This is a genomic window from Roseospira goensis (genome assembly GCF_014197795.1).
GTDB classification, from domain to species: domain Bacteria; phylum Pseudomonadota; class Alphaproteobacteria; order Rhodospirillales; family Rhodospirillaceae; genus Rhodospira; species Rhodospira goensis.
The window spans coordinates 1-112,119 of record NZ_JACIGI010000001.1; the positions used below are offsets into that span (position 1 = coordinate 1).

95 protein-coding genes, 2 pseudogenes and 1 CRISPR repeat array are annotated in these 112,119 nt (G+C 71.5%); of the genes and pseudogenes, 59 read left to right on the top strand and 38 right to left on the bottom strand.

Annotation, left to right across the window (positions count from 1 at the left end):
* On the top strand, positions 1–501 hold a 501-nt coding region (locus GGD88_RS00005), incomplete at its 5' end, for a transposase (protein ID WP_184430788.1).
* Here GGD88_RS00005 and GGD88_RS00010 read toward each other — a convergent pair.
* Positions 485–853: pseudogene (locus tag GGD88_RS00010) on the bottom strand (IS5 family transposase); the annotation flags it as partial. The gene GGD88_RS00005 and the pseudogene GGD88_RS00010 sit on opposite strands and share 17 nt — an antisense overlap.
* A 78-nt stretch (positions 854–931) precedes the next feature.
* On the opposite strand from GGD88_RS00010, the gene GGD88_RS00015 reads away from it, so the two are divergent.
* From GGD88_RS00015 to GGD88_RS00035, 5 genes are read left to right on the top strand one after another with little or no spacing between them, the layout of a single operon-like run.
* On the top strand, positions 932–1,615 hold the full coding sequence (locus tag GGD88_RS00015) for a TrbL/VirB6 family protein (RefSeq protein ID WP_221236921.1): 684 nt from the start codon (positions 932–934) through the stop codon (positions 1,613–1,615).
* Positions 1,612–2,301, top strand: coding sequence for a conjugal transfer protein TrbF (gene trbF, locus GGD88_RS00020; protein ID WP_184430790.1), 690 nt, complete (start codon positions 1,612–1,614; stop codon positions 2,299–2,301). Before GGD88_RS00015 ends, trbF begins: the two co-directional genes overlap by 4 nt.
* Positions 2,298–3,320, top strand: coding sequence for a P-type conjugative transfer protein TrbG (trbG, locus tag GGD88_RS00025; protein WP_184430791.1), 1,023 nt, complete (start codon positions 2,298–2,300; stop codon positions 3,318–3,320). Before trbF ends, trbG begins: the two co-directional genes overlap by 4 nt.
* Positions 3,317–4,534, top strand: coding sequence for a TraB/TrbI/VirB10 family type IV secretion system protein (locus tag GGD88_RS00030; RefSeq protein ID WP_184430792.1), 1,218 nt, complete (start codon positions 3,317–3,319; stop codon positions 4,532–4,534). The genes trbG and GGD88_RS00030 overlap by 4 nt, the downstream gene beginning before the upstream one ends.
* 3 nt (positions 4,535–4,537) lie before the next feature.
* On the top strand, positions 4,538–4,798 hold the full coding sequence (locus GGD88_RS00035) for a DUF2274 domain-containing protein (protein ID WP_184430793.1): 261 nt from the start codon (positions 4,538–4,540) through the stop codon (positions 4,796–4,798).
* Here GGD88_RS00035 and GGD88_RS19350 read toward each other — a convergent pair.
* Together GGD88_RS19350 and GGD88_RS00045 are read right to left on the bottom strand one after the other, a co-directional pair.
* On the bottom strand, positions 4,707–5,702 hold the full coding sequence (locus GGD88_RS19350; RefSeq protein ID WP_184430794.1) for a LysR family transcriptional regulator: 996 nt from the start codon (positions 5,700–5,702) through the stop codon (positions 4,707–4,709). The genes GGD88_RS00035 and GGD88_RS19350 overlap by 92 nt on opposite strands.
* Before the next feature lie 145 nt (positions 5,703–5,847).
* Positions 5,848–7,020 carry a benzoate/H(+) symporter BenE family transporter gene (locus GGD88_RS00045; RefSeq protein WP_184430795.1) on the bottom strand — a complete coding sequence of 391 codons (1,173 nt, stop codon included), beginning with the start codon at positions 7,018–7,020 and terminating at the stop codon, positions 5,848–5,850.
* Positions 7,021–7,127: 107 nt separating this feature from the next.
* On the opposite strand from GGD88_RS00045, the gene GGD88_RS00050 reads away from it, so the two are divergent.
* Both GGD88_RS00050 and GGD88_RS00055 read left to right on the top strand, forming a co-directional pair.
* A complete protein-coding gene (locus GGD88_RS00050) occupies positions 7,128–7,778 on the top strand; it encodes a GntR family transcriptional regulator (protein ID WP_184430967.1) in 651 nt (216 codons plus the stop codon).
* The gene (locus tag GGD88_RS00055; protein WP_184430796.1) at positions 7,775–8,980 is read left to right on the top strand and encodes an oxidoreductase; all 1,206 of its coding nucleotides are present in this window, start codon (positions 7,775–7,777) and stop codon (positions 8,978–8,980) included. Before GGD88_RS00050 ends, GGD88_RS00055 begins: the two co-directional genes overlap by 4 nt.
* Before the next feature lie 37 nt (positions 8,981–9,017).
* Here GGD88_RS00055 and GGD88_RS00060 read toward each other — a convergent pair whose 3' ends face one another.
* A complete protein-coding gene (locus GGD88_RS00060; protein ID WP_184430797.1) occupies positions 9,018–9,869 on the bottom strand; it encodes a LysR family transcriptional regulator in 852 nt (283 codons plus the stop codon).
* 79 nt (positions 9,870–9,948) lie between these two features.
* Here GGD88_RS00060 and GGD88_RS00065 point away from each other — a divergent pair, with 79 nt between their 5' ends.
* Together GGD88_RS00065 and GGD88_RS00070 are read left to right on the top strand one after the other, a co-directional pair.
* Positions 9,949–10,860 carry a DMT family transporter gene (locus tag GGD88_RS00065; protein WP_184430798.1) on the top strand — a complete coding sequence of 304 codons (912 nt, stop codon included), beginning with the start codon at positions 9,949–9,951 and terminating at the stop codon, positions 10,858–10,860.
* Between the two features lie 386 nt (positions 10,861–11,246).
* Positions 11,247–12,206 carry a DMT family transporter gene (locus GGD88_RS00070; RefSeq protein WP_221236922.1) on the top strand — a complete coding sequence of 320 codons (960 nt, stop codon included), beginning with the start codon at positions 11,247–11,249 and terminating at the stop codon, positions 12,204–12,206.
* On the opposite strand, the gene GGD88_RS00075 is transcribed toward GGD88_RS00070, so the two are convergent.
* From GGD88_RS00075 to GGD88_RS00090, 4 genes are all read right to left on the bottom strand, one after another.
* On the bottom strand, positions 12,191–12,931 hold the full coding sequence (locus tag GGD88_RS00075) for a TSUP family transporter (protein ID WP_184430799.1): 741 nt from the start codon (positions 12,929–12,931) through the stop codon (positions 12,191–12,193). The two genes, GGD88_RS00070 and GGD88_RS00075, sit on opposite strands and share 16 nt — an antisense overlap.
* A gap of 90 nt (positions 12,932–13,021) precedes the next feature.
* The gene (locus tag GGD88_RS00080) at positions 13,022–13,726 is read right to left on the bottom strand and encodes an AraC family transcriptional regulator (protein ID WP_184430800.1); all 705 of its coding nucleotides are present in this window, start codon (positions 13,724–13,726) and stop codon (positions 13,022–13,024) included.
* A 42-nt stretch (positions 13,727–13,768) separates the two neighbouring features.
* The gene (locus GGD88_RS00085) at positions 13,769–14,506 is read right to left on the bottom strand and encodes an MBL fold metallo-hydrolase (protein ID WP_184430801.1); all 738 of its coding nucleotides are present in this window, start codon (positions 14,504–14,506) and stop codon (positions 13,769–13,771) included.
* A 55-nt stretch (positions 14,507–14,561) separates the two neighbouring features.
* Entirely contained in the window at positions 14,562–15,398 is an 837-nt protein-coding gene (locus GGD88_RS00090) for an EamA family transporter (protein ID WP_221236923.1), read from the bottom strand.
* A 122-nt stretch (positions 15,399–15,520) separates the two neighbouring features.
* Between GGD88_RS00090 and GGD88_RS00095 the strand changes: the two genes are divergently transcribed.
* From GGD88_RS00095 to GGD88_RS18560, 3 genes and pseudogenes are all read left to right on the top strand, one after another.
* The gene (locus GGD88_RS00095) at positions 15,521–16,000 is read left to right on the top strand and encodes an Lrp/AsnC family transcriptional regulator (protein WP_184430802.1); all 480 of its coding nucleotides are present in this window, start codon (positions 15,521–15,523) and stop codon (positions 15,998–16,000) included.
* Between the two features lie 199 nt (positions 16,001–16,199).
* A pseudogene (locus GGD88_RS19245) lies at positions 16,200–16,610 on the top strand (AraC family ligand binding domain-containing protein); the annotation flags it as partial.
* Between the two features lie 132 nt (positions 16,611–16,742).
* The gene (locus tag GGD88_RS18560) at positions 16,743–16,931 is read left to right on the top strand and encodes a helix-turn-helix domain-containing protein (RefSeq protein ID WP_246423470.1); all 189 of its coding nucleotides are present in this window, start codon (positions 16,743–16,745) and stop codon (positions 16,929–16,931) included.
* 155 nt (positions 16,932–17,086) lie between these two features.
* Here the strand turns inward: GGD88_RS18560 and GGD88_RS00110 are convergent, their stop codons facing one another.
* Positions 17,087–17,404, bottom strand: coding sequence for a GNAT family N-acetyltransferase (locus GGD88_RS00110; protein ID WP_343056158.1), 318 nt, complete (start codon positions 17,402–17,404; stop codon positions 17,087–17,089).
* Positions 17,405–17,562: 158 nt separating this feature from the next.
* On the opposite strand from GGD88_RS00110, the gene GGD88_RS00115 reads away from it, so the two are divergent.
* Positions 17,563–18,749 (top strand): IS3 family transposase gene (locus tag GGD88_RS00115; protein WP_246423458.1). Its coding sequence is split into 2 segments (ribosomal slippage): positions 17,563–17,830 and positions 17,830–18,749, totalling 1,188 coding nucleotides; the frame shifts between segments, so codons are not numbered across the junction.
* 72 nt (positions 18,750–18,821) lie between these two features.
* Positions 18,822–19,319: direct repeats of the CRISPR family, unit length 36 nt; unit sequence GTTGCGGCTGGACCCCGGTTCCCTGTCGGCTAAACT.
* Positions 19,320–19,393: 74 nt separating this feature from the next.
* Here the strand turns inward: GGD88_RS00115 and cas2 are convergent.
* Genes cas2 through cas9 form a run of 3 tightly spaced genes read right to left on the bottom strand, consistent with a single transcriptional unit; the run spans position 19,394 to position 23,810 of the window.
* Positions 19,394–19,726 carry a CRISPR-associated endonuclease Cas2 gene (gene cas2, locus GGD88_RS00120; protein ID WP_184430807.1) on the bottom strand — a complete coding sequence of 111 codons (333 nt, stop codon included), beginning with the start codon at positions 19,724–19,726 and terminating at the stop codon, positions 19,394–19,396.
* Positions 19,723–20,643 carry a type II CRISPR-associated endonuclease Cas1 gene (cas1, locus tag GGD88_RS00125; RefSeq protein ID WP_184430808.1) on the bottom strand — a complete coding sequence of 307 codons (921 nt, stop codon included), beginning with the start codon at positions 20,641–20,643 and terminating at the stop codon, positions 19,723–19,725. The genes cas2 and cas1 overlap by 4 nt, the downstream gene beginning before the upstream one ends.
* A gap of 20 nt (positions 20,644–20,663) precedes the next feature.
* Complete coding sequence (cas9, locus tag GGD88_RS19050) at positions 20,664–23,810, bottom strand: type II CRISPR RNA-guided endonuclease Cas9 (RefSeq protein WP_184430809.1); 3,147 nt, start codon at positions 23,808–23,810, stop codon at positions 20,664–20,666.
* Between the two features lie 446 nt (positions 23,811–24,256).
* On the opposite strand from cas9, the gene GGD88_RS00135 reads away from it, so the two are divergent.
* From GGD88_RS00135 to GGD88_RS00145, 3 genes are all read left to right on the top strand, one after another.
* Positions 24,257–24,928: a CHAT domain-containing protein gene (locus GGD88_RS00135; RefSeq protein WP_184430810.1), complete on the top strand. Its 672-nt coding sequence runs from the start codon at positions 24,257–24,259 to the stop codon at positions 24,926–24,928.
* Positions 24,929–25,032: 104 nt separating this feature from the next.
* The gene (locus GGD88_RS00140) at positions 25,033–28,248 is read left to right on the top strand and encodes a hypothetical protein (RefSeq protein WP_184430811.1); all 3,216 of its coding nucleotides are present in this window, start codon (positions 25,033–25,035) and stop codon (positions 28,246–28,248) included.
* An 894-nt stretch (positions 28,249–29,142) separates the two neighbouring features.
* Positions 29,143–30,366 carry a hypothetical protein gene (locus tag GGD88_RS00145; RefSeq protein WP_184430812.1) on the top strand — a complete coding sequence of 408 codons (1,224 nt, stop codon included), beginning with the start codon at positions 29,143–29,145 and terminating at the stop codon, positions 30,364–30,366.
* Positions 30,367–30,387: 21 nt separating this feature from the next.
* Here GGD88_RS00145 and GGD88_RS00150 read toward each other — a convergent pair whose 3' ends face one another.
* A complete protein-coding gene (locus GGD88_RS00150; RefSeq protein ID WP_184430813.1) occupies positions 30,388–31,077 on the bottom strand; it encodes a thermonuclease family protein in 690 nt (229 codons plus the stop codon).
* A 365-nt stretch (positions 31,078–31,442) separates the two neighbouring features.
* Here GGD88_RS00150 and GGD88_RS00155 point away from each other — a divergent pair, with 365 nt between their 5' ends.
* Positions 31,443–32,480: a lysylphosphatidylglycerol synthase domain-containing protein gene (locus tag GGD88_RS00155; RefSeq protein ID WP_184430814.1), complete on the top strand. Its 1,038-nt coding sequence runs from the start codon at positions 31,443–31,445 to the stop codon at positions 32,478–32,480.
* 65 nt (positions 32,481–32,545) lie between these two features.
* Positions 32,546–33,253: a hypothetical protein gene (locus GGD88_RS00160; RefSeq protein ID WP_184430815.1), complete on the top strand. Its 708-nt coding sequence runs from the start codon at positions 32,546–32,548 to the stop codon at positions 33,251–33,253.
* 49 nt (positions 33,254–33,302) lie between these two features.
* Here the strand turns inward: GGD88_RS00160 and GGD88_RS00165 are convergent, their stop codons facing one another.
* The 6 genes from GGD88_RS00165 to GGD88_RS00190 form a co-directional block, all read right to left on the bottom strand.
* Entirely contained in the window at positions 33,303–34,673 is a 1,371-nt protein-coding gene (locus tag GGD88_RS00165; RefSeq protein ID WP_184430816.1) for a CAP domain-containing protein, read from the bottom strand.
* Positions 34,674–34,810: 137 nt separating this feature from the next.
* Positions 34,811–36,562 carry a D-alanyl-D-alanine carboxypeptidase/D-alanyl-D-alanine endopeptidase gene (dacB, locus tag GGD88_RS00170; RefSeq protein ID WP_184430817.1) on the bottom strand — a complete coding sequence of 584 codons (1,752 nt, stop codon included), beginning with the start codon at positions 36,560–36,562 and terminating at the stop codon, positions 34,811–34,813.
* A 127-nt stretch (positions 36,563–36,689) separates the two neighbouring features.
* Positions 36,690–37,091 carry a MarR family transcriptional regulator gene (locus tag GGD88_RS00175; protein WP_184430818.1) on the bottom strand — a complete coding sequence of 134 codons (402 nt, stop codon included), beginning with the start codon at positions 37,089–37,091 and terminating at the stop codon, positions 36,690–36,692.
* Positions 37,092–37,845: 754 nt separating this feature from the next.
* Positions 37,846–38,976: an AmmeMemoRadiSam system radical SAM enzyme gene (gene amrS, locus GGD88_RS00180; RefSeq protein ID WP_184430819.1), complete on the bottom strand. Its 1,131-nt coding sequence runs from the start codon at positions 38,974–38,976 to the stop codon at positions 37,846–37,848.
* A gap of 88 nt (positions 38,977–39,064) precedes the next feature.
* Positions 39,065–40,117 carry an NAD(+) diphosphatase gene (nudC, locus tag GGD88_RS00185; protein WP_343056159.1) on the bottom strand — a complete coding sequence of 351 codons (1,053 nt, stop codon included), beginning with the start codon at positions 40,115–40,117 and terminating at the stop codon, positions 39,065–39,067.
* A complete protein-coding gene (locus GGD88_RS00190) occupies positions 40,114–40,866 on the bottom strand; it encodes a class I SAM-dependent methyltransferase (RefSeq protein ID WP_184430820.1) in 753 nt (250 codons plus the stop codon). The genes nudC and GGD88_RS00190 overlap by 4 nt, the downstream gene beginning before the upstream one ends.
* Here GGD88_RS00190 and GGD88_RS00195 point away from each other — a divergent pair.
* The 3 genes from GGD88_RS00195 to GGD88_RS00205 all read left to right on the top strand — a co-directional run bounded on the left by GGD88_RS00195 (position 40,865) and on the right by GGD88_RS00205 (position 43,008).
* Positions 40,865–41,635, top strand: a complete 771-nt coding sequence (locus GGD88_RS00195; RefSeq protein WP_184430821.1) for a DUF6134 family protein — start codon at positions 40,865–40,867, stop codon at positions 41,633–41,635. The genes GGD88_RS00190 and GGD88_RS00195 overlap by 2 nt on opposite strands.
* A 78-nt stretch (positions 41,636–41,713) precedes the next feature.
* On the top strand, positions 41,714–42,544 hold the full coding sequence (locus GGD88_RS00200; RefSeq protein ID WP_184430822.1) for an SDR family NAD(P)-dependent oxidoreductase: 831 nt from the start codon (positions 41,714–41,716) through the stop codon (positions 42,542–42,544).
* Entirely contained in the window at positions 42,541–43,008 is a 468-nt protein-coding gene (locus tag GGD88_RS00205) for a nuclear transport factor 2 family protein (RefSeq protein ID WP_343056160.1), read from the top strand. Before GGD88_RS00200 ends, GGD88_RS00205 begins: the two co-directional genes overlap by 4 nt.
* Before the next feature lie 44 nt (positions 43,009–43,052).
* Here the strand turns inward: GGD88_RS00205 and GGD88_RS00210 are convergent, their stop codons facing one another.
* A complete protein-coding gene (locus GGD88_RS00210; RefSeq protein ID WP_184430823.1) occupies positions 43,053–43,403 on the bottom strand; it encodes a DUF1476 domain-containing protein in 351 nt (116 codons plus the stop codon).
* Between the two features lie 198 nt (positions 43,404–43,601).
* On the opposite strand from GGD88_RS00210, the gene GGD88_RS00215 reads away from it, so the two are divergent.
* The 7 genes from GGD88_RS00215 (at position 43,602) to GGD88_RS00245 (ending at position 50,658) form a co-directional block, all read left to right on the top strand.
* Complete coding sequence (locus GGD88_RS00215) at positions 43,602–44,378, top strand: NRDE family protein (RefSeq protein ID WP_184430824.1); 777 nt, start codon at positions 43,602–43,604, stop codon at positions 44,376–44,378.
* An 84-nt stretch (positions 44,379–44,462) separates the two neighbouring features.
* Complete coding sequence (locus GGD88_RS18575) at positions 44,463–44,849, top strand: helix-turn-helix domain-containing protein (RefSeq protein WP_246423459.1); 387 nt, start codon at positions 44,463–44,465, stop codon at positions 44,847–44,849.
* Between the two features lie 232 nt (positions 44,850–45,081).
* Positions 45,082–46,089, top strand: a complete 1,008-nt coding sequence (locus GGD88_RS00225; RefSeq protein ID WP_184430825.1) for a phosphotransferase enzyme family protein — start codon at positions 45,082–45,084, stop codon at positions 46,087–46,089.
* 193 nt (positions 46,090–46,282) lie between these two features.
* Complete coding sequence (locus GGD88_RS00230; protein ID WP_184430826.1) at positions 46,283–47,653, top strand: glutamine synthetase family protein; 1,371 nt, start codon at positions 46,283–46,285, stop codon at positions 47,651–47,653.
* Positions 47,654–47,752: 99 nt separating this feature from the next.
* The gene (locus GGD88_RS00235) at positions 47,753–49,138 is read left to right on the top strand and encodes an aldehyde dehydrogenase family protein (RefSeq protein WP_184430827.1); all 1,386 of its coding nucleotides are present in this window, start codon (positions 47,753–47,755) and stop codon (positions 49,136–49,138) included.
* Positions 49,139–49,177: 39 nt separating this feature from the next.
* The gene (locus GGD88_RS00240; RefSeq protein WP_184430828.1) at positions 49,178–50,323 is read left to right on the top strand and encodes an iron-containing alcohol dehydrogenase; all 1,146 of its coding nucleotides are present in this window, start codon (positions 49,178–49,180) and stop codon (positions 50,321–50,323) included.
* 134 nt (positions 50,324–50,457) lie between these two features.
* On the top strand, positions 50,458–50,658 hold the full coding sequence (locus tag GGD88_RS00245; RefSeq protein WP_184430829.1) for a hypothetical protein: 201 nt from the start codon (positions 50,458–50,460) through the stop codon (positions 50,656–50,658).
* 10 nt (positions 50,659–50,668) lie between these two features.
* Here GGD88_RS00245 and GGD88_RS00250 read toward each other — a convergent pair whose 3' ends face one another.
* Together GGD88_RS00250 and GGD88_RS00255 are read right to left on the bottom strand one after the other, a co-directional pair.
* Complete coding sequence (locus tag GGD88_RS00250) at positions 50,669–52,171, bottom strand: radical SAM/SPASM domain-containing protein (protein ID WP_184430830.1); 1,503 nt, start codon at positions 52,169–52,171, stop codon at positions 50,669–50,671.
* 97 nt (positions 52,172–52,268) lie between these two features.
* Positions 52,269–52,472, bottom strand: a complete 204-nt coding sequence (locus GGD88_RS00255) for a hypothetical protein (protein ID WP_184430831.1) — start codon at positions 52,470–52,472, stop codon at positions 52,269–52,271.
* 451 nt (positions 52,473–52,923) lie between these two features.
* On the opposite strand from GGD88_RS00255, the gene GGD88_RS00260 reads away from it, so the two are divergent.
* Positions 52,924–53,799: a pseudouridine synthase gene (locus tag GGD88_RS00260; RefSeq protein ID WP_184430832.1), complete on the top strand. Its 876-nt coding sequence runs from the start codon at positions 52,924–52,926 to the stop codon at positions 53,797–53,799.
* Entirely contained in the window at positions 53,796–54,305 is a 510-nt protein-coding gene (locus GGD88_RS00265; protein WP_184430833.1) for a GNAT family N-acetyltransferase, read from the top strand. The genes GGD88_RS00260 and GGD88_RS00265 overlap by 4 nt, the downstream gene beginning before the upstream one ends.
* A gap of 10 nt (positions 54,306–54,315) precedes the next feature.
* Here GGD88_RS00265 and GGD88_RS00270 read toward each other — a convergent pair whose 3' ends face one another.
* Together GGD88_RS00270 and GGD88_RS00275 are read right to left on the bottom strand one after the other, a co-directional pair.
* Complete coding sequence (locus GGD88_RS00270) at positions 54,316–55,182, bottom strand: phosphodiesterase (RefSeq protein WP_184430834.1); 867 nt, start codon at positions 55,180–55,182, stop codon at positions 54,316–54,318.
* A gap of 117 nt (positions 55,183–55,299) precedes the next feature.
* Positions 55,300–55,770, bottom strand: a complete 471-nt coding sequence (locus GGD88_RS00275; RefSeq protein ID WP_246423460.1) for a cysteine peptidase family C39 domain-containing protein — start codon at positions 55,768–55,770, stop codon at positions 55,300–55,302.
* Positions 55,771–55,911: 141 nt separating this feature from the next.
* Between GGD88_RS00275 and GGD88_RS00280 the strand changes: the two genes are divergently transcribed.
* The gene (locus GGD88_RS00280; RefSeq protein WP_184430835.1) at positions 55,912–56,844 is read left to right on the top strand and encodes a DUF1848 domain-containing protein; all 933 of its coding nucleotides are present in this window, start codon (positions 55,912–55,914) and stop codon (positions 56,842–56,844) included.
* A 27-nt stretch (positions 56,845–56,871) separates the two neighbouring features.
* Here the strand turns inward: GGD88_RS00280 and gabD are convergent, their stop codons facing one another.
* Positions 56,872–58,332: an NADP-dependent succinate-semialdehyde dehydrogenase gene (gene gabD / locus GGD88_RS00285; RefSeq protein ID WP_184430836.1), complete on the bottom strand. Its 1,461-nt coding sequence runs from the start codon at positions 58,330–58,332 to the stop codon at positions 56,872–56,874.
* Positions 58,333–58,600: 268 nt separating this feature from the next.
* Here gabD and GGD88_RS00290 point away from each other — a divergent pair, with 268 nt between their 5' ends.
* The 10 genes from GGD88_RS00290 (at position 58,601) to GGD88_RS00335 (ending at position 70,873) form a co-directional block, all read left to right on the top strand.
* Entirely contained in the window at positions 58,601–59,521 is a 921-nt protein-coding gene (locus GGD88_RS00290; protein WP_184430837.1) for an N-formylglutamate amidohydrolase, read from the top strand.
* A 36-nt stretch (positions 59,522–59,557) separates the two neighbouring features.
* Complete coding sequence (locus GGD88_RS00295) at positions 59,558–60,703, top strand: carboxylate-amine ligase (RefSeq protein ID WP_184430838.1); 1,146 nt, start codon at positions 59,558–59,560, stop codon at positions 60,701–60,703.
* 618 nt (positions 60,704–61,321) lie between these two features.
* A complete protein-coding gene (locus GGD88_RS00300) occupies positions 61,322–62,719 on the top strand; it encodes an MATE family efflux transporter (RefSeq protein WP_184430839.1) in 1,398 nt (465 codons plus the stop codon).
* A 183-nt stretch (positions 62,720–62,902) separates the two neighbouring features.
* A complete protein-coding gene (miaB, locus tag GGD88_RS00305) occupies positions 62,903–64,282 on the top strand; it encodes a tRNA (N6-isopentenyl adenosine(37)-C2)-methylthiotransferase MiaB (RefSeq protein ID WP_184430840.1) in 1,380 nt (459 codons plus the stop codon).
* Complete coding sequence (locus GGD88_RS00310) at positions 64,279–65,301, top strand: PhoH family protein (RefSeq protein WP_343056162.1); 1,023 nt, start codon at positions 64,279–64,281, stop codon at positions 65,299–65,301. Before miaB ends, GGD88_RS00310 begins: the two co-directional genes overlap by 4 nt.
* Complete coding sequence (gene ybeY, locus GGD88_RS00315; RefSeq protein WP_184430841.1) at positions 65,298–65,996, top strand: rRNA maturation RNase YbeY; 699 nt, start codon at positions 65,298–65,300, stop codon at positions 65,994–65,996. Before GGD88_RS00310 ends, ybeY begins: the two co-directional genes overlap by 4 nt.
* The gene (locus GGD88_RS00320) at positions 65,974–67,017 is read left to right on the top strand and encodes a hemolysin family protein (protein ID WP_184430842.1); all 1,044 of its coding nucleotides are present in this window, start codon (positions 65,974–65,976) and stop codon (positions 67,015–67,017) included. The genes ybeY and GGD88_RS00320 overlap by 23 nt, the downstream gene beginning before the upstream one ends.
* Positions 67,014–68,633, top strand: a complete 1,620-nt coding sequence (gene lnt, locus GGD88_RS00325) for an apolipoprotein N-acyltransferase (protein ID WP_343056163.1) — start codon at positions 67,014–67,016, stop codon at positions 68,631–68,633. Before GGD88_RS00320 ends, lnt begins: the two co-directional genes overlap by 4 nt.
* A 174-nt stretch (positions 68,634–68,807) precedes the next feature.
* Positions 68,808–69,305 carry a helix-turn-helix domain-containing protein gene (locus GGD88_RS00330; protein WP_246423461.1) on the top strand — a complete coding sequence of 166 codons (498 nt, stop codon included), beginning with the start codon at positions 68,808–68,810 and terminating at the stop codon, positions 69,303–69,305.
* 272 nt (positions 69,306–69,577) lie between these two features.
* Positions 69,578–70,873 carry an SAM-dependent methyltransferase gene (locus tag GGD88_RS00335; RefSeq protein ID WP_184430843.1) on the top strand — a complete coding sequence of 432 codons (1,296 nt, stop codon included), beginning with the start codon at positions 69,578–69,580 and terminating at the stop codon, positions 70,871–70,873.
* A gap of 139 nt (positions 70,874–71,012) precedes the next feature.
* Here GGD88_RS00335 and GGD88_RS00340 read toward each other — a convergent pair whose 3' ends face one another.
* Positions 71,013–72,056, bottom strand: coding sequence for an MlaA family lipoprotein (locus GGD88_RS00340; RefSeq protein ID WP_246423462.1), 1,044 nt, complete (start codon positions 72,054–72,056; stop codon positions 71,013–71,015).
* 916 nt (positions 72,057–72,972) lie between these two features.
* Between GGD88_RS00340 and GGD88_RS00345 the strand changes: the two genes are divergently transcribed.
* Positions 72,973–74,247, top strand: coding sequence for an OmpP1/FadL family transporter (locus GGD88_RS00345; RefSeq protein ID WP_246423463.1), 1,275 nt, complete (start codon positions 72,973–72,975; stop codon positions 74,245–74,247).
* Positions 74,248–74,340: 93 nt separating this feature from the next.
* Here the strand turns inward: GGD88_RS00345 and GGD88_RS00350 are convergent, their stop codons facing one another.
* The 7 genes from GGD88_RS00350 to GGD88_RS00380 form a co-directional block, all read right to left on the bottom strand.
* Positions 74,341–74,682, bottom strand: coding sequence for a hypothetical protein (locus tag GGD88_RS00350; RefSeq protein ID WP_184430844.1), 342 nt, complete (start codon positions 74,680–74,682; stop codon positions 74,341–74,343).
* A gap of 13 nt (positions 74,683–74,695) precedes the next feature.
* Entirely contained in the window at positions 74,696–75,226 is a 531-nt protein-coding gene (locus GGD88_RS00355) for a TspO/MBR family protein (RefSeq protein WP_184430845.1), read from the bottom strand.
* On the bottom strand, positions 75,223–76,419 hold the full coding sequence (locus GGD88_RS00360; RefSeq protein WP_221236934.1) for a geranylgeranyl diphosphate reductase: 1,197 nt from the start codon (positions 76,417–76,419) through the stop codon (positions 75,223–75,225). The genes GGD88_RS00355 and GGD88_RS00360 overlap by 4 nt, the downstream gene beginning before the upstream one ends.
* Before the next feature lie 117 nt (positions 76,420–76,536).
* Complete coding sequence (locus tag GGD88_RS00365) at positions 76,537–77,985, bottom strand: BCD family MFS transporter (RefSeq protein ID WP_184430847.1); 1,449 nt, start codon at positions 77,983–77,985, stop codon at positions 76,537–76,539.
* Entirely contained in the window at positions 77,982–78,884 is a 903-nt protein-coding gene (gene chlG, locus GGD88_RS00370) for a chlorophyll synthase ChlG (RefSeq protein WP_221236924.1), read from the bottom strand. Before chlG ends, GGD88_RS00365 begins: the two co-directional genes overlap by 4 nt.
* 119 nt (positions 78,885–79,003) lie before the next feature.
* Positions 79,004–80,401 carry a transcriptional regulator PpsR gene (gene ppsR, locus GGD88_RS00375; protein WP_246423464.1) on the bottom strand — a complete coding sequence of 466 codons (1,398 nt, stop codon included), beginning with the start codon at positions 80,399–80,401 and terminating at the stop codon, positions 79,004–79,006.
* Between the two features lie 73 nt (positions 80,402–80,474).
* Positions 80,475–81,359 carry a cobalamin B12-binding domain-containing protein gene (locus GGD88_RS00380; protein ID WP_343056177.1) on the bottom strand — a complete coding sequence of 295 codons (885 nt, stop codon included), beginning with the start codon at positions 81,357–81,359 and terminating at the stop codon, positions 80,475–80,477.
* Positions 81,360–82,092: 733 nt separating this feature from the next.
* Here GGD88_RS00380 and bchF point away from each other — a divergent pair.
* The 13 genes from bchF to GGD88_RS00445 all read left to right on the top strand — a co-directional run bounded on the left by bchF (position 82,093) and on the right by GGD88_RS00445 (position 98,092).
* A complete protein-coding gene (bchF, locus tag GGD88_RS00385; RefSeq protein ID WP_425502547.1) occupies positions 82,093–82,833 on the top strand; it encodes a 2-vinyl bacteriochlorophyllide hydratase in 741 nt (246 codons plus the stop codon).
* Positions 82,830–84,137 (top strand): ferredoxin:protochlorophyllide reductase (ATP-dependent) subunit N, encoded by a 1,308-nt coding sequence (locus GGD88_RS00390; RefSeq protein WP_184430851.1) that lies wholly within the window; start codon positions 82,830–82,832, stop codon positions 84,135–84,137. Before bchF ends, GGD88_RS00390 begins: the two co-directional genes overlap by 4 nt.
* A 4-nt stretch (positions 84,138–84,141) precedes the next feature.
* Entirely contained in the window at positions 84,142–85,800 is a 1,659-nt protein-coding gene (gene bchB / locus GGD88_RS00395) for a ferredoxin:protochlorophyllide reductase (ATP-dependent) subunit B (protein WP_184430852.1), read from the top strand.
* Entirely contained in the window at positions 85,775–89,554 is a 3,780-nt protein-coding gene (locus tag GGD88_RS00400; RefSeq protein WP_184430853.1) for a magnesium chelatase subunit H, read from the top strand. The genes bchB and GGD88_RS00400 overlap by 26 nt, the downstream gene beginning before the upstream one ends.
* A 108-nt stretch (positions 89,555–89,662) precedes the next feature.
* The gene (bchL, locus tag GGD88_RS00405; RefSeq protein WP_184430978.1) at positions 89,663–90,493 is read left to right on the top strand and encodes a ferredoxin:protochlorophyllide reductase (ATP-dependent) iron-sulfur ATP-binding protein; all 831 of its coding nucleotides are present in this window, start codon (positions 89,663–89,665) and stop codon (positions 90,491–90,493) included.
* Complete coding sequence (gene bchM / locus GGD88_RS00410) at positions 90,493–91,194, top strand: magnesium protoporphyrin IX methyltransferase (RefSeq protein ID WP_184430854.1); 702 nt, start codon at positions 90,493–90,495, stop codon at positions 91,192–91,194. The genes bchL and bchM overlap by 1 nt, the downstream gene beginning before the upstream one ends.
* Complete coding sequence (locus GGD88_RS00415) at positions 91,191–92,687, top strand: BCD family MFS transporter (protein WP_221236926.1); 1,497 nt, start codon at positions 91,191–91,193, stop codon at positions 92,685–92,687. The genes bchM and GGD88_RS00415 overlap by 4 nt, the downstream gene beginning before the upstream one ends.
* Positions 92,688–92,712: 25 nt before the next feature.
* On the top strand, positions 92,713–93,531 hold the full coding sequence (gene puhA, locus GGD88_RS00420; protein ID WP_184430855.1) for a photosynthetic reaction center subunit H: 819 nt from the start codon (positions 92,713–92,715) through the stop codon (positions 93,529–93,531).
* Between the two features lie 162 nt (positions 93,532–93,693).
* Positions 93,694–94,395, top strand: coding sequence for a photosynthetic complex putative assembly protein PuhB (puhB, locus tag GGD88_RS19055; RefSeq protein WP_184430856.1), 702 nt, complete (start codon positions 93,694–93,696; stop codon positions 94,393–94,395).
* Between the two features lie 91 nt (positions 94,396–94,486).
* Positions 94,487–94,984: a photosynthetic complex assembly protein PuhC gene (puhC, locus tag GGD88_RS00430; protein ID WP_184430857.1), complete on the top strand. Its 498-nt coding sequence runs from the start codon at positions 94,487–94,489 to the stop codon at positions 94,982–94,984.
* Positions 94,985–95,072: 88 nt separating this feature from the next.
* Entirely contained in the window at positions 95,073–96,992 is a 1,920-nt protein-coding gene (puhE, locus tag GGD88_RS00435) for a putative photosynthetic complex assembly protein PuhE (RefSeq protein ID WP_184430858.1), read from the top strand.
* A gap of 109 nt (positions 96,993–97,101) precedes the next feature.
* A complete protein-coding gene (bchJ, locus tag GGD88_RS00440; RefSeq protein WP_184430859.1) occupies positions 97,102–97,785 on the top strand; it encodes a bacteriochlorophyll 4-vinyl reductase in 684 nt (227 codons plus the stop codon).
* A gap of 61 nt (positions 97,786–97,846) precedes the next feature.
* The gene (locus tag GGD88_RS00445) at positions 97,847–98,092 is read left to right on the top strand and encodes a hypothetical protein (RefSeq protein ID WP_184430860.1); all 246 of its coding nucleotides are present in this window, start codon (positions 97,847–97,849) and stop codon (positions 98,090–98,092) included.
* On the opposite strand, the gene GGD88_RS00450 is transcribed toward GGD88_RS00445, so the two are convergent.
* A complete protein-coding gene (locus GGD88_RS00450) occupies positions 98,064–98,990 on the bottom strand; it encodes an AEC family transporter (protein ID WP_184430861.1) in 927 nt (308 codons plus the stop codon). The two genes, GGD88_RS00445 and GGD88_RS00450, sit on opposite strands and share 29 nt — an antisense overlap.
* A 165-nt stretch (positions 98,991–99,155) precedes the next feature.
* Here GGD88_RS00450 and GGD88_RS00455 point away from each other — a divergent pair, with 165 nt between their 5' ends.
* The gene (locus GGD88_RS00455; protein ID WP_184430862.1) at positions 99,156–100,382 is read left to right on the top strand and encodes an aminomethyl transferase family protein; all 1,227 of its coding nucleotides are present in this window, start codon (positions 99,156–99,158) and stop codon (positions 100,380–100,382) included.
* Positions 100,383–100,476: 94 nt separating this feature from the next.
* Here GGD88_RS00455 and glnA read toward each other — a convergent pair whose 3' ends face one another.
* Both glnA and GGD88_RS00465 read right to left on the bottom strand, forming a co-directional pair.
* Positions 100,477–101,886, bottom strand: a complete 1,410-nt coding sequence (gene glnA, locus GGD88_RS00460; RefSeq protein ID WP_184430863.1) for a type I glutamate--ammonia ligase — start codon at positions 101,884–101,886, stop codon at positions 100,477–100,479.
* A gap of 127 nt (positions 101,887–102,013) precedes the next feature.
* Positions 102,014–102,352, bottom strand: a complete 339-nt coding sequence (locus GGD88_RS00465) for a P-II family nitrogen regulator (protein ID WP_184430864.1) — start codon at positions 102,350–102,352, stop codon at positions 102,014–102,016.
* A gap of 300 nt (positions 102,353–102,652) precedes the next feature.
* Between GGD88_RS00465 and GGD88_RS00470 the strand changes: the two genes are divergently transcribed.
* Both GGD88_RS00470 and GGD88_RS00475 read left to right on the top strand, forming a co-directional pair.
* Positions 102,653–103,024, top strand: coding sequence for a hypothetical protein (locus tag GGD88_RS00470; RefSeq protein WP_184430865.1), 372 nt, complete (start codon positions 102,653–102,655; stop codon positions 103,022–103,024).
* Positions 103,025–103,065: 41 nt separating this feature from the next.
* Positions 103,066–104,244, top strand: coding sequence for an aminotransferase (locus tag GGD88_RS00475; protein ID WP_184430866.1), 1,179 nt, complete (start codon positions 103,066–103,068; stop codon positions 104,242–104,244).
* Positions 104,245–104,374: 130 nt separating this feature from the next.
* On the opposite strand, the gene hrpB is transcribed toward GGD88_RS00475, so the two are convergent.
* Both hrpB and GGD88_RS00485 read right to left on the bottom strand, forming a co-directional pair.
* Positions 104,375–106,915, bottom strand: coding sequence for an ATP-dependent helicase HrpB (gene hrpB / locus GGD88_RS00480; RefSeq protein WP_184430867.1), 2,541 nt, complete (start codon positions 106,913–106,915; stop codon positions 104,375–104,377).
* Between the two features lie 197 nt (positions 106,916–107,112).
* Positions 107,113–112,119, bottom strand: a 5,007-nt coding sequence (locus GGD88_RS00485; protein ID WP_221236928.1) for a hypothetical protein, incomplete at its 5' end; no start/stop codon positions are given.

Sequence of the window (112,119 nt, forward strand, 5' to 3'; positions counted from 1 at the left end):
ATTGCCAAGTACGGCCGCGAGGTCATCGATCGGGTTCGTGTCGACGAGGCGAACCGGCTCCGCCACGACAAGAAAGCACGCAAAGTCGTCAAGACGGCGCGTTGGCTCCTCCTGCGGAATCGTGAAACCATAGGGCGCGAGGAGGATCATGTCCGGCTCAATGAACTACTGGCCGCCAATCAATCCCTCATGACGGTCTATGTCCTCAGGGACGAACTCAAGGGCCTGTGGCGACTGTCCTCGCCTGAAGCCGCCCGTACCGCCTGGAACGACTGGGCCAGAAAGGCGCGTGACAGCGCCATTCCGGCCCTGATGCGCTTCGCCACGCGCCTTGAGCCTTACCTCGCAGGCATCGCGGCCGCAACCGTCTGGCGCCTCAACACCAGCGTCCTCGAAGGCATCAACAACCGCATCAAGGTCATCAAGCGGATGGCCTACGGCTTCCGCGATGACGCCTACTTCTTCCTCAAGATCCGCGCCGCCTTCCCCGGAATTCCGTGATGAACCTGATTTTGAGCCCCCCTTTTGCGCCGCTCGCCTTCTGGTGAGCGCTGACGATGGTGCCATCGATGATCGCGTATTCGAAATCCGGCTCTCCAGAGAGTTCCTCGAACACCCGCTCGAAAACACCCGCCTTCGCCCACCGTCGGAAACGCTGGAACGTACTGTTCCAATTGCCGAAAACAGCCGGTAGATCGCGCCAAGGGGACCCCGTGCGCACCCGCCACATGACGGCTTCCAGAAACAAGCGGTTATCCGCCGCCGTCACGCCACAGTCCGTCGCCTTGCCAGGCAGCAGCGGCGCAACCCTCTCCCAAACCCTGTCCGTGATGACGAAACGCTCCGCATCCATTCTCAAGACCCCCGGTAAAAAGGATCTTGAATCATTTTTCGGTGCGGATGGGAATCCCCTGATTGTCAACGGGCCCTAGTGCTCGCGGTCATCGTTGGAATCGGCTCGACCATCTTCGGCGAGTTCACCGCCGGTTTCAGCGGCGAGCCGACCATCGAAGATGCCATGGCCGTGGTGCTCGCGGCGTTGTCACTCTTGGCCCTCGGGATCTTCGGCCCCGGCATTGCCAACGGCATCGTCTCGGGCGGACCGCAGCTTGGCGCCGGCGCCGCAGTGGGCACGGGTCTCGCAGCGGGCGGTCTCGCTGTGGGCGGCGCCATGGCGGGCGGCATCGCCGCCGGAGCCGTTGGAGCCAGCGCGCGTGGGGCGGCTTCCGTCGCCGGCGGCGCTTCGACCGCCTATCGCCTTGGCAGTTCCAGCGCTGGCGGCGGCGCATCCAGTGTCGCCGCCGGTCTCGCGAATGTCGGCAAGGCCGGGATGAGCGCTGCGGGAAGTCCCCTGCGCAAGGCTGCTGGCGCGATGAAGGAGAGCTATGAAAGCGGATCGCGGGCTGCGTTCACCGCGACCGGCGGCAAGTTCTCGAATGCGGCGGACATGCCGGCGTCCGCCCCAGGATCGTCAAATGGCGGCCCGCCCGCTTGGGCGCAGCGCCTCCGGCGACAGCAGACCCTCAATCACGGCGTCGCCACGGCTGCCCATGTCGTTCGCTCTGGCGACCATGGCGGAGCGGGCACGTCGGTCAGCCTCTCGGAGAAACCATGAGCCTCTTCAAACGCCCCAGCGTTCGCTACGCCACGAGCCCCGAGCCGGTCACGCCCTATCAGAAGGCAGCGCAAGCCTGGGACGAGCGCATCGGCTCGGCGCGGGTCCAGGCGCGCAACTGGCGGCTCATGGCCTTCTGCTGCCTCGCGCTCTCCGGCGGACTGGCCGGCGCGCTCGCCTGGCAATCGACGCAAGGGACGATCGTGCCCTACGTGGTCGAGGTGGATGACCTCGGGCAGGCCCAGGCTGTGGCGCCGGCGACCGCAGACTATCGGCCGACCGATCCCCAGATCGCTTTCCACCTGGCGCGCTTCATCGAAAACGTCCGGCAAGTCCCGGCCGATCCGATCGTGCTGCGCCAGAGTTGGCTGCGCGCCTACGACTTCACCACCGATCGCGGCGCGCTGGCGCTCAACGACTATGCGCGGGTCAACGATCCCTTCGCGCGGGTCGGTCAGACGCAGATCTCCGTCGAGGTCTCCAGCGTCATCCGCGCCTCCGACAACAGCTTCCGCGTCGCCTGGATCGAGCGGCGTTACCAGAACGGCCAACTCAGCCAGACCGAGCGCTGGACGGCGATCCTCACCATCGCGATCCAGCCGCCGCGCGACGCCGAGCGGCTGCGCAGCAATCCACTCGGCATTTTCGTTCACGCCATCAACTGGTCACGGGAGAGCGCACAATGAAAATCAAGACCCTTCACTCAGCGGCGCTTCCGGCGATCCTGCTTGCAGCAACAGTGCTGTCCGGATGTTCCACGTTCCGGCCGCCCCAGATCGACTATGACGAGCCACCCATCGAGGCGACGCTTCTGCCAGAACCCGCCCGTCCGGTCGAAGTGGTCGAGCGGCCCGTGCCTTTGCCGCTGCCGGGCCAGCTCATGCCCGTCGAGGACGGCGGACCGGTGCCCGAAGCCGGAGAGCCGCCCGAACGGATCGAGGAGGCCAACGCCGCCGCCCGCATCGAACCCGTCCGCGACGGTTTCATCAACGCGGTCCAGCTCTATCCCTACAGCGCCGGGGCGCTCTACCAGGTCTATTCCTCGCCTGGACAGGTCACCGACATCGCCTTGCAACCGGGCGAGAGCTTGGTCGGCAACGGCCCGATCGCGGCAGGCGACACGGCCCGCTGGATCATTGGCGACACGATCAGCGGCGCGGGCGACACGCAGCGCACGCACATCCTGGTCAAGCCGACCCGGCCCGATATCTTCACCAACCTCGTCATCAACACCGACCGGCGGACCTATCATCTGGAGCTTCGCGCGCATCCGAGCGCCTATATGGCGTCGGTCTCCTGGCGCTATCCGCAAGACGAGCTGATCGCGCTCCGGCGCGGCAACGCCGACGCCGAGGCCGCGCTGCCGATCGGGCGCGACGTCGCGCTCGACAATCTTCGCTTCCGCTACCGTATCGAAGGCGACCGACCACCCTGGCGGCCCCGCGGCGCCTTCGATGACGGCCGGCAGGTCTTCATCGAGTTCCCGCGCGGCATCGGCCAGGGCGAGATGCCGCCGCTCTTCATCATCGGACCGGAAGGCGAAGGCCAGCTCGTCAACTACCGCATCCGCCGCAATTACATCATCGTCGACCGGCTCGTCGCCGCCGCCGAACTGCGTCTCGGCGATCGTCAACAGGTGGTGCGCATCGTCCGCACCGATGGCGTTAGGCGCGCGCCAGCACGCCATGTCGGAGCGGACTCATGAGCGACCCAGGCGACGGCCGAGAGGAGAAGGAGATCCGGCCCGGTCCGCGTCCCGAGGCTGAGATCGCCGCCGAGCTGCGCCTGCGGCCCGATCCGCCGCGGGTCATGCGCCTCTCCCGCAGGACGCTCGGCATCCTCGCCGCGGCCGGCTGCTTGAGCCTCGGCGCGATCCTGATCGTCGCTCTGCAGGACCCGGAGCGCGGCGATGGACCGGCGGAGCTGTTCAACACCGAGCGCGTGCCGACCGCCGACGAGCTCTTGTCGCTGCCGGAGGATTACAGCCAGGTCCCGCAACTCGGCCCGCCACTCCCCGGCGAACTCGGACGCCCGGTTCTGGCGGCGCGCGAGCGCGGCGAGCCTGTGCCGGTCGCGCCCGTCGCACCCGGTCCCGCCATGGACCCGGAACAGCAGATACGCTTGCAGGAGCAGGAGGCGGCGCGCCTCAGTCGGCTGTTCCATGATGCGACCACCGCCGAGAGCGGAGGCCTTCTGGACGTCACAGCCCCGACAGGCCCGCAGATCGATCCGCAGACGGTGTTTCCGGCGCTCGCGCAGCCTGGGTCAGAACCGGATGCCGTGGAGAGGCGTCAAGCGTTTCTCGACCAGCCTGTCGATCGTCGCACCACAAGCGGCGAACGTCTCGTGGACCCAGCAAGCCCTTACGTGCTTCAGGCCGGCGCGGTGATCCCCGCCGCACTGGTGACCGGCCTGCGCTCCGATCTACCCGGTCAGATTACCGCCCAAGTGACGGAGCATATCTATGACAGCCCGACCGGGCGTTTCCTGTTGGTCCCGCAAGGCGCGCGGCTCATCGGCGAGTATGACAGCCGCGTCGCCTTCGGCCAGCGTCGCGTGCTCTTGGTCTGGACCCGGATGGTCCTGCCGAACGGGCGCTCAATCGTGCTCGAACGCCAGCCCGGCGCCGACGAAGCCGGCTACGGCGGTCTCGAAGACGGCGTCGACTATCATTGGGGTCAGCTTCTCCGCGCCGCCGGCCTCGCGACCATCCTCAACATCGGTCTGGAGTTTGGCCAGGACAATGACGACGAGATCGCCGAGGCGATCCGCGATGGCGCCCAGGACACGGTCGGCCGCGCCGGGGACGAGATCGTCCGCCGCCAACTCACCGTGCCGCCGACCCTGACCATCCGACCCGGATTCCCGGTGCGGGTCATGGTCACCCGCGACCTCATCCTCGAACCCTACGAAAGCTGATCGATGACGAAACTGAAGCTCGGACCCATTCCCGACGACAAACCGGTGAAGGTGGCCCTGGAACTGCCCGCCGACGTCCACCGCGACCTTGTCGCCTATGCCGACGCGCTCGCTCGCGAGACCGGCCAGACCCACGAGCCTGCAAAGCTGATAGCGCCCATGCTGGCGCGGTTCATGGCAACGGATCGGGCCTTTGCGAAGCGGCGGAAAGAGAAGCGGCAGCCTTCCGCGCCTCGATCCGCGCCAGGCTCACAAACCGCCTGAGCGCCGGGTTGTCATTGTCAGCGCGCCAGACGAGCGAAAACGGGATACGCTCATCCTCCTCACCGATCTCTCGGAACACGACCCCCGGATAGGTGACGCCGCACCAGTGTTCGGCTACGAGGCTGACGCCCAACCCGAGACCGACGAGATTGATTATCCCTTCTCGTCCAAGCCCGTGGCGCGTCACATTTGGGCGACGACCAAGGCCCGCCAGTCTCCGAATGATATAGTCATGGATTTCCGGGCCGGGATCAGCCGAACTCACCAAGAATGGAACGCTCTGAACGCTGTCCCATGACAGGCGTCCTTTTCTTGCCAGATCACTCTCCTCCGAAACGGCGACAAAGATCTTCTCTTTACTTATTTCAAGGCTCTCACCCACATCCGGAGAAAAGCCGCCTGCCGCCATCATTGCATCCAACCGGCGATCATTTAACAGCGTGAGCAGTTTACTTCTTTCGGTCTCAACGGCTCTGATATCAACGCGGGGGTGCTGCGCCACGAATTCCGCAAGGATGTCTCGCATGACGCCGCATGACAGCGAGGCGACCAACCCTAGTCTCAGTACACCCTTGCACCCTGCGCCTGCCGAGCGCGCCATTTCCACAACGGAGTACAATTCCTGGAGAATGAAGTGGGCGTGCTCAGCAAACGCCCACCCTGTTGCGGTGAGCCGGACACCGGAAGAGTGCCTCTCGAACAGCGAGACTCCAAGATGATCTTCGAGGTATCCGATGCGGCGTGATACGGCGGGTTGTCCGACAGCGAGCCCTATTGCGGCTTTTCTCAAACTCCGGCATTCCGCAACACGAAGAAACGTTTCCAGTTCAACTGGACTGGGCGCGATACACGTCCGAGAACGTACAGGACCTCTCGATCTCGAAGAACCGTCTTCTTCAGCCATGCAAGCGTTCCGATCGCATCTCACTGACAAGCACTGTAAGTTGCCAAACGTGAGCAGAATGGTGATTCAGCATCGTGCACTCCCTTTGAGAGCCGCCGGGCCGGCTTGATGAAATGGATCGGCAGTCGCCAATGCCCGCCTGCGCCTACCGGGTGATCTCCCTGCGCTGGTGCGGCCTGTCCTTCTTCGCCCGTCTCGCGCCTTCGAGCGCCAGCCCCGCCAACAGCCCCCAGAAGGCGGCGCCGATGCCCAGCAGCGTCAGTCCCGATGCCGTCACGACGAAGGTGGCGACGGCGGCAAAGGCCTCGTCACCGTGTGATACGGCCACCGACAGCGCGCCGATGAAGGGCCCCGTCAGGGCAAGGCCGGCCAGGATCAGGATCAGCTCGGCCGGAAAGGCGGCGAAGAGCGCGACCACCGACGCGGCAATGGCCGCCAGCACGAGATAACCTCCGGCATAGACGATCCCGCCGAGCCATCGCTTGGCTGGATCGGGATGGGCGTCGGGACCGGTGCAGATCGAGGCGGTGATCGCGGCCAGTGACGTGGTGTGGGCGCCGAACGGGGCGCTCACAAGCGAGGCAAGCCCGGTGGCGCCAAGGATCGACTGGACGGGCGGATCGTAGCCGTCCGCGCGCAGCACTGCGAAGCCCGGCAGGTTCTGCGAGGCCATGGTGACGATGTAGAGCGGCAGGGCGAGCCCGATCAGGGCCGCCGCGTCGAAGCGCGGCGTGGTCCAGACGAGCTCAGACAGGACCGGCGCGGGCAGCGGGTCGTTGAGACCGAAGGCGAGCGCCGTTCCGAAGCCAATGACAAGCGCGCCGATCACCGCCCAGCTTGGCGACCACAGCCGCGCGCTCACGAAGACCAGGATCATCGGCACGCCGATCAGCGGCAGGTCGACCGACCGGGTCACAGCACCCATGACGAAGTCGAACAGCACGCCCGCCAGCACGGCGGTCGCAAGCGACGTCGGGATGCGGCGCACAAGTTCGCCCAAAGGGCGGACCAGCGCCGTCAGGACGATCAGCACGGCACAGGCGGCAAACGCACCGACCGCTTCGGCGAAGCCGATGCCTGACGAGGTGGCGACCAGTGCTGCACCCGGGGTCGACCAGGCCAGCACGATCGGCATCCGGTGGCGGGTGCTGAGATAGCCCGACGCGATGGCCTTCGCCAGACAGACCGCCGCAAGCCACGACGAGGTGGCGGCCGCCGATGCCCCGACGGCCTCGGCGGCGGCGATGACGATGGCGACCGACCCGCCGAAACCGACGATGACGGCGACAAGGGCCGAGACGATAAGAGACAGGCGCATGACGCTCCTTTGCATCCATCCATGTATTTTGGATACATTTTTCTGATATGGATGTTAAGTCAACCATGCTTTATGTCTGGAAGGCAAAGCGAAGGGCGAAACACGGCATGAGCGACAGGCAGCAGCGCGGCGCGCAGGCCGCCGAGATCGCCGAGCGCCTGCGCGACGAGATCGTCTCGGGCGCGATCGAGGGCGGCGCGCGGCTCGGTCAGGACGCGCTCGCCGCGCGGTTCGGCGTCAGCCGCATGCCGGTGCGCGAGGCCTTGCGCCTTCTGGAGGCGCAGGGGCTTGTCGATGTGCCGCCGAACCGTTCGGCCATCGTCGCGCGGCTGAGCAAGGACGATCTGCTCGATATTTTCGACATGCGCGCGGCGGCCGAACCGCTGGCGCTCGGGCTCGCCCTGCCGCATCTCACCAATGCCCGGATCGACCGCGCCGCCGAGATCCAGCGCGACATCGAGAACGCGCCGCTCGACCGGTTCGGCGATCTCAATGCCGCCTTCCACCGAACGCTGCATGCGCCCTGCGGCCGACCGCGCCTTCTGGCCCATATCGAGAGCCTCAATGCGCTCGCCGACCGCTATCTGCGGCTCGCCATCGGCACGATGGACCATCAGGGCCCGTCCGACGCCGAACACCGCGATCTGCTGGAAGCCTGCCGCGCCCGCGACGAGGCCAGGGCCCGCGCGATCCTGACCGCCCACATCGTGCGGGCGCGTGACGCGCTCGCCGCGGCTTTCGAGGACGCATCCTCGTGACGGATTTCGACGATCAAGACACTCAGACCTCGTTCCGACCCCTCACGCTGCCCTGCGGCGCGGTTCTGAAGACGCGCATCGCCAAGGCGGCGATGTCGGATTCGCTCGGCGACGGGCGCGGCGCGCCGACGAACGCGCAGATACGCCTCTATGAGCGCTGGGCCGAAGGTGGCGCGGCGCTGTCGATCGTCGGCGAGGTGCAGGGCGATCCGCGCTTCGCCGAAAGACCGGGCAATCTCGTGCTGGCGCCGGACATGGACGACGCGCGTCTTGCCGAACTCGCCCGGCGCGGCGGCGGCAATGGGTGCGCCTTGTTCGTCCAACTCGGCCATGCCGGCGCCATGGCGCATCCGCCGATCTCCACCCCGAAGGGACCCTCGGCGCTCGACCTGCCGGGCCTGACGTGCGAAGCCATGACGCCGGCCGAGATAGAAGCCCTGCCGGCCGGCTTCGCGCGCGCCGCCGCCTTGGCGCGAAGCGTTGGGTTTGCCGGCGTGCAGATCCATGCCGCGCACGGCTTCCTCTTCAGCCAGTTCCTGTCGCCGCTGTTCAACCGGCGCACGGACGGCTGGGGCGGATCGCTCGCCAATCGCATGCGCGTGCTTGTTGAGACCATCGCCGCGGTGCGCGCGGCGGTGGGGCCGGACTTTCCCGTCGCGCTCAAGCTCAACGCCACAGACCAGCTCGACGGCGGGCTGACCGAGGCCGAGGCGCTCGACATCATCGCCGCGCTAAACGGCGCAGGCCTCGATCTGATCGATATCAGCGGCGGCACCTATTTCCCCGGCGCGCCGTCGGCCTCGGATCGGCGCACGAGCGGCCCCTATTTCATCGATTTCGCCAGGCGGGCACGGGCCAGGACGACCGTGCCGCTGATGGTCACCGGCGGCTTCAAGCGCCGTGCCGAGGCCGTCGCGGCGGTGACAAGCGGGGCGGCCGACATGGTCGGCCTCGCCCGCGCGCTGGTTCTCGACCCGGACCTGCCGAACCGGTGGCGCACGGCGGCCGGCGGTGATCCGGCCTTCCCGCGTTTCGCCTCGCCCCCCGAGGGCGGCGTCACCGCCTGGTACACGATGCGGCTGACGGCGCTCGGCGAGGATCGCGCGCCAGACGACACGCCAGACGCGCATGCCGCACTCGCCGCCTACGAGACCCGCGATGCGGAACGGGTGGCGGTCTGGAACGCTCGGTTTGCCCGATGAGGCAGGGGCGCCGCTCTCCGTTGCCGGGCGGACGCGATCACGTGCAGCGTCGCGCCCAGTTGTGCAGGCGCTTGATCGGCGGTGCGGCCCGGTCCGTTCGGCGCGACAGCAAATGATAGGTGGCGCCGCCCGGCGCGGGTCGTCGGGCCAGGACGCGCAGCGCCGGCCGGTCGCCGACATTGCAGGCGCGCACGCTGGCGATACCGTGGCCGAGTTCGGCCGCCCGCAGGCTGGCCGCATCATCGCTCACGCGCGGGCCCCAGGTGACGTCATCGGGCGGGACGCCCAGCGCGTCGAGCCAGACCGGCCACTCGTCGAGGCCCGGCTGACGGATCAGCGGCTGGCTGCGCAGCAATGCGGCCGTGTCGTCTGTTGCATGAGCGGTCGCCACGACCAGCGCGATCTGAGAGGGCACCAGCGGCGTCGCCATCAGCTCGTCGCCAAACGATGCGCCGTAGCGAATGGCGATGTCGGACGCCCTCCAGCCGCGCGTCTCCTCGAAGGGCGTCGCCGCCGTGACGAGGTCGAGTGTGAACGGCTCGGCCAGCGCCCGAATCGTCTTCAGCCTTGGCATCAGCCAGGCATCGGCGAAGGCGGGCGTGGCATGCAGGCGCAAGGCCCGATCGCGCCGGCCGGGCGCCAGCACGTCCTCGATCGCGTCGAGATGCGCACCCACCTGCTCAAACAGGGCAAGGCCGTCGCTCGTCGGCACGAGCTTGCGGCCGCGCCGGGTCACAAGCCTGCGCCCGAGATGCGTCTCAAGGGCGGCGATGCGCTGGCTGACCGCGCCGGGCGTCACGTTCAGCCGCTCGGCGGCCTCGGCCGCGCTCGCCCCCCGCGCGATCTCCGCAAAGGTCCTGAGGGCGTCGAAGGGCAGGCGCGAGGTCATGGTGGCGATTTAGTTCCGCTAAATCCGGCGTCGAGCCCTATCGCTTGTCCGGGGCCGGATCGCAGCCGAGATGGGACGCATGTCCGATCCGCGCACACCGCTCACCCTGTCTTCGGCCTTCCTGCTTGTCGGCATCTTCGCCGCCTTCGGCGCGCAGCAGACAGCCGTCAAGCTCGCCGTCGCCGATATCGGGCCGATCGCGCAGGCGGCGCTTCGTTCGGCCGGCGGCGCGGCGCTGCTCGCCCTCTGGTTCGTCCTGCGTCGGACGAATCCCTTCGCCGCACCCTTCGCGCTGTCGGTCCTGCTCGGCGTGCTTTTCGCCGTGGATTTCGGCCTGCTCTATGTCGGCATCGCGCTGACGTCTGCCAGCCACGCGACGGTGCTCTATTACACCGCGCCGATGATGATCGCGCTCGCGGCCATGACAGCGATTGCCGACGAGCCCTTCGATGGCGGCAAGATCGCCGGCATCGCCATCGCCTTTGTGGGCGTCGCCATCGTCGCGCTGGTGCGCCCGGCCGGCGGTGCGGGCGGCGCGTCGCTTGTCGGCGATCTGTTGTGCCTTGGCGCCGCGGCGGCCTGGGCGCTGACCGTGCTGGTCATCCGGGCCACGCGGCTCAAGACCGTCGACGCCTCGGTCGTGCTGTTTCATCAACTCTTCTGGTCAGTGCCGCTGCTGGCGGCGACGGCTTTTGTCTGGGGCGATGCGACCCTCCGCTGGAGCGCCACGGCGCTCGGATCGCTCGCCTTCCAGACCATCGCCGTGGCCTTCATCGGCTATCTCGTCTTCTTCCGGCTGATCCAGCTTCATCCGGCCTCGCAGGTCTCGGCGATGAGCTTCCTGGCGCCGCTGTTCGGCGTTCTCAGCGCCTGGGCGATCCTCGGCGAGAGGCTGACGCCGGGCTTTGCGATCGGCGCCGGCGCGATCCTGGTCGGGCTTTACCTGACGAACCGCGCTCGTCGGAACGTGCCTTGCCCACGCTCCCCATGAAGGGGATTCAGCCGCAATAGCCCAGGCATGACACACCGCCACAGCCCAATCCTTGCCGCTTGTCCACGACCGCAAGCCCTTGCAGCGCGCGACATGCACCGCACGGAATACGGGTTGCAATAATAAGGCAATTCATGGGTTTATCCTTCGATAGGAAGGCTTGTGATATCCAGCGTGTCGGCTTGCCTCTTTAAGAAACGCCGGTTTGTCTTCATGCTGCCAGCTATGGAAAATAAGAAGACCGAATTCTCGCCGTCATCATTATCTGCTCTCAACGGCGGCGTAACGGCCCTGCCTCTTCACGCTTCGCGCGGTGTCGGCGCAGGCGCCAAGTCTCTGCCACCTTGCGCGGCAGCGAGCAGGTCCTCGGCGAGGATCAGCGGTGCATGGCGCTCGCACTGTCGATGAGTTCACCCAGCCGCACCGAGCACGTCCCGTCCGTCCCTGCTCTCGGCGCCGTGCTGTTGGTCGCGGTGGCGGCCGCGCTGTGGGGCACGGTCGGCGTCGCCTCGAAGCTGCTCTACGGCACCACCGAGATCTCGCCGGTCTTCGTCGGCTTCGTGCGGCTGGCGCTCGCCTCGCCGCTGCTCCTGATCCTGTCGCTTGCCACCGTCGGCCGGCGCACCTTCGCCTTCGCCGGCCGGGAACTGGGCGCGATCGTCATGATCGGCGTCTCGATGGCGCTCTATCAGCTGTTCTACTTCACCGCCGTGGCGACCACCGGGGTCGCCATCGCAACCCTCGTGACGATCTGCACCGCGCCGCTGATGGTGGCGCTGCTTGCCGGCCTTTTTCTGGGCGAGCGGCTGACCGCGCCGGTGATCGGCGCGCTCGCGATCGGCATCGCCGGCACCGCGATGCTGGTCGGCGTGCCGTCCGATGTCGGGGTTACGCAGGCGGCCGTCCTTGCCGGCACCGGCTGGGCGCTCGGCTCGGCCGTCAGTTTCGCGGTCTTCACCCTGTTCAGCCGCGTGCTGGCGCCGCGCCATCACCCGTTCACGCTGATCGGCATCGGCCTCGGCGCCGGCGCGCTGATGTTGCTGCCCGTTGCCCTGATCCATCTGCCCGCATCGGTCCCGGCGGAGGGGCTGTGGCTGCTGCTCTATATCGGGCTGGTGCCGACGGGCTTTGCCTATGTCGTCTTCTTTGCCGGCATGAAGCGGACCGGCGCGACGGTCGCCAGTATCGCCGCGCTGACCGAGCCGCTGACGGCGACGCTTCTGGCCTGGCTCATGTTCGACGAGCGGCTCGGCGCCCTCGGCCTGATCGGCGCGGCCCTGCTGGTCGGCGCCATGGTGCTGCTGACGCGGACCACGCGCCGCACAGCCGCTCAGGCCGCGAAATAGAACACGCTGAGCCCGAGGCCGGTCAGCACCACCACCGTTTTGAGCGCGTGCGCCGGAATGTGGCGGGCCGCGCGGGCGCCGAAATAGCCGCCCGCAAGGGCCCCCGCAAGCACGGCGAGGGTCTGCGGCCAGGCAACGATCCCGGCGGCGGAAAAGGTGACGACGGAAAGCGTCGTGACGAGGGTGGCGAGCAGGTTCTTCTGGGCGTTGGCCATCTGCATGTCGCGCACGCCGACAATCGTCAGCGCCGCCATCAGCAGGATCCCGAGCCCGGCGCCGAAATAGCCGCCATAGACCGCGAAGACGAACTCGACGAGAAGCCCCCGCGCGGGCCGGTCGTGAAGGTCCCGGGCAAGGCTCTGGAGCCGGCCGGCACAGGCGAAGAGCACGGTCGCGAACAAGAGAAGCCACGGCACCAGCCCCTCAAACAGCGCGCGCCCGGTGCCGAGCAGGAGCAGCGCCCCAGCGAGGCCACCGACGCCCACCACGAGACAGCGCCCGATCAGCGCCCGGCCGCTTGCGCGCAGTTCCGCGCGATAGGCGGGCACGGCGGCGGCATGGCCGGGATAGATCGCCACCGCGTTCGACGCATTGGCGACGAGCGGATCGAGCCCCGAGGCGATCAGCGCCGGGAAGGTGAAGAACGTCCCGCCCCCGGCAATGGCGTTGGCGCCACCCCCGAGCAGGCCCGCAGCAAAAAGCATGAGAACGATCGACAGGTCCACGCACGGCCTCCTTTCGGGACCGATCGATGGGCCGAACGAAGAGCGGCTGTCTTGAACGAAAGTGACGGGGTACGGGGTGCGGTCGGAGTCTCAGGCGACCATGGCGCGCCGATAGGCGGCGGGCGTCGTGCCGAAGCAGAGGCGGAACTGGCGCGTCAGGTGGGCCTGATCGGCAAAGCCGAGGGCGGCGGCAACATCGGCCGGCGCATGGCCCGCGCACAGCATCCGGCGGGCGCGGTTCGCCCGCGCCGTGACCTCGGCCGCATAGGGCGTGATCCCCGTGGCGCGCTTGGTCCGGCGGATATGCCAGGCGGCCGAGCGCGCGGCCTCCGTCCCGGAATCCGGCGCGCCGCACGCCGGCTGGCGCAGGCCTATGCGACCGTTTGCCATGGCGTGCGCGAGGAGGCCCGAAGCATCGATGGCGCGACCGGGCCCGCCGGCGCACCCGATCAGCCCGTCCGGGAGGGGGGCGACGAGGACATCCTCGGGTTCCGCGCCGATGGCGCCCGTCGGAAGATAGAGGTTGAAGCCCGCCCAGTCCCCCGTCTCTCCGGCACGGCCGCCGCGATCGCGATGGGCGACGCGGGCCGGCACGACCAGCATCGCGCCGGCCGGCACGTCGACGGGCGCCCCCGCGACCTCGAACGACCGGCAGCCGCGCGTGACGACGGCGATCTGCACCTCGTCATGGAAATGCGCGCGGCCGATGCCCCGTGCCCCGCCATCGGGCCGGCCGAGTTCGAGCCCGGCCCATCGCCGATAGAGCCAGGCGCCTCGCGTCTTCGTTTCCGCCATGCACGCTCCTTGCATGCTCAGGGCAACCGACCGTCCACACGATCACAGGACGATCGTCTTCCCATCCTCGGCTGTCTCATATGGCAGATCGGCCAGACGGGCGAGCATGTCCTCGCTCATATGCGTCAGGATCAAGCACTTCGGCGCGATTCGCGGCAGGTTGTCCTCCAGCGTCCTGAGATCGAGATGCAGCGGCACCTTCTTGTCGAAGGTATAGGCCTCGGCGATCAGAAGGTCGGCCTCCCGGCCGATTTCGATGAGGGCCTCCGTCCACTCGGTATCGCCCGTATAGGCGAGCACGCGGTCGCCCACCGCGAACCGGTAGGCCAGGAACGGCCCCTCCGGCCGGCCGTGGCGGACGAGCTCGGCCCGCGCGACGATGCCGCCGAATGCCGTCTCTTGTCCGGGTGCGATCTCGATCAGGTCGATCCCGAACGCGCGCCGCGCCCCGAACGAGCCGGGAAAGGTCGTCTCCATGACCCGCTCGACCCAGGCCTTGAGGCCCGGCGGCCCGACGATCGTCAGCGGCTCCCTCCGCTTCGAAAAGAACTGCGCATCCAGGATGAAATAGGGAATGCCGCCGAAATGATCGCCGTGGAAATGGGTGATGAAGATCGTCCCGATCGCGTTGCGGTCGATGCCGGCGCGCTTGAGCGCGATCATCGACGATGCGCCGCAATCGATGAGAAAGCTGCCTGCCGCCGTCTCGACATGGAAACAGGTCTGGAAGCGGCCGCCGCTGCCGAAGGCATCTCCGGATCCGACAAAGGTGAGCTTCATGACAGGGCCCTCGTGCTCCGGTCGCGCCCGGCCGCTGCCGTTGTCTCTCGCCCGCTCATGGCCCTCTCCGGACCCGAGCCTTCAGGCACACCATCATCGCCGCGAAGACGATGACGGCTGAGGCGAGCGCGGTCGTCGTGATCTCCTCGCCGAGAAAGAGCGCCAGAAGCAGGGCGAAGGAGGCGCGCGGCAGCCGCGCCATGGCGAGCTGGTCGCAAACATAGGGGATGACGGACGAGGTGACGCCGATCCCGGCCAGGACGATCAACGGCATGCCGAAGGCGCGGGCAGCTTCCAGAAAACCGATCGGCATCAGAAGGACGAAGGCGATCGCCATGGCCGCGCCGAGCCGCTCGATGCCGCCGCCCGCGCCCGTTTCGGCCGCTCTGTGCCCGAGGACGATATAGCCGGTGAAAAGGGCGGCGTTCAGCGCCGCCCAGAACAGGCCGAGCGGGTCGGCCGCCCATGCGACGTCGATCAGCAGGACGATGCCGAGCGCGGCAAGTGCGAGCGCCAGAAGGTTCCGCCCGGTTCTGAGGCCGTAAAGCGCGACGATGAGCGTTCCGAGGAACTCGATCGCCGCAACGAGGCTCATGGGCAGCCGGTCGAGCGCAAGATAGAAGGCGGTGTTCATAGCGGCGAGGCAGACGCCGAGACCGAGCAGCAGGAGCCGCGTGCGTCCGTCCGCGTCGCGCAGGGTCCGCCATGGCCGGGTCAGAGGCGCGAGGACAAGCGCCGCGGTCGCGATCCGGAACCAGGCGATGCCGAGCACGCCGACGACGGGGAACAGAAGCACGGCGAAAGCAGGACCGAGATAGCGCGAGACCGCGCTGACGCCGAACCATGCGTGCGGCGGCACCGCATTGGCGGCGCGGTCGAGCCCGGGGGACATTGACAGCGCGGATACCGCTCGCGAGCCTTTCATTCCATCGAGTATGAAGGGCGACCGTACCTTTTCACAGTATCGAACGATGCTATGATGAGCTTGAATCGAATTAATCAAAGGCAAAAACCATGAAGCGCCTTAGATATCAAAACGGTCCACTCGACGCGATCGACCAGAAGATCCTGACCCTGCTTGTCGAAAACGCCCGCACCACCACCGCCGACCTGGCGCGCGCGGTGGGGCTTTCCGCGCCGAGCGTCGCCGAGCGGGTCCGGCGGCTGGAAGAGGCCGGCGTGATCGGCGGCTACACCGCCGAGATCGCACCGGGCGCCATCGGCCTGCCGATCTCGGTCTGGCTGCGCATCCGCCCCGTACCCGGCCAGTTGGAGAAAGTCGTCGAGATCATCCGGGGCATCCCGGAAATCACCGAGTGCGACCGGGTGACGGGCGAGGATTGCTTTCTGGCCCGCGCGCATCTTGCCTCCGTCGCCGAGATGGAGCGGATCATCGACCGGATCATCCCGCACGCGATGACCAACACTTCGGTCATCCAGTCCTCGCCGGTGAAGCGCCGCCTTCCGCCTTTGCCGAACGGGCCGACCCGATGACGGCCGGGCGAGACAGTCGGCGGTTCGTTGCGTGGACATTCTCAAGCGGCGACCAGCGCCAGCCCGACCGAGGCCAGCAGCATCGCCGCGAACGCGGCGAGCCAGAGCAGGGCGAGCGCGTTTGCAAGATGCGGCAAATCCTCCATCATCGGGCCACGATCGCCGCATTGCGTCGCCCTGTCTTGAACGATCGTGCGCCATGACCCGTCCCGACGACGGCCTGATCCGGTCCCGCCCCATCGCGGCCGGGCTGGAGATCGTCGAGACGGCGGGGCTAAGAACCGGCTACAGGCCCCACGGCCATGACAACTATGTCATCGGGACGACATCGCACGGCGTGCAACGCTTCCGCTACCGGGGCGAGTAGCGCCACGCCCTCGCCGGCCAGGCCTTCATCCTCCATCCCGACGAGCGGCATGACGGACGGCCCGGAACGGAGGATGGCTATGGCTACCGCGCGATCCACATCGCGTCCCGGCTTATCGCGGAAGCCAACGGGTTGAGCCCGCTGCCTTTCGCCAGCCCCGTCCTGACCGATGCCGGGCTGATCGACGCGATCGGCGCCCTGATCAAGGCGCGGGCCGATGCACCATCGGACATGGCCCTCGTCAGCGCGCTCGCCGATCTGGCCGGTGCTCTGGAGCGCCTTGCCGGCCGGCCGCGGCGCAGGACACCCATCGCCGACGAGACCCTGCGTGGCGTCAAGGCCGAGCTCGACGACGCGCCCCGCTCCGCCCTCTCGATGTCGGCCCTCAAGGCCGCATACGGTCTCAGCCGCTTTGCGATCGCGCGCCGGATCCTTGCGGGCGAAAGCCTGGCCGATGCGGCGCTCGCCGCCGGGTTCAGCGACCAGAGCCACATGACGCGGCACTTCCTGCGGGCCTTCGGCATGACGCCAGGCCGCTGGCAGGCGCTCCGCGAGAGGCGTTGAATTCGCTTGGAACCGAGCCGCGTCGCTGCAACAGATCCGGCGGAGCATGGGTCATCACGATCACAACTCCAGTGGGCTCCGGAGCGCCGGTAATGCCCGCGCAAATCGGGCTCGCCATCATAAGCCGAATAGGGATCCGATTCCGCGCATCGGAGTTACTGGGTTTTCGCTTGCGCCATCCCGCTTGACTTGGGTTTGGAGCCGGGCGTCCACCTCACCATCTCGGCCCAGGCCGGGCGGAAGCCGGCACTGGCATAAAGGCGAATGGCCCCTGCATTTCCGGCAATCGCCCCAACGCAGCAATCGCTGACGCCGCGTGCTTCCAGAAGCCGTCCCGCCGCCGCCAGAAGCGCCTTGCCGATACCGCGGCCACGCGCGTCTGCGCGCACGGCCATGACGTCGATCTCCGCGACCGCGTTCCCGGTGGGCCAAGTGTCAGCGAAGTCGTCCCGCCCCACAGCAATGTCCAACACTGCAATGCAGAGTGGTGCGGCTGCCGGACCTGCACGTAAAAGCAGCTCCTCGCGTGCGGCAGCCTCGAAAATCGGCAGGAATACTGAGGTGGTCCCAAGAATCTGGACAGGTGGGTTGGCTCTGAGGTGAGCTCCCTGGAGACACAGGAGAGCGCACGATGCCGAAGCAGACCCGCCGCAACCACAGCGCTGCCTTCAAGGCCAAGGTGGCCCTGGAGGCCCTGCGGGGTGAGAAGACCGTCGCCGAATTGAGCGCGAAGTATGAAATTCATCAGACGCTGATCAACCAGTGGAAACGGACGCTGACCGATCAGGCGTCGGCGGCGTTCGAGAAGGGTGGCGGCCAGGACGGGAAAGAGAACGAGCGCCTGGTGGATGATCTCTACAAACAGATCGGGCGCCTGAAGGTCGAGAACGATTTTTTGGCCGTCAGGCTCAAGCGCTGACCCGGGAGGAGCGCAGAGCCATGATCGATCCCTCCCACAAGGACTTGAGCCGAACCCGCCAGTGCCAATTGGTCGGCATCAGCCGGTCGTCCCTGTACTACAGGCCGGTCAACGACAACAGCCCGAAATACCAGGAAGACCTGGACCTGATGGCCGACATCGACCGCCAGTTTCTGGAGATGCCCTACCTGGGCAGCCGCCGCATGGCGGAGGTCCTGCGGCGCCAGGGCTGGTCGGTGGGCCGCAAGCGGGTGGCCCGGCTGATGCGGCTGATGGGCCTGGAGGCGATCTACCGCCGCCCGCGCACCACCGAGCCGCACCCGGAGCACCGGGTCTACCCGTACCTGCTGCGCGGCCTGACCATCGACCGGCCGAACCAAGTCTGGGCGGCAGACATAACGTATATCCCGATGCCGAAAGGGTTCCTGTACATGGTCGCGATCATGGACTGGCACAGCCGAAAGGTTCTGTCCTGGAAGCTATCCAATACCATGGACGCCGACTTCTGTGTCGAGGCCTTGAAAGAGGCACTGGAGATTTACGGAAAGCCCGAGATCTTCAACACCGACCAGGGCAGTCAGTTCACCAGCCTGGACTTCACCGGCGTTCTCCAGGATGCCGGCGTGCGCATCAGCATGGACGGCAAGGGGCGCTGCATGGACAATGTGTTCGTCGAACGCCTGTGGCGCAGCCTGAAGTACGAGGACGTCTACCTGAAGGCCTACGCCACCGGATCCGAGGCCCGGGCCGGAATCGGCGCGTGGATCAAGACCTACAACACCCGGCGTCCACACCAGGGGCTGGCATATCGAACGCCCGACGAAGTGTATTGGCCAGGCCCGCCGTCCTCCGGGCTCCGCTGCCGCTCCGCCCTGCAGACGGCGGGCCTGGCCGCCTGAACCGTCACCCACCAACCCGCCAAGGAGCCCCTCAGAGCTTACGAACCCACCGAACCTGTCCAAACAATCGGGATCACCTCAGGACCCCGGTTCCCTGTCGGCTAAACTCACGGCCAGGGTCAGCAGCAGCGCGCCGTGGTTGCGGCTGGACCCCGGTTCCCTGTCGGCTAAACTATGCTGACCCACGTCAAGGAACTCATCGCAGTTGCGGCTGGACCCCGGTTCCCTGTCGGCTAAACTTGTCTGCGACAGCGGATCGATGGCCGACTGGTTGCGGCTGGACCCCGGTTCCCTGTCGGCTAAACTGGGAGAGAGAGCATGTATGTAATAACAATGGTTGCGGCTGGACCCCGGTTCCCTGTCGGCTAAACTAGGTAGGATTGTCGCAGTCCTCATAATAGGGTTGCGGCTGGACCCCGGTTCCCTGTCGGCTAAACTTAGTCGTGCAGGGCCCGCCAGACCGTGGCGGTTGCGGCTGGACCCCGGTTCCCTGTCGGCTAAACTGTGGTTCAGGAACGGCCGCTCGTTCAGCGGGTTGCGGCTGGACCCCGGTTCCCTGTCGGCTAAACTGCATGTCCCCCTAGCGCCCTGTGTTCAGGGCGTTTTTTTGTGCCGGACACCCCCAGATGCAAGATCGCGGCCCCTCAGAACAGCACGAGCTGGGCCGGTTTTCCGGCCTGGGGTTGGCGCGAGACCCCGGTGTACGTTCGGCAGGTTTCGTATTGCTTGTCGGTGAAGTAGAGAATCGAGACCTTTCCCGCCTTGGGCAGGTTGCGCTCGATCTCCCGGGTCTGCGCTTCCGCCAGCTCCCGAGTCGCGCAGAACCGGGCGTAGACCGAGAACTGCACCATCTCGAACCCCGCATCGAGCAGGTAGGTCCGAAAGGTGGTCGCGCGTTTGCGTTCTGCCTTCGTGCCAACCGGCAGGTCGAACAGGATCATCATCCATGTCATGCGATATCCCGACAGGTGGGTCATTGCGCCCGCTCGCATCCGACAAGGTCGAGCGCCGTCGGCGTGGTCGGTAGGTCTAGGGCCGCCGAGCCAGCCTCGAAGCTGGTTGCCAGGGAATGGGTCAGGGCGTCCAGGGCCGTCGCCAGGGGGCTCGTCCCCTTCGGCCCCGGAAGATCCAGGGTGGTGACCGCCACCAGGGCCTGTTTCACCGGCGGTGTCAGGTCCTCGAGACCGTCCCGCACCAGCGTCCTGACCGTCAGGTCCACGAACGGCCGGAACGGTTCCATGACGTCGTCCACGAGGCACATGGGATTGCCGCGATTGTGGTGATGCAGACCCAGGGTGGGATGGAGACCGGCGCCCATGACCGAGCGGGCGGTCGCGGCCCGAAGAACGGTGTAGCCGTAGTTGAGGAGCGCGTTGGCGCCGGGGGCCTCGGGATCGCGTCGGAAATCCGGCCCCATCACCAAGGGCCAGTAGCGCCGCGCGGCCTGGGCTTCCACGTTGTCCGGATCACCGGACCGCACGGTGCGTGCCAGCCGAGCAAAGGCGGCCTCCGGTCCGCCGAGGGCCCCCACAACGCTCCCCTGCATCCGGATCTTGGCTTGCACCAGCTGCTGCCACAGGCGTTTGCGCAGCGGCAGGCGGGCCTCGGCCTGGCACCGCATGCGATGCGCCTGAACGTGGTGGCCGTCGACCGGCCACAGGACCGCCTCGGGCCGATGTTGCGGTCCGCACAGGACCACGGGAACACCCCGTCGCGTCAACGCGATCATCAGGGCATTCGACCAGGTCGTCCCGTGGGCGTTGACGATCACCGCCCCGATGCTGTCGAGGGCGACCCGACCGATCTCCTCGTGTCCGGTGCCGACGACGAGGAAGCCGCGCCGCAGACTCAGGTGCCGCCCGTCCTCGGCGATCTCGACAATCCGGCCGACCATCCTGCGGTCCCCGGCGCGGCTCAGAGGGGCGGGGGGACGGGCCGAATCCGGCCGATCGGATCGACACGCACCCGGCGGGTGGCCGTCTGCTGCATGCGCGCGAACGTCAGCAGGCGCCAGCCGCGCCAGCCGAAGTCGTCCTCCGGGTCCCGGTCCCGGGCGCCGAAGTCCCCCGCTTCCGTGTGCCCGACGACCCGAACCCGTCGCGCCGAGACCTCCAGCCGCACCACACGAACGATCGCACGCCTGCCCTCCACCTCGGTCTCGAGCAGATCGCCCTTGTGCAGCACCATGACCGGGCGCGCGTCCGGGTGGCGCGACCGCCACGGGGCAGGCTCGGCCTGGTTGGCCGCAAGGACGGTGACCCCTTCGCCATGCCACCGGCCAGCCCGTTCATAGATCTCGATCCTGTGGTTCTTGTCCGGGATCAGCGCCTTGTATGGGTGGCCGGACTTGTCCAAGATCGAATGCACGGCGGCTTCGGTTTTCAGCAGCCGGACCCGCCGGACAGGGTTCGCCTCGCCGTACCGCGTGACACTCTCCTCTGGGAAGCGGGCCATCGCCTGCATGTGCGAGAGGCCCAGGGCCTTGGCCTCCTCCAGCCAGGCCAGCACCTTCGCGCGGATGGCGCGGTCCCGGATCCGGCCCACCTCGGACGTCGTCAGGCTGGCGACCGGTTTGCGGAAGACCAGATTGCAGCCTCCTTCCGAGGCCGGATCGCGCACGTGTCCATAGGCGGTGTCCTCGTGCAGGCGCCCCTGCGTGCCATGGTCCGGCTTGTGCGAGGCGACGACGGTGGACAACCGGGCCTGAAGGGACTCGCGGAACGCCGGCCAGGGTGCGGGCATGTCCTCGATCAGACGGGGGCGGGTTTCGTCGGCCGCGCGCGCCACGCGGTTCAGAAGACCGCGGTCGGTACAGCCGACGACAAAGGCGTCGATCGCGTGGTGGCGGTGGTCGGTGCGGGTCTTCCGATTGTGATCCGAAAGCAGGCCGTCCAGTCCCCATTTTCCGCGCAGCATGGCGGTCAATCGTCCTGGCGTCACCCAGACCCGGACCCCTTCGTCTTTCGCATACAGGCAGCCCAGGTATTCCGCCGTCCGACGGGCGAGGTATTGTGTGTCGGTGAGCTGGCGCGCCAGGAAATCCTGCTCGCCCTCGAAGCGGTCCATGGCGTCGGGCTCGAACCGCCAGCGCTTGTTGCCCGGCAGGTCCTGGGCGCGGGCCAGGATGGCGGACCAGTCCGGGTGACCGTGGAAGGCTTCCCAAGGGGACCGGTTGCCCTTGAGGCGGTTCCATTCGCGCAGGCTGACCGTCTTGTTGGCGGCGCCGTTGTCGAGGGTGCGACGGAACGGCAGGATGTGCTCGACCTCCACCTCGGGCGAGAACAGCAGGGCCCGCGAGATCGGCCGACCCGAGTACACGCAGCAGCGCCGGGTGGGGTCGCGCGACAGTTCCTCCCAGAGACGCAGCCGGAGGCGGTTCTCGCCCGTGTCCTCCAGGCCCAGTTCCGCCAGTTCCCTGCGGTGCCGGTCATTCCGCGCCTGGTTCTCCCCCTGGCGCCGGGTCTCCAGGTCGCGGTCCCGTCTGGACTGCTTCAACTCCCGCGCCAGCTCCACGATGATCTGGTCGGGCCGCCCGTAGGCCTTGATCAGGGCGTTAACCACCGTGCGGAGCTGGTTCAGGCCGATGTGGACCGTCGGATTGGGGACACGGCCCCAGCGATCCTCCTTGCGGGCGCGGGCGTCGCCGCTGCCGGCAAGATGCCGGGACAGAACCTCGCCGTAGTAGGGCAGGAATGGGCGGGCGGAGTGGTCGCTCAGATCGGAATGGTGTCGGCCGAGGCGCGCCAGTGCGGTGCTCTCGTGCAGCGGAGCGGCGCAGCCATGCCCCTCCGCGTCCACGATGGCCTCGGCCTCGGCCTGCATCACCGGCACGAGGTCCGACAGCACGATGCGGCCGAACCGGCTGTGTCCAGCCGGCAAGGCGGTGCGCGCGACCCTGACCGCGGCCGCTTGGTCGAGGCCGTGGTGCGCTATCAGCCATGCGACGAGCGTCGGTTCGTCCGCCTCCGCGAGCAGGCGCTCGACCACGGCCGTCTGATCGGTCAGCGACAGTGAATGCCACGCTTTGCCGAAGGCGGTCTTGTGCGCCAGCCGGGCCGCCGTCTCGTCGCCGGACAGGCCGGTCCGCTTCTCGCTTTCCAGATTGAAGCGGTGGTCGGCATCGAGGCCCAGCGTCCTTCGCATGCTGTCGAACGTCACCGTCTTCGAGCGCCGGAGCCGCTCCAGCAGCCGGTCGCGCTCGTCGACCGTCAGGCGGCGGCGGGGCTGCCCGGGTACGCCGACCTCCAGGGTGGCCAGTTCTTTCAGAATCCGGAACCGCTGGGTCAGCGGCAGGGCCCACGGGGCGCGTGGGTCTCCATGCTCCAGGGTACAGAACCCCACGATCGGGGGCCGCAGGTCACGCTGCCGCAACAGGATATCGCGCAGGGTGAGCCGAGTCGTCTCGTCCAGGTTCAGTTGGTCGCCCTGTGCCTGCCAGAGGGCATCGAACTCCTCAGCCACCAGATCGCGGGACGCATAGAACACGTACCCTGCGCGCGCCCCCTCGCCGCGGAGGCGGGCGCGCACCCACTCGCGTCTCTCGTGCCGCCAGTCGAGCAGTTCACCGAGTGTGCGTGCGCCCTCCGCCTCCATGGCTTGCCGGGTTGCATCGATGGCCGTGCGGATCCTGCCCTGGTCCTCGTCCTCGCCAGGGTTGGCTTTGCGGTTGGACCGGAAGCCCCGACGTTGCGACAGGTGAAACAGGGCTCGTCCCAGTTCGTGAGCCGTCAGGGCCTGGTCCAGGCCTTTCCGCCGCAGCGCGTAAGGGTCCAAAGACTCCAAGGCCTTGCGCGCCGTCTCGTCGGCCGGCATGAGGCTGGAGTCGATCAAGGCGGCCATGAAATCGGCCTTGCGCCGGAGCAGCCGGTCCCGCCGGCGGCGGGCGCCCCGGGCCAGCCTGCGGCCCTCGTTGAGGGACGTCTTCTTCTGCGGCTCGCGCCCATCGTCGAACACGCGGACGCCGAGGTCGATCAGGTCGCTGGGCTGCTGACGGTCATCTAGCGCGAGCACCGCCCATCCCAGACTGTTTGTCCCGATGTCGAAGGCGAAGCGTTTACCCATGTGACCTCCGGCAAGAAGTGCAACATAAATGATTGCATTGCCGACGCGCGTACGCTACCTTTTCGTTCGGATGGGTTGCGTTGCCGTTTTAGCCGACAGGGAACCGGGGTCCATCCGTTAACAAGCCTAAATGGCACAAAATGGGGGTCTCCTACGGGAGGCCCCTTCTTGTGTGTGCGCCAGGCAGGGCGCGGAGCGCCGTGACTGGCGCTGCCTGGACCGCTGTGGTGGCGGTCCGGGTGATTTGGGGGTGGAAGTCCCCTGCGGGCCCTGGTGACGGGAACCGCTAGCCGAACAGCAAGGGCGTCCCCGCGAGGCGGGGTCTGAAGGAAGCTGGAGGCAAAGTCCTGGCCCGACGAACAGGAACCGCATACGAGGCGCCGAGACCCTGGGCGAGGGGGCATGGAGACCCGAAGCCCGATGTCACCCGGAGGGCCTGGGCGTAGATGCGGCGGGCGCTGTCCAACGCCGCCGTCGCGCCCGGCGCGGCCGCGGTCGAATCCCGGCTGCGCGCGGGGTATCGGGGCTTGATCGCGCCGCTTCTGGACCACCTCGCGGCCGTGGACACGCTGTTCATCGCCCCGGACGGCCCGCTGCATGCCGTCCCCTTCGGCGCCCTCACCGACGACCGCGACCGCCGCCTGCTGGAGCGGTTTGCCGGCGTCCGCCTGCTGCAGACCGGGCGCGACCTGGTCGCCCGGGAGCGCCCCGCGACCGGCACCGGGCTGGTCGCGCTGGGCGGCGTGGACTTCGGTCCGCCACCCGACACCGAGCCGGCCGCGGCCGCCCCGGCGACCGACGGCGATGCGGTGCCGCTGACCGGCCTGTCCGCCTGCAACACCGGCCAGGGGGTGTTCGACGACTCCGAGGGGCTGGAGGGGCTGCCGCGGGCGTTCTACGTCGCCGGGGCCAAGGCCGTGCTGGTCGCCCTGTGGCCGATCGGGGACGCGGCCACGGCAACGTTCATGGCCCGGTTCTACGAGACATGGCTGGCCGACCCGACCCTGTCGCCGGCCGCCGCGCTGCAGCGGACGAAGCGGGTGCACGACATCGGCAGCGCCAACCCGGCCGCGCGCGACCCGGCCGTCTGGGCGCCGTTCGTGCTGTACGAGGGGTGAGGCGCGCCACACAAGGGCGGGATGGCGGTGGTGGCGCGGGCGGTTCTGTGCTGTCATTGCGGGCGGTGCTCCGCCCCCACCGCCAGCGATGTGCGACCCGGCCGATGCGAGACTCCCACCGCGCCCTCATCAAACGCGCCCTGCCCGGGCTGGGGCTGGCCGCCGCGGGAGTCGTGGTGGCCAGCCTCGCCCCGTTGCAGGCGATGATCGACCGGCTCATCGACGCGCTCGATCTCACCAAGTGGCTCGGAGTGGTGCTGGCGCCGCCCCTGGTGGAGGCCCTCACCACCGACTGGCGGGCGGCGGTCCTGGGCGGCGTCGGACTCTTCGCGGGGGTGTCGGGCGCCGGCCTCGCCCCGGTGCGCGCGGCGACCGACCGGCTGCTGCCGGACCCGCCGCCGTTCCTGGACCGGACGCTGTTCCGGGACAGGGCGGACGTGTTCAGCCCCTACGCCCGGCCCGACCTGTTCGTCGGCCGCGACCTGTCGCCGCTGATGCGGTTCGCGGGCGGGGATGTCACCGGCCTTGCGTGGTGGGCGCTGCACGGCCCGCCGGGCTGCGGCAAGTCGCGCCTCGCCCTGGAATGGCTGCGCCGGCTTGCCACCCTGGAGCGCGGCCGGCGCTGGGATGCCGGCGTCCTGCGCCCGGAGGCCTTGCGCGATCCGGACGTGCTGGCGCGCTGGCGCTTCCGCCGCCACACCGCGATCGTCCTGGACGACGCCGGCGAACACCCGGCCCGCTGGGCGAGGCTGGCCCGGCTGGCGGCGAACCCGAGCACCCGCAAGGTCCGGGTGCGGGTCCTGTTCGTCGAACGGACGCGGCCGCGTCCGCAGGTCGGTGGTCCTGGGGATCTGAGCCCGGACCTGCGGCCGCACTGGACGGCGGTCCTGGCGGCCTGTCACGGGGGCGGGACCGACCCGTCGCTGCCGGTGGCGGACCTGGGCACACAGGCGGTCGCGGCCCTGGCCGCGCGTGTCCAGGGGACCCCCCTGGCCGAGGCCGATCTGCACACCCTGCTCGACCGCAGCGGGGGCCGGCCCCTGTCGGTGGTCGCCGGTGCGCTGGCCGGGACGGACCGCGACGCGGCGGCGGTGTTCCGGGCGCGCGCCGAGGCCCTGGTGACGCCGGACGATCCGGTGCGGGCGCGGGTGCTGGTGCTGGCCGCCCTGGCGGGACCGGTCGAGCGGACGGCCGTGCGCGCGGCCCTCGGCGATGCGTCGCGGACCCTGCTGGAGACGCTGTTCCCGACCCATGAGGCCCGCCGCCTGCGCCGGGAGATCCCGGTGCTGCGCCCCGAGACGGTGGCGCAGGCGGTGCTGCTCCAATGCCTGATCGAGTACCCCGAGGCCGCCCGGGACAGCGCCGCCGCCGCCTTCACGGCCGCCCCGGCGGTGGCGGCGCATCGGTTCGCCCGGCTGTGGCTCGACGGTCCGGACGCCGAGGCGGCGCTCGACCTGGCCGCGGCGCCAGTGGAGGACGCGCCCGGGGACGACGCCGCGATGGCGCGCGCCCGGGCGATGCTGGACCTGGCGCGGGTCCACGCGCGGGCGACCGGCCATGATGCGCTTGCGCCGGTCGACATCGAGACCCTGTCCGCGGAACAGCACGCCCACGGGGCGGCGGGCCGGCTGTGGGACATGCTGGCGGTGCACACGGAGGTCATGCTCGCGCTGGCCGGCCGGCCGGACGACCCGGCGGCGGAACACGGACGGATCCAGGCCCTTCTGTGCGCCTTGCGCCATGTCGCGGAGCACGCGCCCGCGCGCGCGGACATCGATCCGGCGGCGCTGGAGACCGCCCTCGGCGACCGCCTGAGCCGCGCGCTGCGCCGGCCGTCGGCCCGGGCCGAGGACGCGCGGGCGGCCGCCGGCCATTACACCAACGCGATCTGGGCGTACGGTGACGGCGCGCTGTCCGAACCCGACCCGGGGCGCGCCGAACGCCTGTGGGCCGCGCTGGCGGCGGCCCGCCGCCGCCTGGCGGAGATCGACGCCGGGTGGCCCGACGACGCCGCGGTCGCTCGCGAGGTCGCGCGGGGCGCATTCAACCTCATCACAGCGTACGGCGACGGGGCCCTGGCCGCGACGACGCCCGCCCAGGCCAAGCGGTTGTGGGACCGTGTCCGTGAGGCGGACGACTGGCAGGCGGCGCTCCTGGCGCGTTGGCCCGACGATGCCGCCCTCGCGGTGTTGGTCGCCCGGGGCGCGACCAACCTGATTTGCCGCTGCGGCCCTGGGTCCGTGGCCGCGACCACGCCTGCGGAGGCCGACCGACTATGGGATCGCGTTGGCGCAGCGCAAGACCGACAGGCGGTGCTCCTGGCGCGCTGGCCGGATGACGCCACGGTCGCGCATGCGGTCGCTCGTAGCGCGACGATGCTGATCACAGCGTGCGGCGAGGGGGCACGGGCCTCCGCCGAACCGGAGAAGGCCGAGCGGTTCTGGGGCTGGGTCTTTGTGGCATACGACAGGCAGACCGGGCTCCTGGCCCGCTGGCCGGACGACGCAGCGGTCGCCGTGGAGGTCGCCCAGGGCGCGACCAACCTGATTGCCGTCTGCGGCCAAGGGACTGTTGCCGCCACCACGCCGACAGAGGCCGAGCGGTTCTGGGGCTGGGTCGTCGCGGCCCACGACAGGCAAGACGCGCTCCTGGCGCGCTGGCCGGACGACGCGGCGGTCGCCGTGGAGGTCGCCCAGGGCGCGAACAACCTGATTAACCGCTTCGGAGAAGGGGCCTTGGCCACGACCATGCCGCAGGAGGCCGATCGGTTCTGGGGCTGGGTCGTCGCGGCCCACGACAGGCAAGACGCGCTCCTGGCACGCTGGCCCGACAACGTGGCGGTCGCCGAGGCTGTCGCCAATTGCGCGACAAACCTGATTCACTACTGCGGCAAAGGGGCCTTGGACGCGACCAAGCTGGCGGAGGCCGAACGATTGTGGAGCCTTGTTGTCGCGGCGGAGCAACAGCAGGCCGCGCTCCTGGCGCGCTGGCCCAAGGATAGCACGGTTGCCGGTGCGGTCGCCGGCGGCGCTCTCAACATGCTCATCACGGTCACGGGCGGTGCATGCCTCGAAGCCGTGCAGGACTGGATGGCCGAGGCCCGCGCCGCGCTCACGACGACGGAACACCGCGTGGCCCGGATCATCGAGCGGTGGATTGACGAGCCGGAGATCGCGTTTCGGATCGCGTGCTGCGCCGTACTCTTTATTCGCGAAAGACTAGGTGCTCGCGACACTTGGTTCGCGATCGCGCGCCGGATCCGGGAGCGCCATCCCTATGACGACCGGATCGCCGCGGAACTGCAGTACCTCGACCTCTGAGCGGTCGGCCGCGTGCCGACCCGCGCGACCGACCGCGCCCGCCCCCGCGTGTGCCGGAAGACGGCGGCGACCGGGTCGGTCCGCAACGCGGCGCGCCGACGGCCGCCGGCGTGGCGAAGACACCGAGACGCGGCCCTACGTCCGGCAGTACGACGGCAGCGGACCGAGATCGAGACCCGGGGGCTCCAGGGTCTCTTACCAACCTCCCGCTCTGGCGCCGCAGGCGGCGGCCAGGCCGGCGCGGATCAGGGGGGGCGGCGATGTCCTCGCCCCCGAGGTGGCAGACGCCGACTAGAGCCGATTGTTCGAAATCGGAACCGCAGATGCGGTCCGATTTCGAACGTGAATCGGCTCTATATTATTGATTTTACAGCCGATTATCGCGACAAACCGAAGTCGTGCCGCGATTCCGGTTTGTCGCAATCGGCTGTAAGCGCGCGAACGACCGCGCACCGGTGAGATAGCAGGTGACCGTCCGCCCCTCGACCCGGGCGCGCAGGAAAGCGGTCGCCGCGGCCCCGCCGGGCTCGGACCGCTCCGCCAGTTTTGCTAGAAAACGCGCTCTCCAAACCCGGCTCCGGCCGGGTTTTTGCGTTGGGTCAAAGGGATATGGGGGGCGGCTGTTCACCGGCGGTGGGCGCCGGCGCCTGGCGCGCCTCCAGATCCTCGCGGACCGAGATCCGCGCCCCCCGACCCATGATACCGGCCGCCGGACGGACGGACGGACTTCTCCGTCGGCCGGGCGGCGCGACTCTGGCATCGCTCTGCGATGCCAGCGTGACCAGATGAGGGGCCGGCGACGGTCGGGGGCCGGGTCTGGCCGCCCGGTCTCGCCGGTTCCCTTCGCCGCCCAACCCTATTAGTCTGCCCCCCGACACGTCACATGACAGACCGATGATCGCGTTCTTCGCCGCCCTCACCGCCCTGGCCGGCGGCCCGGCCCTGTTCCGCGCCCTGGTTGGCCTGGGCCGTGGCACCCCCGCGCCCGGCGACGACGAGCGCCGCCTGGCCCTGGCCGTGCGCGGCGCCAGCCTGATCGCCATCGGGGTCTTGGTGGCGGCGCCGCTGGGGCTGTTCGGCGCCTGGGCCGGCGCGCTCGGCCTGGCCGCCCTGCTGGCGCTGCTGCGGCCGCGCTGGATGGTGCCGGTGCCGCGTCCCGACCGCTGGCGCGGGGCCGCCGGCTACGGTGTCATGGCGGCGATCATGGCGCTGTTGTGGGCGGTGATGCCGAACCTCGGTCCCGGCTTCGGCCCGGGCTTTGGCGGGGGCTTTGGCGGGGGCTTCGGCGGGGGGCGGGCCGTGGCCCAGGACCCGTTCCTGATGGACCTGATGGCGGGGACGCTGCTGCTGCTGGGGCGGGCGTGGCTGTGGTTCGTGCGCGACGGCGCCCCCTTCGCCTCTGGCACCGATCCGGGCACCGATCCGGGCCCCGACCCGGGCGTCGACGCCGGCCGCGCGGATGCCACAGGCGGGCGCGGAGCGTGGTGGGACCGCGCCTGGCGTCGCCGCGCCGCGGGCGACGCCAGCTTCGCCGATGCCGCGGCCGCGGACCCGCCGCCGCGCCCGGAGCCGGACCCCGCGTCCGACCCCGAGGGGCCAAAGGCGCGGGCCGCCGCCCGCGACCCGGCGGCCGCCGACGCCGCCCTGGAGGTGCCCGGCTACGATCCCGAACTGCTGCGCGAGGAGCTGGCCGCGTTCCGGGAGCGCGCCCGCCTGATCGACCGCGTCGCGGTGACCTGGCCCAGCCATCCGGTTTCGGAGGCGCTGATCCACGTCTCGGTGATCCTCAACGAGACCCGCCGCTTCCTCCAGGACCATCCGGACAAGTACCGCGATCTGCGCCCGATCCTGGTCACCCACGCCGCCACCGCCGCCGACATCGCCCGCCTCGTGGACCGCATCAAGGGCACCGGGGAGGCGCTGGACGACGCCGAGGCCGTGGCCCACCGGTTGTTCGCCCTGGCCGGCATGATGCGCGAGGCGCGCCGGCGCTCGACCCAGGCCGAGCGCGACCGGCTGAAGGCCAGCATGGCGGTGATCGACGATGAACTGAGCGCGCTGTCGGCGGTGCAGGACCTGCGCGCCCGCATGGCCGACGCCCCCCGCGACCCGGCGTGAGCCGGCCGACGCGTGGTGAGGTCAGGGCCGCGGGCTCGCCGCGTCCAGGGACGGACGACCCCAGCCGTCGGCCAGCGCCGCCTCGTCGCTGCAATAGCGCGCCTCGACGGCGCCATCGGGCAGGTCGGCATAGCCGGCGTCGAGCGGCACCAGGAACACCCGCCGGCCGTCGGCGTCGACCGTTGCCTTGATCGGGCACGGCGGCGGGTCGATCACGGGATCGTCGGGCAGGCGGGCGCCGCGGCGCCAGTCCGCCGGCCGCACGAAGTCGGTCCGCCACAGGCCGAGACCGCCGGTGCGGGCGCCGGCCTCGGCCTCGCGGTAGCGCAGCGGTGCGTCCGCCAGCGCCAGCGCCAGCCCCTGGGACAGCAGCACCAGCGCGATGTCCTTCTGCCCCCCCAGGGCGCAGGTGGCGCGATCCACGCCGGTCTCCGGATCCGGCGCGCCGGCGGGTGTGCACACCAGGGGCACCAGCGACAACCCGAGGCTGCGGTGCAATGCGAAGGCCGCGTTCTGACCGCAGGCGATCCAGCGCCCGGCCTGCTGGCAGCGCTGCCCCAGTTCCGGTGCGTCGATCCCCGACAGCGTGAACAGGCCGGTCTCGGTCTGTACCGTGTCGCCGTCGATCACGATCGGGCGCGGGGCTGGGCCGGCGGTCTCCGCGGCGGCGGCGGGGCCGGCCTCCATGGCGGCCGCGACGGCCAGCGTCATGAGCGCGCGGACGACGCCGCGGGGGCGCGCCCGCCACCGGCGAGCCCGCCGGCCCGGCCCGCGCGGTCCGCGACCGCCGGTCGAGCCGCCGAGCTGTTGTGCGCCTCCGTGCGTTCCTGGTCTCACACCGCGTCTCCGCATCCTGGGACCGGATGCGCGCCCCGCGCCGAACCTTCGGGCGAAACGACCCCTGGACCCCGCCAACTTTAGGACGCCGGCCGCCCGGCGTCCATGTGGATCGCACCCCCACAGGCGCCTGCCGCCGGGTGCCGCCGGGGCCCTTCCCAGCGGCGCGACGGTCGTCTACACCGGACCCGGCGCCCGCTCCGCGCCGTCCCTCGCGTCCCGGGAGAGCCTGCGTCCTCATGTCGTCCGCCGCCTCCGACTCGTCCGCCCCGCGCCGACGCGGTTTGCTGCGCACCCTGGCCTGGCAACTCGCCCTGGGCGCCGGTCTGTGCGCCGGCCTTGCCCTCTGGCTGCTGCCGGACGGCGCGCTGGCCCCGCTGGGGACGGCGCTGGCGACCACCGAGCCGGGGCCGGTGCTGCTGGCCGGCGCGCTCTATCCGCTGGTGATGCTCAGCCGAGCGCGCCGGCTGGCGGTGGCGGTGCCGCACCTGGCCGGCGCGGCCGCGACGACCACAGCCGCGCCGCCGCCGCTGGGACGGATGGCGCGGGTGGCGGCGCTGCATTCCATGCTGGCCTCGTTCGCCCCGATGCGCCTCGGTGAACTGTCGCTGGTCTGGCTGCTGCACCGGGCCGCGGGCACACCGCTGGCCGCCGGTTCGGCGCTGCTGCTGGTGCTGCGGCTGCTCGACCTGGCCGTGGTGCTGGGGGCCGGGTTGCTGGCCCTGGCGTTGCTGCCGGCGGCGCGGGCCGCGCTGCCGCAGGGTGGCGCCATCGCCGCCGCGCTGCTGGCCCTGCTGGCGGTGGGGCTGCTGCTGGCCCCCTGGCTGGCCCAGCGCCTGCGGCGGCTGCGGCCGCCGGGGGCGGCGACGGGTCGGCTGGCGCGGCTCTGGACCACCCTGCTGGGGGCGCTGGCGGCCCAGACCCCGGCCCGTCTGGGTCACCTTCTGGGGTGGACGCTGGTCATCTGGGGCCTGATCTTCGCCATGGCGTGGCTGTGCGCCAACGCCACCGCGACGCCTGTCGGGCTGGCGGGCGGGATCGCCGGCGGCAGCGCCACCGCGCTGGCCTCGGTGCTGCCGGTCAACACCTTCGCCAACGCCGGCACCTTCGAGGCGGCCTGGGTGCTGGCGCTGATCCCGGCCGGCCTGGACGAGGCCACCGCGCTGGCGACCGGCCTGGTGTTCCACGGCATCAGCCTGCTCGGCTCGGCCCTGCTGGGGGGGCTGGCGCTGCTGGGCGGCGGCCGCCGGCTGCTGTATGGCGCGCCGCCGCAATGAGGGCACACTGTTCGGGTATGGAGAGCGGGTGCGGGCCTCGGGCCCGCCGGAGAGGAGGAGTTGCGATGCGCGCGATCATCCTGGCGATGCTGGTGTGCGGCGGCCTGCTGGCGGGCGGCGCGACGGCGCCCGGTCTCGCCGCCGGGACGGCGGAGGACGAGGCCGACGCCCCCGGCCTGGCCTACTGCGCCGCGCTGTCCCGCCAGTGCGGCCTGGCCTGCAACGAGAGCACCGAGCCGGGCAGCGCCGCCGCCGCCGCCTGCGAGGCCCGCTGCGCGGTCGAGCGGGCGGCCTGCGAGGCCCGCGACGGTCTGGCGCGGCTGGAGCCCTGGCTGGCCGACAAGGCCGACAAGGTGGACCGCTTCATGCAGGGCTTCCACGGCGACGGCGACGGCGACGGCGACGGCGCGGGCGAGGGCGGCCCCGGCGGCCCCGGCGGTATTGACGAGGCACCCGGACAGGCGGCGCCGCAGGAGGACGAGGACGCGGACGAGACGGCCGGGGCGTGCCGGGCCGGGCACGAGGCCTGCGAGGCGCGCTGCGCGGCCCGATACGGCGACGACGACTACGCCCGCGCCGGCTGCAAGAGCGTGTGCGCGCTGGACCGCGCCACCTGCGAGGCCAACGCCGGCGTGGAAGCCGCCAAGCCGTTCATCGAACGCGAGACGAAGCGGCTGCGGGACTTCTTCGACGGGTTCCTGGGCGACGACGACGCGCCGCCGCCGCCGCCCGAATGGCCGCCGACCAACCCCGACGGCACGGTGGACCTGTGACGGGGGGTGTGTCGGGACGCGCTCCCCGGGCCGAATCGTCCGGCCGGCCTCACAGCAGGGCGTGGTCGAGGGCGGCGAGGGTGGCGGTGTCGGCGCCGTCGAGCGTGAACACGCCGGCCAGCGCGGTCGCGGCCTCCTCCGTCAGGGCGGCCGCGGCGGCATCGAAGGCGGCATCGCGGCGGCCGTCGTCCAGCAGGTAGCCGACGGCCTCGACGAACACCTGGTCGGTCGCCATCCCGCCGGCGGTCAGCGCCCAGGCGAACCAGGCGTTGGCCTCGGCATGGGCGGCGCCGCCGGCGCTCAGGCCCATGTGGTCCAGCGTGATGACGTCGATCTTGCGGTCGAGCGCCCAGGCGGGCGCGAACTGGTCCTGGAACAGCGGTTCGGCCAGCACGGTGGCGGCGACGCTGCGCAGGCTGCCGCCGGCGACCACCACGGCGTCGACGGCATCAGCCACCGCGGCCGTCCCCGTGGGACCGAGCATCAGGCGCGCCACCGCCATCGCCTCCGCCGCCGTGGCGGCCGTCCCGCCACCCCCCGGCGCGCCGCCGTCGCCCTCGGGCACGGCGGCGTCCAGCTTGACGTTGGCGCCCGCGACCGACGCCGTGGCCGAGGCGAGCACGCTGCCAGTCGCGGATTCCAGCCGCAGGTCATAGACCCCGTCCGGGACCCGCAGCTGGTAGCCGCCGCTGTCCCAGGTCGCGGTGGTGAAGCGCCCGGCCACGCCTTCGGCCACCACCGTCAGCCCGCCCCGGCCCTCGCCCACGGAGTAGAAGGCGTCGCCGTCGCGGTCGGTGTAGGCCACCCCCAGGATCCAGGCCGCGGCGTCGGCCGGCGCGCCGGCCTGGGCGGTGCCGCCGGTGGGGCAGGTGGCGAAGTCCTGGGTGATGACCAGCGGCCCGACCTGGGTCGCGGCGTTGCCCTCGGCCTGCACCGACAGGCCCGCGACCGCGTAGTCCGGGTTCATCAGGTTGACCCGGTGCGCCGCCGGCTCCTGAAGGCCGGTGGCGGTGGCGCCCCAGTCGATGGCGAAGGCGGCGTGGCCCTCCAGGACATCGCTGGCGTAGGCGAACACGTTCTCGGCATAGCCGCACCCGGCCGGCATGCCGGCGGCCTCGGCGCGGGTGCGCAGGGCATCCTCGCCGGGCAGGATGTGCCCCTGCATGTCCAAGGCGATCATTGCCTGTGAATGCGCGTCGGCCGCGCTGCCCAGCGCCGACGACCAGGCCAGCGGCGCGCTCGGCGTCAGGGTCGCCCACTGCGCCCGCAGCAGCCCCATGTCGACGCCGAAGTAGTCGAGCGCCGTCGCCACGCCGGGGTTGTTGGCCGCCAGCAGGCGATCCAGTTCCGCGGCCGGCGCGGTGCGCAGGCGGTTGACGTATTCGAGGAGGAGTTGCTCCTCGCCGGTCGGCAGGCCCATGGTGCGATATCCCTGCGGCGGGGTCCGGTGTTGGCCGCGGCCTCCGACCCCCGATCGGCTTCAGCATGGCCCCGAACGGCATAACCAGCGGTTAACACGCCCCGAGACGTGGTGGTCGTGCCTTGCAGTCGTGCCGATCAGTGGCGCGTGATCCAGGTCAGCAGCAGGGCGTGTTCCAGGTCGCGGGCCCGGCGCAGGGCGTCGCGGGCGCGCGCCACCGGGCCGCCGGCATAGTGCAGATAGCCGGCGTCGAAGGCGCGCCGCGCCGCCAGGTCCGAGGTGAACACCGCGAACACCAGTCGGTGCCCGCTGGCCCCCCGGGCGAACCCGGCCAGCCCGCGCCCGTGGTACATGGTGCCGCTCTTGGCCCACACCCGGGGCGTGACGTCGCCGGCGTGGACCGCCGCCGCCAGCCGTGTGGCGTCGCTGTCGGGGAAGCGGCGCGGCGGCAGCAGGGCGTCGTAGGTGCGCGGCGCCAGCGCGGCGCCCTGGTCCTCGGCGAAGCGCAGCAGGGCGACGACCTGTTCCGGGCTGGCGCGGCTGTCCGGGGACAGGCCGGAATGGTTGGCCATGCGGAAGCCGGTCCAGTCCACCCACGGCAGCGTCTGGGCCAGCCACCGTTCCAGGCGCGCGGCCGATCCGGCCAGATCGTGGGGGCGGCCGTCCAGGCGCGCGGTGGTGGCCAGGCCCAGCAGCTCGGCCAGCAGGTTGTTGCTGTACTTCAGGCCATTCGCGGCGATGGCCGACAGCGGCGGGCTGAAGTGGCGGGCCACGATCGGCCCGCGCGCCGGGCCGGGGGCCGGCTCCGGTTCCGGCAGCGTGATGCCGGCCTCCGCCGCCAGGGCCCGGAACACGGCGGCGACGAACGGTCCCGGCGCCTTCACCGGCAGCCAGGCCGCGCCGCGCTCGGGTGCGTAGGGCGACAGGCGCCACACCTCGGTCACCAGCCCCCGGGCGTCGCGGGTGCCCGGCGCCGGGAAGGCGTGGCGCAGCGGCGGGCCGGCGCGCGACCAGCCGGCCGGATCGCTGGCCCGGGTCAGGCGCACCGGGGCCACCGGGGGCGTGTCGTGGGTCTCGACCACGCGCACGCGGTCGCCGTCCCACCGCACCCGGATGCGGTTGAAGTCCAGCGACAGCGCCGACAGGCCGGGATTGTAGGCGTGCTCGGCCGGCTGCGACGGCTCCAGCGCCGGGGTGGCGACCAGGGCGGAATCGTCATAGACGAAGCGCCCCTCCAGGCGGGTCAGCCCGGCCGCCTTGAGGGCCCCGACCAGTGCGCGCAGGGCCTCGGAGTCGAGCACCGGGTCGCCGCCGCCGACCAGCGCCAGCGTGCCCGTCCACAGGCCGTCGCGCCCGAGCCGGTCGCCGTCGAAGCGCACCAGGGTGGGGAAGCGGTGGTCCGGCCCGAGCACCGCCAGCGCGGCCACAGTGGTGGGAATCTTGAGCACGGAGGCCGGCAGGAAGGCGGCGCGGGTCGCGTTGTGACCGCCCAGATACGCGCCGGTGTCGAGGTCATAGACGAGGTAGCCGACCTGGTCGGGCTGGAACCCGGCGGCGGCGATCAGCTCGGCCTCTGTGGGACGCGGGATGGCCGGCTTGGGGCCCGGGGGGCGCGGCGGACCGGCCAGCGGGCGCATGGCCAGCGCGACGTCGCTCTCGGAAGACGCGCCCCCGCCGGCGGCGATCTGTGCCGGCGGCGCGGCGGCCTGAAGCCCTGGAACCGGCTTCGCGGGCGGGGGCAGCGGACGCTCCGCCGCCTGGCCGCTCCCGGCTCCGGCGGCCGCCCCGACCGCCATGATGACCAACAGCACGACGGCCAGGGCCGTCGGCCAGGGTCGTCGCGTCCTGGTCTCCCGGGTTCCGCCACTCTTCAACGCCGCGCGCGTCATGGGCGCTCTCCCCGCCGGTCGCGCCGGCCCGATCCCGCACGGACGGGATCATGGCCGAATCATGGCGGGATCATACGGGATCGCGCGGCGAAACGGAACGGGGAGGATGCGCGGATGGTCGCGCCGCTCAGGCGACTTCGCGTTCAGGCACCGACGCGGTCTCGTGGCGGGGCAGGGTCGCGGTCTCGGCGGCGCGGACGATGAGGTTGCCGTGGGCGGCGAGGAACGCCTCGCCCGCCTCGGTGCGCTGCACCAGGACGCTGCGGCGGTCGGCGTCGTCCACCTGGCGGCTCAGGAGGCCGTACTCGCCCAGCCGGTCGAGCGCCCGGGTGATGGCCGGCTTGGAGATGTCGAGGGCGCGCGCCAGGCCGCGCACCGTGTGCGGCGCCGGCGTGAGATAGACAGTCAGCAGCACGGCCATCTGTCGCGACGACAGGTCGGGCGTGTCGCGACGGACGCTTTCGACGACGGTGAGTCGCCAGAGATTGAGCGCTTGCTCGACGGTCAGTGCAGTGGAGTTCAGACCCATTCCAGACCCAGTACGTTGAAGTCACTACGTTGACGAATGTCCGGACATGCCTCGGGAGCATGCTTCTACGACGCGGACTGTCCCGAGAACAAGCTACCTAGACGACATAATCCCGACGCGTCCCACGCCCATCTTTCGGACGAAGGCGTGATGGTTTCGAAGCTTTCGAACAGACGCGGGAACCGCAAGAACCGGGACTATGGCGCCCCGGTAACGATCCGGCATTGACGTGCGTCAAACGGCGTTGTGGCCGCATTGGCGCGGCGGGGCCGGCCGGCCCGGCCGGCGCGCGCGGCGAAAGCCCCAGAGGATCGGGTCCGCGCACAGCGTTGACAAAGAGACGCGTCCGGATCGCTCAAGTCGCCGCGATCTCAAGCGAAAGGATGTCGCACAGAGGGCGGAGTGGTTTCATCGGATCGGGGCGAGACCGGTTCGAACACGCCTATCGCAAATCGCCCTTTCGTGGAACATAACCTTTAGACGCACTCTAAGACCCGCATCGCCGTCTTGTGGGTCCGCAGACCGTGCCGGTGCATCACCCGCACCAGCGGGGGGCATCCTGATCCATCTGGTGCGCCAGTGCGTGGGAAGGTCCGCGCCCTGGTCCGGGCCGCCCTGCACGAAACGCAAGTCCCGACCGGCGCGGGGTGCATGGCGGCGGCGACCTGCGCCGACGCACGTCGCCGGGGCGGCGGCACGCCCCGCACCGAGGCGCGAGAGCGCACCCAGGGCCACGGGATCGGCGCGATCGGCCCTACCGGAACCGCACCGGCGCCCGGCGTGCCCCCCAGGTTCCCGGCGGTCCCACGAAAACACCCGCCAGCCGCGTGCCGCAGGTGTGGCAGTGGCCGGTGTCATCCAGGTGCCAGGCCCCCAACTCGTACCAGTCGCGCTCGATCACCCGGGTGCCGCACCCGGGGCAGTCGGTGCTGCCGCCGTCCGCGTCGTGCACGTTGCCGGTGTAGACATGGTGCAGCCCCTCCGCCCGTGCGAGGCGGCGCGCCCGGGTCAGCGTCTGCGCCGGGGTCGCCGGCAGGTCGCGCATCTTGTGGTCCGGATGGAAGGCCGAGACATGCAGCGGCACGTCCGGCCCCAACTCGTGCGCCACCCAGCCGGCCAGCGCCTTCAGTTCGTCGTCGCTGTCGTTCTGGCCGGGGATCACCAGGGTGGTGATCTCGACCCAGACGTCGGTGTCGTGCACCAGCCAGCGCAGGGTCTCCAGCACCGGCGCCAGATGGGCGCTACAGAGCCGATGGTAGAACCCCTCGGTGAAACCCTTCAGATCCACGTTGGCGGCGTCCATGTGGCGGAAGAAGTCGGCCCGCGCCGCCGGCTCGACGTAGCCGGCGGTGACCGCGACCGTCTTCACGCCGCGGTCGTGGCAGGCGCGGGCGGTATCGGCGGCGTATTCGAGGAAGATCACCGGATCGTTGTAGGTGAAGGCGACCGAGCGGCAGTCCAGCTCAACCGCCGCCGCGGCGATCCGCTCGGGCGGGGCCTCGGCGTTCAGGCGCTCCCATGCGCGCGCCTTGCTGATCTCCCAGTTCTGGCAGAACTTGCAGGTCAGGTTGCAGCCGGCGGTGCCGAAGGACAGCACCGGCGTGCCCGGCAGGAAGTGGTTGAGCGGCTTCTTCTCGATCGGGTCGATGCAGAAGCCGGAGGAGCGGCCGTAGGTGGTCAGGACCATGGCGCCGTCCTGGACGCCGCGCACGAAGCACAGGCCGCGCCCGCCCTCGGGCACGCGGCAGCGGCGCGGGCACACCTGGCACTCGACGCGGCCGTCGTCCAGGCGCGTCCAGTGCCGCCCGGGATGGGCGATGGGGAAGCGGTCGGCGGCGTCACCGGCCGGCGGTGAGGAGGTCGACGGCGGGGAGACTGCGGTCATGGGTCGAGGCCCGGTCGCGCCGGGCCGAGCTGTTCACGATCGTTCCAACATGGGACCAAACGCCGATGCGCGAAAGGGTCGTCGGCGCTCAGCCCGTCAGTGGATCCCCCGCCAGCCAGCCCAGCACCAGCCGGCGGGCGATGGAATCGGGGCGCGGCAGCAGCCAGCCGCCGCCGGCGACCGGCGCCGGGTCGCCCACCTCGCCGAAGCCGGCCACCTCGGCCCGGCTGTACCAGGCCGCATGCTCCAGCTCGCGCGGATCCAGGGTGATCTCCGTGGTCTCGGCCAGGCAGTGGAACCCCAGCATGAGCGAGGACGGGAACGGCCACGGCTGCGAGGCGGCGTAGACCACCGCGCCGACGCGCACTCCGGTCTCTTCGTGCACCTCGCGGCGCACCGCCTCCTCCAGGCTCTCGCCGGGCTCGACGAAGCCGGCCAGGGTGGAGACCATGCCGGCCGGCAGCCGCGGGCCGCGCCCCAGCAGGCAGCGCGCGCCGTCGCCGCGGCCGTGATGCACCAGCATGATGACCGCCGGGTCGGTGCGCGGGAAGTGCTGCGCGCCGCAGGCCGGATCGGTGCAGCGCCGGCGCCAGCCGCCCTCCTCGGGCCGCGACGGCGCCCCGCAGGCGGCGCAGAAGCGGTGCCGGCGGTGCCAGGCCAGCACCCCCAGCGCCTGCGCCAGGATCGCCGCCTCGGCCGCCGGCAGCGCCGGCCCGACCGTGCGCAGCGGCAGGAAGCGCCCGCCCAGCCCGGTCTCCGGGCCGCGCTCGTCGTCCTCGCCGGCGCCGGCCGGAAGCTGCACCCCGAACCAGGCCGCCCCGTCGCCGTCCAGGCCCAGGAACACCTCCTCCTCCGGGGTCAGCGCCGCATCGTCGGGGCGCCAGTCGCCGCCGGCCACGCGGGCGCGCGGCGCGCTCCGGCCGCCTCTCGTGTCCACCAGCACCCGGTTGCGCCACAGCAGCACGCGCCGGCTCGCCGGATCGCCGGCCCGCCCCGCCAGCGCCGCCGGATCGCTGCGCAGCGGCTCGGCCCGGTCCAGCGGGGCCCCGGTGTAGGTCAGGTGCTCCAGCGCGGGCCGGGCCGACGCGGCCAGGATCGGCGCCGCCGGTCCCGTCGCCGGTCCCGTCGCGGGGTCCGTCACGGCGCCCACCGCAGGCCCCGGGCGGCCTCTTCTGACTTGTACAGGTAGAGCGTGAAGTCGTTGGGGTCGTAATCCTCGCGCAGCACGGCGCGCGGCACCCGCTCGCGCGCCCAGGCCAGCGTGGTGTCGGGGTCGGCGTGATAGAGGGTCCAGCGGTGGGCGTACTCGGCCTTGAGGCTGAGCGAATTGACCGCCACCCCCTTGTCGGCGATCGCCAGCATGGCCTCGATCATGGCCCGCATGTAGGCATCCGGCCGGTCCCGACGGTGCGCGAAGATGCCGCTCGCCACCACCCAGTCGAAGCGTGGCCGGGGCAGCGCCACGCCGTTCAGCAGACAGCCCTGAAGGAACGCCCGGTCCGGGAACCGCGCCTGCGCCGTCTCCACCATCAGCGGCGTCAGGTCGACCCCGGTGTAGTCGAGGGCCAGGCCGGCGCGCTCCAGCCAGGCCACCAGGTCGCCGATGCCGCAGCCGACGTCGAGCAGGGTATCGCCCGCGCCCAGCCCCACGTCGGCGAGCGCGGCGAACCGGCGCTCCTGACTCTCGCGGCTGTTCCACTCCAGCGCGGCGTGGCTGTGGCCGTGGCGGCTGAGCAGGCGGCTGAAGTGGGTGATGGTGTGGCGGTCGTCGTCGTGGGACACCCGCTGCACCGCCTCGCGCACGGCCGGGGCCGCGGCCCGCGCGGTTGATCCAAGTCGCAGCGACAGGCGTAGATCGGCGAACAGCGATCGCAAGGAGGAGGAGGTCATGGCGCGGGCAACTCGACTGGGGGTATGGGCGGCGTCGGCGGTCCTGGCGCTCGCGGCCCTGGTGGGGCCGAGCGGGGGCGCGGCGGCAACGGAGGCCGCATCGTCGCAAACCGACGGGTCGTTCGCCAAGACCCAACTGGCGGCGCGGGCATCGGCCCTGGAGGCCTTGTATCCCAACGGCCTGCGCTTCGACGTGGTGCGCAAGGGCGACGTGGTCGGCAGCCACCGCACGCGGTTCCGCCGCGACGGCTCGGATCTGGTGGCGGAGTCGCGCATGGACCTGGCGATCACGCTGCTGGGGTTCACGGTGTTCCGCTATGACTACCGCTCCACCGGAACCTGGCGCGACGGCGTGCCGGTGGCCCTCACGGCCGAGACCAACGAGGATGGCGATGTGCGGGCCGTGCAGGCCCGCTGGACCGGCGATACCCTGACCGTGCACGGCAGCAAGGGCCGCCTGACCGCCGACCGGCCGCTGTTCCCCACCAACCACTGGAACCCGGCGGTGCTGACCGAGGACCGGGTCCTGAACTCGATCACCGGCGGGCTCAACGCCGTGACCATCACGCCCGGGCCGATCGAGCGGGTGCGCACCGGCACCGGCCCGCGCGAGGCGCGGCGCTTCGATTACACCGGTGACCTGCGCGTCAGTGCCTGGTACGACGCCCGCGGCCGCTGGGTGAAGCTGCGCTTCGAGGGGCGCGACGGCACCCCGGTGGAGTATGTCTGCCGCGAGTGCGGCGGCGACCAGGCGGCCCGCGCGCGCTGATCCGGCCGGACCGGCGCGTTCCGATCCCGTCTCGAAGGTCTGTGAAGGGCGCGCGACCGCGCCCCTGCTGGAGGATGTATGCCGAAACTGATCTGGATCACCGGCGCCGGGCGCGGAATCGGTCGCGCGCTCGCCGTTCGTCTGGCCCGCCAGGGCGCCACCGTGGTGGCCAGCGCCCGCAACGCCACCGACCTGGAGGACCTGGCGCGCGAGTCCGTCGGCCTCAAGGGCCGCATCGTGCCGAAGCCTCTGGACGTCACCGACCGCGCCGCCGTGGGGCGGGTGCTGGACGAGATCGACCGGTCCGAGGGCCTGCCCGACGTGGTGGTGTTCAACGCGGGCACCCACGAGCCGATGCCGGCGTCCGCGTTCAAGGCGGAGGTGTTCGACCGCCTGCTCGCGGTCAACGTCACTGGCGCGGTCAACGGCCTGGAGGCGGTCATTCCCCGCTTCATCGCCCGGCGGCGCGGGCGCATCGCCGTCGTCGCCTCGGTCGCCGGCTACTTCGGGTTGCCGACGGCGGCGGCCTACGGCGCCAGCAAGTCCGCCGTCATCACCATGTGCGAGGCGCTGCGGCCCGATTTGGCGCAGTACGGTGTCCGGCTCCAGGTCATCAACCCGGGCTTCGTCCGCACCCCGCTGACCGACCGCAACGACTTCCCGATGCCGTTCCTGATGGAGGTCGACGCAGCCGCCGACCGGATCGCCCGCGGTCTCCAGTCCAATGCCTTCGAGATCACGTTCCCGCGCCGTTTCGCGTGGCTGCTGAAGGCGATGCGGCTGCTGCCGTATCCGGTGTTCTTCGCCCTGACCAAGCGGGCCATTCCGGACTCGGCCAAGCCACCGGCGCGGCGCCGGCTGAAGGCCGGGGCGCCGCCCGCGAGCGCCGAGAACGAGGGCGGCCGGTGACGGAGCCGGCCGCGCCACAGCCCCCGTCACAGCATGCCCTGGCGGGGGCCGCCCGGTACGTCGCGTTCTTCGAGACGATGACGCCGGCGGCCCTCGATGACGGGCTGGATGCGGTGGCGAGCCCCGACATCCACTTCGTTGATCCGTTCAACGACGTGACCGGGGTTGCGGCGCTGCGGCGCATCCTGCGCGCGATGTATGGGGACACGCGGGACCCGCGCTTCGTGGTGACTCACCGGGCGTTCGACGGTGACGTCTGCTTTTTGCGCTGGCGGTTCACCGCCGGCGTCCCGGCGTTGCGCGCCGACCTGGAGATCGTCGGCATGACGGAACTCCGCTTCGCGGCCGACGGCCGGGTGTGCGAGCATGTCGACCACTGGGACGCCGCGGGGCAGATGTACGAGCGGGTCCCGGGGCTGGGCTGGGTGCTGCGGCGCTTGCGCCGCCGCCTCGGCCACGGCTGACGCGGCGGGCATCCGTCGTCGCCGGGCGGCGCGCTGGTCACCGGTCAGTGGACGGGCTTGCCCACCAGTTCTGCGTTGACCTGGGCCTCGGCCTCGTGCAGCAGCTTGGCGAGGCGCAGCTCCAGGCGGTGGCGGGACATCTCGATGCCCTTCCGCGACAGGTCGGACTGGGCCTTGGCGATCAGGTCGGGCGCCGCGGCGCCGGCGTGCACCAGGTCGTACTCGATCAGATCGTGGGCATAGGCATCCGCGTCCGGGCCGGACAAGCCGGTCTCGCCGGCGATCCACAGGCCGAAGAGCTTGTTTCGCCGCGTCAACACCCGGAAACGGAGGGCCTCGTCATGTTCGTACTTGGCTTCGAACGCCCTCTCGCGTTCGCGGATCGGATCGCTCATGGTCCTCCCTTTCTGTGCTCTGACGGCGGCCCGGCGCGGCCGCCGTTATACCCTTTGGCGAACACCGGGCCTACCCTCTTGTTCCCTCCGGTCTCCGCCCCTCTCGCGGGCGGGTGCGTACCCTCCCTTTGCCGAAGTGACCCCCTTATCCTACCATGACGCGGGTGCCCCGCGCATCCCGAGGAGACCGCAAACCCCATGTGTACCGTCGTTTTGCTGCGCCGATCCGGGCATGCCTGGCCGCTGCTGCTGGCCGGGAACCGCGACGAGATGCGCGACCGGCCGTGGACGCCGCCGGGCCGGCACTGGCCGGACCGGCCGGAGGTGGTCGCCGGGCGCGACGACCTCGCCGGCGGCTCGTGGCTGGGCCTGAACGATCACGGTGTTGTGGCGGTGATGCTCAACCGGCCCGGCACGCTCGGGCCGGAGGCCGGCAAGCGCAGCCGCGGCGAGCTGGTGCTGGAGGCGCTGGACCACGCCGACGCCGGGGCGGCCGCCGAGGCGCTGGCCGACCTCAACCCGCACGCCTACCGCCCGTTCAACATGGTCGTGGCCGACAATCGCGATGCCCTGTGGCTGCGCCACGCCGGCGACGGCGGCATCGGCGTGCGCCCGCTGGGGGACGGCCTGTGGATGCTGACCGCCCACGACGCCAACGACACCGCGGACCCCCGCATCCGCGCCAACCTGCCGCGCTTCCAGGCCGTGCCGGCCCCCGACCCGACGGCCCCCGACGGCTGGGACGGCTGGTCGGCGCTCCAGGGCCTGGGAGCGGATCCGGAGGCGCCCGGCCCGACCGCCGGCCTGTGCTTCGCCCTGGACAGCGGCTTCGCCACCGTCAACGCGACCCAGGTGGCGCTGCCGGCGCCGGCCCTAGAGCCACCGCCGCCGGTGCTGCGCTTCGCCGCCGGCCCGCCGGACCGGACCCCGTTTCGGCCGGTCGATCTCGCGCAAGAAGGGCACAAGGCGCCTTGATGTTTGCGCATGACCGGGCGGACCGGGCCATGGTATCGGAGTTCCCGTGGCGACGCTTCCGGCGAGAGGCGAGACGGTAAGGCCGTGACCCCGAAAGACTTCAAGACCTGGCGCAAGGGCGTCATGCGCATGTCGCAGAAGGAAGCGGCGGAGGCGCTCGGCCTCAAGCGGCGGGTCGTCCAGTATTACGAGAAGGGGGAGCGCGACGGCGACTCTCTGGAGATTCCGAAGTCGGTACGCCTGGCCTGCTTCGCGCTGGCCCAGGGGGTGACGGACTACCACGGTCCCGGACAGGTGCCGGAGGGCGCGCCCCCCGACCCGGCGGCTGGATCGCAGCCGGCGCCGGACGAGATCGCCGGCTCCAAGAAACGCAAGAAGGCGGCCAAGGTCCGGCGCAAGGCCGCCGGGACCCCCGACGGCGGAGCGGGCGGGGACGGCGCCGGCGGACCGGACACCGAGGCCGCCGACTAGAGCCGATTTCGAACGTGAATCGGCTCTACATTATTGATTGTACAGCCGATTATCGCGACAAACCGCAGTCGTGCCGCGAGTCCGGTTTGTCACAATCGGCTGTAAGGCTGCCGACTGAGGCCGCCGCCCCGGATGCTGGGCGATGCGGCGGCCTTGAAGCCGGGCCTGCCGATTCGTACAGTCCCGCCTTCCCCGCCGCCCGCGGCCGCCCGTTGCCGCCGAGAGAACCGCCATGGATGACCTGTCGCCGCCGACCCCCGACGTGCTGGTCGCCCGTCTGGGCGATCTGGCCCAAGCCGCGCTGCCGCTGTGGGATCTGCCGCCGGGCTGCACGACGCGCCTCATCAACCTGTCGGAAAACGCCACCTTCCTGGTCGAGGCCCCCGACGGCGGGCGCACCGTGCTGCGCGTCCATCGCCTGGGCTACCACAGCCGCGCCGCCATCCAGAGCGAACTGGACTGGATGGCGGCCCTGTACCGCGACGCCGGGGTCATCACGCCCCAGGCCATCCCGGGCCGGGACGGCGCGTTGATCCAGCGCATGGCCACCCCGGACCTGTCGCAGCCGCGCCACATGGTGCTGTTCCATTTCATCGAGGGCTACGAGCCCAGCGAGGACGACGACCTGATCGAACCGTTCGAGCGCCTGGGCGCGGTCTCGGCCCGGCTGCACCAGCACGCGATGGGCTGGCACCGCCCGCCGGGGTTCGAGCGGCTGGTGTGGGACGATGACAGCATCCTGGGCCCGAACCCGCTCTGGGGTGACTGGCGCCGGGCGGTGGGCATGGATGCCGCCGCCGTCGCGCTGCTGGAGCGCCAGGCGGCGGTGATCCGCCGCCGGCTGGCCCGCTTCGGCCGCGCCCGGGACCGCTACACCCTGATCCATGCCGACATCCGCCTCGCCAATCTGCTGATCGTCGACGACAGCACCCGCGTCATCGACTTCGACGACAGCGGCTTCGGCTGGCTGCTGTACGACGTCGCCACCGCCCTGTCGTTCTTCGAGCACAGCCCGAAGGTGCCCGACCTGGTGGACGCCTGGTTGCGCGGCTATCGCACGGTGCGCGCGCTGCCCGCCGACGACGAGGCCGAGATCCCCACCTTCATCATGCTGCGACGCATGGCCCTGCTGGCGTGGAGCGGGACCCATGCGGAGACCGAGCTGGCGCAGTCCCTGGGGCCGGCCTACACGCGGGGATCCTGCGACCTGGCCGAGGACTACCTGCGCCGCTTCGGCTAGGGGCGTCCGCGATGGCCCCAATGCGGCCAACGGGCGGCCGGGCACCCGCCATGGGCGCGGGGACGGCGCGTCCCCCTGACCGCAGTGGCGCCATCGAGCGCGCACGGGACAGCCGGCAATTCCACTCCCGCCCGATCTGCTCTAGGCTCCCCGCCTTTCGATCACAACCAACAACGGGACAGGCGGGGAGTCCATGGAACCACATCTTTCCTTCGACGCCTTGAAGCAGGCGGTGAGCGCCGGCGAGATCGACACCCTTCTGGTCGCGTTTCCGGACATGCAGGGCCGGCTCATCGGCAAGCGGTTTCACGCCGCCTTCTTCCTGGAGAGCGGCCACAGCGAGACCCACGCCTGCGACTACCTGCTGGCCGACGACATCGACATGGAGCCGGTCCCCGGCTATGCCGCCCATAGCTGGGCGCGGGGCTACGGCGATTTCGTGCTCAAGCCGGACCTCGCCACGCTGCGCCGCTGCACCTGGCTGGAGGGGACGGCACTGGTGCTGTGCGACGTGCTCGACCACCACCACCACGACCCGCTGCCGCACGCCCCGCGCCAGATGCTGAAACGCCAGGTGGCGCGGCTGGAGGCGCTGGGGCTGTCGGCCATGGCGGCCTCGGAGCTGGAGTTCTACCTCTTCGACGAGGACTACCGGTCCCTGCGCGACCGCCGCTACCGCGACGCCCGCACCGCCGGCGCCTACATCGAGGACTACCACATCTTCCAGACCACCAAGGAGGAGGGGGTGGTGCGCGCCATGCGCAATCACCTGCACGACTCCGGCATCCCGGTGGAGAATTCCAAGGGCGAGTGGGGACCGGGGCAGGAGGAACTGAACATCCGCTACGCGGACGCGCTCACCATGGCCGACCGTCACGTGGTGATGAAAAATGCCATGAAGGAGATCGCCCACGCCCACGGCCAGGCGATCACCTTCATGGCCAAGTGGGACTACGATCTGGCCGGCAACTCCTGCCACGTCCACATGTCGCTGTGGGACCGGGAGGCCCGCACCCCGCTGTTCTACGACGCCGACGCCCCGCACGGCATGTCCGACACCATGCGCCGTTTCACGGCCGGGCTGCTGAAATACGCCCCGGACATCACCTGGCTCCTGGCGCCCTACATCAACTCCTACAAACGGTTCCAGGACGGCACCTTCGCGCCGACCAAGATCGTCTGGAGCCGCGACAACCGCACCGCCGGCTTCCGCCTGTGCGGCGAGGGCACCAAGGCGGTGCGCATCGAATGCCGCATCCCGGGCGCGGACGTGAACCCCTACCTCGCCTACACCGGGTTGCTGGCGGCCGGCCTCGCCGGCCTCGAGGAGGGGCTGGAACTGCCGGCGCCCTTCGTGGGCGATGCCTACGGCAAGGGTGACCTGACCAACATCCCCACCACGCTGCGCGACGCCACGGCCCACCTGGACGGGTCGGCGATGCTGCGGGCCGCGCTCGGCGACGCCGTGGTCGACCACTACGTCCACACCGCGCGCTGGGAGCAGCGGGAGTACGACCGCCGGGTGACCGACTGGGAGCTGATGCGCGGCTTCGAGCGGTATTGACCGACGCGCGATGACGCAAGGCCGTCCCTACAGGACGATCCTGTCTTTGTCTCTTCGCCGGTCCCTGAGGAGGGGCCGCGATTGCTGGAAACAGGCCCCATGACCCAGACTCTCAAACTCGTCTCCCCCGTCGACGGCTCGGTCTACGCCGAGCGTCCCGTCGTCTCCCCGGACGCGGCCGCCGCCGCCGTCGCCCGCGCCCGCGCCGCCCAGCCGGCGTGGGCCGCGCGCCCGCTCGACGAGCGCATCGCCCTGGTGCGGGCCGGCGTCGCCCGCCTGGGCGCGATGAACGACGAGATCGTGCCCGAGCTGGCCTGGATGATGGGCCGCCCGGTGCGCTACGGCGGCGAGTTCGGCGGCGTGAAGGAGCGCGCCGACCATATGGCCGCCATCGCCGCCGAGGCGCTGGCGCCCCTGGTGGTCGAGGACAGCGACCGCTTCCGCCGCACCATCAAGCGCGCCCCCCAGGGGGTGGTGTTCGTCATCGCGCCCTGGAACTACCCCTACATGACCGCCATCAACACCGTCGCCCCGGCCCTGATCGCCGGCAACGCGGTGGTGCTCAAGCACGCCACCCAGACCCTGCTGGTGGGCGAGCGGATGGTCCGGGCCTTCGTCGAGGCCGGGGTGCCCGAGGACGTGTTCCTGAACCTGGTCCTCGACCACGCCACCACCGAGCGGCTGATCGCGGACCGGTCCTTCAACTTCGTCAACTTCACCGGCTCGGTGGCCGGCGGCCAGGCCATCGAGCGCGCCGCCGCCGGCACCTTCACCGGCCTGGGGCTGGAGCTGGGCGGCAAGGACCCGGGCTATGTGATGGAGGACGCCGACCTGGACGCCGCCGTGGCGGTGCTGATGGACGGCGCCATGTACAACGCCGGGCAGTGCTGCTGCGGCATCGAGCGCCTCTACGTCACCGCGTCGCTCTACGACGCCTTCGTCGAGAAGGCCGTGGCCGAGGTCAACAAACTCACCCTGGGCAACCCGCTGGAGGAGGCGACCACGCTCGGCCCGATGGCCAACGCCCGCTTCGCCGCCACGGTGCGGGGCCAGATCGCCGAGGCGGTGGCCGCCGGCGCGACCCCGATGATCGACCCGGCCGGATTCCCGGCCGACGACGGCGGCACCTATCTGGCGCCGCAGATCCTGACCGACGTCACCCACGATATGCGGGTGATGCGCGAGGAAAGCTTTGGTCCGGTTGTTGGGATCATGAAGGTCGAGAGTGACGACGAGGCCATCGCCCTGATGAACGACAGTCCGTTCGGCCTGACCGCCTCGCTGTGGACCCGCGACGCGGCGCGCGCCGAGCCCCTGGGCGACCGCATCGAGACCGGCACGGTGTTCCTGAACCGCGCCGACTACCTGGACCCGGCCCTGTGCTGGACCGGCTGCAAGGACACCGGGCGGGGCGGGGCGCTGTCCGTGATCGGCTACCACGCGCTCACGCGGCCGAAGTCCTACCACCTGAAGAAGGCCCCCTGAACAGGGTTTGAGAGCCCCCTTGAAGAAGGCTTTTGAGACATGAGCCCGACCGCGAACTGGAGCTATCCCACCGCCATCCGCTTCGGCGCCGGCCGCATCGAGGAACTGGCCGAGGCGTGCCGCAGCCTGGGCATGACCCGGCCGCTGCTGGTCACCGACGCCGGCCTGGCGGCCCTGCCGATCACCCAGGGCGCCCTCGATGTGCTGGACGCCGCCGGCCTCAAGCCCGGCCTGTTCAGCGAGGTGCAGCCCAACCCGACCGAGGCCAACCTCGCCGCCGGCGTTGCCGCCTTCAAGGCCGGCGGTCACGACGGCGTGGTGGCCTTCGGCGGCGGCTCGGGCCTGGACCTGGGCAAGCTGGTCGCCTTCATGCACGGCCAGACCCGGGCGGTGTGGGACTTCGAGGACATCGGCGACTGGTGGACCCGCGCCGACGCCGACGCCATCGCCCCCATCGTGGCGGTGCCGACCACGGCCGGCACCGGCTCCGAATTCGGCCGCGCCGGCGTGGTCACCAACAGCGAAACCCACGTCAAGAAGATCATCTTCCATCCGAAGATGTTGCCCGGGATCGTGATCTGCGACCCTGCGCTGACCGTCGGCCTGCCGCCGGCCCTCACCGCCGGCACCGGCATGGACGCCTTCGCGCACAGCCTGGAAGCCTACTGCTCGCCGCATTTCCACCCCATGTCCCAGGGCATCGCGCTGGAGGCCATGCGGCTGGTCAAGGACTACCTGCCGCGGGCGCATGCGGACGGCAAGGACATCGAGGCCCGCGCCCACATGATGGCCGCGTCCGGCATGGGGGCGGTGGCGTTCCAGAAGGGCCTGGGGGCGATCCACGCGCTGTCGCACCCGGTGGGGGCGCTCTACAACACCCACCACGGCACCACCAACGCCTGCGTCATGCCGGCGGTGCTGCGCTTCAACCGGCCGGCGATCGAAGCCCGGATCGACCGCCTGGCCGCCTACCTGGGGCTGGCCGGCGGCTTCGACGGCTTCCTGACCTATGTCCTGGGGCTGCGCGCGGCGCTGCACATCCCCGAACGCCTGAGCGACATGGGGGTGACGGCCGACCGCCTGGACGAGATGGCCGCCATGGCCGCCGAGGATCCGAGCTGCGGTGGCAACCCGGTGCCGCTCAGCGCGGAGACGCTGATGACGCTCTACAAGGCCTGCCTGTAGAGCCGGCTTTGGGGGGGTGCGGGGCCGGGGCCGGGTGACAGAACGCTGACGGGTCCTCTCAGGCGGGCATCAGCGGGTCCCTGGTAAAGGTCGGGTGTCGTTGAACACACCGTCCAGTCAAGGGACCCCACGCCATGAACACGCCGGAAACCGTGACCAGCATTCTCTCCGTCGCCCACCTGCTTGCCATCGGGACCGGCGACAACGCCCTCGATCTGGCGCGCCGCCGGACCTGGCTCGACGGCCGCGGCCAGCCCACCCCCGCCGGCCGCGACGTGGTCGCGGCGATGCGGACCCAGCGCGGCACCCGCAGCGTCTTCTTCGGCGCCGCGTGAGCCGGCACCGTCACTCGGCGGCGGTTCGCGCCGCCCCCGCGCGGGTGGGACTGCGCGGCTTCAGCACCTGCGCCAGGGCGCGCAGGAACACCGCCCGGTCGTCCGAGCGCAAGGCGTCCGCCACCTCGCCCAGGACGGCCGCGATCAGGGTCTTCTGGACCGCGCAGAACCAGGCCGGCGGCTTGTCGATGCGCTGGTCCAGCAGGAACGACGATCCCAGGCAGGACTGGCAGATCTCGTTGGCCCAGCACTCCCGGCACGGCGCGTGGTGGGACTTGCCGTTGGCCCGGAAGCGGTCCGAGACGGCGGCGTAGCGGTCCTGCGACCAGTCCCCGCCGAGGACGCCGTAGCGCGTCTCCGCCGACTGCAGCAGGTAGCAGGGATAGGCCGTGCCGTCGGCGTTCACCGCCATGAAGGTGCGCCCGGCGCCGCAAACGTGGCCGCGCCGCTCGCGCTTGACCAGGCCGTCGAGCACGAAGTGGATGCCGCGCAACAGGAACGGATCCGCCGTGCGCAGGGACCGCACGCAGGCCCGGGCGACCGCGACGAACGACTCGGTGACCGCCTCCAGTTCGGCGCGGCAGTCCTCGCCGTGCCAGGTCCCGAGGGCGAGGGTGATCTGCATCTCCGTCACCCCCAGCGAGCGGATGTGATCGGCCAGATCCCGCACCGACAGGCCGGCCTGGGCATGGGTGCGGGTGTAGACCGCCTCCACCGCCCCGTCGACGCCGGCCGCGCGCAGGCGCCGAACGGTCTCGCTGGCCCGGTGGTACGAGCCGCGCCCGCCGGCGAACGGGCGCAGGGTGTCGTGGACCGCCGGCGGGCCGTCCAGACTCACCAGGACGTAGAAGTCGTGCTCCCGGAAGAAGGCGATCATGGCATCCGTGACCGCCGTGCCGTTGGTGACCACCACGAACACCGGGAGCGGCCAGCCGGCGGCCGGCCAGCGCCGCTCCACCGCCGCCACGACGTGGCGGATGGTCTCGAACGCCAGCGTGGGTTCGCCCCCCAGGAACTTGATGCTGCCGATGCCCGACCGCGACAGCGCCATGGCCGCGTCCAGGATGGTGTCGGCGGTGTCGGGCCGCATGCGGGTACCGGCGCTGTTGAGATCCTCGGCGTAGCAGTAGGCACAGGCCAGGTTGCAGAGCTGGCTGACGTTCAGCACCAGGTCCTTGAGGTCGGGCACCGGGTCGGGATCGGCGGGCGGCAGCGGGGCGGCGGTGTCGGCATGCGCGGCGATCACCGCCCGCATGGCCGCGCGGACGCCGGCCTCTCCGGGCCGCAGGCCGGGCAGGTTGTCCGAGACGGTGCCGGCCCCGAAATCCGACAGGGCCTCCCGGACCGCGTCCGGGATGTCGAACAGCCGGTAGAGCTCGGGCAGGAACAGGAAGGAGCGATCGCCCCCGTCGACGACGGCGAAGCGGCCGGGCGTGGGCGGGGCGGCGGCGCCCGAACAGCCCGTGCAGGCGGTGGACGCGGGTGCGGGTGCGGGTGCGGGTGCGGTGGCCATGCCTCGTGTCCTCCCCGAGGGATCCTGGTGGCCGGAGGCCGGCGCCGCCATCGGCGCATCCGGGCCGGCCGCGCCCGGATGCGCCCGCGCCGGGGCCTCAGCCGCAGCCGATGCCGCCGCAATTGGCACGCGAGGCGGCGGCCAACTCGGCCAGCTTGTTGACGTCCTCCACGGCCAGGGCGGCAATGGCGTCCTTGTTGGCCATCAGGGCGCGGATCGGGCCGGCGCCGATGGCTTCCGCCACCTTCTCCATGTCGCGTCCGGACAGGTGGGACAGGTCGGGGGTCTCACGGCTTGGCATGGTGATGCTCCTCGCAGGGGAGAGGGAAGGGTGGGACGGATCCTGAACGGGCCGGACCGCGCGACGGTCCCGGGATCCGCGGCGGCGCGGGGCCCGTGGCGTCCGGGGCGGCTCCCGGTCGGGAGTGCAGGCCCGGACGTTGCTTAACCGTAATGGAGTCGGCGGGGGATGTAAAGCTGGTGCGTGCAATGGGCGTTACAAGACTTTTTTGGTTGTATTTGACGCGATTTCGCAGTCAACCGCACGGACCGTCCCTCGCCCCCCCGGTTCGGGTCCCGGCCCCAGCGGCGCGAGTCGCCCGCCGCCGCCGGCGGACCACCCGGCGGACCACATTGCCGCGCCCTGTCGACATCGTGGCCGACGTCATCATCGACATCATCCGCGGCGTGGTCTAAACGCGGAGGGATCGCATCGCGTCTTCCGTCAACCACTCCCGTCCGCGTCGCCGCTCATGGTCCCTCCGCCGTCCGACTCCCCGCCGTCCGCCCCCACCGCGCCCGCCGGCGACCGCGTCGCCAAGGTGCTGGCGCGCGCCGGCGTCTGCTCGCGCCGCGACGCCGAGCGCCTGATCGCCGCCGGCCGGGTGGCCGTGAACGGCCAGGTGCTGGACAGTCCGGCGCGCAACGTCGCTCCCCGCGACCACGTGACCGTCGACGGCGCCCCCATTCCCGAGCCCGAGGACACCCGGCTGTGGCGCTTCCACAAGCCGCCGGGACTGGTGACCACCACCCGCGATCCGCAAGGGCGCCCGACGATCTTCGAGCATCTGCCGGACACGCTGCCGCGGGTGATCACCGTGGGCCGACTGGATCTGAACAGCGAAGGGTTGCTGCTGCTGACCAACGACGGCGCCCTGGCCCGCCACCTGGAACACCCGGAGACCGGCTGGGTGCGGCGCTACCGGGTGCGGGTGCACGGGCGGGTGGTGCCCGAGCGCCTGGCCGAACTGGACCAGGGGGTGACGGTCGAGGGGGTGCGCTACGGCCCCATCAAGGCCGCCCTGGAGCGCCAGCAGGGCAGCAACGCGTGGCTCACGGTGGCCCTGCGCGAGGGCCGTAACCGCGAGGTCCGGCGCGTCATGGAGCATCTGGGCCTGCCGGTCACGCGGCTGATCCGCGTCGGCTACGGACCGTTCATCCTGGGGGCGCTGCCGCGTACCGGGGTCGAGGAGGTGCCGCGGCGCCAGATGCGCGATACCCTGGGCACGGCCTGGCGCCAGGGCGGCGGCACCGACGGCCGCAAGACCGGCAAACAGGGCGGCGGGCGCCGCCGTCACCGGGGCGGCACGGCCGCCCCCGACACCACGACGACAGGAGGGGCCGCATGAAGCTGATTGCCCTGCCGCCGGATGTCGCGGCCCGGGTCGCCGGGGGCGACCTCTCGGTCCTGCCGACGGATATCATGCTCGGCGGCGTCGCCGACCTGGTGTCGGCCATGGCCGCCGGCCACACCGCCCTGTACGCGGCCACCGGGGCCGTCGCGCCCTGGATCGGGTATCTCGCGGCCGAGCCGCGCGGCGCCCAGGTGGTCGGCGCCTGCGGGTTCAAGGGGCCGTGCCGGGGCGGCGTGGTCGAGATCGCCTACTTCACCTTCCCGCCGTTCGAGGGCCGGGGCCACGCCAGCGCGATGGCCGGCGCCCTGCTCGACCTGGTCGCCGGACGGCCGGAGGTGCGGGAGGTGATCGCCCACACCCTGCGCCAGGACGGCCCGTCGGTGCGGGTGCTGGTGGCGCATGGCTTCCGGCGCCTGGGCGAGATCGACGACCCGGAGGACGGGCGGGTCTGGCGCTGGACCCGCCCGTGCACCGAAAGCGCCGACCGCGCCGCCGATTGAAGCCCGATGCCTACAGCCCGGCGTCGGCGGCGGCACGGGTCACGGTCGGGATGGCGTCCGGGGTGGCCGCCGATTCGGCCGCCTTGTCGCCCATGTCGTAGACCCGGTCCTCGTCCAGGGGAACCCGTTCCAGGTGGATCATGGTTTCGCCGTCGGCGATCTCCACCACCGCATAGCCGGGCGAATCGAAACAGCCCAGGACGGTGGGATCGGAACTCAGGCGCAACGCCACCTGGTGGTTGGGGGACGGCACGCTGGACAGCGGGATGCCGCGCCAGGTGCCCCAGAGCGGCCGGTGCACGTGGCCGTGGAACAGGTGGCGCACGCGGCCGTGCCCCGCCAGCAGCTCGCCGAGCAGATGGTCGCCCTGGGTCAGGCGCTGGCGGTCCATGGCGCGCAGGCCGCAGCCGCGCGGCGGATGGTGCAGGCCGATGTAGACGTCGCGGTCGGCATGCTCGCCCAGCCGGGCCTCCAGCCAGGCCAGCCGGGTGGCGTCGAGGCGGCCGCTGCTCAGGCCCGGTTCCAGGGTGTCGAGCATGAGGAACACCCCCTCGGGCGTGTCGACCGCGTACTGAAGGTAGTCCGGATCGCCCATCGGGGCTTCCGGGAACACGCGGTGGAACGGCGCCCGGGCATCGTGGTTGCCCAGGCCGGGGTGGACGGTGACCCGGCAGCCGGCGAGGATGTCCTTCAGGGCCTGATAGTCGTCGTCATCGCCGTCGTGGGTCAGGTCGCCGGTCAGCCACACGAACGCCGCGTCGGCGTGATGCCGGTTGATGTGGGCGACGGCCAGGGCCAGACGCCGGCGCGGGTCGGTGCCGTACAGGGCGCGGGGGGCGGCTACGATGTGCGGGTCGCTCAGGTGGATGATTTTCATGGCACGGTCCGGTTGCTGCGGGTCGGACGGCGCGGGCGCCCAGCCGGGCGCCCGGGTCGCCGGGTCAGGGGTGGTGCGGCGCGCCGCCCGTCCAGCGACCGTTTCGCGACCGCCGCTTCAGGGCGTGCCGGTCGCGGGCACGATGACGTCGCCGGCCCAGAACAGCGCCAGGTCGTCGCGCTCCAGGGCCAGCGGCGGTGCCGGGCCGCGATCGGCCGCGCCGTCATCGCGCAGCAGCACCCGCGCCGGCGGCGTGCCGGGGGGCGGGACGGCCGGCTCCAGTCCGTCCAGAATGGCGGTGGCGCCATCGCGGAAGATCAGCAGCGCCGGCAGGTGGTCGGCGAGCCCCGCCAGCCCGGCCCAGGAGAGTCGCGTGTGACGGGCGGCGAGACCCAGATCGTCCGCCACCGCGAGCACCGTGTCCAGGGTGAAGCCGTCGCCGCGCACCCCGTGGGCGCTGGCCAGCCGGTCGCGGTCGCCGCCCAGGCCGCGCTCGGCCGCGAGGCGCAGCAGGCGGTCCAGGAAGCAGCCGTTGACCAGGGGCACGGCGGCCGCCGCGGCGGCAGTGTCGGGTCCAGGCATCATCATGGCGCCGATATGGACGCATCCTGACCGGCGGGCAAGGCCGGTGTGGACCCGGCTGCGCCCGCGCCCGCCCTGGAGAGCCCACGGGGAGACCACGGGGAGACCACGGGGAGACCACGGGGAGACCACGGGGAGACCGCATCCATGATCGTGTCCGCCAGCTACCGCACCGACATCCCCGCCTTCTACGCCCGCTGGTTCGGCGCCCGGCTGGCGGCCGGCGAGGCCTGGGTCGCCAATCCCTACGGCGGCCGGCCGACCCGGGTGGCGCTGACGCCGGGGGCGGTGGACGGCTGGGTGTTCTGGACCCGCAACCCGCTGCCGTTCCGCGACGCGCTGGCGGCGGTGGCGGCGCGCGGCGAGCCGTTCGTGGTGCAGATGACCGCGCTGGGCTATCCGCGCGCGCTCGACCGGGCGGTGATGGCGCCGGAGCGGGCGCTGGCGGCGATGGCGGATCTGCGCCGGCGCTATGGGCCGAAGGCGGTGGTGTGGCGCCACGACCCCATTGTGGTCAGTTCCCTGACGCCGCCGGCCTGGCACCGCGAGACCTTCGCCCGCCACGCCCGGGCGCTGCGCGGGGTGGTCGACGAGGTGGTGGTCTCCCTGTTGCAGGTCTACGCCAAGAGCCGGCGCACCCTGGACGCCCGCGCGCGCGACCATGGGTTCACCTGGCGCGACCCGCCGGAGGACGAGAAGCGCGCGCTGCTGGCCGATCTGGCCGGGATCGCGGCCGAGGCGGGCCTGCGGCTTTCGCTGTGCGGCCAGGCGGCACTGGGCGCCGGGCTGCCCGGGGTGGGGGCGGCCGCCTGCGTGGACGCGGCCCGGCTGTCCGCCGTCGCCGGCCGCCCGATCGCGGCCCGGCCCAAGCCGCACCGGTCCTGCGGCTGCGCCGAGAGCCGCGACATCGGCGCCTACGACACCTGCCCGCACGGCTGCGCCTACTGCTACGCGGTGCGCGACCGCGACCGGGCCCGGCGGCGCCACGGGGCGCACGACCCGGCGGCCCCATTCCTGGCCCGCCCGGACGCCCCGCCGACGGCCCCGACGCCGGCGCCCGCCCAGGGCCGGCTGCTGTGACCGCCGGATCCGGCGCGGCGGGCGGGTCTACTTGTCCACCCCGCCCATGCACAGGTATTTGATCTCGACGAAGTCGTCGATGCCGTACTTGGAGCCCTCGCGGCCCAGGCCGGATTCCTTGACCCCGCCGAAGGGGGCGACCTCGGTGGAGATGATGCCCTCGTTGATGCCGACGATGCCGTACTCCAGCCCTTCGGAGACGCGCCAGACGCGCCCGATGTCGCGGGCATAGAAGTAGGCGGCCAGGCCGTACTCGGTGTTGTTGGCCATCTCGATCGCCTCGGCTTCGGTCGAGAACCGGTACAGCGGGGCGACGGGGCCGAAGATCTCCTCCGAGAACAGCCGCATGGACTCGCTGACGTCGGCCAGGATCGTGGGCTCGTAGAAGGTCCCGCCCAGGGCGTGCGGCTTGCCGCCCAGGACCACCCGCGCCCCCTTGCCGACGGCGTCGCCGACCAGCTCCTGCACCTTGTCCAGCGCGGCCGTGTCGATCAGCGGCCCCTGTTGGGTGTCGCCGGCCAGGCCGTCGCCCACCGTGAGCGCCTGCACGGCCGCCGCGAGCTTCTCGGCGAAGGCGTCGTAAACGCCGTCCTGCACCAGCAGGCGGTTGGCGCACACACAGGTCTGGCCGGTGTTGCGGTACTTGGAGGCGATGGCGCCTGCCACCGCGGCGTCCAGATCGGCGTCGTCGAACACGATGAAGGGCGCGTTGCCGCCCAGCTCCAGCGAAATCTTGGTGACGTGCTCGGCGCACTGGGCCATCAGTTTCTTGCCGATCTCGGTCGAGCCCGTGAACGAGAGCTTGCGCACCAGCGGGTTGCGCGTCATCTCCGCGCCCATGGCCGACGACCGCTTGGTGGTCAGCACGTTCAGGACCCCGCGCGGCAGACCCGCCTGTTCGGCCAGTTCGGCCAGCGCCAGCGCCGACAGCGGGGTCAGCGCCGCCGGCTTGATCACCACCGGGCAGCCGGCGGCCAGCGCGGGCGCGCACTTGCGGGTGATCATGGCGCTGGGGAAGTTCCACGGCGTGATGGCGGCCACGACGCCGATCGGCTGCTTGATGACCACGATGCGCTTGTCGGGGCCGTGCGCCGGGATGACGTCGCCGTAGATGCGCTTGCCCTCCTCGGCAAACCACTCGATGAAGCTGGCGCCGTAGGCGATCTCGCCCCGGGCCTCGGCCAGCGGCTTGCCCTGCTCGGCGGTCATCAGGACCGCGAGGTCCTCCTGGTGTGCCATGATGAGCGAAAACCACTGGCGCAGGATGGTGGCGCGCTCCTTGGCGGTCTTGGCGCGCCAGGCCGGCCAGGCGGCGTGGGCGGCCTCGATGGCGCGGCGGGTCTCCTCCACGCCCATGTCGGGCACGCGCGCGATTTCGGCCCCGGTGGCCGGGTTGGTCACTGCGACGGTGCCGCCGGCGTCGGCGTCGCACCACTGGCCGTCGATGTAGCCCTGCTGGCGCAGCAGGCGGTTCTCGGTCAGTTTCATCGGTCGAGTCCTCTGGTCGGACGAAGCAAGTGGTCGGACGAAACGAGGGCGGGCCGCGTGAACGGCACGCGATGATGCGGACTCTACCCGTTCGCCCCGGCGGCGTCATCCCGGGGCGCGACGAGGCCCGTTCGCGCGGCGCGGCGGTCGGCTCCCGCGTCCCGGCCCGCGGGTGGTTGCGGCGCCCGCGGACAGGGTCTCGGCCCCCGCGACGCAGCCATGCACGCGGCCCCTGTCGCCGGCCGCCGGCTTCGGTATACTGCCCGCCATGACGACCCTCTCTTCCGCACGCGCCGCCGCCCCCGCTTCCGCGACCCCCGAGACGCCGCCCGAGACGCCGCCCGAGACGCCGCCCGAGACGCTCCCCGGGGCGGACCGTCCCGCCCTGCTGGACCGGGGCGAGCCGGGGCCGTTCGAGGTGCTCAACCCCGACGCCACCCGGCCCGTTCTGCTGATCTGCGACCATGCCAGCCGCCGCATCCCGCGTGCCCTGGGCAGCCTCGGCCTCGACAACGCCGACCTGCACCGGCATATCGCCTGGGACATCGGCGCCGCCGCTGTGACCCGCCATCTGGCGCACCGGCTCGGCGCCTGTGCCGTGCTGGGGACCTATTCGCGGCTGGTCATCGACCTCAACCGGGCGCCCGGGGCGCCGGAGTCGATCCCGCCGGTCAGCGACGGCACCCCGGTGCCCGGCAACACGGACCTGGCCGAGGCCGACGAGGATGCTCGCATCGCCGCCCTGTTCGAGCCCTACCACGCCGAGGTGACGCGCCGCCTGCACCATCTGTGGCGCATCAGCGGACAGGCGCCGGTGCTGTTCTCGGTGCACTCCTTCACCCCCACCATGCGCGACGGCGGCCAGCCGCGGCCCTGGCACGTGGGCGTGCTGTGGGACCGCGACGGGCGCGTGGCCGAGCCCCTGATGGCCCGTCTGGCGGCCGAAGACGGCCTCGTGGTGGGGGACAACGAGCCGTATTCGGGCTGGGTCGTGGGCTACTCCGTGGCGGCGCACGCCGGCAGCGCCGGCCTGCCCCGGGCCGCGGTGGAGATCCGTCAGGACCTGATCGCCGGCGACGCCGGCGCGGCCGCCTGGGCCGGGCGCCTCGCCGAAGCCCTGGACGGCATCCTGGCCGACCCGGCACTCTATACGGTCGAACCGGCGGCCCTGTCCGACGGACAGGAGTAACACCACCGCCGGACGGACAAGGGGGAGGGGTCCGCCATGGCGTGCGCCAGCAATACCGAACCGGCCTTCACCATCGGGGTGGAGGAGGAGTACCTGCTGGTCCACCCGGAGACCGGCGACCTGGTCGGCGACGTGCCCGAGACCCTGATGGCGCGCTTCGACGACATGGCGACGGGCACCGCCAGCCCCGAGTTCCTGCGCAGCCAGATCGAGGTCGGCACCCGCAAATGCGAGACCGTCGCCGAGCTGGGCCAGTGCCTGCGCGACCTGCGGCGCACGGTGCGCGACGTGGTGGCCGAATACGGCATGGCCCCGATCGCGGCCTCGACCCATCCCTTCGCCCAATGGGATGTCCAGAAGACCACCCTCAAGGACCGTTACACCGCCCTGGCCAAGGACTACCAGGCGGTGGCCCGGCGCCTGCTCATCGGCGGCATGCACGTGCACGTGGGCATCGAGGACCCCGACCTGCGCATCGACCTGATGAACCAGTGCGCCTACTTCCTGCCGCACCTGCTGTCGCTGTCGACCTCCTCGCCGTTCTGGCGCGGCCTCGACACCGGTCTGAAGAGCTACCGGATCAGCGTGTTCAACGAACTGCCGCGCACCGGCCTGCCGGGGCGGTTCGACTCCTATGCCGATTACCAGCGCCATATGGACATCATCGTCCAGGCCGGGTTGATCGAGGACGCCAGCAAGATCTGGTGGGACCTGCGGCCGTCGGCGACGTTTCCGACGCTGGAGATGCGCATCACCGACATCTGCACCCGGGTCGAGGACACCATCGCCCTGGCCGCGGTCTATGTGTGCATCCTGCGCATGCTGTGGCGGCTGCGCCGCTCCAACCAGCGCTGGCGCATCTATGCCCGCATGCTGGTCGAGGAGAACCGCTGGCGGGCACAGCGCTACGGCTACGACGACGGCCTGGTGGACTTCGGCGTCGGCCGGGTGGTGCCCATGGCCGACCTGATCGAGGAACTGATCGACCTGACGCGCGAAGACCAGAAGGTGCTGGGCTGCCGCCACGAGGTGGAGCACCTGCGCGAGATCATCCGCCGCGGCACCAGCGCCCACAGTCAATTGCGGGTCTACCACGAGTCCCTGGCCGCCGGGGCCACCTCGGAGGAGGCTCTGCGCGCGGTCGTCGCCATGCTGCGCGAGGAGACCATGGCGGGGGTGTGACGGTGGTGGCGGGAGCGCCCACGCAGGAGCGTGGGCGCGAGATCCCCTCGCTTCTCGGTCCCACGCTCCCGCGTGGGACCGGTCCACACCGCGCGGCGCCCACGCAGGAGCGTGGGCGCGAGATCCCCTCGCTTCTCGGTCCCACGCTCCCGCGCGGAACCGGCCCGCCCCGCGCGGCGCCCACGCAGGAGCGTGGGCGCGAGACCCCTGAACCGTCTCTCTCGGTCCCACGCTCCCGCGGGGGACCGGTCCGCCCCGCACGGCGCCCACGCAGGAGCGTGGGCGCAAGATCCCCTCGCTTCTCGGTCCCACGCTCCGGCGTGGGACCGGTCCGCCCCGCACGGCGCCCACGCAGGAGCGTGGGCGCGAGATCCCCTCGCTTCTCGGTCCCACGCTCCGGCGTGGGACCGGCCCACACCGCGCGGCGCCCACGCAGGAGCGTGGGCGCGAGATCCCCTCGCTTCTCGGTCCCACGCTCCCGCGTGGGACCGGCCCGCCCCGCATCCCGGTGGTAGGCGCCGGCGGGTCGGTGGCGTATGCTGCTGCCGGTTTCCCCCAGATACCCGCACCACCCGCCGGCCCTGTCCGGCGGTCGGTCCCTCTCGCGCCGAGGCCCCCGTGTCCACCCCTGGCCGCCCCTACGACCACCGCCTGAGCCACCACGTTCGCCGCACCGTCGTTCTGGCCGGCCCGGTCGTGCTGGCGCGCCTCGGCTTCATGGCCTTCACCAGCGTCGACGTCATCGTGCTGGGTCGGGCCGGCGCCGAGCCCCTGGCCGAGTACGTGCTGGGCGCCGCGGTGGTCGACGGTCTGCTGGCGACTCTGGCCGGGCTGCTGATGGGCGTGCCGGTCTTGGCGGCGCAGGCCGACGGGGCGGGCGCCCGGGGCGGTGTGGGCCGGATCTGGCGCCAGGGCGTGGCCTACGGCCTGGTGGTGGGCGCTCTGCTGGGCGTGCTGCTGGCGCTCTGCGCCGAACCCCTGTTCCTGCTGGCCGGCCAGGACCCGGACCTCGCGGCGCGGGCGGCGACGGTGGCGGCGATCATGGCCCTGGGCCTGCCGTCGCTGGCGGTGGTCCTGGTCGGCGCGACCTTCCTGGAGGCGCTGAGCCGGCCTCTGCCGGGCATGTTGGCGGTGCTGCTGGCGAACCTGTCCAACCTGGGGCTCAACATCGTCCTGGTGTTCGGCTGGGGGCCGATCCCGGCCCTGGGTGCCCTTGGCTGCGCGCTGGCGACCGCGATCAACGCGCTGCTGCTGGCGGTCGGGATCAGCCTTTACGTGCGCTACGGCCTGCGTGACCGCGTCCACCTGGGATTGGCCGGGGACGCCGCCGCGGGCGCGCCGCTGTGGAGCCCGGCCCCGTGGCGCGGGGCCGGCCGCCTGCGCGGCATCGGCTATGCCGCCGGCGTGGCGCAGGGCCTGGAGGCGGGGTCCTTCACCGTGCTGACGCTGCTGGTGGGCCTGCTGGGGTCGCTGGCGCTGGCGGTCCACGGGGTCATGTTCCAGTTCGTCGGCCTGACCTTCATGATCGCCTTCGGGCTCGCCACCGCGACCCAGGTCCGGGTGGGCAACGCAGTCGGGCGCCGCGATCCGCGCGGGGTGGCGCTGGCCGGATGGGTCGGCCTGGGGCTGTCCACCGTGGTCACCGGCGCCGCCGCGGTCGCCTACCTGCTGTGGCCGGAGGCGCTGCTGCGCGTCTTCACCACCGACGAGGCGGTGCTGGCGGCGGCCGTGCCGGTGATGCTGTGGGCGGCGCTGGCGCTGGTCTGCGACGGCGGCCAGTCGGTGATGAACCACGCCTGCCGTGGCTGCGGCGATACCTGGACGCCGACCGGGCTGCACGTGCTCAGCTACTGGGTGGTGATGGTCCCGGTGGCGGCGCTGCTGGCGCTGCCGCTGGGTCAGGGCGTGTCCGGCGTGTTCCAGGCCATCGCGCTGGCCAGTGTGGTATCCATGGCGGTGCTGATGGTGCGCTTCGCGGTGCTGGCCCGGCGGCCGCTGGCGGCCCCGCCGGGGTGACGCGGGCGCCGCGCGTCACCGAACCGCGGCTTGACAACACCCGCCCCCCCGCTCACGTTGACGTCGATTGGGGATGCAAAACGGGATGCCCGCGCGCCCGGCGGAGCGTGCGGCGGTCGCGCCGACGCCCGGGCATCCCGGACACGACTGAGGACGCGGTTGCGACCGCGCGAACGATTCGCCTTGGCGACGAAGAAGCTCTTTATCAAGACCTACGGCTGCCAGATGAACGTCTACGATTCCGCCCGCATGGCGGACGTCCTGGCGCCGCTCGGGTACGGTCCGACCGACGATCCGGCCGAGGCCGACATGGTCCTGCTCAACACCTGCCACATCCGCGAGAAGGCCGCCGAGAAGGTGTTCTCGGAGCTGGGCCGGCTGCGCCGGATCCGCGCCGCCCGCGAGGCCCGCGGCGAGGGCCGCACCGTGCTCGGCGTGGCCGGCTGCGTGGCCCAGGCGGAGGGCGCCGAGATCCTGGCCCGGGCGCCATTCGTCGACCTGGTGCTGGGGCCGCAGGCCTACCACCGGCTGCCCGAGATGGTGGCCCGCCTGGCCCGCGCCGGCGAAGCCCAGCTCGACACCGATTTCCCGGCCGATCCCAAGTTCGACCACCTGCCGGCCCCGGGGGTGCGTGGGCCGGCCGCCTTCCTGTCGGTGCAGGAGGGTTGCGACAAGTTCTGCACCTTCTGCGTCGTGCCCTACACGCGCGGGGCCGAGTACTCACGCCCGGTGACGGACATCCTGGCCGAGGCGCGCGCCCTGGTGGCGGCGGGGACGGTCGAGATCACCCTGCTGGGCCAGACCGTCAACGCCTATCACGGCGAGGGTCCGGACGGGTCCCCCTGGGGACTGGGCCGGCTGATCCGGGCGCTGGCGGAGATCGACGGCCTGGACCGCATCCGCTACACCACCAGCCACCCGCGCGACGTGGACGACGATCTGATCGCCGCCCACGCCGAGGTGCCGGCGCTGATGCCGTTCCTGCATCTGCCGGTGCAGGCGGGCTCGGACCGCATCCTGAAGGCCATGAACCGCGGCCACGACGCCGCCGCCTACCGCCGCATCGTCGAGCGGCTGCGGGCGGCGCGGCCGGATCTTGCGCTGTCGTCCGATTTCATCGTCGGCTTTCCGGGCGAGACCGAGGCCGATTTCGCCGACACCCTGGCCCTGGTGGACGAGATCGGGTTCATCCAGGCCTATTCCTTCAAGTACAGCGTCCGGCCGGGGACGCCCGCGGCGGGCCTGCCCGGGCAGGTGGCGGAGGACGTCAAGGCCGAGCGGCTGGCCCGCCTCCAGGCGCTGCTGAACGCCCAGCAGGTGGCGTTCAACCGGGCCTGCGTCGGCCTGGAGATGGACGTGCTGCTGGACCGCACCGGCAAGAAGCCGGGCCAGCTCGTCGGCCGCAGCCCGTTCATGCAGCCGGTGCACGTCAGCGCCCCGGCCGAGATGCTGGGGACGGTGCGGCGGGTGGTCATCGACGCCGGTCAGCCCAACAGCCTGGCGGGCCGCCTGGTGGCGTGCCCGGGGGGCGCTCCCCAGGGTCCGCAGAGGGTCCCCGCGTGACCGAGGATACCGTGCAGGAGGTCCGCACCTACGCGGACAACGGCGCCCTTCAGGTCGTGTTCGGGCCCGGCAGCGAGAACATGGAGCATCTGGAAGGCCGGCTCGGGGTGTCGCTGCCGACGCGCGGCAACGAGGTGACGCTGGTGGGCACGGCCGACGGCGTGGCGGTGGCAGCGCGGGCGCTGGACGCGCTCTATGCGCGCGCCCGCGCCGGTCAGGACGTCAGCAAGGCCGACGTCGACGCCGCCGTGCGCATGGGCCTGGAGCCGGACGCCCTGTCCGGTCCGGCGCCGGTGCTGCGCACCCGCAAGCGCGTCATCGAGGCGCGCTCGCCCGGTCAGGCGCGCTATCTGAACGCCCTGGCGCGCAACGAGCTGGTGTTCGGTCTCGGGCCGGCGGGCACCGGCAAGACCTACCTCGCCATCGCCCACGCGGTGATGCTGAAGATGACCGGCGTGGTCGATCGCCTGATCCTGTCGCGCCCGGCGGTGGAGGCGGGCGAGCGCCTGGGCTTCCTGCCCGGGGATCTGCGCGAGAAGGTGGACCCCTACCTGCGGCCGATGTACGACGCGCTCTATGAGATGCTGCCCGGCGACGAGGTCATGCGCCGCCTGGAGGCGGCCGAGATCGAGGTCGCGCCGCTGGCCTTCATGCGCGGGCGCACGCTGGCCAACGCCTGCATCATCCTGGACGAAGCCCAGAACACGACGCCGACCCAGATGAAGATGTTCCTGACCCGCATGGGCGAGCACTCGCGCATGGTGGTGACCGGCGACATGACGCAGATCGACCTGCCGCTGGGCGCGCGCTCCGGGCTGCGTGACGCCCTGGAGACCCTGGAGGGCATGGAGGGGGTGGCGGTGTGCCACTTCACCCACCGCGACGTGGTGCGCCACGACCTGGTCACCCGCATCGTGCGCGCCTACGAGGCGCGCGACCGCCAGCGCGCCTCCAAGACCCCGGCGGCGGCGGAGTCGGCCCCGAGCCCGGCCCAGACCGGGCGGGAGACGCGGCGATGAGCGTCCCCCCCGTGTCGGCCGCGGCCGACCTTGATGTGACGGTCGACGTGACGGTCGACGTGGTGGTCGAGGCGCCGGCCTGGCGCAAGGCGGTGCGCGGCCCGGTGGCCCTGAGCACGCGCGCAGCCCGGGCCGCGGTGGCGGCGGCGTTGCCGGACTCGCCGCTGGCGCCGCTGGCCGCCGCCGGGGTGCCGCTGGCGCTGTGTGTGGCGCTGGAGGACGACGCCGCGGTGCAGGCGCTCAACCGCGACTTCCGGGGGCGGGACGCGCCGACCAACGTGCTCGCCTTCGCCGCCCTGGAGGACGCGGCGGGCCGCGTGCTGGCGCCGCCCGCCGAGACCTGGGGCGGCGACCGCGACGACGACGACGAGCCGGAAACGCTGGGCGACGTGGTCGTCGCCCTGGAGACCACGCGGGATGAGGCCGCCCGCGCGGGCAAGACCCTGGCCGACCACCTCAGCCACCTGGTGGTGCATGGCGTGCTACACCTGCTCGGCCACGACCACCAGGACGACGCCGAGGCGGCGGTCATGGAAGGCCTCGAGACCCGCATTCTGGCCGGGCTCGGGATCGCGGATCCCTACGCCGAGTCCGATGCCGATGCCGATGCCGATGGCGCGGGCGAGGGGCGGGCCGCACGCCCGGCCATGCGGGACCCTGGGACTGGAGACGATGACGGACCCGACGCAGAGTAGCCGGCCGGGCGTCCCCCCCGCCTCCGGGGGTGGGGCCGCACGCGGTCCCGACGCGGACGACCCGGCGCCCGACCGACCCGATCGCGCCGCACCGCCCGATCGGTCCGAGCCCCATCCGCACACCGAGGCCCCGCCGCTGCCCGGCGACGGCGGCGCCGAGTCGCTTGGCGACTGGCTGCGGGCGCTGTTCCGCGGCCGCACCAACGGCGAGGGCTCGGTGCGCGACACGCTGGAAGAGATCATCGAGGAGCGCGACGAGGCCGAACTGCCCATCGACGCCCACGAACGGCTGCTCATCACCAACGTCCTGCATCAGCGCGACATGACCGCCGAGGACGTGATGGTGCCGCGGCCCGACATCGTGGCCCTGGGCGAGGACGCGACCCTGGCCGAAATCGCGGCGCTGATGGCCGAGAAGGGCCATTCGCGCATGCCGGTGTTCCGCGAGACCCTCGATACCATCATCGGCATGGTCCACATCAAGGACCTGATCCCGTACCTGCACCGCGGCGAACGCGCCGATCTGGCGGCGCTGGCGCGGGCGGTGCTGTTCGTCTCGCCGTCGATGCGGGTGCTCGACCTGCTGCTGGAGATGCGCCTGAAGCGGACCCATATGGCGCTGGTGGTGGACGAGTACGGCGGCATCGACGGCCTGGTGACCATCGAGGACCTGGTGGAACAGATCGTCGGCGAGATCGAGGACGAGCACGACGTCCAGACCGAACCCGAACTGGTCGTGCACGACGACGGATCGGTGGTCGCCGACGCCCGGCTCGACCTGGAGGACTTCGAGGGCCGCTTCGGGGCCTTTCTGTCCGACGCCGAGCGCGAGGAGACGGACACCCTGGCCGGGCTGGTGTTCCGCCTGGCCGGGCGGGTGCCCGGGCGCGGCGAGCTGATCGTGCACGACAGCGGCATGGAGTTCGAGATCATGGAGGCCGACCCGCGGCGCATCAAAAGGTTGCGGTTGCGCAACCTGCCGACCGAGGCGGTGACCGGCACCGGGACCGGCGCCCCGTGACCGTCGCCGCGCGGGCGGCGGCCGCCCCCGGCCGGATCGCGGCGGCGGTCGCCGGCCTGCGCGGGGCGCGGCGCCACGGCGTCGCTTTGGGCCTGGGCATGCTGGCGGCCTTCGCGCTGCCGCCGGTCCATGCCGTGCCGCTGCTGCTGGTGGCGCTGGTCGGCCTGGTGTGGCTCCTGGACGGGGTGGTCCGGCGCCACCGCGGCAGCTTCGCGGTGGGCTGGTGGTTCGGCCTGGGCCATTTCGCCGTCGGCATCCACTGGATCGCCAACGCGTTGCTGGTGGACGCCGCCGCCTTCGGCTGGATGATTCCCTTCGCGGTGTTGGGGCTGGGCGGTGTGCTGGCCCTGTTCACCGGGGCCGCGACCTGGCTGGCGGGCCTGATCTGGCGGCCCGGACGGCCGGGGCGGGTGCTGGCGCTGGCCGTCGCCTGGCTGCTGGCCGAATGGCTGCGCATGTGGGTGGCCACCGGCTTTCCGTGGAACATGGCCGCCACCGTCTGGATGCCCTGGCCCGCGATGCTGCAAAGCGCCAGCGTGGTCGGCGCCCTGGGCCTGGGCGGTCTCACCGTCTACGCCCTGACGGCGCCGGCGGTGCTGGCCGATCCGGGGGGCGGCCGGGTGAAGACGGCGGTGCTGGTCCTGGCCGCTCTGGCCCTGGCGGTGCCGGCGGGCTGGGGGGCGTGGCGGCTGGCCACCGTCGACGTCGGGGTGGTCGAGGGGGTGCGGCTGCGCCTGGTCCAGCCCAACCTGAGTCAGGCCGAGAAGATCAACCCGGACCTGCGTCACGTGAACCTGATGGACCATGTGGCGCTGACCCGCGAGGCGGCGGGATTCGACGGCCTGACCGCCGTGATCTGGCCGGAGACCGCCTCGGCCTTCCCGCTCAACGCCGATCTGGGGCGCCGTGTCCTGGTGGCCGACGCCGCCCCCACCGGGGGTGTGCTGATCACCGGTGCCCCGCGCATCACCGCGCCCGGCGAGACGCCGTTCCAGGTCTGGAACAGCCTCTATGCCATCCGTCCCGACGGGTCGCTGGCCGGGCTCTACGACAAGGCGCACCTGGTGCCGTTCGGCGAATACGTGCCGTTCGGGGACATCCTGCCGATCCAGAAGATCACGCCGGGGCGGGTGGATTTCTCGTTCGGCGAGGGGCCGCGGACGCTGCGGCTGCCGGCGCTGCCGCCGGTCTCGCCGCTGATCTGCTACGAGGTGATTTTCCCGGGGGCGGTGGTCGACGCCGCCGACCGGCCGGCCTGGATGGTCAACCTGACCAACGACGGCTGGTACGGGTTGAGCCCCGGACCGTTCCAGCACTTCGCCACCGCCCGGCTGCGCGCGGTGGAGGAGGGGCTGCCGCTGGTGCGGGTCGCCAACACCGGCATTTCGGGGATCGTCGACCCCCTCGGCCGGGTCACGGGGCGGCTCGACCTGGGCACCCGCGGGGTGCTGGACGGCGCGCTGCCGGTGGCGTTGCCGCCGACGATCTTCGCGCAGACGGGGAATACCGGCGCGGTCGGTGCAGGTCTCGCCGTGTTCCTGCTGCTCGCCGTACAGCACTGGCGCGGGCGTCGCGAGACGAGAGCGGCCTCTTTTTCTCGAGACCGCCCGCAGTAGTGAGGGTCATCAGGGGTCCATCTTGTATAAACGTATAGGTTTTTTGTTGACCGACTGCCGAGCCGGCCCTAGAGTCGTCACAACGCAGCGCGCGTATTTTCTGAACGAGTGGGCGCCCGCTACGCGCACCGGTTCAGCCTCCCCCTCAAGGCGCCCATCATCAAGGCAATGCCCATGGCGGACAGGTCGGCCCCGCAGCCCCGACGCTCCAACCGTGGACGGACCGCGTCCGGAAAACCCAACCCCGTGGACGTCCACGTCGGCGGCCGCGTGCGGCTGCGGCGGACATTACTCGGTCTGAGTCAGGAGCGTCTGGGCGAGGCGATCGGGCTGACCTTTCAGCAGGTACAGAAGTACGAACGCGGCGCCAACAGGATCGGGGCCAGCCGGTTGTGGGACCTCAGCCGCGTCCTCGACGTGCCCATGAGCTATTTCTTCGAGGACATGGACGAGGACGTCTCCAACCTCAGTCCGCGCAACATCGCCGGGGCCGCGCTCGACGCCGAGGTGCCGGCCGTGTCCGATCCCCTGACGAAACGGGAAACCCTGGAACTGGTGCGGGCCTATTACCGCATCGCGGACCCGCAGGTCCGCCGCCGGGTGTTCGACCTGACCAAGACGCTGGGAGCGGCCAATCCGGCGAGCGAGGCCGGCGATGAGCCGCCCGCCTGACGCGGCCTGACGGGACCTGAGGGGGAGCAGGACGGTTTGCCGCGCTGCGGCTAATGGGCGTGCCGCCTTTATTGATGCGCGCCCGCAAACTGCCTATGCTGAATTGAATTGCCGACGGAACGGATCGCGGGCGATGCGAGGCGGCGTCGGCGATGCAGACGGCAACGATCGGTCAGGACGTGCGGCGGTTCGAGGGGGCTGTGCGCGAGTCCGGAGGCGCACGGCAGCGCGAGACCGTCCCACCTGGCCGGCATCAGGCAGGCGAGGCGGACATGATCCTGCGGATGATTCTCCAACAGGCCCTGCGTGACGGATCGCTGACGCTGATCGACCACGCCGGGCGTCGCCGCGTCTTTGGCGGGGCCCCCTTCGCCGAGACCGGCACCGGGCCGGCGCCCGACCCCGTCACGATTCGCATCTCCGACCCGACCTTCGGGCGCCGCTTCCTGGCCGGGCCGGAACTGGCGGTCGGCGAAGCCTACATGGACGGGACCCTCACCATCGAGGAGGGGACGCTCTACGACATGCTGGCCCTGATGGTGGCCAACATGCACCGGCACAGCCGGGGGGCGACGTTCTTCCGCCTGCACTGGTTCGTGAACTGGGGTTTGCGGTGGCTGCATCAGCACAATCCGGTCGGGCGCGCCCATAAGAACGTCGCCCACCACTACGACCTGTCCGAGGCGCTCTACCGCCTGTTTCTCGACGACGACATGCAGTACTCGTGTGCCTACTGGCCACCCGGGGTGACGGACCTGGAGGTGGCGCAACTCGCCAAGAAGCGCCACATCGCGGCCAAGCTGCGGCTCTCCCCGGGCCTGCGCGTGCTGGACATCGGATGCGGCTGGGGGGGGCTTGCGCTGCACCTCGCGCGCGAGCACGGCGTGCGGGTGGTCGGCGTGACGCTGTCGCAGGAGCAGCTTCGGGTGGCCCGCCAGCGCGCGGCCGAGGCCGGGCTGGAGGACCTGGTGGAGTTCCGCCTTCAGGACTATCGCCAGGTGCCGGAGACCTTCGACCGCATCGTCTCGGTCGGCATGTTCGAGCACGTGGGCGTCAACCACTACGTCGAGTTCTTCCGCAAGACCCGCGCGTTGTTGAATCCGGATGGCGTGTTCCTGCTGCACACCATCGGCCGCGCCGAGGCGCCCGGCGGCACCAACGCCTGGCTGCGCAAGTACATCTTCCCCGGCGGTTACACCCCGGCGCTGTCGGAGTTGACCGAGGCCGTGGAACACGCGGACTGGATCCTGACCGACCTGGAGGTGCTGCGCCTGCACTATGCCGAGACCCTGCGGCACTGGCGCGACCGCTTCCAGGCGCAGCGCGATCACGTCATCAACGACCTGTACGACGCGCGGTTCTATCGGATGTGGGAGTTCTACCTGGCCGGCTGCGAGGCGGTGTTCCGGTTCGACCGTCAGGTGGTGTTCCAGGCCCAGCTTGCCCGCTCCCTGGGGGCGCTGCCGGTCACCCGCGACTACATCACCGACGACGAGCGGGCGGCCGAGGACGTGGCCCGGCGGGCCGACGGCGATTGGGCGCCGGCCCCTATGCGCGAGGTCGGGTAGGGCAGATCGTGATCAATCTGACTCACAGCGTGGTTGTGATTGATTATGAGACTCTGCCCCAGATCAAAATCACATGGTTGGGGCGGAGTCTCGCACGGCATTGGACTCCAGGAGTGGGGCCAATGCCGTGCAATCCGCCCTAGGGGCCGGCGCCGGGCGCGGCGCCGGCTTCGGTCATCGGGGTGGGCGCCGCGGCCGGCCGGGCGGCCGCCTCCAGCGTCGGCGGGGACACGGTGTCGGCCTTCGGTCCGGTCTCGGACAGGGACGGGGCGGAGGCGGCGGGGTTGCCCTCGTCGTTGGCGATCGCGGCGCGGCGGGACTGGATGTAGAGGCTGCGCACCGCGGCGTAGAAGTCGATAGAGGTTTCGCGCAGCTCCTCCATGCGGTTCACGTTCCCGCCCACCTGGCTGGAGACCGAGGCGTAGGTGCGGGCGTTGACCGCGGCCTCCCCGCTGGGACCGGCGAGCCAGAACAGCGGGTCAGTGACCATGTCCACGGCGCGGCCGATGCCGTCGCGTGGGTTGCCCGGACCGAACAGCGGGAAGACGATGTACGGTCCGTCGCCCACGCCCCAGACCCCGAGGGTCTGGCCGAAGTCCTCGTCGTGCTTGGGCAGGCCCATGTCCTCCGCCGCGTCCCAGAACCCGAGGCCGCCGGCGGTGGAGTTGATGGCGAAGCGCTGGGTGGTGACCCAGGCCCGGTCCGTTTCGCCCTGGAGCAGATCGTTGAGCAGGATGACCGGTGTCGACAGGTTGTGCAGGAAGTTGTCGACGTTCTCCTTGCGCTCGTCGGGCAGCACCCCGTAGGGCGCAATCACGGGCTGGATGAACATGTAGATCAGGCTGTTCAGATCGAACACGAAGCGATTCCAGTCCTCCAGCGGATCGGCGACCAGGGTATCGTCCACGGAGTCGGGATCGTCGATATCGGGGGCGGACTGCGCCAGAGCGGCGAGTTGTGCCCCGTTGCCGGCCGAGGGCGGCGCGATCGCCGGGGCGGTGGTGGTGCGGGCGCCGGCGGACGGCGGGGCCGGATCGGTGTCCACCGTGCTGAGCGCGGCGCAGCCGGTCAGGGCCAGGCCTGCCACGGTGACCGCCACGGTGCCGGCCACGGCGCCCCTCACGGTCCGGGCCGCGCCCCGGCCGAACATGCGCGGGAGAGTCGGTGTCGCCTTGGTCGTCATGCTTCGCCTGCCGCCCCTTGTTCCGGTCGGGTCCCCGGGTCCGGAGCCCGTCGCTTGGTTTCTCGTCTGATCGTCCGCCTGTCTGTCCTTCGGTGGCCGCCCGACCGCGGAGCGCGCCCCATCCCGCATCCCGGCGGACCATGCCACCCCCGCCGGACCCGCCCCCATCCGAACCGAGGCGATCGAGGCGATCGACCACGGCGCGGCCGGCCCACCCATCGTACGCGTCGGCGCCGGTCCAGGCGAGCCCCCGTTTCGGGCCCCCGTTTCCGGCCCCCGTTTCCGGCCCCCGTTTCCGGCCCCGGTTTCGGAAACCGGTTTCAGACCCCGTCGCGGTTCCGGCCATGGGTCATGGCCGCCGCTGCCATGGCGCGTCGCCGCGGCCGGTCGCGCGCGGCGCGCGGGTCGGGGCGTGCCGGCGCACCGAACGCCCGGACGCCTGACCCGTGTATGGTGATACCCGGACCGGCGATCGCGCGCAACGGCGCCCGCAGCCGGGGCCTTCGCCCCGGCCGGCCCCGACCGAACCCCGGGTCGCGCCCCTGCCGCACAAAAAGGTCATTTAAAACAGTGGGTTACCGGGGCGCCCGCCCGCCGGTCGCGGGGCGGCCGGGGTCGCGCCTGGGGGCCTCCGGCCCGTCCCGGTGCGGCCGGGCTGCGTTTCGCGCGCGCGCGTGGCGACGCTGCAACAGGCGCCGAAAGTTGTTTTTCCTGAAGGGGTTTTGCATCGGCGCGGCGCTCGGAAAGGTCCCGGCGCGGGGTCCATGGGGTGCCAGCGGTGTCAAGCACGCTTGAAACATGTCGGAAATGAGACACACTGCCCCGGACACGATGTCAGGCTACGTTGACGCTTCGTCGGGCGCCGCCGGGCCGGCGCACCGGGACGGGGCGGACCAGAACAAAGGGGGGAAACACGATGACCATCCGTCAGTGCCGGGCCGGCGCGGCCGGGCTCGCGGTGACCCTGATGGCCGGCGTCGCGGCCGGGCCGGCCGTCGCGTCGGGCTTCCAGCTCAAGGAGCAGGGCGCGGAGGGGCTGGGCAACGCCTACGCTGGTGCCTCGGCGAAGGCCTACGACCCGAGCACGGCCTTCTTCAACCCGGCCGGCATGACGCGGCTGTCGGGGACCCACGTCGGGGCCAGCGGCGCATACATCATGCCGTCGGCCCGCTTCAGCGGCGGCGCCACCTCGGCCTTCGGGACCCCGATCGCGGGCGGCAGCGGCGGCGATGCGGCCGTCGACGCCTTCATCCCCTCGGTCTACGGCGTCACCGAACTGACCGACGACCTGCGGCTCGGGCTCGCCATCAATGTGCCGTTCGGGCTCAGCACCGAGTACGACGCCGGCTGGGTGGGCCGGTACCAGGCGCTGGACTCCTACCTGGAGTCGATCAGCCTGATGCCGAGCCTGGCCTACCGCATCACCGACGGCCTGTCGGTGGCCGCGGGCCCGGTGTTTCAGTACACGTCGGTGCGGTTGACGACGGCGATCAATAACCTGGGCCTGCTGCCGCACGATGGTCTCCAGAAGCTGACCGGTCAGGATCTGGGCTTCGGCTTCAATGTCGCCGCCCTCTACGAGTTCAACGACACCACCCGCATCGGCATCAACTACCGCTCTCGGGTGCATCACACCTTCGACGGCAAGAGCGAGTATGCGAACGTCCATCCGGTCCTGGCGGCGCGCGGCGGGCTGGTGGACAGCGACGCCGAGGCCGAACTGACCACCCCGGATACGCTCAGCGTCGGCGCCTATCACGAGGTCTCGCCCGAATGGGCGATCATGGGCGAGGTGGCGTGGACCAACTGGTCGCTGTTCGACGAGCTGGCGGTGGACGCCGAGGTCGGCGCCGACAGCCGCACCGTCGAGAACTGGCACGATACGGTGTTCGCGTCCATCGGCGCCCTGTGGCGGCCCAACGAGCACTGGACCTTCCGCGCCGGCGTGGCCTACGACATGTCGCCGATTCCGGACGAGCACCGCACCGCCCGCATCCCGGGCGAGGACCGCTATTGGCTGGCCGGCGGCGTGTCGTACAATTTCGAGGATTGGCTGACCGTCGACGTCGGGTACACCCACATCTTCGTCAACGAGTCCAGCATCGACGAGACGACCAGCCAGGGCCGGCTGGTGGGCGAGTACGAGAACGGCATCGACATCGTCTCGCTGGGCGGCACGCTGCGGTTCTGAGGGCTGCGGTTCTGAGGGCTGCGGTTCTGGGGAACGGCCGGCTTGGACCGCCGCGCGGTCACCCGCGCGGCGGTCATGCCTTACCAGACGGCCTTACGTACCAGACGGCCTTACGGCCTTACCGGCGGGTCTCGCGCCCGGCCCGGGCCGGGGGCGGCCGGCGCGCCAGCGTAGCGCCACGTCGACGCCGTGGCCGACCAGGGCCGCCACCAGCCACCCCCCGATCACCGGCCAGGCGGCGCCGCGCAGCGCCGCGCCCAGGGCCAGGACCAGCGCGGCGCCGGTGGCCAGGTTGACGAGGAGGCCCCAGGGCAGACCGGGCCGGCCGGCGCGGCGATGCAGCCACGCCAGCCCGAGGGCTTCGAGCGCGATCAGGGCCACCAGCAGGTCGGCGACCCGGCCGGAGGTGTACAGATCGGCCAGCAGGTCCGTCATCGGTCGCGCCGGCTCAGGCCGGGCTCGCGACGCCGGGGAAGGGCGCGTTCATCCACACCACGGCCGCATTCAGGGTCAGCGCGAAGGTCACCCAGGCGATGTAGGGCAGCAGCAGCCACGCCGCCAGGCGGTCGCACCGACGCGTGACCACGATCAGCCACGCCACCGAGGCCCACAGGACCACGTTCTCGATCAGCGACCAGTCCGGCCGCTGCAACACGAAGAACAGGTAGCTCCACCCGATGTTGATGGCGGCGCTGATCAGGTGCACGGTCAGCAGCCAGCCCTTGGCCGCGCGCGTCGGTCCGCGCTGCCAGGCCAGCACGCCCGAGGCCGCCGTGAACAGGTAGATCACGCTCCAGCCGATGGGAAAGGCCCAGTCGGGCGGCTTGAAGGCCGGCTGGTCGAGCGACTGATACCACGGTCCCAGGACCGTGAACTGATCACCCACCCCGCCGACGACGGCGACGATCAGGGCGGCGACGGCGATAGGTTTCCAGAGCGGCCCCGGGCGGGGCCGGACGTCTTCGGCGGTATCCGTCATGTTGCCTTCACCAGTCCGAGCAGATGCGCCATGTCCTTGAGGAAGATGCGCACGTGCGCCAGCGGGCTCGACCGGACCAGAGCCTTGTTCATGTACGCCTCCCACGTCAGCCGCTGGACGTCGGGGTCCTCGCACATGGAGACGAAGCGCTCGCGGCGCTTGTCGTTCTTGTACCAGAAGTCCTGCAGCAGGCCGAGGATCCAGAACACCCGGCCGTGCTCCTTCATGAACCGCTTGCGGGCGTCGGCCAGATGCGCGGCCTTGCCGGTGCGCAGCATGGCGTCGACCGCCTCGCCGGCCAGCCGGCCGCCGCACATGGCGTAGTAGATGCCTTCGCCGGAGGCCGGGGCGACCACCCCGGCGGCGTCGCCGGCCAGCACGATGTCCTTGCCGTTGTCCCACTTCTTCAGGGGTTTGAGCGGGATCGGGGCGCCCTCGTAGCGCAGCGTCTCGGCCTGGGCCAGGCCGCAGCGGCGGCGCAGCTCGGCGGTGGCGGCGCGCAGGTCGACGCCCTTCTTCTCGGTGCCCATGCCGATGCTGACGGTGTCGCCGTGCGGGAACACCCAGCCGTAGAAGTCGGGCGAGATGGTGCCGTCATACCAGACGTCGCAGCGTTCGGGGTCGTAACCGGGCACGGTGCCGGGCTCGGGGGCGCGCACGATCTCGTGGTAGGCCAGCACGACCGGGCGGTCCTCGCCGCCGGGCACCTGGGTCTTGGCGACGATGGAGCGGGCGCCGTCGGCGCCGATGATGGCGCGGGCGCGCAGGCGCACCGGCTCGGCGTCGTTGGCCGCGCCCTGGGGCTTGTAGACCACGACCGCGGTGCCGTCGGGGTCGCGCTCGATGCGCTGCACGGTGCCGATGCGGCGCTCGGCGCCGGCCTCGGCGGCGCGCTCGCGCAGCCAGGGGTCGAACGACTTGCGGTCGACCATGCCCACGTAGCCGCTCAGGATCGGCATGTCGACCATGCGGGCGGTCGGCGAGACGATGCGCGCGCCGCGCACCTTGCAGACCAGCCGGGACTCCGGGATGGCGAAGTCCCGCATGGCGCGCGGCGGGATGGCGCCGCCGCAGGGCTTGATGCGGTTCTCGCGGTCGAGCAGCACCACCGAGCGACCCTTGCGGGCCAGGTCCGTCGCCGCGGTGGCCCCGGCGGGCCCGCCGCCGACGACGACCACATCCACCGTGTCCATGGGTTCCACCAAGACCGTCTCCCCCGTTCGTGTTGACCGGACAGGCGCGGGCCCCTCCCAGCGGCGGGCGGCCCGCTCCCACTTGCTCGACCGCGCGCCGATGGCGTGCGGCCGGCTCTAACGCGTTCCCAACTGTTGCTCCGCCGTGGCCGCCAGCACGGGGGCGCCCCGCTCGGCGGGCGCGGTCTCGGGGTCGGCGGATCCGCGCACCGCCGCCACGCCACCGATGCGCGCGGCCAGGCCGGCGGCGACCAGGAACAGCACGGCCTCGACGGCGAACACCAGGCCATAGGCGTCGGCCTTGGCGTCCAGGACCAGATGCGAGGCGTCCGCCGCCAGGGTGCCGAAAAAGCCGCCCGCGGCGAAGGCGACGGCCTGGGCCGCGCCCCACACGCCCATGCGGATGCCCTCGCGGTTCCGGGTGCCGGCACCGGCCAGGCCCATCATCGAACTGATGGCGGCGACCGTGAAGGCGCCGGTGGCCACCCCCATCAGGATGACGTTCAGGCGCAGCGGCCAGACCTCGATGAACTGGCCCGACAGCGCCAGCCCGGCCAGGGTGAACGCGGAGGCGATGCAGCCGGCGACGGTCCACAGCTTGAGCGCGGCCGGGCGGCCGCCGCCGATGCGGCTGGCCAGGATGCCGACCACCAGCATGCCGACCAGGGCGCCGCTGTGCTGCTGGCTGGTCAGGCTGGTGGACTCGCCCACCGTGAACCCGAAGGCGGCGCCGGCGAACGGCTCCAGGATCAGGTCCTGCATGTTGTAGGCGAACATGGACACGAACACAAAGATGGCGAAGCGTCGCGCTTCGTCCTCGCGCCAGACCGCGACCAGGGTGTCGAGGAAGCGCGGCTTCGGGCCCGGATCGCCGCCGCCGGCCGAGGCGCCCGCGACGGCGGCCTGGGGGGCCGCGCCGGGCCGGCGCTCGACGCCGTACAGGGCCAGCACGGTCACCAGGAAGGCCACCGCGCACACACCGCCGGTCACCAGGATGAGGCGCTCTGGGTCGTACGCGCCGGCGGCCGCATCGGCAGCCCCGGCGGCGGGCGCGGTGTCGAGCAGGGCGCCGGCGACCGCCGAGGTGATGATGAAGCCGACGAACATCATCAGCCACACGATGGTCGCAGCCGGGGCGCGCCGGGCGGGGGCGACCTGCTTGGCCAGCAGCGCCAGCAGGTTGGTGCCGGCGGCGCCGACGCCGATGCCGATGACGACATAGGAGAGCACGGCCCCGGTCAGGCCGGCGGAGACGCTGGTGCTCATCCACGCCGTGGACACGCCGGCGCCGAACACGCCGAGCGCCAGCAGCGCCATGCCGCCGACGATCCAGGGGGTGCGCCGCCCGCCCACGTCGGAGCCGTGGCCCCAGCGCGGCCGCAGGAACTGCAACACCTCGCGCAGCATGACCAGGGCGCCGGGCACCATGGCGGCCAGCGCCAGTTCCACCACCATCACCCGGTTGAAGGTCGAGGTGGTCAGGATGACCATGGCGCCCAGCGACGCCTGCACCAGACCCAGGCGGACAATCGACAGCCAGCCCAGGTGCGACTCCGTCCTCGTCATGGCGCTCCTGCCAGCAGTGCGTCCGCGCGCAAGGCGAAGGCACTGATCATCATGCCCGACACGTAGAAGGGGACGCCGAGGCCGCTGTACCAGCGCGCATGCCGCACCGGGTCGCGCAGGAAGCGGATCATGAGCAGGCCCTGCACCACCAGCAGGCCGACCACCGCGAGCGCGTACCAGGGATGGCCCCACAGCAGCAGCAGGGCGATAACCACGACCTGCGGCACCGCCATGACCCAACAGGCCAGCCGGGCGGCGCCATCGGCGCCGAGTTGCACCGGCAGGGTGCGCACGCCCATCTGGGTGTCGCCCTCGATGGCCTTGAAGTCGTTCAGGGTCATGATGCCGTGGGCGCCGGCGCCGTACAGCAGCGCGAGGGCGATGATCGCCCCGTCCGGCAGGGCGGTGACCATGACGGCCGCGCCGGTGAACCAGGGCAGGCTCTCGTAGCACAGGCCGACCGCGCCGTTGCCCCACCATCCGTTGAGCTTGAGCCGGAACGGCGGCATGGAGTAGGCCCAGGCCAGCGCCAGCCCGAACACCGCGGCCCAGAACACCCAGATGCCCAGTGCCCAGGCCAGGGCCAGCGAGAGGCCGGTCATGATGAGGGCGATGTACAAGCCCCAGCGGCCGGGGATGCGGCCCGACGGGATCGGCCGGTCGGGCTCGTTGATGGCGTCCACGTGGCGGTCGAACCAGTCGTTGACCACCTGACTGGTGCCGCACACCAGCGGCCCGGCGAGCACGATGCCGCCCAGGATGACGAGCCAGTGGGACAGCACCGGCTGGCCCGACGAGACGATGCCGCAGGCGAACGCCCACATCGGGGCGAACCAGGTGACGGGGTGCATCACCTCCAGGAGGGCGGCCGGCTGGAAGCCCGGAGATTTGGTCTGCATGGGCGGACAGTAGGCGCGAGCGTCGGATGCGTCAATTGGAACTGACACATCCGCCATAGGGGTATCGGCGGCCGGTCGGCCAGAGGGTCGGCCAGAGGGCCTGACGGGGTGGCCGGCGGTCATGACGTGCCGGCCGAGGACAGGTCGCCGAGGTTGTAGCGGCGCAGCTTGACGTAGAGGCTCTGGCGGCTCAGGCCGAGCATCTCGGCGGCCGAGGCGCGGTTGTCCCCGGTCAGTTCCAGGGCGGCCTGAATGCACAGCTTCTCGATCATGTCGTTGGTCTCGCGGATGATCTCCTTGAGCGAGACGCGGCCCACCAGTTCGGTGAGCTGCTCCACCGAACGCGGCGCGGTGACCGCGGTCACGCCCGAGCCCTCGCCCTCGTCGCGTTCGCCGACGGCGCGCAGGATGAAGCCCAGGCAGGGCCGATCGGCATGCGGCACGGCGACCGCGGAGATCTCGACCGTCGTGCTGCCGCCGACGTCGCCGTGGATGACGGTGGTGAACTGGCGCACCGTCTCCAACTCGCGCAGGTTGGCGATCAGCGGCGTCATGTCGACGCCGGGCCGGCCGATGAACCGGCCCAGCGGGCGGCCGCGCACCTGGGCCTCGGTGGCCACCTGCACGAAGTCCAGGAAGGCGGTGTTGGCGGACAGGATGGTGCCGTCCATGTCGGTGACGACGACGCCGTCGGGGACGTTGTCCACCACCTCCAGCAGGCGGGCGCGGGTATGCGTCACCAGGGTGCCGTCGGCGTCGGCGCCGTGCGGCGACAGCCGCACCAGGAACTGGACGTTGCGTTCGAACCGGAACAGGGCGGCGGAGACCATCACCTCGCGCCGGGCCGGTCCCAGCCGGGCGGTGACGTCCTCGGCGCGGCCGATGGCGCGCACGCTGGCGAGCTGGGTCTCCAGCGCGTCGGCGTCCTCGGTTTCGAGGCCGTGGGGGAAGACGCGGCCGACCAGGGACTTGCCGGCGTCGCCGAACAGGGCGGTGGCGGCCGGGTTGGCCTCGACGATCTTGCGCGAGGCCGAGTCGATGAACAGCACCGCCTCGGACGACAGCTTGAACAGCAGGCGGTAGCGGGTCTCCAGGTGGCGCAGCCGGGCGTAGTCGCGCTCCACCGTCTGCTGCGCCAGCAGCAGGCGTTGCTGCATGCTGGCGACCGAGCGCAGGTCCCGGCCGACCGCCACCACGCGGCCGCCGGCGCCGACCTTGACGGCGGCGTACAGCACCGGGATGTCGGCCGCGCCCTCGGGGCCGGGGTAGCTGACCTGGCGCCATCCGGTGGGGATGTCGGCCAGGGCGTCGTGCATCAGGGCCTGGATCTTGGGCCGGCTGTCGTCGGTGACGGTCTCCGCCCAGGGGCGACCGAGCCACGCGCCCGCGCCGCCCAGGCCCAGGTCGGCCTTGGCCACGGCCACGTCGCGCACCACGCCATGCGCATCCAGGACCAACGCGATATCGGCCGCCGCGCAGATGACGCGGGCGGCCTGGTCGGCGTCGAGGTCCCCCAAGGAGGTTCTGGGTGCGCTGAACTGCTGCACAACTCCCCTCGCCCTAGCGGGCCCTCGACCAGGACCCGCCCGCTCAGTTGGGCTCCACCGGTCGGCCGAGCAGGCACTCCGCCCGCGCGACCGCCTCCGGAGCGGTTTCGGCCAATGCGTCGGCGCCGAGCGCCGCGCCATCCGACGCGGGCGCCGCACAGGGCGGCCCCGCGACCAGAATCCGGGCTTCCGGGTGGGCCGAGGCGCGGCGCAGGGCGTCGATGCCCGTGGCCACACCGGGCAGGCGGCAAGGACCGCCGACCCACAGCCCGATGAGGGGGAAGGGATCGTCGCGCACCTGCGCGACGAGATCCTCGAACGACTCGACCACCAGCGCGTCGGTGACGTGCCACCCGGCGCGCTGGAACAGGGCGGACAGCATGGACACCCCGAAGGTGTGCTGCTCGCCCGGCACCGCCGACACCAACACGCGATGGTTCAGGTCGCACAGCGCGCGCTCCGGTGCCACCTCGTGGTCGAGGTCGTGCAACAGGCGCTGCAGGCGGCCCAGCCCCACCGTCAGGTCGGTGAAGTCGCAGGCGTCCCCACTCCAATAGGCCTCCAACAAGCGCGCGGTCGGACCCAGCACGGAGGCGCATAACCCCTCGAACGTGGCCCCGCGCGCCCGCCGGTCGTCCAGCAAGGCGACGGCCCGGTCCATGTCGTTGCTGAGGATGAGATGGGCGAAGGTCTCGACGTCGGCATCGGGCCGCGCGGCCTCGAAGGCCGTCATCCCGTCCCCCGGTCTGTTCACCGGTCCGCCCCCTGGCCCGCCGGCATTCCCACCCAGCGCCCCGGAGCGGCCGTCCAGGTCGCATCGCGGGTCGCGCTGGCCATGCGGCCGGCCGGCGGCGACGACACCGCCCGCGGCGACCGCAGCCCGTCGGTGGGCCAGGACCAGCCGCGGGATCACGTCCCCCTCGATCACGCTCGCCAAGGCTTTGCCCTCCCGAGCTATCGGCGCCCGCCGCTGCCGTTGCAGATCGGCTTCGCCCGTTTCGGGCTCCCCCGTCTGCCGCGGTCCCCATCCGCGGTGGGCCTCCTGCATCGCAGCGGAGACGGTCGAGTCGGGCTGCCTGATCCCCCAGGTACCATCGGTGCGAGACCGCACCCTCGGCCATCCCGTCCCGGGTGTTTCCGACGGCTGCCAGACACCCGGGTCCACATCAACGCGCCTTGAACCAGCCATGGCGCAGCCCCTCCCTCGATGATACCCTTACGCCGCATCCGGTTATTGGGCGGGCGATGACGACCCCGTGCACGTGCGCGACGCGCTTGTCAATCGGTGTCGTTCCCCTTTGTCTGGACGTTGGATCGGCCTTCGAACCGGACGCCGGGTAGTTCATCAAGAAACGGGTCTGGACGCAACCGGATCGGACCCCGGAAGCCCGTCTACCTCATCGCAGGCCGCCGCCTTTGTCAATAGCAATTGACGTCTTGTTTGGTTGACACGTTCCCCCCATCCCCATAGAGTCAGCGAGGATGGAGAGGACAGGCGGGGATGGTCGGAACCGGTGGGAGGACTGGGCACGGCCGCGCAGGGTCAGCGTTTCGGACCCCACCCCCCTCGCAACACGTCTGACGGCGCCCGTCGCCGGCCGCGGCCCATCGTTCGACCGCCGGTCTGCGCGCGTGGCACTCACAGGAGGGTTGGCAGACCGATGCTCAACTTCAACATCGACCGCATGATCGCGACCGTGGACCACTGCCCGTGGTCGGCCCACGCCGGCCTGACCGTGCCCAACACCGCACGGCTGCACCGGGTCGCGCCCAATGCGGGGGCGCCGTCGTCCGGCGGGGCGGCGCGCGGGGCCGTGTCCCAAGCCCAGGCGCACGCGCACGCGCACACTACGTCTGATGCCTCGGTTGATGCTTCGGTCGCGTCGGGGGGGCGCGGTCCGTCGCGGCCGCTGTACACCCCGGCCGAGCGCCGCCGCCGCGACGAGTCGCCCTGGACCATCGTTCAGGGCATCCTGGCACCGACCCAGTTCGCCGTGTTCCTGGTCAGCCTCTACCTGGTGGTGGACTACCTGCTGACCGGCGAGGGCTATGCCCTGGCCACCGCCTCGGTCGTGGTCAAGACGCTGGTGCTCTACGTGATCATGATCACCGGGGCGATCTGGGAGAAGGAGGTCTTCGGCCGCTATCTGTTCGCGCCGGCCTTCTACTGGGAAGACGTGTTCAGCATGCTGGTCCTGGCCCTGCACACCGCCTATCTGGTGGCGCTGTTCGGCGACCTGCTGGGCGCCCAGGGGCTGATGGTCCTGGCCCTGGCGGCCTATGCCGCCTACGTCATCAATGCCGGCCAGTTCGTCCTCAAGCTGCGCGCGGCGCGGCTTCAGGCCGAGGCCGCCGGCGCCGAGGACGATCGCGCCGCCACTCCGGCGGGCGCCGCCCAATGACCTCTCGCGCCGCCCTTGCCAACCCTGCCTGCCCGGCGCCGGATGGCGCCGCCGACGGCGCGGCGCTCCCCGTCGTTCGGGAGCGCGGGCAGAACGAGGTGTTCTGTGGCCTCACCGGCATCATCTGGCTGCATCGCAAGATTCAGGACGCCTTCTTCCTCATCGTCGGCTCGCGCACCTGCGCCCATCTGATGCAGTCCGCGGCCGGCGTCATGATCTTTGCCGAGCCCCGGTTCGCGACCGCCATCCTGGAGGAGCGCGACCTGGCCGGGCTCGCCGACGCCAACGACGAACTGGACCGCGAGGTCGCCCGCCTGCTGGAGCGGCGCCCGGACATCAAGCTGCTGTTCCTGGTCGGCTCCTGCCCGTCCGAGGTCATCAAGCTCGACCTGAGCCGCGCCGCGGTGCGGCTGTCGCAGGCCTACGCGGGCCGCACCCGGGTGCTGAGCTACTCCGGCAGCGGACTCGACACCACCTTCACCGAGGGCGAGGACGCCGCCCTGGCCGCACTGGTCCCCGAGATGCCGGCCGCGGGCGACGCCGCGGCGCCCGAGCTGCTGGTGCTGGGCACCCTGGCCGACGTGGTCGAGGACCAGATGGCCCGGCTGTTCGCGGCCTTCGGGCTGGAGCGGGTGCGCTTCGTGCCGCCGCGCCACGCCGGCGATCTGCCGGCGGTGGGGCCGAACACCCGCCTGCTGCTGGCCCAGCCGTTCCTGGCCGAGACCGCGCGCCTGCTGGAGCGGCGCGGCGCCACCCGGCTGGCGGCGCCGTTCCCGTTGGGCGAGGAGGGCACCACACTGTGGCTGAAGGCCGCCGCCGACGCCTTCGGCGTGCCGGCCGAGCGGTTCGAGCAGGTCACCGCCGCCGCCCGCGCCCGCGCCCGCGCCGCGCTGGAGCCGCAGCGCGCGGCCCTCGCCGGCAAGCGCATCTTCTTCTTCCCCGACTCGCAGCTCGAACCGCCGCTGGCGCGCTTTCTGGCCCGCGAGCTGGGCATGGTGCCGGTCGAGGTGGCGACGCCGTACCTGCACCGCGGCCTGATGGCGCCGGAGCTGGCGCTGCTGCCGCCCGACACGCGACTGGTCGAGGGCCAGCACTTGGACAATCAGCTCGACCGCTGCCGGGACGCCCGGCCGGACCTGACCGTCTGCGGCCTGGGCCTCGCCAATCCGCTGGAGGCCGAGGGCCTGACCACCAAGTGGGCCATCGAGCTGGTCTTCACGCCCATCCAGGGCTATGAACAGGCCGGCGATCTGGCCGACCTGTTCGCCCGGCCGCTGCGGCGCGCCGGCCTGCTGAGGGTGTAGCGCCATGCGGCTGACGGTGTGGACATACGAGGGTCCGCCGCACGTGGGCGCCATGCGCGTCGCCACCGCCATGGAGGGTGTGCATTACGTCCTGCATGCGCCGCAGGGCGACACCTACGCCGACCTGCTGTTCACCATGATCGAGCGCCGTCCGGCCCGGCCGGCGGTCAGCTACACGACCTTCCAGGCGCGCGACCTGGGGCGCGACACCGCCGCCCTGTTCAAGGACGCGGTGCACGATGCCTACGACCGCTTCCGGCCGGACGCCCTGATGGTCGGTGCCTCCTGCACCGCCGAACTGATCCAGGACGATCCCGGCGGCCTGGCCGAGACCCTGGGCCTGCCGGTGCCGGTGGTGCCGCTGGAGCTGCCGTCCTACCAGCGCAAGGAGAGCTGGGGCGCGGCCGAGACGTTCTACCGGATCGCGCGCGCCCTGGCCGGCCCGCACGCGCCGCCGCCCGGGACCGCGCGCCCGCCGCGCGCCGCCGGGGCCGCGCCCACCTGTAACATCTTGGGGCCGACCGCGCTCGGCTTCCGCCACCGCGACGACGTGCAGGAGGTCACCCGCCTGCTGGCCGACCTCGGCGTGACCGTCACCGTGACCGCCCCGCTGGGCGCCACCCCGGCCGATCTGGCGCGGCTGGGCGAGGCCGACTTCAACGTGGTGCTGTATCCGGAGTTCGCCGAGACCACGGCGCGCTGGCTGGAGAAGACGTTCGGCCAGCCCGCGACCAAGACCGTTCCCATCGGGGTTGGCGCCACCCGCGACTTCGTGACCGAGGTGGCGGGCCTGGCCGGGGTCGACCCGGCGCCCGTGCTGACCCGGCTGGCGCCGCGGCTGCCGTGGTACTCGCGCTCGGTGGACAGCACCTACCTGACCGGCAAGCGCGTGTTCATCTTCGGCGACGCCACCCATGCCCTCGCGGCCGCCCGGGTGGCGGCCGAGGAAATGGGCTTCGAGGTGGTGGGCCTGGGCACCTACGCCCGCGAGTTCGCCCGCGACGTGCGCGCCGCGGCCAAGCACTACGGCGTCGAGCCGCTCATCACCGACGATTACCTGGAGGTGGAGGCCACCATCGCCGCGCTGCACCCCGACCTGGTGCTCGGCACGCAGATGGAGCGCCACATCGCCAAGCGCCTGGGTGTGCCCTGCGCCGTCATCTCGGCGCCCGTACACGTGCAGGACTTCCCGGCCCGCTACGCCCCGCAGATGGGGGTGGAGGGCGCCAACGTGCTGTTCGATACCTGGGTCCATCCGCTGATGATGGGCCTGGAGGAACACCTCCTGGGCATGTTCCGGGAGGACTTCGAGTTCCACGCCGAGGCCGGTCCCTCCCATCTGGCGTCGGCGTCCTCCGGCCGTCCGGCGGCGGCGGCCGTCCCGCCCTCCGATCCATCCCCCGCCCAGCGGGCCGGCGCCGAGGTGGCCGCCGGTGCCGCCCCCGCTGGCGATCCCGCCGTCCCTGCGTCCTCCTCCTCCCCGTCTCCGTCCGCGTCAGCGGGCCCGGTCTGGACCGCCGAGGCCGAACGCGAGTTGCACAAGATCCCGTTCTTCGTTCGGGGCAAGGCCCGCCGCAATACGGAGCGGTTCGCCGCCGAACGGGGTGTCTCCACGATCACCATCGAGACCTTGTACGATGCCAAAACATACTACAGCCGGTGAGGACACGCCCATCCGGGTCGTGATCGTGACCCTGGACGGTCATTTGTCGGGGGCCACGGAGCGGGCCGCGCGCACGTTGCGCGAGGATCTGCCCGGGCTGACCCTGACCCTGCATGCCGCCTCCGAGTGGGGCGACGACGACGACGCCCTCGGCCGCTGCCTGCACGACATCGAGCGCGGCGACATCATCATCGTCACGATGCTGTTCATGGAGGACCATATCCAGGCCGTGCTGCCGGCGTTGCAGGCGCGCCGGGAGTCCTGCGACGCCATGATCGGCGCCATGTGCGCCGGCGAGGTGGTGAAGCTGACCAAGCTCGGCCCGCTGCGCATGGACGCCAAGCAGGGCGGCGTCATGGCGCTGCTGAAGAAGCTGCGCGGCAGCATGAAGAAGAAGGACGACAAGGCCGCCGACTCCGGCGCCGGCCAGATGGCGATGCTGCGCCGCATCCCGCAGATCCTGCGCTTCATCCCGGGCAAGGCCCAGGACCTGCGCGCTTATTTCATGACGCTCCAGTACTGGCTCGCCGGCTCCGAGACCAACGTGGAGAACATGGTCCGCTTCCTGGTCGACCGCTACGCCGACGGCGAGCGCCGGGTGTTACGCGGCCAGACCCAGCCCGAGGCGCCGGCGGAATACCCCGAGGTCGGCCTCTACCATCCCCGCATGCCCGGCCGCATCGGCGAGGATCCGGCGCAGCTTCCGATGCCGGACGGCGCCATCCGCGGCACCGTCGGTGTGCTGGTGATGCGCTCCTACATCCTGGCCGGCAACACGGCGCACTACGACGCGGTCATCGGCGCCCTGGAGGCGCGCGGCCTGCGCGTCATCCCGGCCTTTTCCAGCGGCCTGGACGCGCGCCCGGCGATCGACACCTATTTCGTCAAGGGCGAGCGCCCGGTCATCGACACCCTGCTGTCCCTGACCGGCTTCTCGCTGGTCGGCGGTCCGGCCTACAACGACGCCCGCGCCGCCGAGGACCTGCTGGCGCGCCTCGACCTGCCGTACATGACCGCGCATGCGGTGGAGTTCCAGTCCCTCGACCAGTGGCGGACGTCCGACCGCGGACTGCTGCCGGTCGAATCGACCATGATGATCGCGATCCCCGAGCTGGACGGCGCCACCGCCCCGTTGCTGTTCGGCGGCCGCACCGACGACGCCGAGGGCGAGGCGGCCCGCGACATGTTCCCCGAGCCGGAGCGTGTCGAGGCCCTGGCCGCCCGGGTTCACCGCACCATCGCCCTGCGCCGCGCCGAGCGGGCCGAGCGCCGGGTGGCCCTGGTGGTCTTCAACTTCCCGCCCAACAGCGGCGCGGTCGGCACCGCGGCCTACCTGTCGGTGTTCGAGTCGCTGTTCAACACCCTGAAGGCCATGGCGGCCGCCGGCTACACCGTCGAGGTGCCGGACAGCGTCGAGGACCTGCGCGACCGCCTGCTGACCGGCAACGCCGCCCAGTATGGCGCCCAGGCCAACGTCCTGACCCGCATTTCCGTCGACGACCACGTCAAGGGTCAACGCTGGCTGAGCGAGATTGAGGCCCAGTGGGGGCCGGCCCCGGGCCGGCAGCAGAGCGACGGCCAGTCCATCCACGTGCTGGGCATCCAGCTCGGCAACGTGGTGATCGCGGTGCAGCCCGCCTTCGGCTACGAGGGCGACCCCATGCGGCTGCTGTTCGAGAAGGGCTTCACCCCGACGCACGCCTTCACGGCCTTCTACCGCTGGATCAGCGCCAGCTTCGGCGCCCACGCGGTGGTGCACTTCGGCACCCACGGTGCCTTGGAGTTCATGCCGGGCAAGCAGACCGGCCTGTCGGGCAAGTGCTGGCCCGAGCGGCTGATCGGCGACCTGCCGAACTACTATCTTTATGCCGCCAACAACCCCTCCGAGGGGGCCATCGCCAAGCGCCGCTCGGCCGCCACCCTGATCAGCTACATGACCCCGCCGGTGTCCCAGGCCGGGCTGTACAAGGGCCTGTCGGAGCTGAAGAGTTCGGTCGAGCGCTGGCGCGCCCTGCCGCCGGACGACGCCGCCGAGCGGGCCCGCCTGATCCCGCTGATCCAGGCCCAGGCCGCGGAACTGGAACTGGCGGAGGCCGAGCCGGCCTGGCAGGACAGCCTGGAGCCGAAGGCCCTCGACGACCGCATGGAGGAGCTGCGGGTCGCCCTGCTGGAGCTGGAGGAGACCCTGATCCCGCACGGCCTGCACGTCATCGGGCGCGGCCCCTCGATGGAGGAGCGGGTCGACCTGCTGGTGGCGCTGGCCGAGGCGACGCGCGAGGTGACCCTGGACCGCGTGGTGGTCGAGACCCTGCTGGAGACCGGCGACCCCAAGGCCGCGCTGACCCGGGCGCGCTACGCCGCCGGGATCGTGGACGAGGAGGCCGCGGCCGAGGCCGGCCTGGACATGGCGCTGTTCGAGGAGTTGGCCCGGATCGACGGCCTGCTGACCACGGATGCGGAGATTCCGGCGCTGCTGCACGCCCTCGACGGCGGCTTCGTGCGGCCGGCGCCGGGCGGTGACCTGCTGCGCACGCCGGCGGTGCTGCCGACCGGGCGCAACCTGCACGGCTTCGACCCGTTCCGGCTGCCGAGCCCGTTCGCGGTCAAGGACGGCGCCCTGCAGGCCCGGATGGTGCTGGACCGGCACGTGGCGGAGGGCAATCCGTACCCCGAAACCATCGCCATCGTGCTGTGGGGCACCGACAACCTGAAGACCGAGGGCGGCCCCATCGGCCAGGCCCTGGCACTGATGGGGGCGCGGCCGCGCTTCGACGGCTACGGCCGCCTGGCCGGGGCCGAGCTGATCCCGCTGGCGGAGCTGGGGCGGCCGCGCGTCGACGTCATCATGACGCTGTCCGGCATCTTCCGCGACCTGCTGCCGTTGCAGACCCGGCTGCTGGCCGAGGCCGCCTACCTGGCCGCCGCCGCCGAAGACGAGCCGGTGGAGCAGAACTTCATCCGCAAGCACGTGCTGGCCTACATGGCCGCGCACGGCTGCGATCTGGAGACGGCGGCGCTGCGGGTGTTCTCCAACGCCGACGGCGCCTACGGCTCCAACGTCAACATGCTGGTCGACTCCGGCGGCTGGACCGAGGAGGACGAGCTGGCCGAGACCTACACCCGGCGCAAGTGCTTCGCCTACGGCCGCGCCGGCACGCCGACCCCGCGCGCCGAGCAGTTGGGCGAGATCCTGTCGGGGGTCGACCTGGCCTATCAGAACCTCGAGTCGATGGAACTGGGTGTGACCACCGTCGATCACTACTTCGACACCCTGGGCGGCATCAGCCGCGCGGTGTCGCGGGCCAAGGGCGACGGGTCGGCGGTGCCGGTCTACATCGGCGACCAGACCATGGGCGAGGGCAAGGTGCGGACCCTGGCCGAGCAGGTGGCGTTGGAGACCCGCACCCGCATGCTGAACCCGAAGTGGTACGAGGGCATGCTGGAGCACGGCTACGAAGGCGTGCGCCAGATCGAGGCCGCCATCACCAATACCCTGGGCTGGTCGGCGACGACCGGTCAGGTGGCGCCTTGGGTCTATGATCAGCTCACCGAAACGTTCATGCTCGACGAGGAGATGCGCAAGCGCCTCGCCGACCTGAACCCGATGGCCTCGGCGCGGGTGGCGAACCGCCTGCTGGAGGCGCACGAGCGCAACTACTGGAGCCCTGACGAGTCCGTGCTCGAAACCCTGCGCAACGCGGGCGAGGAGCTGGAGGACCGGCTGGAGGGTGTGTCGGAGGGCGTCGCGGCCTGAGCGACGCCGTCCCCAGCTTAGAAGGGAGATGAGTCCGTGCTGGATACTGTGACTCCGCGATCCGGCAGTCCGGGTCGCCTGGACGGCGAGGGCAGCACGCAGGTGCACATGGACCCCGCGCTTCACATCGAGGGCGCGAAGGTGTTCGCTGTCTACGGCAAGGGCGGCATCGGCAAGAGCACGACCTCGTCCAACCTGGCGGTGGCGTTCTCGAAGCTCGGCAAGCGCGTGCTCCAGATCGGGTGCGACCCCAAGCACGACTCCACGTTCACGCTGACCAAGAGCCTGGTGCCGACGGTCATCGACGTGCTGGAGGAGGTGGACTTCCACACCGAGGAATTGCGGCCCGAGGACTTCGTGTTCGAGGGCTACAATGGGGTGCTGTGTGTCGAGGCCGGCGGCCCGCCCGCCGGCACCGGCTGCGGTGGCTACGTGGTGGGGCAGACGGTCAAGCTGCTCAAGGAACACCACCTGCTCGACGACACCGACGTGGTGCTGTTCGACGTGCTGGGCGACGTGGTGTGCGGCGGCTTCGCGGCCCCGCTCCAGCACGCCGAGCGGGCCGTGGTGGTCACCGCCAACGATTTCGATTCCATCTTCGCCATGAACCGCATCATTGCGGCCATCCGGGCGAAGACGAAGAACTACAAGGTCCGGGTGGGCGGCTGCATCGTCAACCGCAGCGCCGACACCGACCAGGTGGACAAGTTCAACGCCCGCTCCGGCATGCGCACGCTGGCCCATGTGCCGCTGCTCGACGACCTGCGGCGGTCGCGGTTGAAGAAGTGCACCCTGTTCGAGATGGAGGCGACGCCCGAGGTGGAACAGGTGCAGACCGAGTACCTGCGCTTGGCGGCCGCGCTGTACGCCGGGACGGATGCGCTGGACGCGCACTCGCTCAAGGACCGCGAGATCTTCGACCTGCTGGGATTCGACTGATGCCGACCGTTTCGTATCAGGATCGCCGCGGGGAGATCGAGACCTACTTCGACCGCACCGCGGTGGAGGCGTGGAAGCGCCTGACCTCCGATGCCCCCGTCAGCGGCATCCGCGCCACCGTGCGCGCTGGCCGCGACACCATGCGCGGGATTCTGCTGTCCTGGCTGCCCGAGGACCTGACCGGTCGGCGCGTGCTGGATGCCGGCTGCGGCACCGGCGCGCTGGCCACCGAGGTGGCCCGGCGCGGCGCCGAGGTGGTGGCCATCGACCTGTCGCCCAAGCTGGTGGATCTGGCGCGCGAGCGTCTGCCGGCGGACCTGGGGCCGGGCTCGGTCGACTTCCGCGTGGGCGACATGCTGGATCCGGCGCTCGGCACCTTCGACCATGTCGTGTCGATGGATTCCGTGATTCACTACGAACGCGACGATGCGGTCGGGGTGCTGGCCGGGCTGGCGGCGCGCACGCGCCACTCGATCGTGTTCACGTATGCGCCGCGCACGCCGATGCTGGCGACCATGCATGCCGTCGGCAAGCTGTTCCCGCGCGGCGACCGCTCGCCGGCCATCGTGCCGTTGCCGACGCGGCGCTTCACCAAGCGGCTGCGCAAGGACCCGGCCCTGAGCGGTTGGACCCCGGCGCGCACCGAGCGGGTGAGCAATGGGTTCTACATCTCCCAGGCCCTGGAGCTGGTCGCGACATGAGCGCAGGCGACGACAGACGGGCGGACAAACGGGCCGATGGGCGGGCCGACGGGCGGACCGGCGGGGCACCGTTGGCCACCGCAACGCAGGTGCTGATGCGGATCGCGCCGCGCTACCTGCCGTTCGCCGACGCGGCGTCCGACCAGTTGCCGTTGGGCCGCCTGCTGCGCCTGGCGCTGTTCCAGATCTCGGTCGGCATGGCGATGGTGCTGCTGACCGGCACCCTGAACCGGGTGATGATCGTCGAAATGAGCGTGCCGGCCTGGCTGGTGGCGGTGATGGTGTCGCTGCCGGTGCTGTTCGCGCCCTTCCGGGTGCTGATCGGCTACCGGTCCGATACCCACCGCTCGGTGCTGGGCTGGCGCCGCGTGCCCTACATCTGGTTCGGCTCGCTCATGCAATTCATGGGCCTGTCGTTCATGCCGTTCGCCCTCATGCTGCTGGCGAAGGGCGGCCCCGACCCGGCGATCGCCGGCCAGATCGGGGCCGCACTGGCCTTCCTGCTGGTGGGGGCCGGGCTGCACACCACCCAGACGGCCGGGCTGGCGCTCGCCAACGATTTGGCGCCGAACGAGTCGCGGCCGCGTGTGGTGGCGTTGCTGTACGTCATGCTGCTGCTGGGGATGGTCATCAGCGCGCTGCTGTTCGGGTGGCTGCTGGCCGACTTCAGCAACGAGCGCCTGATCCGCGTCATCCAGGGCGCCGCCGCCCTGACGATGATCCTGAACAGCGTGGCCCTGTGGAAGCAGGAACCGCGCAACAAGGCCCTGACCGCGCCGGACCGGGAGCGCCCGTCGTTCCGGGAGTCCTGGCAGGCGTTCGCCGGTGGCGGCCGCTACAGCCGGCTGCTGGTGGTGGTGGGCCTGGGAACCGCCGCGTTCACCATGCAGGACGTCCTGCTGGAGCCCTACGGCGGTGAAGTGCTGGGGCTGTCGGTGTCGCAGACGACGCTGCTGACCGCCCTGCTGGCCGGGGGCACCCTGGTCGGCTTTGCCCTGTCCGCGCGGTGGCTGTCGCGCGGACTGGATCCGTGCCGGATGGCGGCCGCGGGCCTGCTGGTGGGCCTGGTCGCCTTCTCGTGCGTCATCTTCGCCTCGCCCCTGGAGTCCGCGCTGTTGTTCCGCATCGGCGCGACCCTGATCGGGCTGGGCGGAGGCCTGTTCGTCGTGGGCACCCTGACCGCCGCCATGGATTTGGCTGACTCGGAGCATGGCGGTCTGGCGCTGGGGGCCTGGGGTGCGGTGCAGGCCACCGCGACTGGCGTCGCCATTGCCGCTGGCGGCGCCCTGCGCGACACGGTAGCGGCGCTGGCCGAGCAGGGCCTGTTGGGTCCGGCCCTGCGCGAGACCAGCGTCGGTTATACGGTCGTGTACCACCTCGAGATCGGACTGCTGTTCACGACCCTGGCCGTGATCGGTCCACTCGTTCGCCTGCGCAGGGAGAGTCGGTCGCGGCCCGACTCGCGGTTCGGCCTGGCCGAATTCCCTGGATAGTGCACTTGCCCGTGGAGGTTCCGCTATGCCTATTGGCGCTCTCACCTCTTACATGGACGTGGCCCAGGTCGCCATCTGGGTCTTCTGGTTCTTCTTCTTCGGCCTCATCTTCTACCTGCGCCGCGAGGATCGGCGTGAGGGCTACCCGCTCGAGGCCGACACCACCGGGAAGGTCAACAAGCTGAGCTGGATCTGGATGCCGCCGGCCAAGACCTTCAACCTGTTCCACGGTGGCGAAACCCAGGCCCCGAACTACAAGCGCGACACCCGCCCGGTGAAGGGCAAGCGCGTCGCGTCGTGGTCGGGCGCCCCCTACGAGCCGACCGGTCAGAACCCGCTGCTGGACTGCATTGGCCCGTCGGCCTACGCCGAGCGGCCGGACCGGCCGGAACTGGATCTGCACAACGGCCCGAAGATCGTGCCGATGCGCACCGACAAGGACTTCACGATGGAGAAGTCCAGCCCCGATCCGCGCGGCATGAAGGTCGTCGGCTCGGACGGCAAGGTCGCCGGCACGGTTTCCGACCTGTGGGTCGACCGTCCGGAGATCATGGTCCGCTACTACGAGGTCGAGCTGGGCGCCGCGGCCCCGGCAAAGCCGGCCCCGGCCGCCGGCACCGGCCAGGCGGGGGCGGCCCCGGCGCCGGCCCCGACCAAGAAGCGGGTGCTGCTGCCGGTGAACTACGCCCACGTCAGCAAGACCCGCAACCAGGTCGAGGTTGCGGCCATCCCGTCGACGCTGTTCGCCCAGATCCCGACCACCAAGAAGCCGGATCAGGTGACCATGCTCGAAGAGGAGAAGATCACGGCCTACTACGGCGGCGGGTTCCTGTACGCCCAGTAGACCCCAGGCGGCCGCGCGGGTCCGGTTGGCTGAACGGACCGGCGCACGGCCCCCGGGGTGGTCTGATCTGAGGAATTGCGGCATCATCTTCGCGGGACGGGCCTCCGCCGTCCCGCGAGGAGCCGTCTTACCCCCCATCCGAACGCATGCAGGGTCGGTATCGTGCACGACGATTTCGCCGTCGAACCCATCCCCGGACTGCCGGAGCGCCCGCCGGAAGGCGAGCGGGTTCTGTGGCAGGGTCGCCCGCGCTGGTGGAGCCTGTCGAAACGCCTGTTCCTGGTGCCGGTGATCGGCACCTATTTCGGCATTCTGGCCATCTGGTCCGGGGTGTCCGCCGCCTACGACGGGGCGCCCGCGGGCGCCGTGGCGATGGCGGTCGTCACGCCCCTTCTCATCGGCGGTGTCGCCGCCGGGCTGCTGATGCTGGTCGCGCTCTGGATCCAGCGCAGCACCATCTACACCATCACCAGTGAGCGGGTGATCGTGCGCTTCGGTCTCGCCTTCCAGATGACCGTGAACCTGCCGTTCCGCGTCATCAAGGAGGCCCAGCTTCGCGTCTTCCGCGACGGGACCGGCAACATTCCCCTGGTCCTGATGCCGGGGCAGAGCGTCTCCGGCCTGATGCTGTGGCCGCACGTGCGGCCGTGGCAGTGGGTGCGCCCGCAGCCCATGCTGCGCGCCATCCCGGTGCCCGAGGCGGTGGCCCGCACCCTGGCCGGGGCGCTCAGCGACCATGCCGCGCGCACCGGCGCCGAAGCGCCCGAGGCGCCCGACGCGGCCTCGAGGTCCGCAGAGGACGCGGCCGCCGCCCCATCCGTGCGCCCGGCCGGCGCGGCCCCGCTGGCCGACGCCGCCCCATGAGGGGCGGACCGGTCCGACGGGGCGCCAAAGTCCCGGGCGCGCAACACCATGTCCCTTGGCCCGTAAAGCCCTCCAGGAAGGGAGCCGGTGCGTGAGCCACACCCGCAATCCCCACGATCTGAGCCCACCCAAGCCGCTGTTGTATGCCATCTTCGCGATGGTGCTGATCACCGTGTCCCTGGTGGCGGTCTATCGCTTCCTCGGCCTGGAGCCGGAGGGGGCGTCGCACGGGGCCGTGGTCGAGAGCCTGGACATGCGGCTGGTCACGACGCCGGACGGCGCCGTCGAGGTGCGCCGGCCCGCAGACGGCGGTCTGATCGCGGTCGTCCCCGAAGCCGAGAGCGGGTTCCTGCGCGGTATGATGCGCAGCCTGGGCCGGCAGCGCCAGGTTGCCGGCGTGCCCGACGACGCGCCGTATCGCGTCGTGCTGTGGGACAGCGGCCGGCTGACGCTGGGCGATCCCGCCACCGGCGAGGACATCGCCCTGCGCGCCTACGGGGCCGACAACCGAGACCAGATGTTCGCGCTGATGCGCCGGGTCGCGGATGCGGCCCCGGCGGCCGGCGCGGCCCCGCCGCCCACCCAGTGATCCGAGGCCGGCGGCACGCCCCCGCCGCCGGCGCCTCCTGGCCCCCGCCGTCCGCCGCTCGCCGACGGCCCCAGCGGAGACGGAGCCCTTGGCCGACTACGCCCTTCCCATCCTCCACGCCGTGTTCGTCTGGTGGTTCAGCACCGGGGTGATCCTCTACCTCGATGGACTGCCGACCCGCACCTTCAAGTGGAGCATGCTGGGGGCGACCGCCATCTTCGGCGTGGCCTTGTACGGCCTGTACACCAACGCCGGCGACGCCACGGTCTCGGGCGCCTATGCCGCCTTCACCTACGGCCTGCTGGCCTGGGGCTGGCAGGAGATCAGCTTTTACATGGGCTACGTCACCGGCCCGCGGGCGCGTCCGTGCGGCGCGGACTGTCGCGGCTGGCGTCACTTCTGGCACGCCCTCGAGACCAGCCTGTACCACGAGATCTCGATCGTCGTGACGCTGGCGGTGATCGTCGCCCTGACCTGGGGAGAGCCCAACCAGGTGGGGCTGTGGACCTTCGTCACGCTGTGGTGGATGCACGAGAGCGCGCGGCTGAACGTGTTCCTGGGCGTGCGCAATGTGAACGAGGAGTTCCTCCCCGATCACATGGAGTTCCTCAAGAGCTTCCTGAACAACAGCCGGCCGATCAACCTGTTGTTCCCGGTGTCGGTGACGATCTCGACCATCGTCACCGTGCTGGTGGCGCAGGCCGCCCTGGCCCCGGCGGCGACCGCGTTCGAGGTGGTCGGGTACACCTTCGTGGCCACCATGATGGCGCTGGCGATCCTGGAACACTGGTTCCTGGTGCTGCCCCTGCCGGGGGCGGCGCTGTGGAACTGGTCGCTGCGCTCGCGCACCCCGCAGGCCCCGGCGGTCGATGTCGAGATCGTGGCCGGGTTCCTGGGCGCGGGCAAGACCACCGTGCTGCGTCGTCGGCTGGCCGCCGCCGGGCCGGACCTGCGCTGTGTCGCCCTCGCCCACGACTGTGCGGCCCTGGCGCCGCCCGGTGTGCCGGTGACCCAGACCGCCAGTGGTGCGCGGGTCGAGCGGCCGGACGGCCAGCTTTGCCTGGGGCTGCGCGATGATCTGGCGCACCAGCTCAAGGAGGTGATCGCCAGCGAGCGGCCCGACCGCATCGTGATTGAACCGAACGGCATCGCCGACATCAGCGTGCTGATGCGGGTCCTGAACCGCGCCGACATCAAGCCCTCGATCAAGGCGGTGCGGCTGACGGTGGTGATCGACGCCGGGGCCTTCATGGCGGACTACGCCCGTCTGCCCGAGTTCCTGAAGGCCCAGGTGCAGACCCACGGCCGCGCCGAGGACCCCAAGGCGGACGCCCCGCCGCCGGTGTTCATCATCAACAAGGCCGATCAGGTGGCGGCCGCCGACCTGGCCACGGTGACTCATACCCTGCGGGCGCTGAACCCGTCGGCACGGATTGTCACTGCCATCCACGGCGTTCCCGAGGGCGCCGCCGCGCCGCCCGCGAGCGAGCGCGCGGCCGCCGCGAGAGACGGCGCGACGCCGGGAGAGCCGCCGGCGCCGGGGGCGGTCGGGGCGCCGGGGGTGGTTGGGGCGGCCGGCAGCGTCCACCATACCCACCATCACCATCATCACCACCACCATTATCATGGGCCGGTGCCGGCCGGGGCCGCGACGGGGGGCGGCCCCCAGCCCGGGACGCGCGCCGCCGATGGCGGCGGCGAGGTGATCGTGCTCGACCTGCGCGCCTGGAGCGCGGACCTGACCGGACGCCTGGATCCGGAGGGCCTGCGCGCGGTGCTGGACGACGTCGCACGCGGGACCTACGGCGAGGTGGACCGGCTGCGCGGCGTGGCCCGCAGCGGCGACGGCTGGATGCGGTTCGAGGTCGCCGACGGCCGCACCAGTCTGACCGACGGCGGCCCGGCGGACGCGGCCGAGGCGCGCGTGGTCGCCGTCGGGCGCGCCCTGGACGGGGTCGGCCTGCGCCAGGCGTTCGAAGGCTGCGCGGCGCTCACCCAGCCCGCCTGACGCGGACGCGGCGCGCCCCGCCGCCCGCCGGCCCTTGACGGACCGGCCGCCTCCGGCCATCACTCCGGTCCGCGTCCCCGCCGTGCCCGAACCACAGGATCCCCGCCCGATGTGCGACCTCCGCGACCGCGCCGCCGATGCCGACACCTGCCCCGACTGCGCCGCCGCGGGAACCCCGCCGGACGAGGACGCCCGCATCGGCCCCAACAGCATCACCCGCATTGCCGACGCCCTGCGCGATCGCCGCGGCCCGGTCGAGACGGCCGCCCTGTTCGCCGCCGCCGGCCTGGCCCACCATGCCGCCCGGCCGCCCGAGAGCATGGTGCCGGCCGCCGACGTCACGGCCCTGCATGGGGTGTTGCGGGCGCGCCTGGATCACGACACCGTGGTGGCGGTGAGCCGCGCGGCCGGGGTCGCGACGGCCGATTACCTGCTGGCCCACCGCATCCCCAAGCCGGCCCAGGCGGTCCTCAGGCTGCTGCCGCCGGTTCCCGCGGCCCGGGTTCTCATCGGGGCCATGGGCCGCCACGCCTGGACCTTCGCCGGCGGCGGCCGCTTCGAGGGCCACGCCGGCCGGCCGACCCGCCTGGTCATCGCCGACGGCCCCATCCAGGCGGCGGTTGCGGACGCGGAGGCGCCGGTGTGCGACTACTACGCCGCCACCTTCGAGCGGCTGTTCCGCGTTCTGGTGGCGCGCCGCACGCGGGTGCGCGAGGTGGCCTGCCAGGCGATGGGCGCCCCGGCCTGCGTGTTCGAGGCCGACTGGACGCGGTCCGGCGACGCCCGCTCTTGACGCTGCGGCCGGGACCCCGACATGGTTGGAACTGGAAGCAGTCCAATCAGGAGGGCGCGCCATGAGCGAAGCGGCCGCGATCGTCTTCATCGAGGTGTTCATGTGGGCTGGCGGGGCCTTCTTCCTGCTCTGGCTCGACCGCCGCAACCTCAACAAGGCCAAGGCCGAGACCGCCCGCCGCAAGGCGCTGGAGGCACAGGCGCGCGCCGCGCCGTCACCGGCCCTGGTGCCGACGGGCGCCACGGCCGCCGGCAGCGAAGGGGAGGCGGCGGTCCGCCCTACGGCACCAGCCACACCAGGACGGTGAGGGTGACGACCGACAGCAGGGTCTGGGTCGTGATGATGCCCGCCACCAGCGGCGCGTCCCCGCCCATACGCCGGGCCAGCACGTAGGACGAGGCCGAGCAGGGCAGGCCGCCGTACAGCACGGCGACCGTGGTCGTGACCGCGTCCAGGCCGGCCAGGGCGCACCCGGCCCAGACCAGCAGCGGCACCACCGCCAGCTTGGCCACGCCCGAGACCGCCACCGGCGCGCCAGCGTGTCGCAGATGCGCGAACGACAACCCAGCCCCCACCGCCAGCAACGCCACCGGCAGGGCGGCGCGGCCCAGGATCTCCAGCGTCGGCCCGATCACCGGCGGCAGCCCGAGGCCGGTCGCGTTCAAGGCGATGCCCAGCGCGCAGGCCAGGATCAGCGGATTGGTGACGATGCCGCGCGCCACGCCCCAGGGGCTGGCCGACTGGCCGGCGCCGAAGCGCGCCATGCAGGTCACCGACAGGACGTTGACCAGCGGCACCACGACGGCGACGCCGATCGCGGTGAGCGTGACGCCGGTGTCGCCGAACAGCGCCGCCGCCACCGCCAGCCCGATGTAGGTGTTGGGCCGGATCGCGCCTTGAAAGACGCTGGTGAAGGCCGGACCGTCGACGCCCAACCGCGCTCCGAGTGTCCGGCGGGCCGCCACCGTCACCGCCGCCACCAGCAGCACCGCCGCCGCCTGGATCGTCATCAGCGGCGCCCAGGCGACCGCGGTCATGTCGGCCTTGGCGAGGTTGGCGGTCAGCAGGGCGGGGAAGGTGACGGTGTAGGTCAGCGTCTCCGCCGGCCCCCAGAACGCGTCCGGCAGCCAACGCCCGCGCTTCAGTCCGAAGCCGAGCAGGATGACGAGGAACACGGGCAGCACGGCGGCGAGGGTGTCGGTCATGACGGCGTCATTCTACCCACGAGGCGCCGTCACGGGCAAAGGGCGCGCCCTGGTCGCGCCCTGCGCCGACGACTACACTCGGAAGCGCAGCCATCGCGCGTTCGGCGCCGCCACGCCGGAGCCCGCCGCGTCACCCAGGGTCCACTCTTATGGGGGCAATGTCACATGTCGGATGGCCCGCAGACCGTTTCCTTTGCCGTCCTGCCGCTTCCGAGCGACGCGGCAGGCAGCGGGACCGAGTTCGCCCGCACGCTGGCGGCACACCCCCTCGTCCACCAGGAACTTCCCTACGATCCCCAATACACGGTCTACAATCGGCGGCTGACCGCGCTCCGCATGACCAGCGGATCGGCCGAAGACGCCTACTGGCGGCTGCGCCGTCACGTGATCCTGCGTCACACCGGGGAACTGCCGATCGAGGTCCGGGGGCCGGATGCGGTCCGGCTGCTCGATCTCGTCTTTACCCGCGACGTGGCCAAGACCCGGGTCGGACGGTGCAGTTATCAGATCGCCTGTCTGGACGACGGCGGCATGATCATGGATGGCGTCCTCGTGCGTCTGGCCGAGGATCGGTTCTGGTACGGGCAGGCGGATGGTGACCTGACGCTCTGGCTCAAGGCGCAGGCCCGTGGCCTGGACGTCGCGGTCGTGGACCCGGGTGTCTGGGTCAGTCAGGTGCAGGGTCCCGACTCGCTGAGGGTCCTGGAGGCCGCGGTGGACGGGCCGTATCCCGACCCGTTCCGCTACTTCGATGCCGCCCGGGTTCGGATCGCCGGGCAGGACGTGGTCATCACCCGGACCGGGTTCACGAACGAGCTCGGATGGGAGGTCTACCTTGAGCCCGGCGGCGATACGCCGGCCGTGGGTGACCGCATCCTCGACGCCGGTCGGCCCTATGGCCTGACCCCGGTGGCGGTGGGCGGCGCGCGCCGGATCGAGGCCGGGTTGCTCAACGCCGGCTCCGACTTCGACGAGACGGTGACCCCGTTTGCCGCCGGACTGGGGTCCATGGTGGACCTGGACAAGCCGGCGTTCATCGGAAAGGCCGCGCTGCAATGTGCCGACACGCGCTCCCGCACCTGGGGCCTGCGCGTCCCGGGGGGCGTGGCGCGCCTCGGTCTGACGCTCGAGACCGAGGGCGCGCCGGCTGGGCGCGTCTGCTCGTCCGCGTGGTCGCCGTTTCTGGGGTGCGGCGTGGCGATCGTGCGGCTCGACGAGGCCGGGCCCGGTCCGGGCACGCCCATCGCGGTGGTGTGCCATGACGATCGCACCCGCCCCGCCGAGCTCTGCACGCTGCCGATGTACGATCCGCATCGGGAGATCCCGCGCGGCAAGCGGGTCGATATTCCGACCTTTCCCCGCCCGGAGATGGGGCGCGACGAGGGGGCGTGAGTCTGGCCGGCCTTGTCAGTCCTGACGGGTCAGGATCACGGCGGCGCTGCCGGAGGCGATGGACCGGACGCGTCCGGTCCACCGCCGATCGGCATTACACGCTATAGTACATCTGGAACTCGACCGGGTGCGGGGTGTGCTCGAAGGCGTACACCTCTTCCCACTTCAGCTCCAGGTAACCGTCGATCATGTCGTCGGTCATGACGTCGCCCTTCTTGAGGAAGTCGCGGTCGGCGTCGAGCGCCTCCAGCGCGTCGCGCAGGCTGCCGCACACCGTCGGCACGCCGGCCAGTTCCTCGGGCGGCAGGTCGTATAGGTTCTTGTCCATCGGGTCGCCCGGGTGGATCTTGTTCTCGATGCCGTCCAGGCCGGCCATCATCATGGCGGTGAAGGCCAGGTAGGGGTTCGCCGACGGGTCGGGGAAGCGCACCTCGACGCGCTTGCCCTTGGGGCTGGCGACGTACGGGATGCGGCAGGAGGCCGAGCGGTTGCGCGCCGAGTAGGCCAGCAGCACCGGCGCCTCGAAGCCCGGGATCAGGCGCTTGTAGCTGTTGGTCGACGGGTTGGTGAAGGCGTTGATGGCGCGCGCGTGCTTGATGATGCCGCCGATGTAGTACAGCGCGGTGTCCGACAGGTCGGCGTAGCCGGAGCCGGCGAACAGCGGCTTGCCGTCCTTCCAGATCGACTGGTGGGTGTGCATGCCGGAGCCGTTGTCGCCCATCACCGGCTTCGGCATGAAGGTCGCGGTCTTGCCGTAGGCGGCGGCGACCTGATGCACCACGTACTTGTAGATCTGCATCTGGTCGGCGGCCTCGATCAGGGTGCCGAACTTGAGGCCCAACTCATGCTGCGACGGCGCCACCTCGTGGTGGTGCTTTTCCATCGGCAGGCCCATCTCGGCCATCACCGTGACCATCTCGGCGCGCAGGTCCTGGCCGCTGTCCACCGGCGGCACCGGGAAATAGCCGCCCTTGACGCCCGGGCGGTGGCCGAAGTTGCCCTCCGGCAGTTCGCGGCCGGTGACGTAGGGGCCTTCCTCGGAGTCCAGCTCGAACATGATGCGGTTCATGCTGACGTCGTAGCGGACGTCGTCGAACACGAAGAACTCCGCCTCCGGCCCGAAGAACGCGGTGTCACCGATGCCGGCCGACTGCATGTAGGCCAGGCCCTTCTTGGCCACCGAGCGCGGGTCGCGGTCGTAGGGCTGGCCGGTCGAGGGCTCGATGACGTCGCAGAACAGCACCAGCAGCGGCTGGGCGGCGAACGGGTCCATGACCGCCGAGGCCAGGTCCGGCTTCAGGACCATGTCGGATTCGTTGATGGTCTTCCAGCCGGCGATGGAGGAACCGTCGAACATGATGCCTTCGGTCAGCATGTCCTCGTCGATGGTCGAGACGTGCTGGGCGGTGTGCTGCCACTTGCCCTTGGGGTCGGTGAAGCGGAAATCGACATACTTGACGTCGTTTTCCTTGATCATTTCGAGAATAGTGCTGACGTCCGACATTGCCGTTCGTTCCCTTGTCTTGTCTGTCTTTCCGGGTCCCGTGTGGCGCCGGCCCGGGGCCGGAGCGCCGTCGCGGGGCCGTCCCGCCGGGCGCGCCCCGGCGCGCCCCTTCGGCATTTCCTGGCGCCTAGATCGCGTCGCCGCCGCGTTCGCCGGTGCGGATGCGGATGGCCTCCTCCACCGGCGTGATGAAGATCTTGCCGTCGCCGATGCGTCCGGTCTGCGCGGCCTGCTGGATCGCCTCCACGGCCCGGTCGACCTGGGCGTCGTCGAGCACCACCTCGATCTTCACCTTGGGCAGGAAGTCCACGACGTACTCCGCGCCGCGGTACAGCTCGGTGTGCCCCTTCTGACGGCCGAAGCCCTTGGCCTCGGTGACGGTGATGCCTTGCAGGCCGATGTCGTGAAGGGCCTCCTTCACCTCGTCCAGCTTGAAGGGTTTGATGATGGCCTCGATCTTTTTCATGGAGTCCGGTCTCTTCTCGCCCAGGATCGCGCGCCCGACAGCCGGCGGCCGTCGCGCCGCGCGCCATCCCGTGTCTTCGGGATCGGTCTGTTCCTTATCACGCCGCGTGCCAATTGCGCGAGCGCCCCGTCTGCCGCCGAAACCCCCGGGTTTCCGCCTCGCGCCGGCGGCGGGCGCGATGCTGCGTTGCCCAACGCCCTTGCAGCGCGCCTAATTCCTGGGCACAAACGAAGCGGGCCGACCGCCCGGCCCGCCCGCTCCGTCCTGGCCCCTCTCTCGTCTCCCCGGGGATCGTCGCCGATGTCGCTCAGCCACGCCTTCACCGCCCTGTACGCCGCGCTCGAGATCCTGGCGACCCTGGATGCCGACCTGAGCCACCGCCTGTGCGTGGTCTACCGCCGCTGCCTGCGGTCCATCCCGCTGGACGAGGTGGCGTTGCCGGCGGTGCGGACGCAGATCCAGACGGTGCGCGACCGCCTGGCCGCGCACGATCCCGAGGGCGCGGCCGGCGCCGCCGCCACCCGGACCTCGCGGGTGAGCGACCTGCCCAGCCAGGAGATGGAGGATCTGGCGCGCCAGATCGTCGACCTGTACATGGACCTGTTGCTGGGCGCCCGCTCGGGCGCCGACACGACCCGCCACACCCAGGGCGGCGAGTTCCCGCCGACCTGAGCGCCCCTTCCGCCTCCCTCTCGCCAACGGACGAGGTCCCGGTGAAACCCGCCAACAGCGTCCTGTCGTCGTACGGCACCACCATCTTTACCGTCATGTCCAAGCTGGCCCAGGAGCACGGCGCCGTGAACCTGGGCCAGGGCTTCCCGGAGGGCCTGGAGCCGCCGGCGGTGCTGCGCGCCGCCGCCGCGGCCGCCGAGGCCGGACCGCACCAGTACCCGCCGATGATGGGCATCCCGGCGCTGCGCCGGGCGGTGGCCGAGCACGACCGCCAGTTCTACGGCCTCGACCTGGACCCCGAGACCGAGGTGATGGTCACGTCGGGCGCCACCGAGGCGCTGGCCGACTGCCTGTTCGGCCTGATCGAGCCCGGCGACGAGGTGGTGCTGATCGAACCGCTGTACGACAGCTATCTGCCCATCGTGCGCCGTGCCGGCGGGGTCCCGCGACTGGTGCGCATCCAGCCGCCGGACTGGACCCTGCCGCGCGAAGCGCTGGCGGCGGCCTTTTCCGACAGGACCAAGCTGGTGCTGCTCAACAGCCCCATGAACCCGTCCGCCAAGGTGTTCGACGACTCCGAGTTGACGTTCCTCGCCGACCTCGTGATCCGCCACGACGCCTATGCGGTCTGCGATGAGGTTTACGAGCATCTGGTGTTCGATGGCCGCCGCCATGTGCCGCTGATGACGCGGCCGGGGATGCGCGAGCGCTGTGTCCGCATCGGCTCCGCCGGCAAGACGTTCTCGGTGACGAGCTGGAAGGTGGGCTATGTGGTGGCCGCGCCGGCACTGCTGGCCCCCATCGCCAAGACCCACCAGTTCCTGACCTTCACCACCCCCACCTGCCTGCAGACGGCGGTGGCCTTCGGGCTGGGCCAGGACCCGGCGGTGCTGGAACACCTGGCCGTCGATATGGCGGCGCGCCGCGACCGGCTGGCGGACGGACTGCGGGCGCTGGGCTTCGCCGTGATGGACTGTGCCGGCACCTACTTTCTGACCGCTGACATCCGCGGCGTCGGATTCGACGGGGGCGACGAAGACTTCTGCCGCCACATCACCACCGAGGCCGGGGTGACGGCGGTGCCGTTCTCGGCCTTCTACCAGGACCCGGCGGCCGCGCCGCGGCACTACGCCCGCTTCTGCTTCGCCAAGCTGGACAGCGCCCTGGACGAGGCGGTGGCCCGCCTGGCCCGGCACTTTGGCGCCCGCGTGCCGGCGTAGCCGGGGAGGTGAGCGGTCCCACGCGGGAGCGTGGGACCGAGAAGGGATAGCTCTTGCGCCCTCGCGCCCGCGGGGACGCCCGCCTATCGTCTCTCGCGCCCCCGCTCCTGCGGGGGCGCGTGGTGCCTCCTTATCCCGTGTCCCGTCGCGCCGCCGCCTTGGTGCGGGTGGTCGGCGGCGCCGTGGTCGGATCCGCCGGCCAGGGGTGCTTGGGGTAGCGGCCCTTCATCTCCTTGCGCACCTCGGCCCAGGCCCCGCGCCAGAACCCGGGCAGGTCGCGGGTGATCTGCACCGGCCGGCGCGCCGGCGACAGCAGCCGCAGCACCACCGGCACCCGCCCGCTCGCCAGGGTGGGGTGGACGTCGAGCCCGAACAGCTCCTGCACCCGCACCGCCAGCGCCGGCCCCTCCGGATCGTCGTAGTCCAGCGCCAGACGCGAGCCGGTCGGCACGGTCAGGTGGCTGGGCGCCCGCGCCTCCAGGTCGCGCGCCCGCTCCCACGGCAGCAGGGCGGACAGCGCCGCCCGCAGGTCCAGGCGCTCCAGGTGGGCGCGCCGGTTCAGGCCGGCGACATACGGGGCCAGCCAGTGCTCCAGCGTGGCCAGCAGGGCGGCGTCCGACAGGTCGGGCCAGCCCGCCTGCGGCCCGTCCACGTGAGCCAGGAAGCGCACCCGGGCGCACCAGCGGGCCGCCGCCGGGGTCCACGGCAGGGCGGCAAGGCCCATCTGTCGCACCCCGTCCAGCAGCGCGGCCGTCACCGCTGCCGGGTCGGGATCGGGCAGCGGGGTCTCGGTCAGCAACAGGGCGCCCAGGCGGGTGCGCCGCCGCGCCAGCACCGCCGCCTCTCGCGCCGACCAGGCGATCTCGTCCGCCGTCTCCAGGGCGGCGATGCGGCCCGCCATCACCTCCGCCGCCTCCAGCGGGGCCGCCAGCCGCACCCGCGCTTCCGCGCCCGGCCGGTCGGACAGGTCGGCCACCGCCAACCAGTCTGCCGCCGCCAGCGGATCGGCGGGGTCCAGAGTCACCCCGCGCCCGCCCGACAACTGAAAGCGACCCGCCTGCGGTCCGGCCCGGCGCCGGGCGATGCGGTCCGGGTAGGCCAGGGCGAGCAGGGCGCCGGGGTCGGTGTCGGCCGCCGGCGTCGCCCCGTCACGCCCGCCGGCCAGCCGGCGGATCTGGCGCGCGGCCGCACGGATCCGCGGCACCGCGCCGGCCTGGGTGCGGTCGGCCGGCCGGCGTCCGGCGAGCAGGTCGAGGCGGTGGCGCAGGTCCGCGTCCCGTCCCCCGGGCGCGCCCCGCAGCGGGTCGCGCTCGGACAACAGGGCGGCGATGTCAGCAGCCAGCCCGCCCAGACCCCTGTCCACGCCCGTCACCACCATGTGCGCGAGGCGCGGGTGCAGCGGCAGCCGAACCAGGGCGCGGCCGTGGGCCGTGACGCGCCCGGCGGCGTCGAGCGCGCCCAGGCCATGCAGCAGGTCGCGGGCCGCCGCCCAGGCGCCGGCGGGCGGCGGATCCAGCCAGGCCAGGGCCGCCGGGTCGGCGACTCCCCAGGCGGCCAGTTCCAGCACCAGCGGCGCCAGGTCGGCCTCCAGGAGTTCCGGCCGGGAGAACGGCGGCCGGGCGCCGTGCGCCGCCTGCGGCCACAGCCGGTGGCACACCCCCGGTCCCAGGCGTCCGGCGCGGCCGGCGCGCTGGTCGGCCGAGGCCTGCGACGCCGGCACGGTGTCCAGCCGGGTCAGGCCGCGCCCGGGGTCGAAACGCGGCACCCGGGCCAGGCCGGCGTCCACGACGATGCGCACCCCGTCGATGGTCAGGCTGGTTTCGGCGATGGCGGTGGCCAGCACCACCCGGCGGGCGCCGCCCGGGTCGGGGCGCAGGGCAGCGTCCTGGCGGTCCGCCGGCAGGGCGCCGTAGAGCGGCCGCACCCGCGCCCCGGGGAGCGGTTCCAGGGCGGCGGCGACCGCCCGGATCTCGCGCTCACCGGGCAGGAAGGCCAAGACGTCGCCGGTGGGCTCGTCCGCCAGCGCGGCGCGCACCCGGGCGGCGACGGCGCGGGCCAGGCCGTCCAGGCCCGGCGCCGGGGCGGGGTGGTGGTGGATGGTCACGGGGTGCTGGCGGCCGGCACTCTCGATCACCGGGGCGTCGCCCAGCAGGCGGGCCACTGCGGCGCCCTCCAGCGTGGCCGACATGACCAGCAGGCGCAGGTCCGGCCGCAAGGCGCCCTGGGCGTCGAGGCACAGGGCGAGTCCCAGGTCGGCCTGAAGGGCGCGTTCGTGGAACTCGTCGAACAGGACGGCGCCGACGCCCTCCAGCGCCGGGTCATCCTGGAGACGGCGGGTCAGGATGCCCTCGGTGACCACCTCGATGCGGGTGCGCGGGCCAACGGCGCTGTCCAGGCGCACCCGGTAGCCCACGGTCTCGCCCACCGGCTCGCCCAGGGTCGCGGCCATGAAGCGGGCGGCGGCGCGCGCGGCCATGCGGCGCGGCTCCAGCATCAGCAGGCGCTGACCGCCCAGCCAGGGCGCGTCGAGAAGGGCGAGCGGCACCCGCGTCGTCTTGCCGGCCCCGGGCGGTGCGATCAGTACCGCGTTCGGGCCGCGGGCGAGCGCGGTGCTCAGGTCCGGGAGGACGGCCTCCACGGGGAGGGAGAGGCGGGGGGGCAGGATGGACATGGCGGCCCGCATGCCGCGACCCGGCGCCGGCGTCAAGGCCGGCGTCGGGTCGGGCTGCGATCCGTCGGGATGGGCGGGGCCGGGAGACAGGGCGCCCGTTCCCGCCGTGGCATGGAACCGGTGCGGACCGGATGGTCCGGGGCCGGGGAACCGCACTCCCTGCCCCGGACCGGACACCCGGACCGCACCACGGTCGGCTACAGGTCCTCGCCGCCGTCGCCCTGTGCGTCGTCCATCAGGTTCGACGCGTCGGCCGGAGCGCCGAGGTCGGGAGCCCCACCCTGCGGGTTAGGCTGTGGCCCGTCGCCCTGCGTCAACTCCTCGAACGAAACGCCGAGTTCGGTTTCGCCGCCACCGTCGTCGCCACCGTCACCGGTGTCGTCGCCGCCACCGTCGTCGCCACCGTCACCGGTGTCGTCGCCGCCGTCGTCCTCATCGGCGTCGTCGTCGGCGTCCGCGTGTCCGGCCTCGTCCTCGGCGTCGTCATCACCGCCGTCATCGTCCGCCTCACCGGTGTCGTTGTTGGCATCGTCATCGCCGTCGCCGTCGTCGTCGCCGGACGGCGGATCGGACGCCTTGGACTGTGGGCCGTCCTCCGGATCGACGTCGTCGTCGTCTTCGCCGTCGTCGTCGTCTTCGCCGTCGTCGTCGCGATCGGCATCGTCGTCGCCAGCCGGCGCGTCGACCCAAGCCGCAAGCTCCGGACCACCCTCAGGCTCGCCGCCGGTGTCGCCGTCGTCGTCGCCATCGTCGTCGGCGCCGCCGTCGTCGTCATCGGCCTGGCGGTGCGAGTCGGCCGTCGCGCCGTCATCGGCCTCGTCGTCGGCATCCGCGTCGCCATCCGCGTCGGCATCCGTGTCCGCGTCGCCGTCGCCGTCCGCGGCGCCGCCGACCTGGATCGACTCGTCGAGGGTGGCTTCGAGGCTCCGCACGCCCCACCAGCCGCCGTCGTCAACGTCGGAGTCGCCGTCGGAGTCCGAGTCTCCGCCGCTGCCGGACCAGCCGCCATCCCACTGACCGCCGCCGTCGTCGTCGTCCTCGGCACCGCCTTCGCCGCCGTGGGTCCACCACCACCAGCCGCCGCCCGGCTTGCACCCGCCGTCGTCGTCGGAGTCGTGGTCCCCGTCGCTGTCATGGTCGCCGTCGGAGTCGTGGTCCCCGTCGCTGTCATGGTCGCTGTCGGAGTCGTGGTCCCCGTCGCTGTCATGATCACCGTCGGAGTCATGGTCCCCATCGGAGTCATGGTCGCCGTCGGAGTCGTGGTCCCCGTCGCTGTCATGATCGCCGTCGGAGTCATGGTCCCCATCGGAGTCATGGTCGCCGTCGGAGTCGTGGTCCCCGTCGCTGTCATGGTCACCGTCGGAGTCATGGTCCCCATCGGAGTCATGGTCGCTGTCGGAGTCCTGGTCCCCGTCGCTGTCATGGTCACCGTCGGAGTCGTGGTCCCCGTCGCTGTCATGATCGCCGTCGGAGTCATGATCGCCGTCGGAGTCATGGTCGCCGTCGGAGTCGTGATCCCCGTCGCTGTCATGGTCGCTGTCGGAGTCGTGGTCCCCGTCGCTGTCATGGTCCCCGTCGGAGTCGTGGTCCCCGTCGCTGTCATGGTCACCGTCGGAGTCGTGGTCGCCGTCGGAGTCATGGTCACCGTCGGAGTCGTGGTCTCCGTCGCTGTCATGGTCACCGTCGGAGTCATGGTCCCCGTCGCTGTCATGATCGCTATCGGAATCTGAGTCGCTATCGGCGTCGGCGTCGGCATCGGCGTCAGCATCGGCGTCCGCATCCGCATCGGCATCCGCGTCGGCATCCGCATCGGCATCGGCGTCCGCATCGGCGTCAGCGTCCGCATCGGCATCGGCGTCCGCATCGGCGTCCGCATCCGCGTCCGCATCGGCGTCAGCGTCAGCGTCCGCATCGGCGTCCGCATCAGCGTCCGCATCGGCGTCGGCGTCCGCATCCGCGTCGGCGTCCGCATCCGCGTCCGCGTCGCAGTCGGCATCCGCATCCGCATCCGCGTCAGCATCCGCATCGGCGTCGGCATCGGCATCCGCGTCGGCATCCGCATCGGCATCGGCGTCCGCATCCGCGTCAGCGTCGGCATCGGCGTCAGCGTCCGCATCGGCATCCGCGTCCGCGTCAGCGTCGGCGTCAGCGTCCGCATCGGCATCCGCGTCGGCATCCGCATCCGCATCGGCGTCGGCGTCCGCATCGGCGTCGGCGTCCGCATCCGCGTCCGCGTCGCAGTCGGCATCCGCATCCGCATCGGCGTCGGCGTCCGCATCGGCGTCGGCGTCCGCATCCGCGTCCGCGTCGCAGTCGGCATCCGCATCCGCGTCGGCGTCGGCATCCGCATCCGCGTCGGCGTCGGCATCCGCATCCGCATCGGCGTCGGCATCCGCATCCGCGTCGGCGTCCGCATCCGCGTCGGCGTCGGCATCCGCATCGGCGTCAGCGTCGGCATCCGCATCGGCGTCAGCGTCGGCATCCGCATCGGCGTCAGCGTCGGCATCGGCGTCCGCGTCGGCATCGCAGTCGGCATCCGCATCCGCATCGGCGTCGGCATCCGCATCAGCGTCGGCATCGGCATCCGCGTCAGCATCCGCGTCAGCGTCCGCGTCGGCATCGGCATCCGCGTCAGCATCCGCGTCGGCGTCCGCATCCGCGTCAGCGTCGGCATCGGCGTCCGCATCCGCATCCGCATCCGCATCGGCATCCGCGTCAGCATCCGCATCGGCATCCGCATCGGCGTCGGCATCCGCATCCGCGTCGGCGTCAGCGTCAGCGTCGGCATCGGCATCCGCATCGGCATCCGCGTCGGCGTCCGCATCCGCATCGGCGTCCGCATCCGCATCGGCGTCCGCGTCGGCATCGGCGTCAGCGTCGGCATCCGCATCGGCGTCCGCATCAGCGTCGGCATCGGCGTCAGCGTCGGCATCGGCGTCGGCGTCCGCGTCAGCGTCCGCATCCGCGTCAGCATCCGCGTCGGCGTCGGCGTCGGCATCCGCATCGGCGTCCGCATCGGCGTCGGCATCCGCGTCGGCATCGGCGTCCGCGTCCGCATCAGCGTCGGCATCGGCGTCAGCGTCGGCATCGGCGTCCGCATCGGCGTCGGCATCCGCATCGGCGTCAGCGTCGGCATCCGCATCGGCGTCGGCGTCGGCATCCGCGTCGGCATCGGCGTCCGCATCGGCGTCGGCGTCAGCGTCCGCATCCGCATCCGCGTCGGCATCCGCATCCGCATCAGCATCCGCGTCGGCGTCGGCGTCCGCATCCGCATCGGCGTCCGCATCGGCGTCGGCATCCGCATCGGCGTCAGCGTCGGCATCCGCATCGGCGTCGGCGTCAGCGTCAGCGTCAGCGTCCGCATCGGCGTCCGCATCAGCGTCCGCATCGGCATCTGCGTCCGCATCCGCGTCGGCATCCGCATCCGCGTCGGCGTCGGCATCCGCATCGGCGTCGGCATCCGCATCCGCGTCGGCATCGGCGTCCGCATCGGCGTCGGCATCCGCGTCGGCATCGGCGTCCGCATCCGCATCGGCGTCGGCATCCGCATCAGCGTCGGCGTCGGCATCCGCGTCAGCATCCGCATCGGCGTCGGCATCCGCATCGGCGTCCGCGTCGGCATCGGCGTCAGCATCCGCGTCGGCGTCCGCATCCGCGTCGGCGTCGGCGTCCGCATCGGCATCCGCATCCGCGTCGGCATCCGCGTCGGCATCGGCGTCCGCATCCGCGTCGGCGTCCGCATCCGCGTCGGCGTCCGCATCGGCATCCGCATCGGCATCGGCGTCCGCATCGGCATCCGCGTCGGCATCGGCGTCCGCATCGGCGTCAGCATCCGCGTCGGCATCGGCGTCGGCATCCGCGTCGGCATCGGCGTCCGCATCGGCGTCCGCGTCCGCATCAGCGTCGGCATCGGCGTCAGCGTCGGCATCGGCGTCCGCATCCGCGTCGGCGTCCGCATCCGCATCGGCGTCCGCATCGGCGTCCGCGTCGGCATCGGCGTCAGCGTCGGCGTCCGCATCGGCGTCAGCGTCAGCGTCCGCATCGGCGTCCGCATCCGCATCGGCGTCCGCATCCGCATCCGCATCGGCATCCGCATCGGCATCCGCGTCGGCATCCGCATCCGCGTCGGCGTCAGCGTCAGCGTCGGCGTCAGCGTCGGCATCCGCATCCGCGTCCGCATCCGCATCGGCGTCGGCGTCGGCATCCGCGTCGGCATCCGCATCCGCATCGGCGTCCGCATCCGCGTCCGCATCGGCGTCCGCGTCAGCGTCGGCATCCGCATCGGCGTCCGCATCCGCATCGGCGTCCGCATCCGCATCGGCGTCCGCATCCGCGTCGGCATCCGCGTCGGCGTCGGCATCCGCATCCGCGTCAGCATCCGCGTCCGCATCCGCGTCGGCATCCGCGTCGGCGTCGGCGTCCGCATCGGCATCCGCATCGGCGTCGGCGTCAGCATCGGCGTCCGCGTCGGCATCGGCATCCGCGTCGGCATCCGCATCCGCATCCGCATCGGCGTCCGCGTCGGCATCCGCGTCAGCGTCCGCGTCGGCATCGGCGTCCGCATCCGCGTCGGCGTCCGCATCGGCGTCGGCATCGGCATCCGCGTCCGCATCGGCGTCAGCATCCGCATCGGCGTCCGCGTCGGCGTCGGCATCCGCGTCGGCGTCGGCATCGGCGTCCGCGTCGGCATCCGCGTCGGCGTCGGCGTCCGCGTCAGCATCCGCATCCGCATCGGCGTCGGCGTCCGCGTCGGCATCGGCGTCGGCATCGGCGTCCGCGTCGGCATCGGCGTCCGCGTCGGCGTCTGCGTCGGCGTCCGCATCCGCATCGGCGTCCGCATCCGCATCGGCATCCGCGTCGGCATCCGCATCGGCGTCGGCATCCGCGTCGGCGTCCGCATCGGCATCCGCGTCAGCATCCGCATCGGCATCCGCATCGGCGTCGGCATCGGCGTCCGCGTCGGCATCCGCGTCCGCGTCGGCATCCGCATCGGCGTCAGCGTCGGCGTCCGCGTCGGCATCGGCGTCAGCATCGGCGTCAGCGTCGGCATCCGCGTCGGCATCGGCGTCCGCATCCGCATCGGCGTCAGCATCGGCATCCGCGTCCGCGTCCGCGTCGGCATCGGCGTCAGCATCGGCGTCAGCGTCGGCATCCGCGTCGGCATCGGCGTCCGCATCCGCATCGGCGTCAGCATCGGCATCCGC

What these genes read in the sequence shown, in the direction of transcription:
- trbF (WP_184430790.1), top strand. Translation starts at nt 1,612, where the DNA reads ATGAGCCTCTTCAAACGCCCCAGCGTTCGCTACGCCACGAGCCCCGAG.
- trbG (WP_184430791.1), top strand. Translation starts at nt 2,298, where the DNA reads ATGAAAATCAAGACCCTTCACTCAGCGGCGCTTCCGGCGATCCTGCTT.
- GGD88_RS00030 (WP_184430792.1), top strand. Translation starts at nt 3,317, where the DNA reads ATGAGCGACCCAGGCGACGGCCGAGAGGAGAAGGAGATCCGGCCCGGT.
- GGD88_RS00035 (WP_184430793.1), top strand. Translation starts at nt 4,538, where the DNA reads ATGACGAAACTGAAGCTCGGACCCATTCCCGACGACAAACCGGTGAAG.
- GGD88_RS19350 (WP_184430794.1), bottom strand. Translation starts at nt 5,702, where the DNA reads ATGGCTGAAGAAGACGGTTCTTCGAGATCGAGAGGTCCTGTACGTTCT.
- GGD88_RS00045 (WP_184430795.1), bottom strand. Translation starts at nt 7,020, where the DNA reads ATGCGCCTGTCTCTTATCGTCTCGGCCCTTGTCGCCGTCATCGTCGGT.
- GGD88_RS00050 (WP_184430967.1), top strand. Translation starts at nt 7,128, where the DNA reads ATGAGCGACAGGCAGCAGCGCGGCGCGCAGGCCGCCGAGATCGCCGAG.
- GGD88_RS00060 (WP_184430797.1), bottom strand. Translation starts at nt 9,869, where the DNA reads ATGACCTCGCGCCTGCCCTTCGACGCCCTCAGGACCTTTGCGGAGATC.
- GGD88_RS00065 (WP_184430798.1), top strand. Translation starts at nt 9,949, where the DNA reads ATGTCCGATCCGCGCACACCGCTCACCCTGTCTTCGGCCTTCCTGCTT.
- GGD88_RS00070 (WP_221236922.1), top strand. Translation starts at nt 11,247, where the DNA reads ATGGCGCTCGCACTGTCGATGAGTTCACCCAGCCGCACCGAGCACGTC.
- GGD88_RS00080 (WP_184430800.1), bottom strand. Translation starts at nt 13,726, where the DNA reads ATGGCGGAAACGAAGACGCGAGGCGCCTGGCTCTATCGGCGATGGGCC.
- GGD88_RS00085 (WP_184430801.1), bottom strand. Translation starts at nt 14,506, where the DNA reads ATGAAGCTCACCTTTGTCGGATCCGGAGATGCCTTCGGCAGCGGCGGC.
- GGD88_RS00090 (WP_221236923.1), bottom strand. Translation starts at nt 15,398, where the DNA reads ATGTCCCCCGGGCTCGACCGCGCCGCCAATGCGGTGCCGCCGCACGCA.
- GGD88_RS00095 (WP_184430802.1), top strand. Translation starts at nt 15,521, where the DNA reads ATGAAGCGCCTTAGATATCAAAACGGTCCACTCGACGCGATCGACCAG.
- GGD88_RS18560 (WP_246423470.1), top strand. Translation starts at nt 16,743, where the DNA reads ATGTCGGCCCTCAAGGCCGCATACGGTCTCAGCCGCTTTGCGATCGCG.
- cas2 (WP_184430807.1), bottom strand. Translation starts at nt 19,726, where the DNA reads ATGACCCACCTGTCGGGATATCGCATGACATGGATGATGATCCTGTTC.
- cas1 (WP_184430808.1), bottom strand. Translation starts at nt 20,643, where the DNA reads ATGGTCGGCCGGATTGTCGAGATCGCCGAGGACGGGCGGCACCTGAGT.
- cas9 (WP_184430809.1), bottom strand. Translation starts at nt 23,810, where the DNA reads ATGGGTAAACGCTTCGCCTTCGACATCGGGACAAACAGTCTGGGATGG.
- GGD88_RS00135 (WP_184430810.1), top strand. Translation starts at nt 24,257, where the DNA reads ATGCGGCGGGCGCTGTCCAACGCCGCCGTCGCGCCCGGCGCGGCCGCG.
- GGD88_RS00140 (WP_184430811.1), top strand. Translation starts at nt 25,033, where the DNA reads ATGCGAGACTCCCACCGCGCCCTCATCAAACGCGCCCTGCCCGGGCTG.
- GGD88_RS00145 (WP_184430812.1), top strand. Translation starts at nt 29,143, where the DNA reads ATGATCGCGTTCTTCGCCGCCCTCACCGCCCTGGCCGGCGGCCCGGCC.
- GGD88_RS00150 (WP_184430813.1), bottom strand. Translation starts at nt 31,077, where the DNA reads ATGACGCTGGCCGTCGCGGCCGCCATGGAGGCCGGCCCCGCCGCCGCC.
- GGD88_RS00155 (WP_184430814.1), top strand. Translation starts at nt 31,443, where the DNA reads ATGTCGTCCGCCGCCTCCGACTCGTCCGCCCCGCGCCGACGCGGTTTG.
- GGD88_RS00160 (WP_184430815.1), top strand. Translation starts at nt 32,546, where the DNA reads ATGCGCGCGATCATCCTGGCGATGCTGGTGTGCGGCGGCCTGCTGGCG.
- GGD88_RS00165 (WP_184430816.1), bottom strand. Translation starts at nt 34,673, where the DNA reads ATGGGCCTGCCGACCGGCGAGGAGCAACTCCTCCTCGAATACGTCAAC.
- dacB (WP_184430817.1), bottom strand. Translation starts at nt 36,562, where the DNA reads ATGACGCGCGCGGCGTTGAAGAGTGGCGGAACCCGGGAGACCAGGACG.
- GGD88_RS00175 (WP_184430818.1), bottom strand. Translation starts at nt 37,091, where the DNA reads ATGGGTCTGAACTCCACTGCACTGACCGTCGAGCAAGCGCTCAATCTC.
- amrS (WP_184430819.1), bottom strand. Translation starts at nt 38,976, where the DNA reads ATGACCGCAGTCTCCCCGCCGTCGACCTCCTCACCGCCGGCCGGTGAC.
- GGD88_RS00195 (WP_184430821.1), top strand. Translation starts at nt 40,865, where the DNA reads ATGGCGCGGGCAACTCGACTGGGGGTATGGGCGGCGTCGGCGGTCCTG.
- GGD88_RS00190 (WP_184430820.1), bottom strand. Translation starts at nt 40,866, where the DNA reads ATGACCTCCTCCTCCTTGCGATCGCTGTTCGCCGATCTACGCCTGTCG.
- GGD88_RS00200 (WP_184430822.1), top strand. Translation starts at nt 41,714, where the DNA reads ATGCCGAAACTGATCTGGATCACCGGCGCCGGGCGCGGAATCGGTCGC.
- GGD88_RS00210 (WP_184430823.1), bottom strand. Translation starts at nt 43,403, where the DNA reads ATGAGCGATCCGATCCGCGAACGCGAGAGGGCGTTCGAAGCCAAGTAC.
- GGD88_RS00215 (WP_184430824.1), top strand. Translation starts at nt 43,602, where the DNA reads ATGTGTACCGTCGTTTTGCTGCGCCGATCCGGGCATGCCTGGCCGCTG.
- GGD88_RS00225 (WP_184430825.1), top strand. Translation starts at nt 45,082, where the DNA reads ATGGATGACCTGTCGCCGCCGACCCCCGACGTGCTGGTCGCCCGTCTG.
- GGD88_RS00230 (WP_184430826.1), top strand. Translation starts at nt 46,283, where the DNA reads ATGGAACCACATCTTTCCTTCGACGCCTTGAAGCAGGCGGTGAGCGCC.
- GGD88_RS00235 (WP_184430827.1), top strand. Translation starts at nt 47,753, where the DNA reads ATGACCCAGACTCTCAAACTCGTCTCCCCCGTCGACGGCTCGGTCTAC.
- GGD88_RS00240 (WP_184430828.1), top strand. Translation starts at nt 49,178, where the DNA reads ATGAGCCCGACCGCGAACTGGAGCTATCCCACCGCCATCCGCTTCGGC.
- GGD88_RS00245 (WP_184430829.1), top strand. Translation starts at nt 50,458, where the DNA reads ATGAACACGCCGGAAACCGTGACCAGCATTCTCTCCGTCGCCCACCTG.
- GGD88_RS00250 (WP_184430830.1), bottom strand. Translation starts at nt 52,171, where the DNA reads ATGGCCACCGCACCCGCACCCGCACCCGCACCCGCGTCCACCGCCTGC.
- GGD88_RS00255 (WP_184430831.1), bottom strand. Translation starts at nt 52,472, where the DNA reads ATGCCAAGCCGTGAGACCCCCGACCTGTCCCACCTGTCCGGACGCGAC.
- GGD88_RS00260 (WP_184430832.1), top strand. Translation starts at nt 52,924, where the DNA reads ATGGTCCCTCCGCCGTCCGACTCCCCGCCGTCCGCCCCCACCGCGCCC.
- GGD88_RS00265 (WP_184430833.1), top strand. Translation starts at nt 53,796, where the DNA reads ATGAAGCTGATTGCCCTGCCGCCGGATGTCGCGGCCCGGGTCGCCGGG.
- GGD88_RS00270 (WP_184430834.1), bottom strand. Translation starts at nt 55,182, where the DNA reads ATGAAAATCATCCACCTGAGCGACCCGCACATCGTAGCCGCCCCCCGC.
- GGD88_RS00275 (WP_246423460.1), bottom strand. Translation starts at nt 55,770, where the DNA reads ATGATGATGCCTGGACCCGACACTGCCGCCGCGGCGGCCGCCGTGCCC.
- GGD88_RS00280 (WP_184430835.1), top strand. Translation starts at nt 55,912, where the DNA reads ATGATCGTGTCCGCCAGCTACCGCACCGACATCCCCGCCTTCTACGCC.
- gabD (WP_184430836.1), bottom strand. Translation starts at nt 58,332, where the DNA reads ATGAAACTGACCGAGAACCGCCTGCTGCGCCAGCAGGGCTACATCGAC.
- GGD88_RS00290 (WP_184430837.1), top strand. Translation starts at nt 58,601, where the DNA reads ATGACGACCCTCTCTTCCGCACGCGCCGCCGCCCCCGCTTCCGCGACC.
- GGD88_RS00295 (WP_184430838.1), top strand. Translation starts at nt 59,558, where the DNA reads ATGGCGTGCGCCAGCAATACCGAACCGGCCTTCACCATCGGGGTGGAG.
- ybeY (WP_184430841.1), top strand. Translation starts at nt 65,298, where the DNA reads ATGAGCGTCCCCCCCGTGTCGGCCGCGGCCGACCTTGATGTGACGGTC.
- GGD88_RS00320 (WP_184430842.1), top strand. Translation starts at nt 65,974, where the DNA reads ATGACGGACCCGACGCAGAGTAGCCGGCCGGGCGTCCCCCCCGCCTCC.
- GGD88_RS00330 (WP_246423461.1), top strand. Translation starts at nt 68,808, where the DNA reads ATGGCGGACAGGTCGGCCCCGCAGCCCCGACGCTCCAACCGTGGACGG.
- GGD88_RS00335 (WP_184430843.1), top strand. Translation starts at nt 69,578, where the DNA reads ATGATCCTGCGGATGATTCTCCAACAGGCCCTGCGTGACGGATCGCTG.
- GGD88_RS00340 (WP_246423462.1), bottom strand. Translation starts at nt 72,056, where the DNA reads ATGACGACCAAGGCGACACCGACTCTCCCGCGCATGTTCGGCCGGGGC.
- GGD88_RS00345 (WP_246423463.1), top strand. Translation starts at nt 72,973, where the DNA reads ATGACCATCCGTCAGTGCCGGGCCGGCGCGGCCGGGCTCGCGGTGACC.
- GGD88_RS00350 (WP_184430844.1), bottom strand. Translation starts at nt 74,682, where the DNA reads ATGACGGACCTGCTGGCCGATCTGTACACCTCCGGCCGGGTCGCCGAC.
- GGD88_RS00355 (WP_184430845.1), bottom strand. Translation starts at nt 75,226, where the DNA reads ATGACGGATACCGCCGAAGACGTCCGGCCCCGCCCGGGGCCGCTCTGG.
- GGD88_RS00360 (WP_221236934.1), bottom strand. Translation starts at nt 76,419, where the DNA reads ATGGACACGGTGGATGTGGTCGTCGTCGGCGGCGGGCCCGCCGGGGCC.
- GGD88_RS00365 (WP_184430847.1), bottom strand. Translation starts at nt 77,985, where the DNA reads ATGACGAGGACGGAGTCGCACCTGGGCTGGCTGTCGATTGTCCGCCTG.
- chlG (WP_221236924.1), bottom strand. Translation starts at nt 78,884, where the DNA reads ATGCAGACCAAATCTCCGGGCTTCCAGCCGGCCGCCCTCCTGGAGGTG.
- bchF (WP_425502547.1), top strand. Translation starts at nt 82,093, where the DNA reads ATGCTCAACTTCAACATCGACCGCATGATCGCGACCGTGGACCACTGC.
- GGD88_RS00390 (WP_184430851.1), top strand. Translation starts at nt 82,830, where the DNA reads ATGACCTCTCGCGCCGCCCTTGCCAACCCTGCCTGCCCGGCGCCGGAT.
- bchB (WP_184430852.1), top strand. Translation starts at nt 84,142, where the DNA reads ATGCGGCTGACGGTGTGGACATACGAGGGTCCGCCGCACGTGGGCGCC.
- GGD88_RS00400 (WP_184430853.1), top strand. Translation starts at nt 85,775, where the DNA reads ATGCCAAAACATACTACAGCCGGTGAGGACACGCCCATCCGGGTCGTG.
- bchL (WP_184430978.1), top strand. Translation starts at nt 89,663, where the DNA reads ATGGACCCCGCGCTTCACATCGAGGGCGCGAAGGTGTTCGCTGTCTAC.
- bchM (WP_184430854.1), top strand. Translation starts at nt 90,493, where the DNA reads ATGCCGACCGTTTCGTATCAGGATCGCCGCGGGGAGATCGAGACCTAC.
- GGD88_RS00415 (WP_221236926.1), top strand. Translation starts at nt 91,191, where the DNA reads ATGAGCGCAGGCGACGACAGACGGGCGGACAAACGGGCCGATGGGCGG.
- puhA (WP_184430855.1), top strand. Translation starts at nt 92,713, where the DNA reads ATGCCTATTGGCGCTCTCACCTCTTACATGGACGTGGCCCAGGTCGCC.
- bchJ (WP_184430859.1), top strand. Translation starts at nt 97,102, where the DNA reads ATGTGCGACCTCCGCGACCGCGCCGCCGATGCCGACACCTGCCCCGAC.
- GGD88_RS00445 (WP_184430860.1), top strand. Translation starts at nt 97,847, where the DNA reads ATGAGCGAAGCGGCCGCGATCGTCTTCATCGAGGTGTTCATGTGGGCT.
- GGD88_RS00450 (WP_184430861.1), bottom strand. Translation starts at nt 98,990, where the DNA reads ATGACCGACACCCTCGCCGCCGTGCTGCCCGTGTTCCTCGTCATCCTG.
- GGD88_RS00455 (WP_184430862.1), top strand. Translation starts at nt 99,156, where the DNA reads ATGTCGGATGGCCCGCAGACCGTTTCCTTTGCCGTCCTGCCGCTTCCG.
- glnA (WP_184430863.1), bottom strand. Translation starts at nt 101,886, where the DNA reads ATGTCGGACGTCAGCACTATTCTCGAAATGATCAAGGAAAACGACGTC.
- GGD88_RS00465 (WP_184430864.1), bottom strand. Translation starts at nt 102,352, where the DNA reads ATGAAAAAGATCGAGGCCATCATCAAACCCTTCAAGCTGGACGAGGTG.
- GGD88_RS00470 (WP_184430865.1), top strand. Translation starts at nt 102,653, where the DNA reads ATGTCGCTCAGCCACGCCTTCACCGCCCTGTACGCCGCGCTCGAGATC.
- hrpB (WP_184430867.1), bottom strand. Translation starts at nt 106,915, where the DNA reads ATGTCCATCCTGCCCCCCCGCCTCTCCCTCCCCGTGGAGGCCGTCCTC.